Genomic DNA, 114856 nt, shown 5'->3' with positions numbered 1-114856 from the left:
GCTTTCCACCAGCCCGGCCGCGCAGCCTATTTATCGCCGCCCTTGCTTTTGTGACGGTGGTCCTTGCCTTGCCCGCCATCGTCCACGCGGTGCTACCGCAACACCACGCCGATGTAGAGCAGGTGACCCTGTCTGATCCCAGCCACGACTGGGATATTACTGTCTCCGATCTGTACTGCGAGCGCGATTATGCCTCGCTGGCCAGCGTTGGCTGGACCTGCGGTGACGTCACCGTGCAGGCCGTCATCGTGGAAGATACCGACGACGATGAGCACACCCTGCGCCGCATGGTCCGGGCCTATGGCATGGCCCCAGGCCTTCCCGAGGGCGAGGTCCATGAAGGTAAAGATGGTGCCCTCGCGCTTGCCGATGCCCCCTCCTCCACCGCCGCCATCTCCATCAACGGCACCGGCACGGACGAGAATAAGGACTGGGTGGTCACCGTCACCGGGGATTCCGCGGCAACGCGCACCACCACTGAACGCCTCTGGAAAGCCTTTGGGCAAGACGAATTACCAGAAGAAGTCACTGCTGATATCGAGGAGTTTTCTGGAAAGGCCTTGGTTTAAATGTCTAAACTCTTTCGCACCGCGCTGTGGATTTTCTCCGGCCTGGGGCTTATCGGATTTATCTCCCAGTCAGTCATTACGCTGTTTATCTCGCCGCTAATGGGCATTATCAGCTTCCTCATCGCGGCGGTCCTTGTCGCGGTAGTCATCGCGCTATTGCGCCTGAGCCCGATGTGGGCGCGCCCGGCGCGCGTATGGGCACCGCTTGCCTTTTTATGGGGTTCCGGCATGGCCATTAGCTTGGCGTCTATGAGCTCCCCGTCGGTCATGCAGCTCGCCATCAATTCAGGCTGGGTCGATTCCTTCATGTCCTGGAGCGGCGCCTATCCCGAAGAGATTTCCAAGGCCGCCGGCGTTTTATTCGTCCTGATGTCCTTCCGCCAGCTCAACCGCCCCTGGCACGGGTGGATGGTCGGCGCCGTCATCGGCCTTGGTTTTGAAGCCAACGAAAACATCCTTTACGGCTCCATGGGCGCTACCACTCACCCGAATAGCGATTTCGCCGGGCTCGTGCAGATGTGGGGCCTGCGCCTTATCGCTGGTCCTGGCCTGCACGTCTTGCTCACGGCACTGGCCGGTTGGGGCATCGGCTGGGCCCTCTACGCTGCCGCCAAGCCGCTCTGGTGGCGCATCGGCGTGGCACTCGGCTGCCTCGCGGTATCCTTCCTCCTCCACTTTGGCTGGAATTACCTGCACGATTCCGATATCGCGGCCGTCATCCAAGCCCTCTCCGTGGCAATCATCTTGTACCCGCTGAGCGTCTGGCTCATCCTGCGCGGCAATAAATACGCACACAACGATGACAGCTATAGCCACAGCACTGCGGAGGAGGCGCTAGCCTTCACCCGCTAACCCCAAGCCGTGCTTGTTTCTCCCAAAATGTCCAAAACAACCGCATTCCGCCAAAATTTCCCTCGATTTTTGGACAAACGCGGTTGCTTTGAACGCCTGAGCCTTCTGGTGCTCTCTCGGGCGCATAAATATGTGGTCTATGGCACATGCTGGTAGTGACTTTCGCTACACTCGCTTCAAGGCGCTTTTGCCACCTATCCTCCACTTAAAGGACTGAAGACCTTCATGAATGCCCCAACTTACGAGTCCCGCACGGATAACAGCACGGAAAGTACAGAGGGGGCAGCTCCCGAAAACTCCGCAGAGGAAGCCAACCGGCAAAAGGCAGTGGGCTCCACCCTGTCTTGGGTCATCGCGCTTTTTGGCACCGGTGTTGGTGCCGGCATCCTCTTTTTGCCGCTCAACGCAGGTGCCTTCGGATTTTGGCCGCTCGTCTTCGCCACCGTCTTCATCTTCCCGTTGGTGTATTTTTCCCACCGGACCTACGCCCGCATAGTTAGCGGCGCGCCACCAGAACAGCACGGCAAGGATGTCCTGGAGCTGGTGCGTTACTACCTAGGCCGCAATAGCGGCCTCTTCATCGCCGTATTGTACTGTCTGGCCATCGTGCCGACGGTGCTCATTTACGGCATCAGCATCACCAACGTGGTCGATAGCTTCATCGTCAACCAGCTCGGCGGGCCGAGCATCAATCGGTGGATATTGTCCATTGCCTGCGTAGGCGTCATGACGGGCCTTTTTGCCATCGGCCGCCGCCCCATGCTGTGGCTGGCGCAAATGCTGGTCTACCCGCTCATCATCGCCCTGGCGGCAACCTCCATTTACTTGATCCCCAAGTGGGATTTTGAAAGCTTCCTCAACGTTGAATACGAAGGCGGTATCTGGGGAATCCTTAAAGGTATTCTGCTCATCCTGCCGGTTCTGGTCTTTTCCTTTTCCCACATGGCCGCGCTATCGCAGTTCTCCGTAGACGTGCAGCCGGCCTACGGCAAGAAGACGGAGAAATTCGTCTCCCGCGTGGAGCTCTATACCGCCGCAATGCTCGTGGTATTTACCATGTTCTTCGTCTGGTCCTGCGTCCTCGCGCTCGGCGCGGACGGATTGAAGGAGGCAGCCGATCAAAACATCCCGGTGCTGTCTTATTTCGCCAACGTCACGGGCACGCCGTTCATTGGTTATATGGCACCGCTTATTACCATGTGCGCGATCATCTCTTCCTACTTCGGGCACATGCTTGGTTCCGAGGAAGGCACCGAGTACCTCCTGCGCATTGCCGTTCCCCGCATGGCCAATAAGCTCTCGCGCCGCGCGCTGCTCAACACCATTTATGTCATCGTATTCGTGGCAACGACCCTCGTGGCCGTCTTCAACCCCTCCATCATGGACATGATTTCCGTGGTCGGCGGCATCTTCGTGGCATTCTTGGTCTACCTGCTGCCGGTCTACATGTTTAAAAAGATCGATGATTATTCCCAGTTCAAAAACGACATCTGGAATTACTTCGTCTTTGGCATGGGCCTTGTCATCATGGCCGTGACCGTCTGGAACCTGATCTAAAGGCCAGCCCTTCGGCGCTTATTGGCACACCCGAACTTGGCTTACCTGCGCTAGGGCTTGATTAGCGTTCGCGCACGCTTGGCGCTCGAGGTCGGCGGCGGTGCGGGTGGCATCGCGAAGCGCCTGCTGCGCAGGTTCTGGCAGGTTGAGGTCATTTTCGATGCGCGCGCCGATGGCCTCACTGGATCCGCCGACCGGCGCATTGCCGATGCCGCGCGTGACATCCGCGGTATGGGTCTGCGCATCGCCGTACGTATTGGCGGCTACGGTAAATCCATGCCCGGTAGATACGGAGGCGTGGATGGTGCGGTCATCGGACCAACCGAATTTGGTGCCCCATACTCCGGGAATGTGGTCGGTGCCGAAATCCTGGCGGTACCCATCCGCGGCCACGGGAGCCGCGGTGGCCATTCCCGCGAAAATGGGTGCCGCTACGGGATCGTGCTGGATCTCGGCAGTAAACCGCGCGACATCTTCGCTCGAGGTCTGCGTGGTTCCCCAGTAGCCGGTGTAGTGAGTCTCGCTCAGCCCGAATTCCTGGATGATGCTGGGAATGGCCTGCGGGTAGCGGCGATCCAGGTCGCTGGCCACGTTATCGTCGCTATAGCGGATCATATGTTCTACCTGGGCTTTATCGGCAACAGAACCGTACTTGAGCACCCAATATCCCAGGTAAATCTTGCTCAAGGACAGCGCCGGGCGGGACTCATGACTATTGGCGGTAGAGACGGTGGCGCCGGAATCGTGCCTGACGGTGATCTGCGTACGCTCAGGCACGGAGTGGGGATCGAGGCTGACCGCTTGGGCAGCGGGAATGGTCACGAAGGAAAGTGCGGTAACGAGAGAACTTATTGCCAGCTTTTTCATAACGCATTTAGCGTAGCCCTGGATGTACATCGCCGCAGGCTATAAATGCAAAAAGTTTCCCTATTGTACTATCTATTGCAGCAATACTTCTAGGTCCCGCGCATCCATGCCGTGCTTATGCATGGCGACGCGCCCGTGGGAGTGCTCGATGCCCCACCCATAGCGCTCTTGTTGTATCCGCCAAGCGTTTAGTTCGTACTGCGCGGCAATAAATACGCAAGCAACGATGACAGCTATAACCACAACACAGCAGAGGAGGCGCTATTTTGTCCGCCATTCTTACGTTCCCCAGACTATCGCTTTAGGCCGTCGTAGCCGCAGCAATATAGTTCTGCAGTGCATCGCCCAATTTCTCTAATTGCGCGCTAGCAAAATGGCCCGGATTCCACACCAAATACAGCGGTACCCCCTGAAGGCTTTCGTCGCCCGCAGTAATTTTTAGCGGTACCAAGTTAGCCTCGGCAATTGCAGTACAAATCGCAAGGGCCTTCTCCGCTTTAGCTAACGCCAATAAGGTGGCGGTGTCATCGCATTCAATCATCTCTCCGAGCGGGGCGCTTGCGGTACCAAGGAAGGCATCAAACAGAGTGCGGGACACGCTGCGGTGGCTAGGAAGCGCCAATCTGTGTTGGGATAGCTGCGCAATATCCACGTTGTCCCGCCCGGCCAACGCACAGTTGGGCGGCACCCAGGCGCGAATGGGGGCTTGCCCCAACGCATGAAAGCAGAGGTCATCTCGTGGGGGCAATGGAGACACCACGGCATCGGCATTGCCTTCCAAAGCATTAAATGCTGCATAGTGTTCTATCGGCTGGGTGGTAATCACTGGAATGCCTTCTTGAGCGGTAGCAATCAGAGGCGCCACGATGGTGGAAATCGTAGTTTGTGTCGCAGCAATAATTAGCCGTTCTACGACACCTTGCCGCAGGACTTCTGCGGCACGTTCGGTACTTCGGTTTTCAGCATAAAGGCGACGGCACGAGGGAAGAAGTGACCGAGCCGTATCGTTCAACCGCAATGAGGTAGCAGGAGAACCAGTTGCACCCGTGCCTCTCTCCAACAGCTCGAGGCCGACCTCTTTTTCGAAGCGACGCAATTGCCGGCTCAATGCCGGTTGGGTAATGCCGAGCTTAGAAGCCGCTGCGGTGACTGTGGGCGAATCCGCTAGGGTAAGGAAATATTTGACGCGTTGTATATCCACATACCCATTTTAGGCATTGATTATGCGTAGTGGTAATGAAATAGCAGCGGTTTAGACATTAGACAGGCATAGCATCAGACTGGGATAATGAATGCAGTAATTCAGCGCACAGTTTTAAGGAGTGACTGCTATGACTCGTCGCCATGTTGGTACCGCTATCGCCGAATCCCTGGCTGCCCACGGCACCTCTCGGGCATTCCTCGTCCCTGGGGAAAGCTTCCTGCCTGTCCTGGACGGGCTGTATAACTCACCTGTAGAAGCGATCGTGTCCCGCCAAGAAGGCGGCGCTTCCTATATGGCAGAGGCTTACGGCAAGGCTACGGGCGAGCCCGGTGTTGCCATGGTCACCCGCGGCCCCGGCGCGTCCAATGCCTTCGTAGGAGTCCACACCGGCTGGCAGGATGGCACTCCAATGGTTATCTTCGTCGGTCTCATCCCCTTCTCTGACCGCGACCGTGAGTCCTTCCAGGAATTCGACCCTAAGGCGTGGTTTGGCACTCAGGCCAAGCAGGTTTTCGTCCTCGATGATCCAACGCGCGCCTCCCGCGTCGTGGCAGAAGCCTTCTTCCAGGCCAAGCAAGGCCGTCCCGGCCCCGTGATCGTGGGATTACCAGAAGATGTGCTCTACCAGGACTTTGAAGGCGAAATTGAAGCACCCATCCCAGTGACGGAGGGAGCCGTTTCTGCAGCGGATGCCGCTTATGTTTCGGAAAAGCTGGCTGCTGCCAAAAAGCCGTTAATTTTTGCCGGCGGCGGCCGCTGGACCCCAGAATCCGCGCGAGCGATCGAAAAGTTCGCGGAAATCAACCAGATTCCCGTGGTGCACGATTTTCGCGCCAGCGACCGCATCTCCTTTTCTTCGCCAGCCAATGCCGGTTGGTTGGGCTATGGCCGCAATGATCGTGCTGCAGAGCTCCTTTCCGAAGCCGATGTGCTACTGGAGGTAGGAGCTTTGCTTACCGATGTCCCCTCCGACGGATATACCTTGCGCCAAGATCCCCATGCGGAAAATATCGTGGTCAACATCGATACCGGCCTACGTGGACATTCCGGAGCCATCAGCCGCCATATCTTGGCTTCCCCCGTTGCCTTGGCGGAAGCCCTCGACAACATCAACACCGGAGAGATATCTTCAGCGCAATCCGAGTGGTTTAAAAACGCTCGTCGCGCTCACCAGGAGTTCTCCACCATTCCAAGTGAGTCGGACTGGCGAGCAACCTCTGCAGGCACCGCGCATATGGAAGCAGTCATTAAGGCGTTGCAAGACCAACTCCCGGAAGAGGCCATTTTTACCTTTGGTGCAGGCAACCACTGCATTTGGGCACAACAATTTCTGCCCACCCAGCACTACCCTTCTCAACTAGCAGCGCGCAACGGGTCGATGGGTTATTCCGTCCCAGGTGCGGTATCGGCGAAATTGCAATTCCCTGAACGCCCCGTGGTTGCCATTGCCGGCGACGGGGAATACCTGATGAATGGTCAGGAACTTGCCACGGCTGTACAATTCGGGGCACCATTTTTGACGGTCATCATGACCAACGGTGAATTCGGCACCATCCGCGATCACCAAAAAAATCACTTCCCAGACCGTGTCTCCGGTACGCAATTGGCTAATCCAGATTTTGCCGCCGTCGCCAAAGGGTACGGTGCCCATGGAGAATCAGTGGATGCGGACGCGGATGTTGCCGGAGCCATCGAACGCGCTTTGAAGGCAGTAAATAACGGCATTCCGGCCGTGGTCAATGTGTATACCGATCAGGATCTGTCATTGCCTGCGGCGCGATAAAACCGCGCTATTTAACAGGGTGCTTTAGCCGATAGAGCACCATTCCTATGTAGAACGCATCGGCAGGCACCAATGGTGATAACCCTGTTACTGCTTGAAAGTGCTTGAGCCGGTTAATGACTGTATTGCGATGACAATCCAGCGCGCGGGCGGTGCTTTTGATAGAACCGTCCGCAAAATAGGATGTGACTGTATCAATCAACTTGGTGCGTTCTTTGTCCGGCAATCGCTCCATACAGTTTACGGGCTCATCAGTACCGCCGGGAAGCAGATGATACGCATAACTACTTAAGGCTATGGGCAAAGCTTCCTCGGCTGCTATTGGTCCCTTATCACCCATCACGCCGGAAGCTTCTACCGCCGCCGCCATATCAATAAGCCCGCCACTACACGCGCGCACCGCCCCAATCCCACGTTGGGCTGGCAGAACAATGCTGGAAACGGCCTTCGCAGTCATCTCACGGGCACGATCTAAGCCACAGGATTCCTCTGGTGCTAACGCGTCTGCAACCTCTGGACTTGCCGTTGGTGCCGCCTCATTACCTCGTGCTGTTGCAACCGGGTAAAAAGCGCAAAAAGCCTGGCGCACATAAATACCCCACGCCGAACCGGCCGCCAGATACGGCGCCAAAGCCTGCTCCAACTGGGCGGCGTGTGAGGGACCAGCAACGAGAACATCATAAACCTCATGTTGGTCCACCCCTAAGGCCTGGGCAATAGACTCTAATTGGTTCTGACTTAGCTCTGGGGCATTAAACAGTCTTTCCAAGTGACGGTGCGCACTGACCCTCGCGTCATTGCGCATCGCCGCTTGTTGCTGCATAAACGCCACCCTGACTTGGGAAGAAATCTCATCAACGGCAGCTTGTACCCGCTCTGCATTCGCGATTAGAGCACGTTGAGTCTGTGGGGTGGAACGCTTAGCTAGCCCGCGCCAAAGAACGATGAAGTCTAGGCGCATGATCTCTACCACCGCAGTAATGGAAATCCCTTGCAGTGCCCGCAAGCGGCCAAATTCCTGTAAGCGCCTATCAAGCGCTGCTTGCTCGCCAACAGGAAGGGCCGACTCGCCCTGGGGAGCATCCCATAGTTTAGTAATCAATGCGGTAAATACCGCCCGTGAAGTTTCCCGCAAATCCGACTCATCAACGGCGATATCACCGTAGGGGCTGCGTGCTAAAAACTCCGTGATGAACTCATCGACGAATGTGCCCACATCCCCTTCGATGCTGCGGACGAGGTCATTCCACTCTGTATCCAGCCTTTCTGCGGGCATTGCACCTCCCATTACCGGCCTCAGCTCTCTCCAACCTCTTTTGTGCAAATGCACAATAAAAGCCACTATAACCCATCATTTTCTCAAATTCACTAATAAAACGTAATATTGCTCGCTAATGTGTTTCTTTGTGATGCACACTACAAAGAGCTGAGGAGAGCCTTTTATGTCTGCTACTTCGACACAAGACACACCGGAATTTATCGAGGACTTTCATACCATGTCTTCTTTCGGTGCCACCTCAGGCGGCGGAATCGACCGTCAGGCAGCCACCGACGAGGATGCTGCCGTACGCCGCTGGTTCCATACTTGGCTAGAAAGCCACGATTTCCGCGTCGAATACGATGAGATTGGCAACCAATACGGATTGCTCAATTTCATAGACGGTGCCGACTTCGTACTCACTGGGTCCCACATGGATTCCCAACCTCTAGCAGGGCGCTTCGACGGCTCTTACGGAGTCCTGGCCTCCGCCCACGCGGCGCTTGAAGTCAAGCGCCGAGTGGAGGCTGGCGAGCTCACCCCCACCCATAATCTCGCGGTGGTCAATTGGTTCAACGAAGAAGGTTCGCGCTTTACACCTTCCATGATGGGTAGCTCGGTTTATACCGGAAAGATGGATCTCACCAGCGCCTATGAATCAACTGCGCTGGATGGGACCACTGCCCGCTCTGAATTGGAACGCCACGGGTTCATCGGCAGCTTTACCCCACCCAAGGCCGCATCGTATGCGGAAATCCATGTCGAGCAGGGACGCGGCATGGATAACTCCGGTGCCACCATCGGGCTCGTGGCTGAGACGTGGGGCGCCAAAAAATTCCAAGTCACTGTCAGCGGCGAACAGGGGCACACTGGATCCACCCTTCTGGCGGATCGTCAAGACGCACTCTTTGGTGCTTCCATTGTGATTTCGGAACTACGCCGCTATGCCGAAGCCCGCGAAGGACACCCGCTGCAGGCCTCCGTTTCGACCATGAAAGTCCTACCCAATTCCCCAGTCACCATCGCCCGCGAAGTGCAGATGAACCTGGACCTGCGTTCCCCAGACTGGGACACGCTCAATGAGGGCTACGCGGCAGTACGCGACATCGTTAGCAAAGCCGAATTAGAAGCCAAGGTAAAAATTGAACTCACCCCCACGCATGAGTGGAAGCTATCGCCCTACCAACCAGAAGGCGTCCACCTGGCCGATGCGGTTGCCACTGAGCTTGGCCTCAAGCACGAACAAGTCCAAACCGTAGCGGGGCACGACTCGACCAATATGAAAGATACTTGTCCCACCGTCATGCTCTTTATCCCCAGCGTAGACGGCATCTCTCATAATGAGGCAGAGTTTACGAAAGATGAAGACATGGAAGACGGCGTGCGCATGATGACAGCCACCCTGACTGAGCTATGCCAAGGCGCACTTAACGCTTAAATCGCGGACCGCGGTAGTCAAAAGACTGGCTTTTCATTCCATCCGCCCCAATTAATAACTGAGGACCATTATGAGTACCCCAATTCACGATCCGGCGAACACAGAAAACACTGATAATCCTTCCTCGCCGGGTGATAATTCGCAGCAAAAGCAAAAGGCCGAAACGACTGGTTCCACTCTTTCCTGGGTAATCACCTTGTTTGGCACCGCCGTTGGTGCCGGCATTCTTTTCTTACCGCTTAACGCCGGTTCGTTTGGCTTTTGGCCGCTGGTATTTGCCACAGTTTTCATCTTCCCGCTGGTGTACTTTTCTCACCGGACTTACGCTCGGATCGTCAGCGGTGCCCCAAAAGAACAGCACGGCAAAGATGTCCTGGAGCTTGTACGCCATTACTTAGGTCGCAATGGTGGACTTTTCATCGCCATTTTGTATTGGTTGGCCATCGTCCCGACGGTGCTCATTTATGGCATCAGCATCACCAACGTGGTCGACAGTTTCATTGTCAACCAGCTCGATGGCCCCAGCATTAACCGGTGGGTACTATCTATCGTCTGCGTTGGCATCATGACTGGCCTTTTTGCCATTGGCCGCAAGCCCATGCTGTGGCTAGCGCAAATACTGGTCTACCCGCTCATCATCACCCTGGCTGCCACCTCGTTCTATTTGATTCCAAAGTGGGATATCCAAAGTTTTATCCACTTTGAGTATGAAGACGGTGGCTTAAGCATCCTGAAAGGGATTCTGTTAATTCTGCCAGTCCTGGTCTTTTCCTTTTCCCACATGGCAGCGCTTTCACAATTCTCCGTAGATATGCAGCCCGCCTACGGCGATAAGACGGAAAAACATGTCTCTCGCACGGAGGTCTATACTGCCGCTCTGCTGGTCGTATTCACCATGTTCTTCGTCTGGTCCTGTGTACTAGCTCTGGGTGCAGACGGCATGAAGGAAGCGACCGAGCAAAACATCCCCGTGTTGTCCTACTTTGCAAACATTACGGGCTCACAATTCATGGCCTACATGGCGCCGATTATCACCATGTGCGCAATCATTTCTTCCTACTTTGGACACATGTTGGGCTCTGAGGAAGGCACGGAGTATTTGCTGCGCATCGCTGTACCGCGATTGGCAAATAAGGTGTCCCGCCGTACCTTGCTCAATATCATTTACATCATTGTGTTTACGGCTACCACCTTGGTGTCCGTCTATAACCCTTCCATTGTGGACATGATTTCCGTGGTCGGTGGCATCTTCGTTGCCTTCTTGGTCTACCTACTGCCCGTCTACATGTTTAAGAAGTTTGATGACTATTCCCAGTTCAAGGATGATATCTGGAATTACTTCGTCTTTGGAATGGGCCTTGTCATTATGGCCGTAACGGTCTGGAACCTGATTTAAAGGCCCCCTTTCCTCTCCGTCCTTGTCAATTCAAAAGATTGTCATTATATTTCAACGTCGATCTCTCCACTGCTGACATTCGATCTTAAGGAGAAGCACTACGATGCTACGCGATGATTTGCACAAATTCCCCGACTACAAGCCCGGTAAAACTGAGCCAAATAAGCTCAAGCTTTCTGCAAATGAAATTCCAAATCCACCCCTTCCATCCGTTCTGGGGGCTATGACGCAGGCGGCTTCTGTGGCGAATCGGTACCAAATCAATGGCTCACCAGAACTGCGAGCGGAACTATCGACTTATCTGGGCCTACCAGAAGAAAACATCGCGGTAGCCCCAGGAGCATCCGCCATTGTGCAGCAAGCAGTGATGGCTACCTGCCATACCGGCGACGAAGTCATCTTTCCATGGCGCTCTTTTGAAGCCTATCCGCTGTATGTGCGCATGGCTGGCGCCGAACCCATAATGACTCCGCTTACACATGATGACCGACTAGGCCTCGATGCAGTGATCGATGCAATCACCGATAGAACGCGCCTTATCATCCTGTGCAACCCTAATAATCCCACCGGCACCACCATTAGCCAGGAAGAATTCGAAAACTTCATGGCTCGGGTACCGAAGGACATCGTGGTCCTCCTAGATGAAGCCTACTGGGAATACAACGATGATCCGGATAGCCCAAATGCGGCCAAGGAGATTCAGAACTACCCAAATCTCATTGGCGCCCGGACTTTCTCCAAAGCCTTTGGTCTTGCAGGCGCGCGCGTGGGCTATGGCATGGCATCACCCGAGCTTGTCGATGCCCTCAATCTCCTCGCCTTGCCCCTCACTGTCAGCTACATTGGCGAACTGGGCGCTATCGCCGCACTTCATGCTCAAGATGAGCTGGATGCACGCGTGGACGAAACCAAACGCCAGCGCACCCGCGTGGCACAGGCCCTCGGTGTTCCCGAATCACGTGCCAATTTCGTCTGGTTACCACGAGGTGATGCTAAAGAAGTAGAACGAAAGATTTCGGAGGAAGGCATTATTATCCGTCGTTACCTCGATGAGGGCGTGCGCGTTTCTATCACCACCGAAGAAGAGACAACAGCCTTCCTCAACGCTTGGGAGCGCGCCGGTATCCAGCCTTGGGAAGGGGAAACCGGCGACTAGGCCGGGTGGCACAAAGGCCAAACCGGCTTTACTTAAATTCGTGGAATTTGTCCACGACCGCCTGCAAGCCCTCGCGCCACAAGTGCTCTGGAATAGCTAGTGAAGGCAGGAAGCGGATGACGTTGTGGTCAAGACCACAGGTCAATATCAGAATTCCTTCCTCCTTCGCAGCGGCGGCAATCTTATGCACCAACTCAGAGTCTGGCTCACCGTCCGCTGTGACAAACTCCAGTGCCAGCATCGCGCCGCGACCGCGGAAGTCGGCAACACGCTCATCCTTGATAAGCTCCGCCAGTTCCTCTCGCGCAATGTCTTCCAAACGGGTGGCACGAGAGCCGAAGTCTTTTTCTTCAAATTCTTTAAATGTGGCCAAGGCAGCTGCACAGGCCACCGGGTTACCGGTATAAGTGCCGCCAAGGCCGCCTGGTTGCGGAGCATCCATAATTTCGGCACGCCCAGTTACAGCAGAAAGCGGCATGCCAGAGGCAATGCCCTTCGCGGTAGTGATCATATCGGGAACAATGCCCTCATGCTCACTAGCAAACCAAGTACCAGTGCGCATCATGCCAGCCTGGATTTCGTCTGCGATAAAGATAACGTCATTATCCTTACACCACTGAACAATGGCGGGAAGATAACCTTCCGCAGGAACAACGAAGCCGCCTTCACCCTGGATCGGCTCGATGACCACACAAGCCAAATTAGAGGCACCGATCTCTTGTTCCAAAGTGGTAATAGTGCGTTTTGCGGCTTCTTCTCCACTAAGGCCATCGCGAACCGGATAAGACATCGGTGCGCGGAAGACATCCGGCGCAAATGGCCCAAACCCTGACTTATAAGGGCTTTGCTTGGCGGTCATCGCCATAGTGAGGTTGGTGCGGCCGTGGAACGCGCGGTCCATCACGGCCACACTGGTTTTACCACTGTAATTGCGGGCAATCTTGACCGCGTTTTCTACAGCCTCCGCTCCAGAATTAAATAGGATGGTGCGCTTTTCGTGATCACCGGGTGTCACCGCATTGAGCTTTTCCGCAACCTCGACGTATGAGGCATACGGTGAGATGGGAAAAGACGTATGCGTGAAATGCCCGACCGCCTCCTGTACTGCCTGTACAACCGCCGGATTAGAGGCGCCCGCAGAGGTCACTGCAATGCCGGAAGCCAAGTCGATGAATCGGTTTCCATCTGCGTCTACAAGGATTCCGCCATCGGCATCCACCACGTAGCCAGGCAAACCTGGATTGAGCCCAGCCGGCAGTGCAGCCTTACGCCGGGCATCCCATTCAGCACTCTTTGGGCCAGGGAGCTGTCCCTCTACCTTGCGCGTTTGCTCCAAACGGTATTCAAGCTCTCGCATATCGTGTCCTTTCCACACAGTGATTTTCAACCTGTCTAAATACATTGTGACCGCCTACATAGATTCTCCTCTACGTACACTATGGTGGAAATTTCCCACTGTGATATACAGACCGTATAGCTACTCCGACAGCAAGCGAGACTTTTATGAGCACCAGTACTTTTACCTGGCTTTTTCACCAAAGCAAACTACAACTGCGCCCGCTTCATTCTCCACACCAGTCTTTCACCACGGTCCAAGCCAGTGAACTTAAAAATCCCACCGAATTCACCAAGGAAGGAGCAGTCGTCCTTACCTTGGGTCTGGCCTTTGAACACTCCCCGGCGGACTTCTCTCTCTACGCACGCACGCTGGCCTCGGCCGGTGTACACGGCATCGGATTCGGAACCGGCTTGGTTTTTTCTAAGGTGCCTCCCGAGCTAGAACGCGCATGCATAGACCATGGCCTTACGCTATTTGAGGTCCCCCGTGCCATTCCGTTCATATCCATCATCAACGCTGTAAATGCGGAGTTCACCCGCCAAGACCAAGAACAACGACGCGTATTTGAGCGCCAACAAGAGCGATTAAATCGTGCTGCGACCCAAGGCATTAATTCGCTCATAACTCATGCCGGAAAAGAGCTACACGCCGCAGTCACCCTCACCGATGCCCAGGGCATTGAGATTGCAAGTGCTACGTATCAAGGACTCGATGCGTTGAAAACAACGAATGATTCCAGTTTCTCTGTCTCGGACTCACCGTCAACGGCACATTCTGTGAACTCTAAAAATTCAGGGAACCTATCCACGGTAACTACCTACTTCCAGAGCAATTCCCAGCATCGTTACGGGCTCACAGTCTGCGCCACCGAAAAAATAGGCTCTTTTGACCGCGCGCTAATCCGACATGTAGTCGGGCTAGCTGGCTTGCTTCTGCAGCCCCCGTGGTCCACTGCACAGGACCTTTTGGGACAACTAGCCCTAGCTGTGCAATTGGAATCCTCAGTGCCAATGCTCCTAGAGGCTGCATTTTCAACACTCTCCACATCCGATAACGTCACCGCTTACTTAGTGTGCGCTGACACCCCAGCACAGTTACGGCGAGTCCTAGCTTCACTAAAACATACGACCGCACAAGGCGGAACCAATTACTTCCACCTGCCCGTAGATAACTCGGCTGCTCTAATCGTCACCGCCCCCGCAGACGATGTATCGCAGGAAAAAGTACTTTCCGCACCCAATCTTCCAACAGTGCGTGTTTCAATCCTTCCGCGAATACCCTGGCGCGAAGTCAATCCCGAGCTAATAGCGCAGATGAATAAACATGCACATAGCCTTGACCGCGGGACGAGCGGCGTCTACTCATCACCCGCACCAGATTGGCTACATAACCCGTACGTCCGCGAGGCACTAGAAAAACGCCGCCGCACCACCATAGATGTTTTGACTGATTACGATACCGAGCACGGGACACAATTGCTCCCCACTCTTCAAGCATTCTTGCTCGCTGGCTCTCAAATCGCTTCCGCCTCGGAACGCCTCGCGGTCCACCGACATACCGTGCGCGCCCGAATCGGAAAAATTCAAGCACTCTGCGGAGTCGACCTCGCAGATCCGATTGTTAGCGCTGAGCTCCTACTCCTAGTGGTCAGCGACTAACTCTCCCGAACCTGCACATCATCGCTTCGTTGGTGACGGCCTCCCATGAACCCACCGAGGGCAGTCGCAAGAGCAATAATGATGAGGATGATAATGGCTGGAACTATGGATTGCTCTTCATGGAAAGAGTTCAACCATGTAGCAATGAGCGGCAAAAGCCCCGAGATTGCGCCTGATACGTTGTAGCTAATGGCCATGCCGGAATAGCGAAGATTGGCTGGGAACATCTGCCCCAACAACACGCCAATAACGGAATAAGGAATGGTGGCAAAGCAAATCCCCAAAACGATGGCCACCGTTACCAATGCCATATTCCCAGTGTCGATCATTAGCCACAATGGCCATGCCGCAATAGCGGTTAAAATGCCGCCGAAGACAACCACTCGACTGCTGCCAATCCTCTCTGCAAGGCGGCCTAAAAAGAACAAGATGAGTATCTGGAATACAGCGGCCAAGACAGTCGCATTGACCAATGACTGCCTTTCTAGCCCAAGCGCCGAAGAACCATAACTCAGCACGTATGTGTTCATCACGAAGAATCCACCGATACCCAAAAGCGCAGCGAGAGTCGACCACAAAAGCTGAGGCGCGCATTGAGTAAACAGCTCCTTGAGCGAACCTTTTGGTGCGCTTTCTGCTTCATTTTCCAAGGCCCGAAATACAGGAGATTCTTCAACCTGCATACGAATCCATAGCGCTACCCCGAGCAAAGGGAAAGCTGCAAGGAATGGAATTCGCCAGCCCCACGAATCTACTTGGCCATCGTCCAGCATAAAGACCAAGGCAAAAGCGCCGGAGGAAAGCAATGTGCCTGCAGGCGAACCGACCTGTACGAGCGATGCATATCGAGCACGCTTTTCTTCCGGTGCGTGTTCAATAGCGAGTGTGGTTGCGCCACCCCATTCACCACCAACTGCAATACCTTGCAGAAGCCGTAACAATGTCAGCAGGATAGGCGCGGCGATGCCTATGGCAAAGTAATCTGGGAGGACACCTACCAGCCCAGTTGCAGTACCAATAACCACAATGGAAAGAATCAATGCGGGGCGGCGTCCCCATCTGTCGCCCATTTGACCAAACAGCACGCCGCCTAGCGGACGAGCTAAAAATCCCACACCAAAAGTGGCAAAGGATGCCAACGCCGCGGTTGCCGGGTCCCCTGATGCAAAAAATAGGTGATTAAAAATCAGAGCCGAAGCTGTACCGAATAAGAAGAAGTCATACCATTCCAAGGCAGTACCGACGAATGCCGATAAGGCAATCCGTCCCATATCTTGGCTTACGACTTCCTCACTTATATTTTCCTCGTTCTGGTGCGCCCCAGAAAGGGCCGTTTTGTGTGGTTCGGACAACTTTTTCTCCGTTCATTAGCTTGGCCAACACTTTATACAGACTGTGACCCAGCGCAAATAAACTTATAACAAACCTAATTTTTTACAATATAATCATCTTCATATTGGATAAATGCACAATTCAACGAGCTTTACCGGCAATCCCTCCCCCTGAAGATTTCCCACCTGTTAGGGTGTGACCCAAGCAACTATAGGGAGTTACGATGCAGTTCAGCACTATTATCCGCAATGTTCATCTGCCCTTAACGGAGACGAACAGGCTATACGATATCGCCGTTTTCGGGGAACAAATCGCCAATATTGCCCCAGCGGGAGAGGCCCCTTTCGCTTCCTCAGCTCACACAGAATTCGATGCCGAAGGAAGCTACGCCCTACCTGGCTTCAACGATGTCCATGCGCACTCGGTATGGTTCGGCGAAACCCTCTTAGAGATTAGCCTTGCTGATGCGCGTAAATGTTCCACCGTGTATGACGCCCTAAAGCGATCACTCGATGAGGTTGAGGGTGAGTGGATCATCGCCTCGGGCTTTAACCCACATCTGTTGAATGACGGCCCCCTTGATATCAATACCCTCGATTCCATTACCAAGGGGCGGCCCCTCCTTATAAAACACAATTCGGGGCACGCAATAACAGTGAACTCTGAGGCCTTAGAACGCGCCGGCATTGGCACCCACCCTGAACAAAAGATCGAAGGGGGAACCATCAATGTGGATGAAAGCGGAAAGGCTACTGGAGTACTAGATGAAAATGCTATGCGCCCGATTAATGAGCTCCTCGAGCCGAAGTCCCTTCCTCACTTGGAAAAGGCATTAGCGGCGGCATCCAAGGTCTATGCCGCAGAAGGCCTTACCTCTGTCACCGATGCAGGAATTGCCGGTGGATGGATTGGGCATTCCCCGCTTGAACTGCAGGCTTATCAAAATGCTCGAGACAATAATCTTCTACGACACCGTGTACAGACGATGATCACACTAGACGCCTTGCACGACCTTCCCCATCACGCCGATGATCCAAAAGCTCTGACCCTCGATACCGGAATGCGCACGGGATTGGGAGACAACCGCCTACAAATTGGACCTACGAAAATTTTCACAGATGGGTCCATCCTCGGGACGACGGCGGCTATGACTCATGACTATTGTCAGTGTGCGGGAAATTCCGGTTATTTCCAGCACGACCCAGAAGCCATGCAAGCCAGCGCGCTGCGGGCCGCCGCTTCTGGGTGGTCTTTAGCAATGCACGCACTCGGCGATGCCGCGGTAGACCTTGCCATCGACACCATCGACAAGGCAACCGCCGCTTATGGGCGCCCTACCATTCCTCACCGCATCGAGCATGGTGGGGTCACCACTGATGCGCAGGTACAACGCATTGCAGAACTCGATATCGCATTAGCCCCGCAGCCACATTTTATTAAGGCATTCGGCGATAGCATGGCAGAGCTCTTGGGGCCGGACCGAGTTAAGGATTCTTACCCAGCTAAGAGGTTACTTGATGCCGGCGCCGTATTACCTGGAAGCTCTGACCGGCCTGTAGCTGAAGGCGCCCCGTTAAAGGTTATCCAATCTTTTGTAGAAAGATTAACCTCTTCCAATAGTGCGTATTCCCCTGCTGAGCGCATAAGCGTACGGCAAGCTATCGATGCCTATACGATTGGTTCCGCACGTGCTACCGGTTGGAGTGGACACAAAGGAAAAATTGAAGAAGGATTCCTTGCAGATATCGCCTTCTTGCAGCAAAACCCGCTTGAAACCCCGACTGAAGAGCTATCTTCTATTCCGGTGAATGCAACTATGCGTGGTGGAGAAATCATTCATCGCGCATAGCATCATCGCCCAATAATTCGCTTAGGTCCCGCGCATCCATGCCGTGCTTATGCATGGCAACGCGCCCGTGGGAGTGCTCGATGCCCTCGCGGTCCCAGTATTCTTCCGCGCGAACGGGATCGTGGGAGGCACCATTGGCGCGGACCACACGCCACCAGGCGGCGTTACCACCGTGCCTATTCATGACGGTGCCGACATTGCGGGCCCCGCACCCGGCGAGTTTTGCCACCTCCCCGTAGGAGGACACATTGCCGGGCGGGATAACGGCCACGATGGCTAGTACGCGCTGTGCCAAATCAGAGGAGTCTGACATAAACGCCTCTTGCCTGCCGCTTAGTCCCTGGTGGGGTTGAGCACGTCATCGGATTCGGTGGGCTCATCCTCGGGGGCGTCTTCGACCTCAGTCAGGGTGACGGTCGCGCCGGTGGAATCCGCGAGCAGGCACATGCGCCCGAAGGGGGAATCCCACGGCTCGCGGATGATTTCACCGCCGAGCTCTACCGCTTTCTTGGCGGCGGCATCGATATCGCGCACCCCGAGGTAGGTCTGCCAGAAGCTCGGCACCTGGGGTGGGAACTGGCCTTCGGCATTCCACAAGCCTGCAAACGGCGCGCCGTCTTCTTCCGCCGTGGCGTAAATGAAATTCTCGTCCTCGGACTCCATGGCGCGAATCTCCCAGTTGAATAGCTCGCCATAAAAGTCCATGGCCTGCTGGAATCGCGTCGTGGCGGTCAACTCGTGCCATACCGGGGTGCCGGGTTCGCCACCGGCAACGAAGTGCTCCGGGCCGGAGGGCTGGATGAGGCCGAACATGCCGCCGGCGGCATCGGCAAGCAGGGCCATGTGGCCCAGCTGCACGGGCTGGGGCGCGGCGAGGATGCGCCCGCCGAGATTCTCCGTGCGCTGGCAATCGCCGTCGATGTCCTTGGAGAGGAAGTAGGTCACCCAGGTATCCGGTATGGGGGCTTCCTCCGGCTGCGGGATGAGGCCGGCGATGGGCAGGCCCTGCAGGCGCGCCATCTGATAGGGGTTGTCCTCCTGGGACTCGGCCGAGATTTCCCAGCCCAAGACCTGCTCATAAAAGTGGGCGGACTTGCGGGGATCCGAGGTGGTCAGATCGATCCAGTAGGGCATGCCTACTTCGGCTTCAAATGCGGGCATTTATAGATTCCTCCACTTTTCCGGATCAAAGTCATCATCTGCGGTGGCTTCATCAAAATAGTCATCATCATCGTCGGGCTCGCCCACGCGCGCGCAGGTGCCTTCGATGCACACCTCATCGCCAATCTGCAGCGTGGCGCCGCGGCGGGTTTCGGTCTCACCGTTGACCGTCACCGCGCCTTCTGCGATAAGTTCCTTGGCTTCACCACCGGTGCCGACCAAGCTAGCCAGTTTAATAAACTGGCCCAATTTGATGGACTCGCCAGAAATTGCAACCTCAAGCATGCCGCCCAGCTTACCCAGAGCCCGCTGCCGCGCGACTATGGGTGGGGGTGCACGCACTTAGTCACGCGCGCGCAGGGAGACCGCCGTGCCCGTGGCGGTGACCAACAGCATGTCATTATTGGTGCCCATTGGGGAATAGTCGAAGGCGATGCCCACCACGCCATCAGCGCCCAATTCCTGGCCGCGGCGCCACAATTCATCCAGCGCCGCCTCGCGGGCCTTGATGGCTTCGCTTTCATAGCCGGAGGCGCGACCGCCGGTGATATTGCGTATCGATGCCCCGAAGTCTTTGAGCATATTGATGCCGGTAACGGTCTCACCAGCGATGATGCGCAGGTATTTGGTGATTTCATAACCATCGACGGTATTTGTGGTAGTAAAAATCATAACTTCAGCCTACATCGCAATAAGCCCGCGGATGCCTTCAAAGAGGATAACCACGCCGAGGAGCAGGAAGACGATGCCACTGACGATGTCCACCCACGCCGAGTTCTTGGCCATCCACTTCGATACCGCGCGCGTGCTCAAGCCGACGCCGACGAAGAGCACCAAGCTTTCTAGTACCAGTACCGCTGCGACGACGACGTTTCCGCCCACGCCCATTCCTGGGTCGATGAAATTGGCAAAGATGGCGCCGAAGAAGATGACCACCTTGGGGTTGGAAAGATCGCAGACCAACCCCATGCGGTAGGCCGTCTTTGCCTTGATGATGCCGTCCGGGGTGAATCCGCGCGGTTGGGGTGCCTGCTTTTCCGTGCCCACGACGGTGGCGGGTGCGCGCCGTTCCCGCAGGCCGGAGGAAATCGCGCTATAGGCCATCCACAGCAGATAGCTGCCGCCTAGGACCTGCAGGAGCACCAGGATGCCCTCATGCGTAGAGATCAATGCCGAAAGCCCGGCGAGCGACGCGATGGTCCAGAGGGCAAGGCCTGTCGTGCTGCCAATGGCCACCCACACCGCCGCGCGGGTGGACCGCGCACCCAGGCGGATAATCTGCACTACATCCGGCCCCGGCGAAGCCATGGCCGCGAACCATACGCCCATCAGGGTCACAAGGGCACCTATAGCCACCTAACACCTCCACATTCGTATGCATTTTTACTAACGCATTCAACTGTAGGAAGTGTCTCACCTGCAGCGAAACAGGTAACTACTGTGACTTCAGCAGCGCGGTGGCGCCCTCCCCGGCCATCACCACACCGAGCAGGCCAAAGACGAGGCCTGAGACCATATCGATGCCGGCGGAATACCGCGCCGTCCACCGCGCGGCCGCGCGCACGAGCAGCGCAAAGGCGGAAAACCACGCGAAGGACATGGCCGCGAGGATTAACGCCACCGCGATAGTCCACCCCACGGACATATCCGGGCGGATGAATTGGGCGAATACCGCACCGAAAAATACAAGAGCCTTGGGGTTCGACAGGTTAGTCACCAGCCCCAGCTTGAAGGCCCGCCAGTTGGTCATGTCTTCGACGTCGGCATCGCCAGCCGCCCGCGCCTGGTCCGCATAGTCTTCCGTGTCCACCTCGCGGGCGGGTGCGCGCCGCGCGGCTAACCCACTGCGCAGGGACGATACGCCCATGTACAGCAAGAAAAGCCCACCGAGCAATTGCAAGATGCTCAGCACGCCCGGCCGCGCCGTAATTAGCGCCGATAACCCGGCCAGGGAGGCGACAATCCAAAAGACCGTCCCGCTAAATACCCCCACCGCGCACAATAGCCCGGCGCGCGTGGATCGTGGGGCCACGCGGATGACCTGCACGATATCCGGGCCCGGAGACACCAAAGCCGCGAGCCAAATCCCCATCAGGGTAAGAAGTGAGGAAATGGTCATGAACTAGATCCTTGTACCAGATAGAGGTTTCAGTCTGTAAATAATAGTAGTGAAGTGTCCCAGGTTTTGTTCCGTTTGAGTAGATGGGAAAATCTGGAACATGCCAAGAAAATTTGACCAGGATGCAAAGGACCGTGTGGTCCGTCTCGTGGAAGACCGCATCGTGGCGGAAAATATGTCGATGCGCCCCGCGTGCCAGGCAGTAGCCCCAAAGCTGGGGGTTTCATGGCACACGGCTCGTCAATGGACTTAAGCCTGCCCGCCGTGCAGGAAACATCCCAGAACCTGTACCTGAAGATTTGGCCGCCGAAAATGCCAGGCTGCGCCGTGAAAATCACCAGCTACGCGATACTAATGAGTTGTTGAAGGCTGCCTCGGCTTTTTTCGCCTCATGACTCGACCCGAAACGTTAAGAAATGATCCGGTTCATCGATGAATACCGGAATCGTTTCTCTGCCCGAGTTCATTTGTAAGACGTTGAAAAATAACCGGGCTGGTGGGTTTATCACCTCGCGTGGGTATCGCCAGTCCAAGGCTCGCGGGTTAAGTGCTCGTCGACTTCGCGACGGGTGTTCTGGTTGAACGCATTAGTGCTGTTCATCGGGATAATTATGGTGTCTTAGGTGTGCGGAAAATGTGGCATGCTCTTCGCCGTGACGGAATCGATATCGGGCGTGAACAAACCGCCCGACTGATGCGCCTGGCTGGCGTTTCTGGCAAAGGCACAGGCGGATCACCAATCACAATCCGAAAAGCTAACGTGCCTGATTTGCGCCCAGATTTGGTCGAGCGTGAATTTAAAGCTCAAGGCCCGAATAAACTGTGGGTGGCTGACATTACCTATGTACGGACACGAAAAGGATTCGTCTACACCGCGTTTGTCACCGACGTCTACTCCCGGCGGATCGTCGGGTGGGCGCTGTCAGATTCGATGCGGACCGAAGCTTTGCCGCTGCAAGCACTCAACCAAGCGACCCAAGAGTGCGAGGGAAACAACAGGTCTCATTCACCATTCGGATCACGGCTCGCAGTACGTCAGCGTTGTCTACAACGAGCGACTTACCCAGCACGGGATTGCCGCTTCCACTGGGACTGTCGGTGACTCCTACGACAATGCTCTGGCTGAAAACGTTAACGGCCCCTCATAAGAACGAGCTAGTCCATACTCGCAGGTGGAATGACGTTGTAGAGGTAGAAATTGCGACATTCGAGTGGGTGTCATGGTGGAACGAGACTAGGCTCCACCAAAGCTTGGGATACCGAACCCCGGTCGAAGTGGAAACCGAGTTTTGGAAGCAGAACCCGCCACAGGCAATAATAGAAATCAAGGCAAATGCCTAGGAACAAAACTCGGGGCACTTCAGTTTTAGTTGCAGTCGGGACCGCGCTGAGTTGGTTTTCGCCCCGCGACTGACTGTGAGAATGAGTCCGAATCAGACTTGAGCGCAACTTCTGCGGTGCTAGCTCTTCGTAACGGGGAGCGATCTTGTCTTCTTTCGCCCCTCCGTGGAGTTCTGTTTCGTCATATAACCTCTGGTGTATGTGAAAGGTCGCGAGCAGACCTATTGCAGCAACCCCTTGACACCGCGCAATGGGTAAGCTGAATGAGCAAACGGTTAGAGCGATCGTGGGGAGGAGCCTCGGCATGAGTCTGAAAGATGACCTGGAGGAGTACGTCCAGAAGACCGTCGACGAACAGTGGGAACGTCGCGCAGGCCAGAAGGTGCCCGACGCCGATGACCTTCCGCTGAAGAACCTTGCTGTCGAGCTCGACGCAACTGTCCTCTACGCGGATCTTGCGTCGTCGACGAAGATGGTCAAGGGGTACAAGGACTGGTTCGCTGCGGAGGTCTACAAGAGCTATCTCTATTGTGCAGCTAAGATCATTCGAGCGCGGGGTGGTATCATCACGGCCTACGATGGGGACCGTGTCATGGGTGTGTTCATCGGGGACTCGAAGAACACCGCTGCCGCGAAGTGTGGGCTCCAGATCAACTGGGCGTCGAAGAATATCGTGGCAGCGAAAATCGCTGAGAAGTACCCGAAGAGCACCTTCGTGCTCAAGCAGCGGGTCGGCATCGATACCTCGAAGCTTTTCGTCGCCCGAACAGGCATCCGAGGCAGCAATGACTTGGTGTGGGTTGGGAACGCAGCAAACAATGCGGCGAAGCTGGCTGCGCTCGATCCTCGCTACCCGACCTACATCACCGCCGACGTCTACAACAGGCTGAATGAGACCTCGAAGCTAGGGGGTAACCCGAAGCAGAACATGTGGACTGACCTGGGGACCTCCGACATGGGCTATCGGATCTATGGGTCGACGTTCTGGTGGTCTGTCTGACGGGAGATGTCAACTGAGGGAGCTGATCCACTCGTCCATCTGCGGGATGATGGGATTTCCCTGGTACACGGTTCCGATGCCGGGCATCCCCTGCGGCCGGAGTAGGCCTTGGTTGTGATCGTTCAGGTTCGAGTAGAAGACGCCTCCGACGACAACCGGGCTCGATCCCCAACCGCGCCCCGCTAGGTGCGCTAGATGGGCTGCCCTGTTGACGACGTCGCCCATGTATACGACGTCGTTGATCGTGCTGCCGCTATAACCCGCCTTGATCATGAGGACCCGCCCGTACTCAACGCCTATGCCGATGCTGAGCTGGGTGATCCCTGCTTTCTCGTAGTGGTGGTTGAGGAGGTCTAGGAGGGTATTGGCCTGCGCTGCTGTAGCGAACACATCGTCGATGTGGTTGACCTGCGTCGTCTTGTAGGAGGCCCACACGCAGTCGCCGACGATATTGACCTCGCGCACATTAGAGTTGGAGTTTAGGACTGCGACCATTTCCGAGATAAACGACCGGTAGATCTTCGCAAGAACGGGTCTCTTGTGCTTCGATGTCAGGCCGGACGAATCTCGGATGTCAATGAAGATCGCCGAGCACATGCCGTAGAAGCCGTTAGAGAACGTGAGCTTGTCTCGGTCAGGGAGTCCGTCTACCTCCTCATACGCTCCTGCCGGCTGGTCCAGGATCGCTTGGATCCGTGCCGAGCTGGCCTTCCAGTCATACGGTCTATAGTTGCCGTCCATTTGCGTCCTAACTGTTCGTGATACCGACAACGAGGGACAGGACTGCGATAGCGGCTCCTGCAGCGAGAGCGTACCGGATGGCCCACTTTGCGGCGGATGCTTTTACCGTGGCAATCCGAGCATTGACATGTATCTGGTCAGCGAGATCTTTCGTCAGCTCAACAGGGTTAGAGGTCAGTACATGGAGCACCTCGCTGTACTCATGCCTCTTGCCCCTGAAATTTCGATCGATGCTTCCAAAAAACAGTCTGTTGATCGCGTCTCGATCTGCATCCTTGTCCTTGACTCTCGGTGTCAGTGTTCATCCGCACCAAGCGCCGGTAATAAAAAGCAACAAGCAGGTCAACCCAACGAGAGTGTCGAACAATACAGTCCGGGAAGTAACGTCCTTTGCGAGGTTGTATGTCATTGTTGCCATCACCCCGGTGAAGGCAAGTGTCACGCTGGCCTTCGCATCTGAGTGGCGAATCCACTCGTTCACCAATGCGAGTGTCTTCCATGCGTGATCTGGGTTAGGTTCGGGTGAGCTGGCGAGCGTGGTCGCGTCGTGCGGATGGCCCTCGGTGGTCCGTCGTCCACCGCGCCGAAACGGCATTCGAAACATAGCTCTAGAGTACAAAGGTTTACATAGATACTTCAGGAACGTCCATTACACGCGAGTCTCAAATGGGCCCACGAGCTGGCAGTCACGGGTAGAGCTTGAAGACGGTTTACGCTCCTGCCCCCGCAGCTGCCGGGGCGACTGCGGCGGAAGCGCTACCTATCGATTAGGAGGTTACCCTGTACTGAAACGTGGTCGAGTTCAAATTAAACGTGTAACGCGGGGCGTTGATGACGCTTCGCGTTATTGGGGGTAGGTTGAAGCGCGGTCTGTTCGTTCGCCGACGCGGCCGCCGCCGGATTCTCGGCGGCGATTCCGGCCCGAACCTCGGGGACATCCCCCATCTTCGATAGCTTGAGTGAGCACGACCATCTGATCTGGTGCGCTGGTTTTCGTTCGGCTCTCGGTCTATTCCGCCACCTCATGCGCGGCCGCGAAACCGCGGTGAAGAATCTGCATCTAGTCGGTTACGGCAACTGGAACGGCGAGGGCTCGGCAACGCTGATGAGGGTGGGGTCCTTTGTCAAACACACTGCCCAGGTAGTCGCGGGCTGTGTCGATGAGACTCGGCAGCACTCCGAATGGATGTCCGTGGTATCAAGGCCGCTGAACTATTCAAGTTGCGGGACGAAAAGAGTCTCGCAGTGACGCTTGGTCCCTGAGCAAGTTCGATCCTTCCACGATCTGCACTGGAGACGCCAAGCGCTCGGGGCCCTTGACCGGCTGGGGCACGTGCCGGGTGGTGGCTCGCCCACAGCCCCCGTGCCCACACGCACCGAGAACGGACAGGCCACCGGGTACGATCCCAATTCCACGGAGACGGACCGTGAACTCGAATGACGTGCCTGGCCCAAGGTGTGTCCGCTCGGCGTGTGGTTTAACCCCTATGAGACTTGCCGGTCACAGCCTCAGCGCTTCGCTTGCGCAGCCCGCAGGCCGTTCAAGATCACGATCACTTCGGCGACCTCGTGAACCAACACGACGGCGGCCAGACCCAGCACGCCGCTGATCGCCAGTGGCATCAACACGATGATGATGGCCAGAGACAGCACGATGTTCTGGTTGATGATCCGGCTTCCTCGGCGGGCGTGCTGCAGCGCCTTCGGGATTAGCCGGAGGTCGTGGCCGGTGAAGGCGACGTCAGCAGACTCGATCGCGGCGTCAGAGCCGGTCGCTCCCATCGCTATGCCCACCGTCGCACCCGCCAGTGCCGGCGCGTCATTGATGCCGTCGCCGATCATCGCCGTCGGCGTCTTGGAGGAGAATTCGGCGACGATGCTTGCCTTGTCCTCAGGGCGCAGCTCGGCGCGCACGTCGTCGATTCCGGCGATTCCAGCCAGCGCCCGGGCGGTGCGAGTGTTGTCGCCGGTGAGCATGCTTACTTCCACATCGTTGGCGTGCAGGGCCTGCACGGCTTCGGGCACCTCGGGCCGCAACTCATCACGGACCCCGATCGCCCCGGCGAGAGCGTCATCGACGGTGACCAGGACGCAGGTCTGGCCCTCGGACTCCATGCGCTCAACGTCTGCTTTCAGTGGCCCGGCGTCGATCCATCGGGGGCTGCCCACCAGCACCCGTCGGCCTTCGACGGTGCCGCCGATGCCATGCCCAGCTTCCTCGCTGATGTCCGAGGCGGTGGGCGCTTCGGGCCCCGCTGCCGCGATCGCTGCGGCGAGGGGGTGTGTCGATTGCTGCTCAACTGCTGCCGCGAAGGAAAGCACCTGCGGCCGATCAAATCCGTCTGCCGGGACCACTCCGGTAACCTCAGGCTGGTTGCGGGTAAGGGTTCCGGTTTTGTCCACTGCCAGGTGACGGATGCCGCCGAGCCGCTCGAACGCCGCGCCGGACTTGATGACCACTCCGAACTGGCTGGCCGCGCCGATCGCGGCCACGACCGTCAGCGGCACGGAGATTGCCAGCGCGCACGGTGACGCTGCGACCAGGACTACCAGCGCACGGGTGATCCACGTCTCAGGGTCGCCCAGCAGCGAGCCGATAACGCCGACCAGCACCGCCAGGATCATCACCCCGGGCACTAGGGGTTGGGCAATCCGGTCGGCGATCCGGGCGCGGTCGCCCTTTTCCGCCTGCGCTTGCTCGACTAGGTCCACGAGTGTGGTCAGCGAGTTGTCCGTTCCAGCTGCGGTCGTCTCGACCTCCAGCACCCCGGCGGAGTTGATCGCTCCCGCAGGCACTTCGTCGCCGGGCGCAACCTCCTCCGGAATGGATTCTCCGGTGATCGCTGAGGTGTCAAGGCTGGAGCGCCCGGACCGAATGATGCCGTCCGTGGCGATCCGCTCCCCGGGGCGCACGAGCATTAGCTCGCCAACCTCGAGGTCCTTCGCTGCGACCTCGGCCGCTGTGCCGTCGCGGTCTGCGGTACCAGCTTCAACAGTGCCCGCAGTCCGCCTTGGGCCCGGTCCATCGCCTTGTCTTCCAGTGCCTCGGCGATCGAGTACAGGAACGCTAGCGCCGCGGCCTCTCCGACGAATCCGAGGATCACCGCGCCGACCGCGCTGATCGTCATTAGCAAGCCAATGCCGAGCTTGCGCTTCGTGACAAGGTTTCGGATCGCTCCAGGCGCGAACGTGTAAGCGCCCAACAGCAGGCCAACCCAATACAGTACCGTCGCGGGCGTCTCCAAGTCGGACCAGTCCAGCGCCAGTCCTGTTATGAGGGCTACGCCGGAGAAGATCGGCAGCAGTAGCTCAGGGTCCTTCCACCATGGCCGATCGAGCTCGTCAATCTCCGTGCCGGTTTCGTGTTCGCATCCACATGCTGAACTCATGCGTTCTTTCCTTTCTCGCCGCAGTCGGGCACCGAGCACTCAGTGTCGATACAGGGGGCATTCTCGTCGACGGCCAGCGTCGCGTGGACCAGCGCTTCGAGCGCTGCCGCGAGGTGGGGATCGGCGATTTCGTAGCGGGTCTTGCGGCCCTCCGGCTCAGCTACGACAATGCCACAATCGCGCAGGCAGGATAGGTGGTTCGAGACGTTCGAGCGGGTCAGATCCAAGCTTTGCGCGAGCACGGCCGGGTAGCTCGGACCGTCTAGTAGGGTTAGCAGGATTCGGGAGCGCGTCGGATCAGCCATGGCCCGGCCGAGCCGGTTCATGACGTCGAGGCGCGAAGCAATAGTCAGCATGCGCTGAATTATACAGTATGCGATGAACTATTTAAAATGGGGTGAACTAACAGTCACGCGAAAGTCCCGCCACCTGCAAGAATTAGTCGATGGGATAGCCGATGACTGGTCCTTCGCGGTTCGGCTGCCAACCCAACGCGGGGGGCGTGGGCGGCGAAGTTCTCCAGAATCTTCACGTGGATGTCCACACCCACCCCTGTGGGGATGGTGATGAACAGGGTGTCGGCGGACATGACGGCGGCGTAGGTGCGGCCAGCGACACTGACACCAGGTTCTCCATCAAGGGCTAGACACTCACGGACATTGCGTACGGGTCGAACCACACGTAGCGAAGCTTTCTAATAGCCAAATGACTAACTCTTTTCGCTGGTATCCGGGAATGATACTTACTTGAAGTCGGCGGTGTTGGCTACCCCGCGTACAAAGTACTGGCACTGCTGCTTGGAAACCACTTTGATCTACGAAGCCATAGCCCTTCAAGCTACATCGCAGGAAAATTCCATTTCACGGTCGGTATGGGCCTTTTGCAGTTGGTTAATTCGAAATTCGTTCACCATCTCCTTAGCCACCCGCACGATTAACGCGGTGTTTCGCCATCTTCGCGCGAGGCGAGTAGTTCCTTTAAGTGCGCATCGATGTCATCGAGCTTTTTAATAACGGCAACGGCGAAAACGATACTAATGACTAGAGCGATAATGCTGAGCATCAATGCCCTCCTTTACTCTGGCGGCCCATTACAGTGGACCTGGTTCCTTGCGAGGCGATTAAATCATGGTTCTGGTCAGGCGTAGGGGTGCGCGGTGGGAAGGGGGGACGTCGGCAAGCAAAAGCGCCGCGCCCCCAGGAAAAGGGAACGCGGCGCTACAGCCATCCGGCGGGAGGGTGCTTAGTGGTCAGCGCCCTGGATGGAGTGCTTGTGATCGCGGACTGCTTCGCCCTCAGCGTAGAGCGGCATATCCTGCTTGGCCTTGTACCACTCAGCGTGGTTTGGCTCCAGCGGGGTACGGCCGGCGATGAGGTCGGCAGCCTTCTCGCCCACCATCATGGTTGGGGCGTAGATATTGCCGTTGGTCACGGACGGGAAGACGGAGGCATCCGCAATGTAGAGGCCTTCGACGCCCCATACACCCATGGTCTCTGGGTTCACCACGGCCATGGGATCGGACTCATCGCCCATCTTGGCGGTGCAGGATGGGTGCAGTGCGGTCTCGCCGTCATTGCGGACCCACTCCAAGATTTCCTCATCGCTTTGGACCTCTGGGCCCGGGCTGAACTCGCGGGCGCCAACTTCCTCCATCGCCTTGGTATCCAGCAGGGAACGGGCGACGCGGACGGCTTCTACCCATTCGCGGCGGTCCTGCTCGGTGCGCAGGTAATTAAAGAGGATGGAGGGCTTTTGCCGGATATCGGAGCTCTTGATGTGCACGTGGCCCTTGGTATCGGAGAACATCGGGCCAACGTGCCACTGGAAGCCGTGCTTAACGTCGGCCTTTTGGCCGTCATAGCGCACCGCCATGGGCAGGAAGTGGAACATCAAGTTCGGGTAGGCCTCATCCTCGTTGGAGCGCACGAAACCGCCGCCCTCAAAGTGCGAGGTAGCCACTGGGCCCTTCTTCGTCAGCAACCACTGCAGGCCCATAAACGGCCAACGCCACTTATCCAGGTAAGGCTGGGAGGAAGCGGTGGACTTGGTGGTCTCGTACTGGATGTAGACCTCGAGGTGGTCCTGCAGGTTCTCACCCACGCCTGGCAGGTGCTTGACCACGTCGATGCCGTGCTTTTCCAAGATCTCGCGGTCGCCCACGCCAGAGACCTCTAGCAGCTGCGGGGTATTGATGGCACCGGCGGACAAGACGATCTTGTCTGCGAAGACGCGGTGGGTGCCGCCCTGCCACTCGTATTCCACGCCCACTGCCTTGGTGCCTTCAAAGAGGATCTTGGTGGTAAATGCGCGGGTACGAACCTCGAGGTTGTCGCGGTCCTGGTTGGGGTACAGGTAGGCGCGGGCAGCAGACCAACGCTTGCCGTGCTTGATATTGCGATCGAAGGGGGCAAAACCTTCCTGGCGGTAACCGTTGACGTCATTGGTTAGGTTATAGCCAGCCTCTTGTACCGACTTGAATAGCGCCTGGAAAAGCTCCGAGGTAGCAGGTCCGCGGGACAGGTAGAGCGGGCCATCGTGGCCGCGGCGCGGATCATCGTCTTCTGCGGCAGCGGTGGTTTCCATGCGGTTGAAATACGGCAAGCAGTGGGCAAAATCCCAGTTATCCATGCCCGGGTTCTGGCCCCACTTTTCGTAGTCCATGGGGTTGCCGCGCTGGTAGATCATGCCGTTGATGGAAGAAGAACCGCCAAGCACCTTGCCGCGCGCATGGTAGATGCGGCGACCATTCATTTCCGGTTCCGGATCGGATTCATACATCCAGTCATAGTTCTTTGCCCCGATGGGGAAAGAGAAACCGGAAGGCATGTGGATGAATAGGTCCCACAGGGAATCCGGGCGGCCGGCCTCAAGAACGAGCACGCGGGTGTCTTTGTCCTCGGTCAGGCGAGCCGCGATGACGGAGCCTGCAGAGCCACCGCCGACGACGACCACATCGCTGACCTCATCCGTCGCCCTCTTTGTCGAGCGCTTCTTAGTCAACTTGTCCACAATACCCATAAATCCCCTTCCTTCTGTGAGACATCTCACACGTAGTTCTCGCCGTATTTCGGGCGGATCCATTGTATCCTGCGCAAAAAATCTGCGCTTTTTCGCTTTCATTTATGCACAATAGCCACCCCAGAATACATATCCGGTGGACGTTTTCCCAGATTAATGTATATTTACGGTGTTCGGATATGCATCTAAGTAGATGAAATCCGGGGTCTTTACGCATAGATTGCCCGCATATGATTTATGCCACCAACCTATCTCTCACCCCTCTTTTTCGGGGACTATGGGGCACTCGTGCGAAGGATTCGGTACTTAATCGATCAAGACTAGGAGAAGTAGATGGCTAACCTTGGTCCGCACGACCATGAGGAGTCCCGCACAGGGGACTCCGACACCTCTCTCGCTCGCTCCGCTGGGGATACTCGCTCAGCTGGGGACAAGGGCCGTAAACCGCGCAACCAAGTACGCGCCATCGTCGGCAGCTACAAGGCCGAAACCGGCGATGATGTCGGCGCCGATGAGGTGGCCGCGCCCAAGCCCAATTGGCCGGTCTTTATCATTTCCGGTGTCCTCATCATCGCCATGGCGCTGTACGCGGGCTTCGGGCAGGAGTCCGCGGCGAATACACTCGCCAGCGTCACCGGATGGATTGGCACGAACCTGGGATGGTTCTACGTCCTGACCGCCACCATCGCCGTGGTCTTTGTCCTCTACATCGCCTTTTCCAATACCGGCAGCATCCGCATGGGACCGGACCACTCCCGGCCCAAATTCAATACCTTCTCGTGGGTATCCATGCTCTTTGCCGCCGGCATCGGCGTGGACCTCATGTTCTTCGCCGTGGCCGAGCCGGTCACGATGTACATGGATCCGCCGGTGGGCGATGGCGAAACCATGGAGGCCGCCAAAGAGGCCGTGGTCTATGCCATGTTCCACTACGGGCTTACCGGCTGGGCGCTCTATGCGCTGATGGGCATGGCTTTTGGTTACTTCGCCTACCGCCTGAATATGCCGCTGGCTATTCGCTCGGCGCTGTACCCGCTCATCGGCAAGCGCGTGCACGGACCCATTGGTTCGGCCGTGGACATTGCCGCCATGCTGGGCACCGTCTTCGGCGTCACCGCCTCCCTGGGCATCGGCGTGGTGCAGCTGTCCTACGGCTTCCACCTCATCTTTGGCATCGAGCAGGGCCTGGGGCTGCAATCAGCACTCATCATCGTCGCGGTGGTCATCGCAACGCTATCGGCCGTATCCGGTGTGGATAAGGGCATTCGCTTCCTCTCTGAGCTCAACGTGTACCTGGCCATCGCGCTGATGGTTTACGTCGTGGTCTTTGGCAAGACCGCCTACCTCTTCGACGCCATCGTCACCAATATCGGTGACTACGTCTCCAAGTTCCCCTCCTGGACGCTGGAGACCTTCGCCTTTGCTGAGGACCAAGCCAGCGTAGATACCTGGATGCAGTCCTGGACCCTCTTCTTCTGGGCCTGGTGGATTGCCTGGGCAACCTTCGTTGGCCTATTCCTGGCCCGCATTTCCCGCGGCCGCACGCTGCGCCAGTTCATCCTGGGCACGCTGACCTTCCCCTTCCTGTTCATCTTGATGTGGATGTCCTTCTTTGGCAATACCGCCCTGGACATGGTGCGCTCCGGTGATTATCCGGAATTTGCGGAAAACGCCATCAACGTTCCGGAGCAGGGTTTCTATGACATGCTCCAGGAATTCCCTGGCTCCGCCATCGTCATCTTCCTGACCACCTTCATCGGCCTCCTGCTGTATATCACCTCGGCGGACTCCGGTGCGCTGGTCATGTCCAACTTCACCTCCCGCATCACGGATAACCGGCAGGATGGCGCCCGGTGGCTGCGCATTTTCTGGTCCATTACCGTCGGCGCGCTCACCTTGGCGTTGCTGCAGCTCGATGGCATTGCCACCGTGCAGTCCGCAACCGTGGTCATGGGCTTGCCCTTCGCGTTCGTGGTCTACCTCATCATGTTCTCGCTCTGGAAGTCGCTGCGCCTGGAAATCGTCCAGCGCGAGGCCCGGAAAACCGCCTTGCACGGCGCCATCAGCAGCCGCACCGAGCGCGAGCCGAGCGATTCCAACCTGTGGAAGAACCGCCTGGACCGCGCCAACTCCTTCCCCACCAAACAGGACATGGATGACTACCTGCGGGGAACTGCCGCCTACGCCCTCGAGCAGGTGGCCACGCAAATGCGCACCCGCGGCTATGACGCCATCTTGCTTACCAGTGAGCTTCCCGATGCCGAATTGCCCCAGCTCGATCTCGAGGTCCGGCTGCACAACGAGCGCCAATTCCGCTACCAGCTCTTCCCGGTTTCCGCGGAGCGCCCGGACTTCTGCGAGGGCGACGGCGAGTACTACCGCCTGGAGGTCTATGACATGACCGGTTCGCTGGGCTATGACGTCTACGGCTACTCCGAAAACCAGATCATCAATAACGTGCTGGACCTGTACGAGCGCCACCTGGCATTCCTCTACATGCAGCAAAGCCAGCCGGGCGATTCCGATGTCTCCGATGGCGCCGAGCCGGAACGCACCTGGCGCGAAGATAGTTAAACTGGCGGGCGATACCGCCTCAATTAGAGAAAGGTTGCTTTCACTTTGAGCACCCAGAACACCTTGTTCGATCCCACGACCACCGAACTGCTCCAGGGCGTGCACTCCGGTGATGCCCCGAAATCGCTCTTCATCAACGGCCAGTGGGAGGCCGCCCAGGATGGCGAGACCCGCACCATTGTCTGCCCTGCCGATGGCTCCACCGTCGGCGTCGTCTCTGAGGCATCCGAGGCAGATACACTCCGCGCCATCCAGATTGCACGTGAAACATTCGATAAGGGCGAGTGGGCCGCAACGCCGTCCGCCGAGCGCGGCAAGATTGTCATCCGCCTGGCGGATTTCATCCGTGAGCACAAGGAGCTTTTCGCCCAAGCCGAATCCGCGGATACCGGCAAGCGCTACGAGGAATCCCTGGGCGATATGGACGATATTGCCAATGCTTTCGAGTACTTTGGCACCCTGGCCCAGCACCAAGCCGGCCGCGTGGTCGACCCGCAAGATCCCAACCTGCGCTCGCGCATCGACGCCGAGCCGGTGGGCGTCTGCGGCCTGATTACCCCGTGGAACTACCCGCTGCTGCAGGTGTCCTGGAAGGTTGGCCCAGCACTTGCTGCCGGCAATACCTTCGTGCTCAAGCAAGCGGAACTGACCCCGCACACCGCGATGCTGCTCATGGCGGCGCTAAAGGAATGCGGCCTGCCGGATGGCGTGGGCAACCTCATCACCGGCGCCGGCGCTAACTGCGGCAATCCGCTCTCCCAGCACCCCGACGTGGACATGGTCTCCTTCACCGGCGGCCTCGTTACCGGCAAGCTGATTGCAAAGAACGCGGCCGAAACCGTCAAGCGCACGGCGCTAGAGCTCGGCGGCAAGAACCCGAACGTTATCTTTGCTGATGCCAACTTCGACGTCGCCGTGGATAATGCGCTCAACGGCGCCTTCTTCCACTCCGGCCAGGTCTGCTCCGCCGGCTCGCGCATCGTGGTGGAAGAGTCCCTGCACGATAAGTTCGTTGCCGCACTGGTCGAGCGCGCCGAGAAGATCAAGATCGGTGGACCCACCGATGACAAGGCCGAGACTGGTCCGCTTATTTCGGCCGACCACCGCGAGAAGGTAGCAGCCTACGTGGACAAGGCCCGCGAACAAGGCGCCAAGATCCTCACCGGAGGCCGCGCCGCCACCAGCGAGGACACCAACGGCCAGCACGGCACCGGCACCACGGATCTGGGCCAGGGCGTGTACTACCTGCCCACGATCATCGATGGCGCTACCCGCGAGATGGACTGCGTCCACGATGAGGCCTTCGGCCCGACCGTGACCATCGAGACCTTCACCACCGAAGAAGAGGCCATCGAGATCGCAAACGATACCGAGTATGGCCTGGCTGGCGCGGTGTACACCTCCGATGCCGGCCGCGCCGAGCGCGTTGCCCGCGCCCTGCGCCACGGCACCATTTGGATCAATGATTTCCACCCGTACCTGCCGCAGGCGGAATGGGGCGGCTACAAGCAGTCTGGCAACGGCCGCGAGCTGGGCCCCACCGGCCTTGCCGAATACCAAGAGCACAAGCACGTGTACCAGAACCTGGCCCCTGCCGCATGGGATCAGTTTGGCCTGCAATAAGGCTCAAGCAGGAAGATAAAGCCTAGGCCCCGCCCCGCCGCTGCTCTTTGCAGAGGCCCGCGGGGCCTTAGCTTTGCGTGCGCGGCTTAATGGTCATCGTATCCACGTTGACGTGGGCCGGTTGGGCGGCGACCCAGCGGATGGCCTCCGCAATGTCTTCTGCCACGAGGTTGAGCTGGCCGTCATACACCTTGGCCGCGCGTTTCTCATCGCCCTTGAAGCGCACCAAGGAAAAGTCCGTGGCCACGCGGCCAGGATCAATCTCGGTAACGCGCACATCGTGATTTTCTAGCCGCAGCGCGCGGGAAATCACGCGCACGCCGTGCTTAGCGGTGTTATAGCCGGAACCGCCTTCGTACACGGTCCAGCCAGCAATGGAACCGACGTTAATAATTAGCCCGGAAAGATCTGGCACCCGCTCTAACTTGGGCATAAGCGCCTGAATCATGCGCACGGTGCCGAGCACGTTGGTCTCGTACATCCACTGCCAGTCCTCGATGGAGGTATCGACCAGCGGCTCCAAGCCCTTGGCACCGCCGGCGTTATTGACCAAGAGGTCTACACGCTCGAGGTGGGAGACGAACTTGGAAACAGAAACATCGGAGGTAACGTCCAGCTCATAGGCCTCGCCACTGATCTCAGAGGCAAGCTGCTGCAGGCGGTCTGTGCGGCGCGCGCCCACGACAACGTGCCAGCCGTCCTTGGCCAAAGAACGCGCGGTGGCCTCCCCAATGCCAGAAGAGGCGCCGGTTACTACTGCTACTTTCTTTTCACTCATGCACCCCATGCTACGCAGCGCGCTGCGCGGTGCAGGGCCTTTTACTTAAAGTGCGTCCTCGAGCTCAGCAAGCAGGGAGTTTGCGCGCTCGTAGGAGTCATCGCTGGGACGGAATTCGCCATCGTTCCAGTCGGCGAAGATATTAAAGTCCAGCTGGTTGCGCAGCTGTGGCATGGAGAAGTTAGCCACGACATTGCGCCATGCCTCGACCGCGCGCACGCCACCGACGGAGCCATAGCCCACGAAGGCCACCGGCTTGCCCGCCCATTCCGCGCCGAGCGAGTCGTAGGCATTCTTGAACGAACCAGGCACGGAGTGGTTGTACTCCGGGGTCACGAAGACAAAGCCATCGCAGGCATCGACGGCCTTGGACCACTCCTGCACGTTGGCGTCATCGTACTGCTTATTCGCCGCACCCGGAACAACCTCGCTGGTAAGGATGGGAACATTGAACTTCTTGAGCTCCAACAGCTGGTACTCCACACCGTTCTCGCGGCCTTGGGCGAGGTCATTGACCCACTCGCCTACTGCCTGGCCCGCCGCCTTATCGCGGGTAGAGCCGATGATGATGCCAATTCGGGACATAAGAAAAACCTCTTTCCTTCAACCTTTATGTAACCCGACCTAGCCTACCGCCTCGCCGAAACTTGTCTGATGGTGATATTGATTCTGCCTTCCTGCAGCCCGCAACCCTCCGGCAGCGTGCCATCATTTACCCGCACCACCCCGTGATAGGCAAAGCGCTTCGGCCCGCCAAAGACCACCAAATCACCCGAGCACAAAGTCACATCGTCCCAGGGCTTAGTGCGATTTTCGGTATGGCCTATGCGAAAAAGGGCCTCATCCCCAATCGAAAGCGAAATCACGGGCGCGGGCGATCCCTCAGAGTCATCCACGTGCATCCCCATCGCCGAGCCGGGCGGATAATAATTCACCAGCGCCATCTCCGGCACGAAGTTATCCACCCATGGTTCAAGCTCCGGGGCAACCTGGGCCGCCTGCCGCAGCGCCACCGGGGCCAATTCCCGCAAGCTATCCGGCACCGGCGGCACCCGCGTGCCTTCCATATTGTCCACGTACCGGTAGCTGGGATAATGCCAATACCGGCCAAGATGCAGCTGAAATACGCTCATCTGCCCACCCGATTTCAGCCGCGGCTGCACCATCGCCATCGGCGTATGCGCATACGCACGAGCAATCTCCCGCGTCTCTTCTACAAGGACCTTTTGCTTGCCGATGCCCACCCACCCCGGCACGTGCCCCACGCCCGGCGCGACGTACGCATTCGGCCGCGGCAGTGAATCAAAAAGCATTCCTCCACTCTAATCGCCACCGCCGTGGAGGCCTCTACAATGGCTCACATGGATGAACAAAAGCTGCACGACCTGCAACGCTACGGCACTTGGGAGCGAATGACCGGTGGGCAGTGGCACCTGCCGGGCATGGGGGACATCGACAAGGAGCACCAGCGCACCTTTGGGCTGATTGGGCAGTTCAACGATCTGCACAACACCGATAAGGAGCAGGCGCAGGCAATCTTGCGGGAGATCCTGCCGGAGGAATCACACGTGCCGGGGGCGCACGCGCCGCTGAATATGGAATACGGTTGCAATATCGTCTGTGGGGAAGGCGTCTTCATCAACTTTGGCAGCAGCATTTTGGCCCAGGCCAAGGTCACATTCGGTGATCGCGTGTTGATTGGGCCCAATTGCTCGTTCATTACGGTGGGCCACCCCGTCAATAATCACGCGATGCGCGAGGGCGGGTGGGAAATCGCCCACCCCATCACCGTGGGGCGCAATACCTGGTTTGGGGCCAATGCCACCGTCATGCCGGGGGTTACCATTGGTGAAAACTGCGTTATTGGTGCCGGCACGCTGGTGACCAAGGATATCCCAGATAATTCGCTGGTCCTGGGTACGCCCGGCCGCGTGGTGCGCACGCTGGACGGCGATGAGGATTCGTGGGAGCGCAAGGATTTGGACGGCCCCGTGGAAGGTTTTGGGGCCGCGCAGTAAATGTTCGATCTCGCCAGCATTGGCGCGGGGCTGCCCGTAGCCGAGACCATCGATTCGCTGCCCCACACCGGAAACGTCGTCATTCAGGCACCGCCCGGCACGGGTAAAACCACGCTCGTGCCACCCGCACTAGCCAATCATTCCGCAGGGCGCGGCAAGGTCATCGTCACCGCCCCGCGCCGCGTGGCCGTGCGCGCGGCCGCCCAGCGCTTAAGCACCCTCAGCGGCACCCCGGATAAGGTCGGTTTCGCCATCCGCGGCGAATCCCGCGCGGGCAGCGAGGTCGAGTTCGTCACCCCGGGCGTGCTGCTGCGCCGCCTGCTGAAGGATCCGGAGCTCGAGGGCGTGGCCGCCGTGGCCATCGATGAGGTTCACGAACGCCAGCTGGATACGGATCTAGTGCTCGGCATGTGCCTGGAACTGACCGAGTTGCGCGAAGACTTCCGCGTCATCGCCATGTCCGCCACGGTCGACGCGCAGCGCTTTTCCCAGCTCATGGGCGCGCCCGTTCACACCACCGAGGCGGTGACCTATCCCCTGGATATCCAGTACGCGCCGCAGCCGGGGCGCGCGGCGGGGTCGCGGGAGTTTTATGGGAGCATCGCCAAGCAAGCAGCCCGCCAACACGAATCCACCTTGGTCTTCGTGCCCGGCGTGCGCGAGGTGAACCTGGTATGCGAGGAGTTGCGGGGCCATAATGTTTTCCCGCTGCACGGCAAGCAAACCACCGCGGAGCAGGATGCCGCGCTTTATACCGATGAGCAGCGCATTGTGGTGGCAACATCCATCGCGGAGTCCTCGTTGACGGTGCCTGGCGTGCGCGTGGTGGTGGATGCGGGGCTGGCCCGCGTTCCCCGGCGCGATGCGCAGCGCGGCATGTCCGGTTTGGTGACGGTCTCCACATCGAGGTCGAGCGCGGACCAGCGCGCGGGCCGTGCCGGGCGTGAGGCGCCGGGTACGGTCATTCGCTGCTATTCCCAGGACGATTACCAGCACTTTTCCCCGCACACCACGCCGGAGATCCTGTCCGCGGACCTCACCCAGGCTGCGCTGTTTTTAGACTGCTGGGGCGCGGGCCCGGATTTCCCGCTGCTCGATCCGCCGCCCGCCCAAGCCCTTGCGGCCGCGCGCGCCACCCTCGAGCGCATTGGCGCGACGCAGGAACTCGCCCTGCTGCCCACCGATCCCCGCCAAGGCGCGGCCCTTATCCGGCACGGCAGCCAGGCGGCGCCCACCATCGCCGCGCTTGCCGATGCCCCCACCAACACCACCGATCTCACCCGCCGCCCCGCACCGCAGAAGGAAATCAGGCGCCTGTCTCGCCTGGTGGAGGATCTCGGACCCGCTGACCCCGGCGAGGTCGTCGCCACCGCCTATCCCGAGCAGGTGGCCAAGCGCGTGGGCGAAGATTACCTGCTGGCCAGCGGCACCCGCGCCCGGCTGCTGGATAACTCCGGGCTGGCCGGCTCGCCGTGGCTCGCCATCGCGGAGGTCACCCTCTCCAATGCCGGAAACCCCATCATCCGCACCGCCGCGCGCATCGAAGAGTCTGCCGCGCTGGATGCCATCGGCGTCACAGAAGAAACCCGCGCCTTCCTGCGTGGGGGCCGCGTGCGCGGGGTCAAAGTCCGGGCGGCCGGGGCGATTGTGCTGTCCGAAACCCCGGTCAAGGTCACCGGCGATGCCGCCGCGCAGGCCCTTGCCGCCGGCATCCGCGAAGAAGGCCTCGGCCTATTTACCTTCAGCGAGAAAGCCCAGAGCTTAAAAGATAGGCTCCGCCACCTGCACGCGCACTACGGCGACCCTTGGCCGGAAGTCGATGCCGCCGATCCCGCCGAGTGGCTTGGGCCCGAGCTGCACCAGATTGCCGCGGGAACCCCCACCGCCAAAATAGACATGTACCCCGCCCTGCAGCGCCTGCTCCCCTGGCCCGGAGCCACCCGCCTGGACGAGCTCGCACCTCAGCGCCTGCCCGTGCCCTCCGGCCGCGATGCCAAGATCGATTGGTCGGGCGAGCGCCCCGTGGTCCACATCAAGTTGCAAGAATGCTTCGGTTTGGCCGAATCCCCGGAGTACTGCGGCAACCGCGTGCAATTCCACTTGCTCTCCCCCGCCGGCCGCCCGCTGGCGGTCACCGATGATCTTGCTAGCTTCTGGTCCGGCCCCTACGCCGGGGTGCGCGCCGAAATGCGCGGGCGCTACCCCAAGCACCCGTGGCCCGAGGATCCGTGGAATGCCATTGCCACCGCGCGGACCAAGAACCGGATGTAGCCTAACCCCACTGCTGCCAGGATAAATAGCTGCTCATGACCACTACCAAGGTAAGCAGGGCGTAGCGGATAAGCTTCGTTCCGCCGCTGAGCACCGTCCGCGCGCCCACCTGGGCGCCGAGGATATTGGCGGCGGCCAACGCGATACCAAGGGTCCACCACACGTGGCCGCCAAGGATGAAGGTCACCAGCGCACCGAGGTTCGTGGCGGTATTGACCACCTTGGCCATCGCCGCGGATTTTAGGAAGTTCTGGGAGAAGATGAAGGTAAAGGCCATAATCAGGAACATGCCGGTACCCGGGCCAAAGATGCCGTCATAAAAGGAGATGGCCGCGACCGCCACAAGCCCCGCCCAGGTGCGCCATCCGCCGCGGATACCGGGAGACTCGGTGGTGCCAAAGCTCGGCTTAAAGGTCACGAAGACGCCCACCACTACTAACAGCACGATGATGAGCGGGCGCATGATATCGCTATTTAGATTCGCCGCCACGCTCGCGCCCAGCCCGGCGCACACGAGGGCGATGAGGGCGTAGCGAACGAGCTCCCCTGCGGGCGGGCGCACCCTGCGCACCAAGGTCACGGCCGCCGATGCCGTGCCCGATACCGCCGCGAGCTTGTTGGTGGTCAGCGCCGTTGCCGGTGCCAGCCCCGGCACGACGGCAAGCAATAGCGGAATAAGCACGAGGCCTCCCCCGCCAATGACCGCATCGATCCAGCCTGCACCCGCCGCGCCCACAAGGAGCACCGCCCACTGCGCCACGTCGATATCCATGAGGAGATCATAAGCCCCGCGGCGGGGAGGTCTAGACTCGATCGGAGACGAGCAGAAGATGGGAGAATACGTGGCACAGCGGCACTGGGGAATAAGCGTAGACACCCACACCATCCTGCGGTGGGGCATCGTGGTCCCCGTCTCCATCCTCTTGGGCTGGCTTTTTAGTATGTGGCACGTGCCGGCCGCGTGGATTTTGGCCGCGATCATCGCCTCCGGCGCCATGGCCCTTATCACCGGTGAAGACCTCAAGGTCAACCGCAAATTTTATGGGCTATCGCGCGGATTCATCGGCATCATGGCCGCGCTGCCGCTGACGGTAGTTTCCTTCGGCCAATTGGTGGGATACCTGCCGGCTGCCATAACCATGTCCTTTGTCACCATCGCGTTGGGAATTTTTTGCGGCGTCATGCTGCACCGCCAGCGGCCACGGGACGTCTCCTCCGAAACCGGCATCCTGTCCATGCTCCCCGGCGGTGCCTCGCTCATGCCCGCGCTTGCCGATGAACTCGGTGCCGACTACCGCTACGTCGCGCTCACCCAATACCTGCGGTTATTGATCGTCTCCATATCCCTTCCCGCCGTCGTGACCTTCCTCGATACGCCGGCCGGAAGGGGCGGTGACTTAAGGCTGGAGGCGGAAACCACCTGGTGGATCATCGCGTTGGTGCTCGTTATCGCGCTGGTCGGTGAAAGCCTTGGAAAATTCCTGCACCTGCCCGCAGCGGCCGTGCTCGGCCCGTTGATCTTGACGGTGCTGGCCTCCTTCTTCCTGCCGGAGGGGCATACGCTGGAGCCGATCTATGCCTTTAAGGTCATCGCCTTTTTATCCATCGGGTGGGTCTGCGGCGGCGGGCTTTCCCTCCCATCGCTCAAGGCCTTTGCCAAACAACTTCCCGCGACGATTCTTTCCATCGCCGCCGTCCTCGGCCTGTGTGCGGCCACGGCGTGGCCGCTGATGCACTGGCTGAATATCAGTTACTTCGAGGCCTACCTAGCCACCAGCCCCGGCGCGCTAGAGACCGTGCTCGCGCTCTCCGCGGAAGGCGGGGCTGGCCCCGTGGTTATCGCGGTGCAGCTCACCCGCCTCATCGCCGTGCTGGTCATTGCGGGGTACCTGCCGCAGCTCATCAGGGCTGTCAGCAAGTTTGCTAAAAGGCGCTAGCGTGCGCGGCTAGCCTGCGCGTTTAGTTATTGAGCACGGCCTCGCGCAGCACCGACATGGGCACCGAGCCAAGAGCCAACGCCTCGGAGTGGAATTCGCGGGCGCTCATGCCCTGCTCTTCGGCGGCGGCGCGGGTTTCTTGCCACAGGCGCTGGCCCAAGGCATAGGACGGGGCCTGGCCCGGCCAACCCAGGTAGCGGTTGACCTCAAAGTTGAGGTTCGCATCATCCATGGCGGTGTTTTCGCGCATGTAGGTCTTCACGTGGGCCTTATCCCATACGCCGGATACGGTGCAGTCCGGCAGCTTCTTGCCCAGGTGCAATCCGATATCCACCACGACGCGGGCCGCGCGCAGGCGCTGGGCATCGAGCAGCCCCATCCGCACACCAGGATCGTCCATGTAGCCCAGCTCGGCCATGAGCTGCTCAGCGTATAGGGCCCAACCCTCGCCGTGGCCGGAATTCCACGTCACCGCGCGGCGCCACAGGTTGAGATCCTCTTGTACCAGGGCAGAACCCAGCTGCAGGTGGTGACCCGGTACGCCCTCATGGTGCACGGTAGTCAGCTCCTGCCAGGTGTGGAAGGTATCTTGGCCCTCCGGCACGGACCACCACATGCGGCCCGGGCGCGAAAAATCATCGCTGGGCGGGGTGTAGAAGATGCCGCCGGTGCCGGCTGGGTCGATGCAGCACTCGATCTCTTCGACTTCTTCCGGAATGTCGAATTCCTTGCCGTTGAGCTCGGCGATGACCGCATCGGCCTTGCTCTGCATCCACTCCACCAAGGCATCGGTACCGCGCAGGGTATAGCGTTCCTCGTGGTTCAGCTTGCGCATGGCAGAGCGCACCGAGCACTCCGAGCCATAAAGCTCGTGCGCGATCTTCTCCTGCTCCCCGCGCAGGTAACGCACCTGGTCAAGGCCCCATTCATAGGCCTCGTCCAAGTCCACGGAATCGCCGACGAAAAGCTTGGAAAAGCGCTCGTAGCGCTCGCGGCCCACCGCGTCCTTATTAGAGGACTGCGGCTGCAGATCATTAGACAGCCAATCCGAGAACTCGCCAAAGGCCTCCTTGGCCTTCTCTACCTCGGCGGAGTCGGGGTCGAGGCCGAGGCCCTCGAGCATGGAATCGGCATCGGCAAGCCGCTCGCACTGCACAATGACCTCAGAGATCTGGCGGTGCGGTGCCACCATGCCGTGGGAGGCCGCTTCCTTCAGGGACTCGCGGTAGCCATCGAGGGAACCCTTGACCTTGGACAGGCGGGAGCGAATGGCCTCGCGGTCCTCCTGGGTCTCCTGCGGCATAAGCAGCAGGGAATCCCGGATGGTCTGCACGGGCGAGGCAATATTATTAAGGCTGCGAATATCCTCGCCGTGGTGGTGCAAATCCAGATCTAAGCAGAGACGATCCCGCAAGACGGCGGCGGTGACATAATCCACATCATCGAAGTCATCCTCATCATCGGATTCATCGGTGGTGTCATCCAAGGCATCTAGATCCGCAACCATATCGCGGGTGCGATCAGCGACCGCCTCAAAATAGTCAGGGGAAAAATCCTGCAATTCGCCTTCAAAACCGTCAATTCCCCACGCGGTTGCATCAGTTGGGGATAGCTCGGCTAGGTCGTGAACGAAGTTATCGCACGAAGCGTCCAGTAGAGAGGGCTGGCGCTTAGCGGTCTGCTCAGAACTCATAAGAGGGAAGTCTAACCCTTTATCTTGTTGATAAGCCACCCAGCCCCACCCAAATGTTGCAAACTTGTTAGCTAATCGTTGTTCCACTTCGTGCCCGGGTAGTGCCACTGGACAAAACCATCCAGCACGGCCGCGGGATTTTCCTCTATGACCAGTGCTTTTACAAAGCGAGGCAGGATGAAGCCCGCCTCAGCCATGGCGGCATACATGTCATAAAAGGGCTGCCAAAAACCTTCCACGTCAACCAAGCCAACGGGCCCACGAATGCTGCCCAGCTGTTGTTGGGTCAGTACCTCTGTCACTTCCTCCAACGTGCCCACGCCGCCGGGCAAACAGATAAAGGCATCCGCCAGCTGCTCCATCCGGGTTTTCCGCTCGGCCATAGAATCCACGACCTCGAGGCGGGTCAAGCCTGGGTGGGAGATCTCTAAATCCACCAGGGATTGCGGCATGACGCCAGTGACGGTGCCGCCGGCCTTCAAGCAGGAGTTGGCAACCTCACGCATGAGGCCGATATTTCCGCCGCCATAGACCAAGTTCAGCCCGCGACGGGCAAGCTCGCCGCCCAAGTGTTGTGCCGCTGCGCTATAGGCGGGCGAATTGCCCACGGCGGAACCACAATAAACCGCTACTGATTTCATGCGCCCCAGCATAGGGAATTTTCGGCCTACCTCCACCTTTAGACCATTCGGTACATACACCTATGAATAGATTAGACAAAGCAGTCTGTGACACATATACTTTCTTTCATGATCAAACCTGGCCCCGTGTTCACGCGCCCCCGTACACCGGCTGCTAAGTGCCTTCACCTGGTGCGCCTGAATCCGATCATTACCCGTAGTGAGCTGGTAGAAGCCACCGGACTCTCCCAGCCCACCATTACCCGCGCTACCACCGCGCTCCTCAACGCAGGACTCATCCAAGAGCGCACCGACCTCACCCAATCCCAGGGCCGGGGCCGCCCTACCGTTCCCCTCGAGGCCGCGGATAATAACTGGGTACTCGGCGGCATCGCCGTCGGCACCTCTGAGACCTATATCGGCCTCTATGACATCAAGGGCCGCACCGTTTCAGAAGAAGAGATCGCCACTCCTGTCGCCCGCCTGACGGAGGAAGACTTTCTTGAACACATCATGGCCGGCATCAACCGCATGATGACGGGCCTAGATCGCCGGCTCGTGGCATTGGGGATTACCACCTCGGGCACCGTGGATGAAGAGGGCCTAGTCACCGCGGATAACCTGGGTTGGCACGGCGTGGATATCGCGGCGCGCCTACGCTTCCAATTTAGCGTTCCCGTGGTTGTCACCTCCGCCATTTCCGCCATTTTGGGCTCGGAGACCCAGGCTGCCGAGATTGGCACGAACGAGCGCGTTCTCCTGCTCTTCGCGGATGATTCCTTAGGATCTGCGCTCTCCGTCGATGACGAGGTCAATTCCATCATCCCGCTCCCGCAGACCCACTCTGACGTGCTGGGCCACGGCGCTTCCGAACACCTCTTGGCCACCCAGTCCATCCTGGAGGCCGTGCGCCGCCACGGCATCGAGGCCAATACCCTGCACGAGGTCGCGACCATCGCCGAGTCCAATTCAGCCGTGCGCGCCATTTTGGATGAGCGCGCCCGCCAGCTGGGCCAGATTACGGCGGACATGGTCCACGAATACGCACCAAAAACCGTGGTCATTGCCGGCGGGGCCTTTACCGGCGATTCCCGTGCGCCCCAGCTTTTTGCCTCCACCGTCCGCGGTTCCACCTCGGACGATCTGGAGCTGCGCATGATTCCCAGCCACAAAGAGATCGTGCGCGCCGTCGCCCGCACCGTGGCCACCGATCAGCTATTGCGCGAGCCCTTGGAGCTGGGCCGCTCACTCCAGACCGCGTAGAACCTCGCGCGCGGAGTCGATTCCGGTAAACAGGTGGGCTTGTAACCCGCAATAGGTAGCGCCCTCGATGTAGTCAATGCGGTCATCAAAAAAATGCGTGTCCTTGGGCTGCGCCGCGAGCGCGTCCACCGCCACTCGGTAGGCCTCAGGATGCGGCTTGGCCACCCCGATATCGCAGCTCAACGTTACCGCCGCACACTCTGCCAACCACGGGTGCTGCGCGCGCACCTGTTCCGCCAGGGTCGTGGGTATATTGGATAAAATCCCGACGCTAAAGCCCTCCCCGATGAGCCCTTTGACCAGCGCTACCATCTCTGAGTCCGCCTCGAGCAGGTACTGATTCTCGCAGGCCACGGCCCCAGCGCAGTCAATGGGCTCCATACCCGCACGGGCGGCTATCTCGTTCCAGTAGTGGCTATCGCTAAAAATTCCGGCATCGTAATCGGGCCGGAAATAGTTATAGGCCTCCCAGAATGCCTCCGGGTTCGCAGGCGCGAGGAAGCGCTCCAGTTCAGCGTGCGCTTCCGGCGTGGTGGGGCGCAGCAGCACGCCGTACAGATCAAACAGCAACTTCGGCATAATGCGTCCAGTTTATGCGCGCCTAGTAGCTTGGGTCTGCACGGCCACAATCCCCACCGCGGTACCGGCGATAAAAATCACCAGCGCCGCCGTCGCCTGCGCCATCGGCAAAACGATGAGCACGGCCAACGAGGCCAGAATCAGCATTCCACTCAGGGAATATAGGGAGCGGTTGACCAGCCCGCGCTTGCCGATGACCCCACACGCCAGCATCACCACCCCCGCAAACGGACTCAGCATGAGCGCCCCGGTGGTCAAAAAGATGCCGAGGGTCACGTGGCTTGAGATGACCGCAGCACCGATGATGAGGCTTAATGCCAATACCGCCAGGGTGGCAGAGAGGGTTGCTTTGAGGTGTGCAGACATACGTCAATCCTCCCACAGCAGTCCAGTGCTATGGGAGGATTGATTTAAATCTTGATGGGTTTGTTATTCACAACTTAGGAGTTGCGGTTAGCCAAACGGGAATCGATGCGCAGCAGGCCAGCACCATCGTTGCCCACCAGCTTGATCTGGTCGATGATCTCAGAAACGGTGTCCTCTTCCTCGATCTGCTCAGCCAGGAACCAGTCAATGAGCTGACGGGAGTCCAAGTCCTGGATGTCAAGGGCAACGCGGGCGATCTCGCGGATCTGCTCGGAGACCTTCTGCTCGTGTGCCAAGGAAGCCTCGAACGCATCCAGCGGGGTGGCAGCCTTGATGGAGCCAACCGGGATATCGTTAAGCTCTACGCGGTAGCCGCGTGCCAAGAGGTGATCCGCAAGCTTCTGTGCGTGGACGCGCTCTTCGCTAGCCTGAGCCATGAACCAGTCGCGCATGCCCGGGAAGGACAGGTTGTCCATCTCGTAGGCCAGCTGGGTGTAGACCATAGCGGCGCCGTGCTCGTTAATGACCTGATTGTTTAGCAGAGTTTGCAGCTTCTCATCCATTGCTAAATCCTTTCTGTAGGAATCAATTAATTGGTTGTAGGCACTACAATACCCAAATAAAATCTCCCGTCTAGCAAGGTATGCTTAATCAAACCCGCACCTCAGGGGCATTTTTCAGGTTGGATCACCTAAGTTAGTTAAGACAAAGCTGCTCCACGGCACGAAGTTAATATCGCCTAATAGTTCGAGGTCATTGCCCTAAACGGTCAATCTCGCCGCGCTAGTCCACTCCATCCAACGCTTCTCAGCCGGTACGCTTACGCACATCACGCTCGCAATGTGATATTAATCACCCAGTTGCCCACTCAGGCGCTCCAGGCGCTGCGCGCTCGCCCCATCGAGGCCCCGAAACTCCACCTCAATGCCGCGATCCGCGTACTTTTTCTGCACCGCATCCAGCGTCGCCACCGTCGAGGCATCCCAGACCTCGGCATCGGAAAGGTCCACCACCACGAAGTCCGTATCAAGCGTGTAATCAAAGGCGTAAACCAAATCATTCGAGGAGGCGAAGAAGAGTTGGCCATGCACCACGTAGGTATATCCATCTACCAACTCAACCTCCACGAGGTGCGCCACCCGGCGGGCAAAGCCAATCGATGCAGCCACCACGCCTAAGACCACTCCTACCGCCAGGTTATGCGTGGCCAGCGTGCCCGCGACCGTCAGCAGCATGACGAGGATTTCAGAAAGCGGCATCAGCTTGAGCGTGCGCGGGCGGATGGAATGCCAATTGACCGTCGTCGCCGCCACGAGGATCATCACCGCGACCAGCGCGGCCATCGGAATGCGGCCTACCGCCTCGCCGAAAAGCAGGCACAGCACGAGGAGGAAGGCGCCGGCGAGGAACGTCGACAAGCGCGTGCGCGCCTGGGATACCTTGACGCCGATCATCGTCTGGCCAATCATCGCGCACACACCCATGCCACCAATGGCCGCGGCCAATATATTGCCAATGCCCTGGCCAAAGGACTCGCGGGTCTTATCGGAATGGGTATCCGTAATGTCATCGACAAGCTTTGCCGTCAGCAGCGATTCCATCAGGCCCACCAGCGCCATCCCAAAGGCATAGGGTGCAATGATCTGCAGGGTCTCTAGGTTCCAGGGAATATCCGGAATGAAAAGCCCTGGCAGCGTCGTGGGCAGCTCACCCTGATCCGCAACATCCGGCACCTTCCACCCAGCCGCGCCGGCGATGAGGCTTACCACCACGATGGTCACCAACGGCGCCGGAATTGCCTGGGTAAACCGCGGCAAAATGATCATGATGGCCAAGCCAATGGCTACCAGCACATAGACCATCCAGGGGACATCAATAAGGTGCGGCAGCTGCGCGGTAAACATCATAATGCCCAGTGCATTGACGAATCCGGTCATCACCGAACGCGGGATAAAACGCATGAGCTTGGCGATGCCCACCCACGCCAACAGCACCTGGATAATACCGGCCGCAAGCACCGCCGCCACCACGTAATCGTGCCCATATTCGTGCGCGAGCGGTGCCACCACCAGGGCAACCGCACCCGCCGCCGCGGAAATCATGGCGGGGCGCCCGCCGGTAAAGGCGATAGCCATCGCCATAATCACCGAGGAATACAGCCCCACCCGCGGGTCGAGGCCGGCGAGAATAGAAAAGCTTAAAACTTCCGGGATCAAAGCAAGCGCCACCGCCAGTCCGCCAAGGACCTCCTTGCGCAAACGCGCAGGTGAGGAAAAGGCAAAGCGGAAACTGGCGATGACGCCGGTGGGTGCAGGCTGCTCGTTAATCACGCCTGCACATACTAGTGGCTACTACGAGCCTTCCTGAAAGGAGCCATCCGCCGTGATGACCGGCAGCACCGACCAGGCAAAGTTGATCCACTTATCCGTCTTCTTCCACGAGTAATCCGGCTCGAAAATGGTCTTCGGCTTGGTGTAGACGACAGCGGAACGCACTTCATCGGCGGTTTCTTCCAAGAAGTTCACCACCAGATCCAAGGTCTTGCCGGAATCGGCCACGTCATCAACGACGAGCACCTTCTTGCCCTTGAGGGAATCCGTATCCAATTGCGGGGACAAGATGATCGGCTCATCCAAGGTCTGGCCAATATCGGTGTAGAACTCCACGTTGATAGCGCCCATGGCCTTGACCCCGATGGCATAACCAATGGCACCGGCTGGGATCAGGCCGCCGCGGGCAACGCCCACGATCAAATCAGGAAACCAGCCGGATTCCACGATTTGCTCCGAAAGATTCCGGCTCGCTTCGCCGAAGACTTCCCAGGTGAGGTTCTCCCGGTCCGGGTGGATCCAATTCTCAGTCACGATTGCGCGGCTCCTTTTGCGTCATGGGCTTTCTTTGTAGTTTAACTAGCGATACCTACCAAGGGAAAGCAGCTACCGGAAAGGAACCTCTCCCAACGTCCGCCGCAGCTTGCGCGTGCGCAGGCGTTCCGGGTTTTCTGCCAGCTGTTCCACCGCGCGCACCGCGCACATGACGTGGGCTTCCTTGGAGTTGGAATAAAACGCCTGGGCCTGCGCCGGCAGCTTCGGCACGGCGTGCAGCGGCAGATCCGATACGGAAAGCAGCGTGCCATAAGGCACGCGGTAGCGGTACCCATTTGCCGCCAAGGCGCACGATTCCATGTCCACCGCCACCGCGGTAGAAGTGCGCAACCACTCCCACAGATCCCGGCTGGTGCGCCATTCCCAATCGCGGTCATCGGTCGATAGCACCGTACCGGTGCGCATGAGCGAATTATCGCTGCCGTAGACCTCATCCACGGCCGCCTCCAGCATGCGCTGGACCTCTGGAATGGCCGGAATCGGCGTGGAAGAAACCACCTGCCGGTCCAAGATGTGGTCGTGGCGCTCGTAGGCATTGCCCAAGATCAGGTCTCCGATGCGCATGCGCCCATCCATGCCGGCGCAGTGGCCAATCATGATCCAGGCCTCCGGCCGCAGCACGGCCAAGCAGTCCGTAATGGTCTTCGCATTCGATGGCCCCACCCCGATATTGATCATCGTGATGCCATCGCCACCTGCGGTAATGAGATCGAACCGGGGCATCTGAAAGCGCGAGGTCAGCGTTAGCCCATCCAGGTCGAGGTCCACCGCATCATTAGGGTGAATGGTCTCCCCATTGGGCAATACCAGCGCCGTATAACGCGAATCCTCCTTGGTCAGCTCGCGCAGGCCGAATTTCACGAATTCCGTGGTATGCATCGCGTAATTGGTAAACAGAATGTATTTCTGCACCGTATCGACCTCGATGCCGGTGTAATGCTCAATGCGCGCACAGGCAATATCGAAGCGCTGCGCCCCGAAGTGAAAGAGCGGCTTTTCCCCGCCGTGAAACGCATCCCACTCGCCATCAATAATCGCATCATTGACCTCATCCAAGGTCGGGCGCGGAATGGGGCCGCGTTCCTGCGGCGCCGCCGGGGCATCTTTGATGTATTCCGGCGGAATGCGCTCATCCGATTGGCCCACGAAGATATCGCACGGATAATTGTTAGTCAGCCGCGTCAGCTGCTCGTGCAAGTACTCTCGGATGATGTGCGGCTTGGAGACGACCGCAGAATACTTGCCGGCCTCGTCCACATAGCCAAAGGGCTCGGAGCGGTCAATCGGCTGCCATTTACGGATCTCCACTGTCACCTTGGGATAAACCACGTGGCGATAATCATCGAGGGTGCCGGAGGCAAGGGCCTCGCGCGCCATCTCACACGAGGTTTCATAATGCTCAATTAAGCGAGTCACCGCTTCATCTACGGAGTGGACATGCTGCAGATCGGTCATACCGGCGAGTTTAGCGGGGACCGAGCAGCACGGCAGCGGAGACTTTTACCCCGGCTATCCTCCCGAGGCATAAACGAAGGCCCGCCGACTGCGCATCGGCGGGCCCTCTCCCCATGACTAATCTCTGGCACTTAGCGGCAAGGAGTGGAGCGCCCTACGCCGTAAGCACCGCCCGTGATTAGGCAAGCCTAAGTTTACAAAGATTATGGCGTGAGGTCAAGGGCTTTCTCCATAAATTTCTTCAACTTTTCTAAAGAGGCCATTTACCTGCATTAACGCGTATGATTGGAAGGCATGGCTGTCGAATCTCTTGCAGAGTTGAAAAGTATTATTTCTGAACAACTCCTCAAATTCGGGCGCGTGAACGAAGAAGATGCACCCGAAGAAAAAGATTCGCCACGCCTTGGCATCGCCTCCCCGGCCGCGGCCAGTGCTTTGCAGGATGACGTCGCCGACGAGATCGTTGACCGCCTCAAGGCCGAAAAGGACAAGTCCAGTCCCGGCGATTCCGCCCTCGATGCCGATGCCGCAAGGACCCTGCCCCTCGGCGCACGCACGAAGCCGCGCGGCGTTTTCGAAGACGATTGGGGCGCCCGCCCGAGCGACGAGCGCCCCTGGCCGGTCATCCTGATCCACGGCACCTGCGATACCAAGGGCGTCTGGCAAATTATGGGCAATATCTTGCGCCAAGACGGCTGGGCGGTCTTTGCCCCTGACTACGGTCACCGCGCCACGCAGACCATCCCGGAATCGTCGCAGCAGCTCGGCGCGTATATCGATACCGTGCTCGCCGTCACCGGAGCAGAAAAGGTCATCTTGGTAGGCCACTCCCAGGGCGGACTGCTCGCGCGGTACTGGATGCGCATGGACGGCGGCGCCGAAAAGGTCGTCCACCTCATGAGCATCAGCGCGCCTAATCATGGGACGACCCACGGGGGCATCGCCAGTCGCCTCATTCGCACCCAACGCCAAGAGGCGGTGATCCGCTCCATTATCGATGGCTGGTTTGGCCCCGCCGGCATGGACCAGGTGGTAGGCAGCGAGGTGCTTCGCGATGTCAACCGCGATGGCGACCTCGAATCCGGCGTGAGCTACACCTGCATCGCCACGCGTTCCGATGCCGTCGTCGTCCCGCCCGAAACCTGCTTCCTCGACCCAGAGGGCGCACCTGAAGGTGCGGTGCGCAATATCTATATCCAAGATTTCGACCGCCACGCGGTGGTCATGCACGAAGATATGCCCATGGATAGGCGCGTGCACGCCATCGTGCGCACGCTGCTCAGGATGGTAGAGCACACGCCGCGTTGATTAAATCTCCAACTCATCGAGCAGGGCATCAAAAGCCGGGCCCACCTGCGTGCGCCACAGCGTATCCACCTTCTTATCCCCGCGGCCTGGCCCGCCATTGATAACGGCCACGCGCTTGCCCTGCTTCTTCGCCTCAAGCACAAAGCGATAACCGCTCATCACCGCCAGCGAAGAACCGGCCACCAACAGCGAACTTGCCTCGTTCAATAGCGCAAATGCCGCATCCCGCCGCGTGGCTGGCACTGGCTCGCCAAAATACACCACGTCGGGCTTGAGCAGCTCCGAACCGCAGCGCTCGCAGCCCGCCATCCGGAACGCCGCAACGTCTTTCTCATCCAGCGTCACGTCACCATCTGGGTTAACTTGGTCCCTTTCCACGACTAGGCGCTCTAGGTACCCCGGGTTCGCGGCCGCTAGGCGCGCATCGAAGTGCCCACGATCCTCATAGTGACCACACAGCAGACACACCACGGTTTCCATATCACCGTGCAGCGTCACCAACCTCGCCGTACCCGCCCTTTTATGCAGGCCATCCACGTTTTGGGTGACCACTCCATTAACCAGCCCGGCGCGCTCCAACTCCACGAGCGCATAATGCGTGCGATTCGGCGCCGCGGAATCCATCACGCGCCAGCCCACGAAGCTACGCGCCCAATACCTATGGCTAGCGGCCGGATCATGGCGAAATTCCTGATACGTCATTGGCCGGTGCCTACTCAGCGAGCCCCGCGGACCGCGATAATCCGGCACCCCCGATGCCGTCGATACCCCCGCCCCAGTGAGCACCATGACCGGCCCGTTACGCAGCTGCTTGGCGATGTCCCCCAAAGCCTGCCCCGCCTCCGTATGCGGCGCCGTCTCCTCCACGACGCGCGCAATCGATCTCAGCGCGGACTGATGAGCATGGGCTACAGCGGGATCCATACCCACCAATCTAATCAAGCGCCTTCAAGTACTGCTCAACGGGGACTACCTGCGCACCATTCGCTTCGAAGGAATGCTGGCCGCGGTATAGCACTGTGCGGTTTGCGGGTTTGATCTCCAGCTCTTCACCTACAGTCGCGAGATGACGCGTGTATTTGGAATGATAGGTCTGCGATGCCTTGATTTCATAAGCCTTAGGATCGCCGCCCGTAAAATCCAATAGGTCGATTTCTCTTTTAGAACTATCCCGATAGAACCGTAGATCCGGCTTGCGACCAGAGTGAATATGCGTTTTCATGGTTTCTGCTACCACCATATTTTCACACACTGCACCTGACTGTGGATGCACAGAAAGTTCTTCTGGTGAAGAAATACCAAGAAGGTGGCACAACAGGCCAGTATCATAGAAATACAACTTCGCGGTCTTAGTAAGCACCTTCCGGGGATTGGAATGGTGGCTGGGTAAAGAAAATATGATGAAACTAGACTCCAGAACTGAGACCCAATTTTTTACCGTCTGGAAAGAAACATCAATCTCATTTGCGATTGCGGAATAGTTGATTAAGTTTCCAGCTTGCAGCGCACAGACCTTAATGAATCGCCAAAAGCTATCACTATTCCGAACATTGAGTAACCCACTCACATCCCGTTGGAGATAAGTCTGCACGTAGTTTTCAAAATAGATTTCCGGAGGAATTTGAGCCTGGTACAAGCGCGGATATCCACCACGAACCATAAATTCATCAACGGTCAGATCAGCTGATATAGAGCGAGCTTCCATGAGGCCGAAGGGCAACAGATGACTGATCCCAACGCGGCCCGCCAGCGATTGCGTTATGGATTCCATAAGCAAGAAATTTTGCGATCCGGATAAGATATATTGCCCAGGGCTTCCCACTTCATCCGAACGAAGTTGGACAACGGAAAACAGATCCGGTGCATATTGAGCCTCATCTATAATCAACGGTCCACGTTGGCTCGAAAGGAAACCCACAGGATCTTCTTGTGCCACCCTTCGGATACTTGGATCCTCAAGATTGAGGTATGACAAGTCCGGAAACATTTCTCTCAGAAGGGTCGACTTCCCAGACTGCCGCGGCCCCGTCACGCTAACAACTGGAAACCATTTCATTAACTGCGCTATAGATCCACTGAGCTGCCGAGGAACAAACATAAATTTACCAAATTTCGCAAGTAGGACGCACCAAATCTCTAAAGTAGAGAGTACCAAATCTCTAAAGTAGGACGCACCAAATTTCGCAAGTAGGATTACCTACCCGCAGTTCACGACTGTTTTTCAATAGAAAAAAGAGCCGCCTGCCTTGCGGCAGCGGCTCCCTATCTTGGTAGTGCTAGTTCTCTGGTAGCTGCTCTACGTATAACCACTCAGAATCTAGCTCCCCGTGGCGCGAGCACTTGGTGTGCCAGCCATCGGGGCGCACCTGGGCCACCATGCGGCGGCCGCAGATCTGGCAGTAGCGCGGCACGTCGAGGCCGGCGGCTGCAGCGGGGTGCAGCTTGAAGACCTCTTCGATCGGCTTGCCGGTATTGGGGTGGAAAATTGGCTCGTCCCCGGCCAGGACGGCGGTTGCCAACTCAGAGTTCGGCTCGGACACTACAGAGCCTTGATCGGGAGATCGATGCGGCCCAGCATGTCCACATCCTTTTCGATTTCCTGACCCAGGGTGGTCAAGTAGTTGCCGGCAATGATGGCGTTGATGCCGCCGAGCAAACCGCGCTCGGTGCCGTCATCGCCAAGCGAAAGCTCGCGGCCGCCAGCGAAGCGGAGGGTGGTGGAGGGCATCGCCAAGCGGAATGCAGCAACGGCGCGCAGGCCCTCACCCAGCGGAACCAGCGGGCGATCAGCGAACGGGGTGCCCGGGCGAGGGTCGAGGAAGTTCATCGGAACCTCGCACGGATCGATCTCTGCCAGCTGTGCTGCGAACTCGGCGCGCTGCTCCAGGGACTCGCCCATGCCGATGATGCCGCCACAGCAGACTTCCATGCCTACCTCGCGCACGTAATCCAGGGTCTTCTTGCGCTCTTCCCAGGTGTGGGTAGTGACCACGTTGGGGAAGTAGGAGCGGGAGGTCTCCAGGTTGTGGTTGTAGCGCTGTGCGCCCATGTCCTTCAGGCGCTGTGCCTGCTCGCGGGTCAGGGTGCCCAGGGAGCAGGAAATCTCGATGTCAACGGCATCATTAATGGCGGCGATGGCCTCGCCCACCTGGTCCAGCAGGCGGTCATCCGGGGACTTCACCGCAGCGACGATGCAGAACTCGGTAGCGCCGGTCTTGGCGGTCTTCTGTGCCGCTTCCACCAGTTCAGGGATGTTCAGGCGCACTGCGCGCACTGGGGACTCAAAAAGGCCGGACTGGGAACAGAAGTGGCAATCCTCTGGGCAACCACCGGTCTTGATGGAGATAATGCCTTCCACCGATACGTCCGGGCCGCACCACTTCAGGCGGGTCTGGTGGGCGATATCAGCAATTTCTTCCAGCTGGGAATCTGGAACCTGCAGTACTTGTAGTAGTTCTTCCTGGTTAAGGCCTTTGCCTTGCTCCAGAGCTTTCTCACGGGCGATGTCGATGATGCTCATGCAGTGAACCATACTTGAACGCCGTTCAACTTTGGCCAAAATCACAAAATTTTTTTCGCGGGATTACCCTAAGGGGCATGACGCTTTACGATGACACCCTCGAACTCCTCCAAGAACTCATCCGCAATGCTTGCGTAAACGACCTCACCCCGGATTCCGGCTTTGAGGTGCGCAATGCCGATACGCTAGAGAACTTTTTTGCCGGTGAAGACGTCTCCATCGAGCGCTTTGAATCCCACCCGGGACGCGTGTCCATCGTGGTGACCGTCCCCGGCGATCCCGCCAAGGAGCCCCTCACCCTTATGGGGCATACCGATGTCGTCCCCGTCGACGAACCCAAGTGGACTAAGCCGCCCTTCGAGGCACTCATTGAAGACGGCAAGCTCTACGGCCGCGGTTCCGTAGACATGCTCTTTATTACCGCCACCATGGCCGCCGTCACCCGCGAGGTAGCGCGCGCCGGCAACCCCGGCGGAACGCTCGCCTTCGTGGGCATGGCCGATGAAGAGGCCCGCGGTGGCCTGGGCGTGCGGTGGATGGCAGAAAACCACCCCGATGCCTTCTCTTGGAAGAACTGCCTCTCCGAGACCGGCGGTAGCCACCTGCCCGGCGCGGTGGGCTTCAACGTGGGCGAAAAGGGTGCTGGCCAGCGCCGCCTCCACGTCACCGGCGATGCCGGGCACGGCTCGACGCCCTACGGCAAGGACTTTGCCATCGTAAAGATTGGCGAGGTCGCCCGCCGCATCGCCGAGGCCGAGCCACCCACAGCCTCCAACGAGATCTGGGAGGGCTTCGTCCGCACCTTCAAGTTCGACCCTGAGACCGAAAAAGAGCTTATCGATGGCACCGGTGACTACACCAAGTTTGGCAACCTCGATGCCTACGCCCACGCCTTTAGCCACACCACCATCGCCGAGACCGTCCTGCGCGCAGGCGGGGCCATCAACGTGCTGCCTTCCCACGCCTACCTCGAGATGGATATCCGGCCCTTCCCGGGGCAAACCCAGGAAGACTTGGACGATTTCCTCCGCAGCGCACTGGGCGATCTCGCCGATGAGGTAGAAATCGAGCACCTCATTACCGAAGACGCCACCCAGTCCTCCACCGATACCGAGCTCTGGCGCACCATCGAGGCCACCGCCAAGGAGTTCTTCCCCGATAAAGACGTCGTGCCCGTCCACGCCACCGGTGGCTCCGACCTCCGCTTCGCTCGCCGCAAGGGCGGCAATGCCTATGGCTTTGCGATGCACGCCGAGGGCCGCGATATGGCCAGCGCCAACTCGCAATTACACAGCCACGACGAGCACCTCTACCTCGAGGACCTCGATCTCACCGTGCGCGCCTACCACAGCTTGGTCAACCGCTTTTTGGGTCTGACCCAGTAGCACTCCCCTCGCTTTTACGCGGTGACCTGAAAATAGATCCCGGCATGCGCACTGCAGCCGGGATTAAACATATGCCCACACTCCGGGCATGCCTCGACAGCAGAATACAGCCGGTAATCCATCTCGAGGCCGCAGGAACCGCAGAGCGCAGCGGGGGCATCGACAAGCATGGGCCCAAACTCATGATCCGTCAGCTCCGCATGACACAGCGCGCACGCGAAGTACTCGCCGCAGGTCGCGCACTTATTGGCCACCACGTCGAGCGGGGAATGCCAATGCTTGCACCGGCCCTCCGCATCAATCGCGCCGCGAATCTTCATGGTTCTGCCACTCCTTCTTCTTCGCCTCCGATTTCTTTGCATTGCGCACCGCCATCACCCCAATGGCGATGGCAATAACTATAGGCATCCACACCCTGCTGTAATCCATCAGGAAAACCACCCACTCCGGCGGTTCAAAGTGCACCGCAAACTGCGGCGCGGGCAAGGTAATCTGCGGTGGCTCCGGCAGGTTCGGCAAATTTGGCAGCGGAAGGTAAATCTCCGGAAAATCTACATCTGGCAGCTCCCAATCCGGCAGCAAGCGCGAGAGGATGCGGCTAATAATAGGAGCCAAAACAATCATCGCGATGGCCCACCCGGACTTCCCCAGCCCGCCGAGCAGTGGATACAGCACGCGCTTGAAGGGGCTTTCTTCCATTGCCCGGCGCCGCTTTTCACCCAAGGAGCCCGGCGGCGGATCAAAGGCCACGGCCTCCTCCCCATCGCGGTAGTAGACATCCTGTATCTCCCCAAAGGGCGTGGCTTGGATATCTACATAAGGCTTAGTCCGCGGCGCACTATTCTCACTGAATGAGAGATCGTTTTCCAGATTCTTCTGCAATGAATAACGGCCGCCACGCGGCTTGTCGTGCCGGCTGCGAACCTCGCCGTTGACCACCATCTGCATGCGGGGTGCAGGATTCTTGCGCCAGAGCTGGAGGCGGTGGATAAAGGGGGCATCGCCAAGCACCGGCGTAAATTCCTTCGGCTCCTTGGGCCATTCGCCCTGCTCAGCGAACTCGGCATCGTAGCCGCGCTCAACCTCGAGCAGGCCAGCCTCAGGGTGATCCAACCGCCAGATTTCCATCAGCGCTTCCTCAACTTGGCGCCCAATTTGCTAGCACCCAACGCCAAAAGGACCACTACCGGCAGGTAAATCCATGTCCCCTCGTTGAAGTACATCTCCATGGCCGCGAAATAGGCGATGCCCGCAACCCAGAAGATGGTCCATGAGTAGCGGAATGTGGCGGCATCGATAAAAGCAATAAGCACGGTAAGCCCACCCATGATGCCGAGCAATACCGTGCCGGAAACCGCCTGGTAAATCGCCGGCGGGAGCACCAGGAAGTTAGCGATCATCGCCAAAGGCGCCCACCACTGCCACCACGCGCGGCCGGGTTCTTCCTGCGTGTCCTGCTCCTGACTCATACCTTCCTCAAGCTAGCACATAATTTTGCTTTTAAGCTGGTTATCCTGACCGAAGAATATGCAGTTCTACCTGCGAAAACACGTTAAAACAGGCGAATGTCCGGCGGGTGTTCTATAGTGTTTTTCGTACACACGTTCACACAACAAATTTAGGTTTTAAGCGCCATGGAAGATCCCTACTTTTCCACGACCAACACCAAAGACCCCACTACACGCTTAGCTTTTGAAATGCGGAAGACTGAATACGAGTTCTGGACTGAACAGATCCCCGATCTCGATTCTGATTTCGAATTAGTCACCCAATCCCTCTACCGCACCACCGGAGTTAATGAAGGGCGAATCGGCCATATCCTGATGGCCCTGTACCGCCTGGAAGAGCTCCCGCAGCTGAAAGAGCTGCAACACGAGCTCTATCACTTAGATTTAGACCGCCTCATTGCCATCAATAAATCCCTTAACCGCCTGGGCAACCCGACCCCGGAGGTAATCGCGCGCATCGATGAGCAGCTCACCGCCTACCTCACTCCCACCCGCGCCAACCAGGCCATGCGGACGCAAGCGCAGATTAAAAGGAAGATTAATGAGCTCATCAACCTCGAAGATGACACCCTTGCGGTCAAGAAGGGGCCGACCCAGCCGCGCTACACCATGGAGAATTGGGGAAACAATACCACGGCGATGACGCTGAGCGCGGATCCCTCGGTGATGGCGTGCGTCGATAAGTGCATCAAGGAGACTGCGCTCAAGCTGGATTGCTCGCTTGCCGATGCCGCCATTTCCCTCCTCACCGGCAATACCGAAGCGCCCCAGGTCATCCTGAATGCCTACAAGGCAACCGATGTCCCCAACTCCCCCGCATTCATTGAATCCGTTGGGTGGCTCGACCCAGCGCGCTCCAACGCGCTGCCCTACTCCAAGATCCGGGAAATGAACCCGGATAAAGAGGTAAAGGGATACGTAACCCCGCCGGATATGGCAGCCTACCTCGAAGGATTCGACGGCACCTGCCGCTACCCAGGCTGCAACCGCCCTGCCACGGTGTGCCAAAAGGATCACCGCATCAACCACGCGGATGGCGGGCCGACGACTCCCGCAAACCTTGCCTGCCTGTGCCAGCACCACCACAACATAAAGACCGATGGCCGCGTCTTCTACGTCATGGACCCACACACCCGGGACATTATTTGGCTCTTCGAAGACGGCACCTGGACCGTCACCGAGCCTTCCGGCCCACTGGCAGAAAAGAATAAGAATTGGGTGCAAACTTTTGCACAAACCATGACCGCCCACCGCGCGCGAGCCTACGAGGAGGCCCACCAAGCACAGGAAGAAGCAAAAACCACCCCTAGGGAGGAGGATTAAAAACGCCCACTGCCATACATTGGCTGGCATGATGCAAAACTTATTCACGCTCAACGAGCTGGTTATTTCCCAGACCAAGTCCCTCCTCAAGGATCGATTCATGATTTCTGATGTCAACGGGACCCCAGTGGGCACCATCGTGCAATCCACCAGCCTTAAGGAAATGGTGTTTAAACCCTCCCGTAGCTTGGAGGTCGCACTCACGGATGCCGAAGGCAACCCCCAACAAACAGTCATGACGATCTCGGATCCGCCGAATTTTTTGCGGGATACCTACGAAGTACACCTACCGGGAATTGAACAGCCCATGGCCGTTATCACCAAGCGCTTCTCCATGTTCAAAACCAAGATGAAATTAACAATGGAGGGCTTTGCCGACGTCGAAGTGCACGGCGATTTCTGGGATTGGAACCTCACCATCACCTCCCAGGATCGCCAGCTTGCCGATGTCTCCAATAAGTGGACCGGCATGGGCAACTACTTCATGGGTAAAAACACGTATCTCCTGCGGATCGCGCCAGACCTCAACGAGCAACAACACGCAGCCATCATCGGCGCCGTAATGAGCATGGACATGCTGCGCACGAAAAAGCAGAAAAACAGCAACTAGGTGCGCGCATGGGCATCAGTGCAAACGGTGTTTCAGGACTGGTCCTACTGTGAGCACCGAGGTTCCAATTCCGGATACGGCCAGTGCCGCGGCTGGGCCGATGGCACTTACGATTGGCGCCCCAATGATGTATCCAATAAGCATTGCAGAGCTATTTATCGATCCCATCGTAGAAAGGGCTTTGGGCTTCACCCCATCAGGTACGGTTCCCACCACGATGATTCGCAGTGCAGCCACCTGAACGGCATTGCATACTCCGCCAAGGAATGAAGTGCCCCGAGTTTTGTTCCTAGGCATTTGCCTTGATTTCTATTATTGCCTGTGGCGGGTTCTGCTTCCAAAACTCGGTTTCCACTTCGACCGGGGTTCGGTATCCCAAGCTTTGGTGGAGCCTAGTCTCGTTCCACCATGACACCCACTCGAATGTCGCAATTTCTACCTCTACAACGTCATTCCACCTGCGAGTATGGACTAGCTCGTTCTTATGAGGGGCCGTTAACGTTTTCAGCCAGAGCATTGTCGTAGGAGTCACCGACAGTCCCAGTGGAAGCGGCAATGCCATGCTGGGAAAGGCGCTGGTTGTAGACAACGCTGACGTACTGCGAGCCGTGATCCGAATGGTGAATGAGACCTGTTGTTTCCCTCGCACTCTTGGGTCGCTTGGTTGAGTGCTTGCAGCGGCAAAGCTTCGGTCCGCATCGAATCTGACAGCGCCCACCCGACGATCCGCCGGGAGTAGACGTCGGTGACAAACGCGGTGTAGACGAATCCTTTTCGTGTCCGTACATAGGTAATGTCAGCCACCCACAGTTTATTCGGGCCTTGAGCTTTAAATTCACGCTCGACCAAATCTGGGCGCAAATCAGGCACGTTAGCTTTTCGGATTGTGATTGGTGATCCGCCTGTGCCTTTGCCAGAAACGCCAGCCAGGCGCATCAGTCGGGCGGTTTGTTCACGCCCGATATCGATTCCGTCACGGCGAAGAGCATGCCACATTTTCCGCACACCTAAGACACCATAATTATCCCGATGAACAGCACTAATGCGTTCAACCAGAACACCCGTCGCGAAGTCGACGAGCACTTAACCCGCGAGCCTTGGACTGGCGATACCCACGCGAGGTGATAAACCCACCAGCCCGGTTATTTTTCAACGTCTTACAAATGAACTCGGGCAGAGAAACGATTCCGGTATTCATCGATGAACCGGATCATTTCTTAACGTTTCGGGTCGAGTCATGAGGCGAAAAAAGCCGAGGCAGCCTTCAACAACTCATTAGTATCGCGTAGCTGGTGATTTTCACGGCGCAGCCTGGCATTTTCGGCGGCCAAATCTTCAGGTACAGGTTCTGGGATGTTTCCTGCACGGCGGGCAGGCTTAAGTCCATTGACGAGCCGTGTGCCATGAAACCCCCAGCTTTGGGGCTACTGCCTGGCACGCGGGGCGCATCGACATATTTTCCGCCACGATGCGGTCTTCCACGAGACGGACCACACGGTCCTTTGCATCCTGGTCAAATTTTCTCGGCATGTTCCAGATTTTCCCATCTACTCAAACGGAACAAAACCTGGGACACTTCACACCAACGCCGTGTCCACTACTCGGGGGACACCCCCGCCCACCTCGGCACTCAACCCTGCTGTGGGGGTTACTCGTAGCGAAGCGAGCTGAACATCCCGGTTTCCAGGTGATAGGCGTTATGGCAGTGAAATGCCCACTCACCGGGGTTGTCAGCGATCAGGTCGGCGATCATGGTTTCACCGTGGCGGAGAAGGACGGTGTCCTTGCGTAGCCCGCCGCTGCCGGGCAGCGCCCACGTGTGGCCGTGGATGTGCATGGGATGGGGCATCATGGTTCTGTTGCGCATGACCATCCGCAGGCGCTGGCCCTCCTGCACGGTCGCGGAGGAGGATTGGCCGTCGGTGAGAATGCTCCATTCATACGGCATCATCTGCCCGCCCAGGTCGATACTGACTTCTCGGTCTGGTGTGTCCTCGGGCAGGAGTGCACGGTCTGCTGGCTTCAGGGAGGACAGAAGCAGTCCGGTGGACGACAACTCGGGGAAGTCGACATCGGGGTGGGGGGCCTGGCCGCCGGCGGTGCGGATGACGGCGAAGGCGCGGTCGTCCTTACCCACCGCCAAAGCCGTGAGCGGGAAGATGCCGTCGCCGAGGATGACCTCGACGTCGACACGCTCGCCCATCGACAGGTAGATCGATTCGGTCTCCCGAGGCTGGACGGGGAAGCCGTCGGTGTGGGTGACGGTCATGCGGTGACCACCGAGGGCCACCTTGAAGATGGTGTCACCGCCGGAGTTGATAAACCGCAGGCGGGCCTTGTCGCCCGGGCGAGCCTCGAAGGTCCGGTGAGCACGGGGGATACGTCCGTTGATGAGGTAGTGCGGATACATCACATCGCCGGCATCCCCGCCCAGTACCCGGTCCGGGGTGCCGTGCATCATCTGGCCGTGACCTCCCATTCCCTTCTTCCCGTTATGGTGGCCTGAACCCATTCCGGTGAGCTTGTCGAGCTCATCGTCGGGAGTGCCCTGAATGCCATCGACCCAGTCGTCGAGCACGATGGTCCACTCGACGTCCTGGTCCTCAGCGTCTTGCGGGTCACGGACGATCAGTGGGGCGTGGAGGCCGCGATCAAGCTGCAGGCCGGAGTGGGAATGGTAGAAGTAGGTGCCACTGTGGGGGACTTCAAAAACATAGGAGAAAGACTCGCCAGGTTCAATGGGGTCCTGGGTCATGCCGGGCACACCGTCGGCTGCGTTGTGGAGTGCGATACCATGCCAGTGGATGGAGGTGCTCTCAGGAAGTTCATTGGTGATATCGACCTGGAGGACGTCGCCGGCGGTGGCCTCAATGGCCGCATCCCCGGTGTCAGAGACGTATCCCCACGTCTTGGCTTCGATGCCGCCGATATCCAGAGAGAGGGGCCGGGCGGTCAGTGTCCGGCGCACCGTCGGCTCACCGAGCGCAGTGGGGGTGGGAGTGGGGCGAAGAGAGGAACCTGGTGCCGAGGCAGCGGGTCCAGGGTCGCTGGTGCAGGCGGCCACGGCCCCGGTGCCGGCGAGGACGAGCCCGCCGAGCAGAAACTGTCGTCGGGAAAATCCATTCATCATGATTTAACCTTCCTTGGTGTTAGATTTCAGTGACACGGGAGACAGGCGCAGGTGAGGACCCTGCTGAGCCATCACGTCAGGTGCAGGTCTGTGACACAGGTGGCACCATCGTCGGCGGTGGAAAACTCCGCGGTGCCGGTACGCCCCTGGTAGCTGACCTCAATCAGGCCGGTGGCATCATCGGGAAGCCAGAAGCCAATAAACCCGTTGTCGAAGGTGGTTGTCGCCTCGTCCACCAGCACCTCACCGGTCGCCTCATCGGTGATCGTGATCTGGATATCCTCATTGTCGAGTTCCCCCAGGCAGGTCGTGAGGCTGTGGTAGAAGCAGTCGTGGGTGGAGGTGAGATAGGGCGCGATCGAGACATACGTCTGATTGTCGGGAAGATCGACCACGACTTCCTGGTCATCGCTCGAGAGCAGCAGTTCATCGGCACGCACTGAAGCGATCAGATCCGTGGGACGCTCAGTGACCTTCTGCCGGTCGAGGTGATCAATGATCTCCACCGCGTCCATGGCGGCCAGGCCATAGGTAGTCAGGAATGTATCCCGGGACACCGTCCCGTCGGCGGTGGGTTCCGGGTCGGCGGCCGAACACCCCGTGAGGGCGAGGGCAAGGGCGGCGGCTGCGATCGCTGCTCGTTTCACGTCAATCTCCTTGGATCGTGGTAAGACCGTGAGAAGACACCGCCTCAAGGTCGATGTCATATCTTTATCTAGCACGGGTGCCTGACGGACTAGAAATCAAAAGCCCTGCTCACAGCCTTATAACAGGGCGAAAAGGGGGGTGGATTCGGTGGGCTGGGTCACCACCGGGACACCACCCCACAGCCGTGGGCGATGTCCTTCTACCCGCCCCGGGTATGCGGTGCAGGCAGTGAAATCCCTGGTGGCGCCTGCTGAACCGACCAGGGGAGGCGATGCCGCCGGCCCGGGGTGGGGCACAAGGGTGACGGCAGTCGAAGGGTGATGTTTGAAGATTTGATGAAGATTGCCCCGCCGGGCACTGAGCGAGGGTGGTATTCCCCCCTGACCGGAGCAATACTGGGGCCTATGGCTGACCGCACACCGACCACCGCCACGCCCCCGGGGCGGGTGCTGGTCGTCGATGATGAACAACCCCTGGCTCAGATGGTGGCCTCCTACCTCATCAGGGCCGGCTTCGATACCCGCCAGGCTCACACCGGCACCCAGGCCGTGGACGAGGCTCGTCGCTTTTCCCCTGATGTTGTGGTGCTGGATCTGGGGCTGCCCGAACTCGACGGCCTGGAGGTGTGCCGACGGATCCGCACCTTCTCGGACTGCTACATCCTCATGCTCACCGCGCGTGGCAGCGAGGACGACAAGATCAGCGGTTTGACCTTGGGGGCGGATGACTACATCACCAAACCTTTTAGCATCCGGGAACTGGTGACCCGGGTGCATGCGGTGCTGCGCCGCCCGCGCACCAGCACCACCCCACCGCAGGTGACCACCCCCTTGATCGTTGGTGACCTCATCCTTGACCCCGTCGCCCATCAGGTGCGGGTGGGGGAGACGACCGTGGAGCTCACCCGCACGGAGTTCGAGCTGCTGGTTGCCCTGGCCCTGCGCCCCGGCCAGGTGCTGACCCGCCACGACCTGGTCACCGAGGTCTGGGACACCACCTGGGTCGGTGATGAACGCATCGTCGATGTCCACATCGGCAACTTGCGTCGCAAGCTCGGCACCGACACCCGGGGCCGGGGGTTTATCGACACCGTGCGTGGCGTGGGCTACCGGGTGGGGCAACCATGAATCACGGACCCGGCCTGACCTTCCGCTTCCTGGCCGCCCAGGTGTTGGTCGTGGTGATTAGCCTGCTGGTGGCCGCGGCCGTGGCCACGACGGTGGGTCCGACCCTGTTCCATGATCATATGTTGATGACCGGCCAGGAGGACCCCTCGCTGGAGCTGTTCCATGCCGAGCAGGCCTACCGGGGCGCCAACCTGATCACCCTGGCCGTCGCCCTGCCCAGCGCCTTGATCAGCGCCCTGCTGGCCAGCCTGTGGTTATCGCGTCGTCTGCGCACCCCCCTGCAGGATCTCACCCGCGCCGCTACCAGCCTGACGGCCGGCAACTCCCGTATCCGCGTGCCCGCCGGAAAAGCAGGCCCCGAGGTCACCACCCTGGCGCATGCCTTCAACACCATGGCCGATCGGCTGGAACACACCGAACAGGTCCGCCGCCAGATGCTCTCTGATCTGGCCCACGAAATGGGCACCCCCTTATCGGTGCTCACGGTCTACCTCGATGGTCTCCAGGACGGGGTCGTGGACTGGAATAATGCCACCCACACGATCATGGCTGACCAACTCACCCGCCTGACCCGGTTGATGGAAGACATCGACGATGTCTCCCGGGCCCAGGAACACCGGATCGATTTGGACCTGGCGGAGGAAGGGCTCGGGGATCTGCTCCATACCGCCGCTGCTGCCGCGGGGGAAGCTTATGCTGACAAAGGCGTCGATTTACAGATCGAGACCATTACACACACCGCCCGGGCGCTCGTGGACCGGCAACGCTTCGGCCAGGTGATGAGCAATCTCCTTTCGAACGCGCTACGACACACCCCGGCCGGCGGGCAGGTCCGGATCAGCGTCCACCGACAGGGGGCGTCCACCGCACTCATCCACGTCGCCGATGACGGCGAGGGCATCCCGCCTGACCAGCTCAGATACATCTTCGAACGCTTCTACCGGGGGGATGCCGCCCGCAGCCGGGACGACGGCGGGGCCGGTATCGGTCTGACCATCTCCAAGGCATTGATCGAGGCCCACGGCGGCACTCTCACCGCCACCTCCCCCGGACCCGGTCGCGGAGCGGTGTTTGCCCTCCGCCTCCCGCTGTCCCCTCCCGACAGTGAGGAGGCTGCTCGGTGACCACACCCTGCCCCGCGTGAGAGCCGCGCCCTCCACCCATTGAAAATATACCCCTGGGGGGTATATGCTAGAGAGTGGCATCGTCGCATCCCACCGACTCGTAGGAGCTTTCCCATGATCACCTCCCCGCCCCGCCTCTTGCCGATGGCCTCCCACGGCTGCAGCTGTTGCGGACCTGCCTCACGTGCCGACACCGCCTCCATCCCTGCCGCCAGCGACTCGTCAGCAGGAGGGTCCTCCCCTAGCTACCAGGTCACCGGCCTGACCTGCGGGCACTGCGCGAAAAGCGTGACCCAGGCCCTTCAGGCCCTCCCCCAAGTCGACGACGTCCAGATTGATCTCGCTGCTGGTGGAGTTTCCACCGTCACGGTCACCGGTGTCGTACCTCCGGAGATGGTTCGCCGGGCCATCGAGGAGGCTGGCTACACCGTCTTATCCTGATCAGTTTTACCCATCATCTCGACCCCGACCGGGTTGAGCGAAAGGAACGTCATGAGCACTCCCCACCATTCCGGTGATCACCATGGTGATCACCCCGCTCCGGAAACAGACCACACCCACCACCCAGATCATGCCAGCCACGAACACCACGCAGATCCCGACACCCACGGCCAGGTGATGCCCCACGATCACACGCACGCCGCCCTGGACGAAGACCACCACGTTCATGGTCACGGCGAACACGCCGGACACAGCACCGCAATGTTTCGGGACCGCTTCTGGTGGTCTCTGATTCTGTCCATTCCCGTCGTTATTTTCAGCCCCATGGTCGCCCAGCTGCTCGGCTACCACCTCCCGGCATTCCCCGGATCCACCTGGATCCCCCCGGTGCTGGGCACGATCATCTTCGTCTACGGCGGAACGCCTTTCCTCAAGGGCGCATGGAAAGAACTGAAATCCCGCCAACCCGGGATGATGCTCCTGATCGCCATGGCCATCACCGTGGCGTTTGTCGCCTCCTGGGTCACCACTCTGGGGCTGGGCGGTTTTGAGCTGGACTTCTGGTGGGAGCTGGCCCTGCTGGTGACCATCATGCTGCTGGGCCACTGGCTGGAGATGTCCGCTCTCGGGGCCGCGTCCTCCGCGCTTGACGCGCTGGCTGCCCTGCTGCCGGATGAGGCCGAGAAAGTCATCGACGGGACCACCCGCACCGTGGCCATCTCCGAGCTGGTCGTCGACGACGTCGTTCTGGTGAGGGCCGGTGCCCGGGTGCCGGCCGACGGAACCATCCTCGACGGAGCCGCCGAATTCGATGAGGCGATGATCACCGGCGAATCCCGTCCCGTCTTCCGCGACACCGGTGACAAGGTGGTCGCCGGTACCGTGGCCACCGACAACACCGTCCGCGTCCGGGTGGAGGCTACCGGCGGGGACACCGCCTTGGCCGGGATCCAACGCATGGTTGCCGACGCCCAGGAGTCCTCCTCCCGGGCCCAGGCCCTGGCGGATCGGGCGGCGGCGTTGTTGTTCTGGTTCGCGCTGATCTCCGCTCTGATCACCGCGGTGGTGTGGACCATCATCGGCAGCCCGGACGATGCCGTCGTGCGCACGGTCACGGTGCTGGTCATCGCCTGTCCGCACGCCCTGGGCCTGGCGATTCCGCTGGTCATTGCGATCTCCAGCGAGCGGGCCGCGAAATCCGGGGTGCTCATCAAGGACCGGATGGCGCTCGAGCGGATGCGCACCATCGACGTGGTGCTCTTCGACAAAACCGGCACCCTGACCGAGGGTGCGCACGCGGTCACCGGTGTCGCGGCAGCTGTCGGCGTCACCGAGGACGAGCTACTGGCCCTGGCCGCCGCTGCGGAGGCCGACAGCGAGCACCCCGTGGCCCGCGCCATCGTGGCGGCCGCGGCCGCCCATCCCGAGGCCTCCCGTCGGCAAATCCGTGCAACTGGTTTCAACGCCGCCTCCGGCCGGGGAGTCCGGGCCACTGTCGATGGCGCTGAGATCCTCGTGGGAGGGCCGAACATGCTGCGCGAGTTCAACCTCACCACCCCGGCCGAGCTCACCGACACCACCAGTGCCTGGACCGGGCGTGGGGCCGGTGTGCTCCATATTGTCCGCGACGGTCAGATCATCGGTGCGGTGGCCGTCGAGGACAAGATCCGCCCCGAATCCCGCGCCGCTGTGAAAGCCCTGCAGGAACGCGGGGTGAAGGTCGCGATGATCACCGGCGACGCGCAACAGGTGGCCCAGGCGGTTGGTCAGGACCTAGGCATTGATGAGGTCTTCGCCGAGGTCCTGCCCCAGGACAAAGACACCAAGGTCACGCAGCTGCAGGACCGGGGTTTGAGCGTGGCCATGGTCGGTGACGGTGTCAATGACGCCCCCGCTCTGACCCGCGCGGACGTCGGTATCGCCATTGGTGCCGGCACGGATGTGGCCATGGAATCTGCCGGGGTGGTCCTAGCCAGTGATGACCCGCGGGCAGTGCTGTCGATGATTGAGCTGTCCCAGACCAGCTACCGCAAGATGATCCAGAACCTGATCTGGGCCTCTGGCTACAACATCCTCGCCGTGCCGCTGGCTGCCGGAGTGCTCGCCTCGATCGGGTTCGTGCTGTCCCCGGCCGTGGGCGCGATCTTGATGTCTGCCTCGACCATCGTGGTGGCCCTGAACGCCCAGCTGTTGCGCCGCATTGATCTGGAGCCGGCTCACCTGGCTCCGACCGACGGGAAGGAGGAACACAGTAGGTCGATATCCCCCGTAACCGTTACTGACTGACCTTGTCTCTCGACCCCTAACTCACACCACCTTTGAAAGGAACGCTCATGAAACGCAGCATTACCCTCGCCGCCTTGGTACTGACCTCCACCCTGGCGCTGACCGCCTGCAGCGACGCCACCGACAACTCCGACGATGCCGACACCACCAGCACCACGACGGCAACCGCAGAGACCAACGAGACCCACCAGGAAGACACCACCACTGCCGACGAAGAGCACGGCGGGCACGACCACCCTGCCGACGGCGGGGCACCGCCGGCAGGCATTGAAGAGGCCGAGGATCCCACGTACCCGGTGGGCACCGAGGTCATCCTCACCGCTGACCACATGCCCGGCATGGACGGGGCCACCGCCACCATTTCCGGGGCGTTTGACACCACGACCTATTCGGTCAGCTACACCCCCGCCGAGGGTGGGGCCCCGGTTACCGACCACCGCTGGGTCGTCCATGAGGAGCTCGTCGATCCGGGTCAGGCCCCCCTGCCCGACGGGGCGAGCGTTGTCCTGGATGCCGAGCACATGTCCGGCATGAAGGGTGCTGAGGCCACCATCGATTACTCCACCGAGGAGACGGTCTACATGGTTGATCTCACCGTCGACGGGATGACGATGACCAACCACAAGTGGGTCACCGAGAGCGAGATCCAACCCGCCGAATAGTCCACCCACCCTGAACCGCGAGACCAGACAAGGCACCCGCTCCAGAGTCGGTCATCAATCGCTGCCGACCATGCCGCAGCACACCAGCCACACACGGAACCTGCACGCCCACAGGGCCCACGCTGAGGTAGACCTTCTGTGTCACTGCTTCTCTTAGTCAGGGAAATATGCCCTGGAATGACCCTGGTGACAGGAGTTCATTCCAGGGCTTTGGGTGCTGTTGCAAAGTTGGGGCAGTAGGAAGGGCGACGTGAACTAATCACAGCCATGGGTATTTTCTCGGGTCGTCATTTCCCCCGTGACATTATTCTGTGGGCAGTGGGTGGTACTGCCGCTACGGGGTGAGCTACCGCGCTCTGGAGGAAATGATGACTTCAGCGGGGCGTGCCGGTCGATCACACCACGATCTACCGCTGGGTCTAGAAATACGCCCCTGAGCTGGACAAGCAAACACGGTGGTACCGGCAGGTACCTGACTGGCAAGCTAGTTCCTGGCGGGTGGATGAGACCTATATCCGGGTCGGCGGCAGGTGGTGCTAGCTCTATCGGGCGATCACCGCCGGTGGCCAGACCTTGGAGTTTTACCTCTCTTCGAATCGGAACGTGGCCGCAGCGAAGTGTTTCCTGGCCAAGGCCGTCAGATCCAATGCGTCAGCCGGGTATCCCAGAGTGATCAACGCCGATAAATCACCCTCCCTAGCCAGGGCAATCGCCGAGTTGAAGTCAGAGGGAATCTGCCCGCCAACAGTGGAACACCGGCAGGTGAAATACCTCAACAACATCCTGGAAGGCGACCATGGTCGGCTGAAGCGGATTCTCGGGCCGAAAGGCGCGTTTAAGAACCGGATATCTGCATATCGGACGTTGAAAGGGATGGAGGCGATGCACTCATTGCGGAAAGGGCTAGGCGCGATGTTTGCCTACGGGCAACCGAACCCGGACGCGGTGATCGTCAACCGGGTCTTCGAGACGGCCTAACAACGCCCACACGCAGCGGCCGTCAGGGAATGAGAAACTGAGTCTTCGCTGCTCTCCGCCCAACTTTGCAACAGCACCAATCAAAAGGAGTCCAAATTGTGCAGCCACCCGACGATGACGTCTTCGGCCGCACCTTCGTAGTTGCCGACCCTGATGGAAACCTGTTCCGCGTCAGCCCAGTCGTTTAATTCTTAAATTGGGATTCAACAACTAGGAAATCCTCCAACAGCCCAAGGAAAACATCTCAGTTGGAGGATTCCAATTTCCCCGAAGCGGGAGCTAAAGCCAGAACGTCAGATCAAAATAACAAGCAAAATGACTTGTTGACACCATCGAAAACAAGAGTTCGACAGAAGAGAGCGGGAGTTAGGATGTAAATTCCCACACTTGCAATCCTCAACCGCCAAAGTTCAGAAAAACAAAGAAACCGAAGGTCACGAACCCTTTCGAGTTTGTTACCTCCGGTCTCGCAGTTTGTTCAACTGCTCATTGTGCCCGGGGCGGGACTTGAACCCGCACGTCCTTATCGAACACTGGCACCTGAAGCCAGCGCGTCTGCCAATTCCGCCACCCGGGCAGGGTGTGGTTGTCAGTGCGACTAGATAAAGATAGCACAGGAAGCACATGCAATTACAAATCAGCAGGAAAAGCGGATTATTTTGCGCATTTAAAGGCGAAAATCTAGGAACTTTCGCGCCGCCGTCTACGTTTGAAAGGGGTGTACAAACTATAATGGCTACTACTGATCACTACTGATCGCTGTATAGCGGAAAGGAGCAAAATTCGTGGCGTTTTTAGAAAGGCTGGCGAAGCTCGATTCCGCTATGCAACGCGGCCTTGATAACGGCATGGCTTTTGTCTTCGGCGGCAAGGTCGTTCCTGCAGAGATTGATGAGCTTTTGAAGCAAGAAGCCCAGGACAATCTCGGCCACGGGGACGATGACAAACTCTATAGTCCCAATGTCATGACTGTAGGTGTCTCCTCCAAGGATTTGGAGAACTTGTCGCAAGACCCCGATTTGCCTGCCGATTGCGCAGACCAATTATCTCGCTTTATCCGCAATAACGGATGGTCCCTCGCTGGTCCCGTCATTGTGCGGATTGCGGAGGAATCGGGCCTGCGCACGGGCCAGCTTCGTGTGTCCTCGTTTATAGATCACGAGCCCACAGAAGAGACCGGTTTCGAGGCGATTTTCCACGACTTTGATGGTCAGGAGGACCAGATGACCAACCCGCACGAAAATAATGCGGATGACGCAGCTACTACCGCTTTCATTGCGCAAGATGACCAACCCGCGCCGCAAACGCAGGGCCCCGCAGTCAATTTGATGTTGCAGGATGGCTCTTCCCGCGTCTATCACGTGCAGGAAGGGTCAAATATTATTGGCCGCAGCAATGATGCAGATTTGCGCCTGCCGGATACGGGCGTGTCCCGCCAGCACGCGGAAATCACGTGGAACGGCGAAGATGCCGTGTTGGTGGATTTGCAGTCCACCAATGGCACCACAGTCAATGACACTCCTATTGATAACTGGCTGCTTGCCGATGGCGATGTGATCACCATGGGCCATTCCCACGTCGAGGTCCGCATTACGGGCCTTGATTCGCATAGTTACTAATTCACACTGAGGAAGGGAGGCCGCCATGGATGCAGTCATCATGCTGGCGCTTCGCATCGGCTTATTGGCTCTTTTGTGGGTATTTGTCCTGGTGGCCTTGAATGCCATGCGGCGGGATACCAATAAATCCGCAGGTGCTATGCCACAGCCGTCAAAAATGGGTGCGTCCCCGCGCAGTCATGCTGCGGTGAAGCAGCTTTCTATTGTGGAGGGTCCCTTGCAGGGATCCCACATGAATTTGGGCACGCTCGAGGAATGTACCTTGGGACGTGCCGCCGACTGTGATTTTGTCACTGGGGATGATTACTCCTCCGGCCATCATGCACGCCTATTTCGCCGCGGCAGCGAGTGGGTAGTGGAGGATTTGGAATCTCGCAACGGAACCCTCGTCAATGGTGTGCGCATCGACCAACCTGAGGTAGTCGGCGCGAACTCCGAAATTAAGCTAGGCCGCACTACCGTGAGGTTGAACGCATGACACTGAAGCTAAACTTTTTTGCCAAGTCGGACCGCGGGCTTATCCGCGGAAATAATGAGGACTCCGGATACGCCGGATCCCACCTGCTGATTTTGGCCGATGGCATGGGCGGGCATGCCGCGGGTGAGGTCGCCTCCCAACTCATGGTCAACCACCTCGAAATCTTGGATCAGGATCCGGGTAAGGAGGACACGGAGGCGCTCCTTGCAGCTGCTGCCGATGACGCCAATGAAGCCATCAGCGAGCACGTCACCGCCCACCCGGAGACCGAGGGCATGGGCACGACGCTGTCCACGATGCTGTTCAATGGCACCACCTTTGGTGTTTGCCATGTGGGCGATTCGCGCGCTTATTTGCTGCGCGATGGCAAGCTCGAGCAAATCACCAAGGACGATACCTATGTGCAGTCCTTGGTGGATAAGGGCGAGCTGGCTGCAGAAGATGTTTCTTCCCACCCACAAAAGTCCCTCATCTTGAAGGCCTATACCGGCCGTGCGGTGGAGCCGACGCTCTTTACATTCGAGGCCAAGGCGGGTGACCGCATCCTGCTGTGCTCGGATGGACTGTCTGACCCGGTTACGGCTTCCACTATTGAAACCGCCCTTGGCCAGGGAAGCATCGAACAGGCGGGCTCCACCCTCGTGGATCTCGCCATACGTTCGGGCGGACCAGACAATGTCACGGTCGTCATCGGTGAGGTTACGGAAGAAAAGCCCGCCACCCACGAGCCTTTCCGCGTTGGCGCGCTGGCGGGTTCGGTAGAAGAGCCCACTCACCCGGATTCTTCTGCGTCACGCGCCGCCAAACTCACCCGTAAACCGCAGGTGATCCCGCCGGCCGTCATGGCCGATGAAGACAACGCGGCCAAGGACTCCGATGAGGAAGAGGCAGAAGACGAGCCCTCTCGACGAAAAATCGGGTGGAAAGTCCTCATCGCCCTCATCATCATCTTGGCGCTCGTTATCGGCGCAGGGCTGTGGGTAAAGAATTTCTTGTCCAATAACTATTACGCCGAGACCAACGACGCACAAGAGATCACCATCCTCAAAGGCGCGGACTATTCCGTATTTGGCAAGGATTTAAGCTCCACGCACCAATACGTGTGCATTAATGACAAGAACTCCTTGCTGTTTTCTGCGCAGAAGTGCAAGGGAGACTTCACCCCGTTGAAGGTCTCTGACCTGCCCGAGTCTGAGCGTGGCGCGGTCAACCACATTTCCGCCGGTGATCTGAGCAAGGTTCAGGATCAGATTAATGACCTGGGTGAAAAGGCACTCAAGCCATGTATCACTGCACCGAGCCAAAAAGACAATAAAGACACCAAGGAAAACAAACCTGGGGTCACTTGTAGGGAGGTGTAGCTGATGCAGAAGTTTTTTAGCCGAAGAATCGAACTCGGCCTCCTTATTCTCGCCGCGGCTGTCTTTGCCATTACCTTGGTCAGTTTGGAGCTGTCGCAAGATAATGCGCTTACGACGGACCTGATCTACCTCATCGGTGGATTCATTGGTGTCTTTACCATTGCGCACTTGGCAATGTGCTTCTTGGCGCCCTACGCGGACCAGATCATGTTGCCTATCGTGGCCATCCTTAATGGCATTGGGCTTATCGTTTTGGCCCGCCTGGATTTGGTCAATGATCGGGGTCTCGCGGTCCGCCAGGTCATGTGGACCGTCGTTGGCTTGGTGCTCTTTGTGCTGGTCCTGGCGGTTGTCAAGGACCATCGCTCTCTCACCCGCTACTCCTATATCTTGGGCGCAGCCGGCCTCGTGCTGTTGGCGCTGCCATTGGTATGGCCACAACCTGATGGCGTTGAGGCGCGCATTTGGCTGAACTTCGGGCCATTTTCCATCCAGCCGGGTGAGTTCTCCAAGATCATGCTGATCTTATTCTTTGCCATGCTGCTAACGCAGAAGCGATCCCTTTTTACCGTGGCTGGCTATCGTTTCTTGGGAATTTCTCTGCCCCGCTTGCGCGACCTCGCCCCCATTCTCATCGTGTGGGCCATTGCCATCATCATCATGGGCATTTCCAATGACTTTGGTCCGGCACTGCTGCTCTTCAGCACGGTGCTGGGCATGCTATTTATGGCTACTGGCAGGGTTAGTTGGCTATTTATTGGCCTCGTCCTCGTCGGTATCGGTGGCTTTGGCATTTACCAGGTATCCGAAAAAATCCAGCAGCGTTTTTCCAACTTCATGGATCCGCTGGCCAACTACGACAACACCGGCTACCAATTGGCCCAGTCCCTTTTTGGTATGTCCTCTGGCGGTATTTCCGGCAGCGGCTTGGGCCAAGGCCACCCCGAATTGGTGCCGGTGGCACACTCTGACTTCATCCTCGCCGCTATCGGTGAGGAATTGGGCCTGATTGGCCTAGCTGCCGTTTTGGTCCTCTTTGGCATGTTGGTGACCCGCGGATTCAATACCGCGTTGCGTACCCGCGATACGTACGGCAAACTGGTCGCTTCAGGCCTTTCTCTTACTTTGGCGGTACAGGTCTTCGTCGTCACCGGTGGCATTTCCGCCCTGCTGCCGATGACCGGCTTGACCACTCCTTTCATGTCCGCCGGTGGTTCCTCTCTCATGGCTAACTATGTACTGTTGGCGATTTTGCTGCGGATCTCTAACGCGGCACGCCGACCCATGCAGGAGAACTCGAGCAATGCTCCGAGTGACACCTCCATGTTCCCGTCGGTTCAGGAGGCTTACCGATGAACAAATCCATCCGCCTAGTGTCCCTATTTGCCATCGTCTTGACCGCAATCCTGTTGGTGAACCTGACGGTGATTCAGGCATTTTCGGACGATAAATACGCGCATAATGCTAAGAACTCGCGCGGGTTTATTGAGTTGCAGACCACCCCGCGCGGCCAGATCTATTCCGGCAATACGGTGCTGGCGCAATCTACGGAAAACCCGGATGAGACCTACTCCCGGTCTTATCCCATCGATTCGCCTGCTTTTGGCAATATCACCGGATATTTGTCCAGCCAATTCGGCGCCTCGGAATTGGAATCCTCACAAAATGACATTCTCAATGGCACGGATGATTCCCTGTTCAAGCAGCACTGGCTGGATACCATCGCGAATAAGCCCACCCAGGGCGCCAATGTAGAGGTCACCATCGACCCAGCATTACAGCAGGCCGCGTATGACCAGTTGGCGGGTCCGGGATACGAAGGTTCGGCGGTTGCCATCCAACCATCGACGGGCAAGATTCTGGCCATGGCCTCCAACCCGGGCTTTAACCCGAATTCACTGGTCGGCGAGTCCGCCGATGAGGCGTGGACGGGTTTGCAGGAGCAAGCGGGCCAGCCACTGGTCAACCATGCAGCGGCGGATACCTTGCCACCGGGATCTATTTTCAAGATCATTACGACTGCGGCCGGGTTGAATAATGGATTCAATCCCTCGTCAAGCCTGACCGGTGCCAACGTGATTACCCTGCCGGATGCCGTCACGGAGCTGACGAACTACGGCAATGAGAAATGCAACGGCCAGGATTCGGTGACCCTGCAGACCGCCTTTGCGCTGTCGTGCAATACCGCATTTGTGCAGATGTCTGAGCAGATTGGCGCGGATGAACTGCGCAAGTACGCGGAGGGTTTCGGCATCGGCAAGAAATACGATCTGGGCGTCTCTTCCTCCGCAGGCACCTTGGGTGACCTGCCGGATGGTGCGGCGACGGCGCAATCGGCCATCGGCCAGCGCGATGTCACCATGAGCGCGTTGCAGGCGGCAGTCATGGCCGGCACCGTGGCCAATAAGGGCACGCGCATGGAGCCTTACCTGGTCAATCGCATTACCGATGCCCAGATGAAGGAGATCCGCACCACCAAGCCCAAGAAGGGCGGCGAGGCCGTGACGGAAGAGACCGCATCGACCATTAAGGACTTGATGTTTGCCTCCGAGCGTTCTTCGTGGGGCTACGACGGCAATGGCTTTGCATCCAAGACCGGTACCGCCGAGCACGGCGAAGGCTTGGCTCCGCACGTGTGGTACGTGGCCTTTGACCCGGACCGCGATATTGCCGTCGGGGTCGTCGTCAAGAACGGCGGTAACCTGGGCGAATCCGCAACGGGCGGCAGAGTCTCTGGCCCAATTGGTCGTGCCATCTTGAGCGCATACCAGGGGGAGCAGTAATGAAGAATACCGAGAATAAGGACCATCTCCAGGAACTCATCGGCAGCGACTACGAGCTGCAGTGGATCATTGGCCACGGTGGCATGTCAACGGTGTGGCTTGCCGATGACACTCGCAATGACCGCGAAGTAGCCATCAAGGTTTTGCGGCCGGAATTTTCCGATAACCAGGAATTCCTCTCCCGCTTCCGCAATGAAGCGGAATCGGCCGAATCTATCCAGTCCGATAACGTGGTGGCCACGTATGACTACCGCGAGCTGGAAGATAATGGCCGCAAATTCTGCTTCATGGCCTTGGAATACGTGCGGGGCGAATCCCTCGCGGACCTGCTTGCGCGCGAGAACACCTTGCAGGAAGAACTCGCGCTGGACGTGCTCGAGCAGGCGGGTCACGGCCTATCCATTATCCACCGGATGGGATTGGTGCACCGCGATATTAAGCCCGGCAACCTGATGATTACCCAAAATGGGCAGGTAAAGATTACGGACTTTGGCATCGCCAAGGCGGCTGCCTCGGTACCGCTCACGCGCACCGGCATGGTGGTAGGTACCGCCCAGTACGTTTCGCCTGAGCAAGCGCAGGGCAAGGAGGTCACCCCTGCCTCGGATATCTATTCGCTCGGCGTCGTAGGCTACGAGATGCTCGGCGGTAAGCGACCCTTTTCGGGCGATTCCTCCGTGTCCATCGCCCTTGCCCACATCAACCAAGAGCCTGAACCGCTGTCGACCACGATTAGCGCCCCGGCGCGCGAGCTCATTCGTATCGCGCTGCGCAAGGATCCCAATACCCGCTATGCCGATGGCAATGAATTTACGGTCGCGGTATCCGATGTGCGCCTGGGCAAGCGCCCACCGCAGCCCAAGTCCATTCCGCCCCACCAGCAGGCCCCAGAGCCTTCGCCCTCGGCATCGACGGAGATGCTTGCCGATGTCGCCCAGCCCACCACCATTCATCCAGCGGCGGGGACGCCAGCTCCACAGCGCAAGTCAGCACCAGCCCCGGGAAGCGATTCGAAGGGCGGGAAGTCTTTCCTTAAAGGCCTGGGTATCGTCGCGGCCATCGCCCTGCTTGCCGCGGCCGGCTACGCCATCATGAACCTCATGAGTAGCGAGGGCGGCGACAGCGAGCCTTCGTCTACCCAGGAAACTTCCGTGGTCACCGAATACCGGGATCCCACGACCACGCAGGTAGAAACCCTGGAGGAAGACGAAGGTACGAATGAGACGCCGCAGGAAGTGACGGTAACGGAGACGGAGCCCACGGATCGGGAGGGCAACCAGGCGCCGCGCGATAATCACCGGCAGCCGCAGACCCCGAACCAGCAGGCCCCGACGCGAAACCAGCAGGCCCCGAATACCCCGACGCAGCAGCGTCAGCCCCAGCAGCGCCAGCCGCAGCAGCAGGAGACGCACGTCGAAAATACACCTGAGCAGAAAAACACAGTAAACTCACAGCCCGATGAACTCCCTGGGGATTTATCTGACCTATTAAGACAGGATGGTGACTAAGCCATGGTCAATGACCGGTACCGGCTCGGTGAGATCATCGGCTCCGGCGGCATGTCCGAGGTATTTGCCGCAGAGGACACCACTTTAGGCCGGCAAGTAGCGGTAAAAATGCTGCGCACGGAGATGGCTCGCGATATCAACTTCCGCGAGCGCTTCTACCGCGAGGCGCAGAACTCGGGCAGGCTAAACCATCCCAATATCGTCGCGGTCTATGACACCGGCGAGACCGAGATGGACGGCATGACCATCCCGTATATCGTCATGGAGAAGGTCAACGGGGCCACGCTGCGAGATATTATCCGCGAAGATGGCCCGCTGCCCGCACAGGAGGCGGCGGAGATCCTCAAGCCGGTCGCGGAGGCCTTGCAGGCATCCCATGAGGCGGGAATCATTCACCGCGATATCAAGCCGGCGAATATCATGCTCACCAATACCGGCCAGGTGAAGGTGATGGACTTTGGCATCGCCCGTGCGTTGGATGATTCGACCTCAGCGATGACCCAAACTTCTGCCGTTATCGGTACCGCCCAGTACCTTTCCCCGGAGCAGGCGCGCGGCAAGAACGCCGATGCGCGTTCCGATGTCTATGCGCTGGGTTGCGTCATGTACGAGGTACTCACCGGCCGCACCCCATTCGAAGGCGAAACCCCCTTTGCCGTGGCCTACCAACATGTGCAGGAAGAACCGACCCCGCCTTCGGAGCTTATCGATGACCCCTCGCTGACCCCCACCCAGCGGGTCAATATCGATGCGGTGGTACTGACAGCGATGGCCAAGCACCCCGCAGACCGCTACCAGTCCGCCTGGGAGATGGCCGGCGATTTGGATCGCTTGCGCACGGGCCAGGTCACCGAGGCTGCCCGCATGCACGTCAACGAGGACGATGCCACGACGGCGATGCCCGCGCCGGCCACCGCTACTGCTACATCCCACCGGGCACCGATTGAATCGACGCGTCCTACCGGAGAAACCGAAGAAGATGAAGGCGGCGGCTGGATGAAGTGGCTCGCGCTGCTTCTTGTCGCGCTCTTGATCGCCATCTTGGGCTATTTTGCTTGGGATTTCTGGCGTAGCGACGATGAAAAGAATAGGGACGGCCGGAACCAAACCGAGGTAGCGGAGCACAATAGTGTCATCGTTCCGGAAGTAGAAAACCGCCCGCGCAATGAAGTGGTCAAAGAACTCGAGGACTTGGGGCTTCTCGTTACCGTGAATGAAGAAGCTAACCCGGATATCGATCGCAATAAGGCGATTCGCATCAATCCGGCCCCGGGTTCGGAATTGCAGAAGAATGCCTCGGTGACCTTGACCGTTTCTTCCGGCAAGGAAATCATCGATGTCCCGGATATCACCGGCATGAACTTGGATCAGGCCGCGCAGGTCTTGGAAGAGGCAGGCTTGGAGCTGAACTCGGATATTTCCGAGCGCAATGATGAGGCCCCCGCCGGCGAGGTAATCCAGCAGAACCCCGCGGGTGGTACCCAATTGTCCAAGGGCTCGAAGGTCCGGGTGACGGTGTCTAAGGGCATCGAAAAGAAGCGCGTTCCTGATGTTTCCGGCTTGAACGAAGAGGATGCGCGCAGCCGCCTCGAAGCCAGTGACTTCGACGTCAATGTCCGCGAAGTCGATTCCTTAGAGCCGGAAGGCACCGTGCTAAACGTCTCCAACCAGGGCGCGCAGCTGGAAAAGGGCCAGACTGTCACCATTGAGGTATCCAATGGGATGCTCATGAAGGCACCCGAGGTCATGCACAAGAATCAAGGACAAGCCGAGAATGCCCTGCGCCAGGCGGGCTGGAATGGCCAGCTGCGCGTGGGCGAGCCAATTCCTACCGGCGCCTTGGTCGATAGCAATAAGATCGGTTGGGCATCCATCAATCCTGGCGATACCATCCGCAAGGATCAGGACGTGGAGGTTCGCATCTGGAAATTCGAAGCCTCGGCGCTACTGCCGTAACCACCGCTGCTGGTATCGTAATTCATCAGTAAGCACTGAGATAAGAACTGAAGTCTAGAGAAGGTCTCTTATGCCAAAGTCAAAGATCACCCAGAGCTCTGCCACCCAGGTATCGAGCTCTGCCGGGGCGAATCGCACCCCGGTCAAAATCAACTCTGAAGGCACCCCGAAGTGGTACGTGGCCATCATGCTTGGCCTGATGGTCATTGGCCTGCTGTGGCTCGTGGTCAATTATCTCGCCGGTGAATCCATCCCCTTCATGGCGGAGCTCGGCGGTTGGAACTACGGGATTGGTTTCGGCCTCGCCCTCATTGGTTTGCTCATGACCATGGGCTGGCGCTAGACCGCCGCCAAAAAGAAACCCTCGCCGCCACCGCAAGGTGACCGCGAGGGTTTCCGTGCTTAGGCCTTAGTGTTCAGCCGGGCGCACACGGGCAACAGAGACACTCTGGTCAGCGCGGCCCTCGTGTTCGATATCTACTCCAGCGATCTGCTTTACCGTGGGGCAGACCACCGGGGTAATCAGGTTGATGCCGCGCTCGCGCAGCTTCTCGGACTCCACCGCGATGATGGGGGTCCCGGCGCGGACAACATCGCCCTTGGCCGCGAGCTTGGTAAAGCCCTCCCCGTTCAATTCAACGGTATCGATACCGATGTGAATGAGCAGGTCGAGGCCTTCTTCGGTCCGCATGCCGAAGGCATGGCCGGTCTTGAAGACCATGGTGATGGTGCCATCTACTGGGGCACAGACATCGAAGGCATCGATCACGGTAGGAATAACGGCAAAGCCTTCGCCCACCATGCCCTGAGCAAAGGACTCATCGGGGACCTCAGAAAGCGGCACGACGGTTCCCTCGAACGGGGCGTGGAGCTGAATATCGGTGCCGATCTTCTCCGCCGGGCGAGCCTCTTCGCTGGGCTTCGCCGACTTCGTAGCTACCGAGGCGGAGCCGGTGCGCAGTTGGTGGTTGACCTCATCAAACATGAACTGCACGGAGGGGCCCACGATGACCTGCACGTTCTTTTCGGAAGGGTGGATGACGCCGGAAATCCCGGCGCGCTTGATAGTGGGGTCATCGACAAGCGCGCGATCCTTTACACCCACGCGCAGGCGGGTGGTGCAGTAATCCAAGGAATCGATATTGTCCTTGCCGCCGAGACCCTCGATGATGCGGGAGGCGGACGCGGCAGTCTTGTCATCGCCCGTGGCGGCATCGTCGTCTTCAGGGGCGTCCTCTTCATCGCCGCGGCCTGGGGTCTTCAGGTTAAACCAGCCGATGAGGTAGTAGAAGATAACGAAATACAGGGCGAAGAAGATAACGCCCATAATTAGGAGCATGTACCACTTATTGGCCAGCGGGTTTTGCGAGGACAACAACATATCCACAAAACCTGCGGAGAAGCCGAATCCCGCGGTCCATTCCATCGCGGAGGCGATAAAGACCGACAGGCCCGTCAGCAGCGCGTGCACCACATAAAGCAGCGGGGCGACGAACATAAAGGAGAATTCCAGCGGCTCGGTCACGCCGGTGAAGAAGGAGGCTAGGGCGCCGGCGGCCATGAGGGAGCCGATGACCTTGCGGCGGCCCTTATCCGCGCGCAGGTACATGGCCAGGGCGGCACCTGGCAGGCCGAACATCATGATTGGGAAGAATCCGGCCTGGTAGCGTCCAACCACTCCGTCCACGGTGCATTGTCCGTTTTCCCAAATACCAGGGCACTCTGCGGCGGAGGTAGCCGCGGCGGCCGCGTCGATAGTGGATTGGCCGGATTGGAAGTTACCGATGTCGTTAATACCAATAACGTCGAACCAGAACACGGAGTTCAGTGCGTGGTGCAGACCCGTCGGAATGAGCAGGCGGTTGGCCACGCCGTAGATGCCCGCACCCGCAGCACCGAGGCCCTGGATGGAGGTACCGAAGTTGAAGAGCGCGTGGTAAATGAAGGGCCATACGAAGTAGAGGATGGCGGAAACCACGATGGCGAAAAGCGCAGTGAGGATGGGGACGAGGCGGCGGCCAGAGAAGAAGGCCAGGAAGTCCGGCAGCTTAGTGCCATGGAAGCGGTTATAGACCATCGCCGCCATGATGCCTGCAAGGATGCCGAAAAGAACGTTGCCGTCACCGACTGCATTCCAACCTTCAGCCGCCCATTCGACGGCTTCGTCGCCCGTAAGAGCCTCGGGATCTTCGATGCCGCGATAGCCGGCCACCGCGTCGGGGCCCAAGAGCTTCATGAAGGTGGCATACGCCAGGAAACCGGACAGTGCGGAGGCACCATTGGAGTCTTTGGCCAGGCCAAAGGCGATGGCAACGGCGAAGATCCAGCCCAGATTATCCAGCACGGCACCGCCGGAGCTGACCAGCAGCTGCGCGACAACATTATCCTGGCCGGCAACGCTGGCTATCCAGTAGCCAACGCCGCCGAGGATCGCCGCGACAGGCAGTACTGCCACGGCGCCCATCAGCGCCTTTCCGAGCCGCTGCAGCGGCCCCATAATATTGAGTTTCACGAGAGGAGTCCTTTCAAAGGTGTAAAGAGGTAAAAGAGGGCTTCAGTGCGGACGGTGCTCATCCACAAAGCGGTAGTACTCGTAATCTTCCAACTGGGAAGCCGCGTCTTCATCGAGAATCACCGTGGCCCGTGGGTGTAGCTGGAGGACCGAGGCCGGGCAGTGCGCGGACAGCGGGCCCTCCACCATGTCGCGGACCGCGCTGGATTTTTCGGTCCCAGTGGCCAGCAGCAATAGGTGACGGGCCTCGCTGATGGTGCCGAGCCCCTGGGTCAGCGCATAGCGAGGAACACTGTCCGTGTTCTCGAAGAAGCGGGCATTATCCTGCACCGTCCGCGGGTGCAGCGTTTCCAGGCGCGTGCGCGATTGCAAGGAGCTGGAGGGCTCATTAAAGCCGATGTGCCCATTGCCACCGATGCCCAGCAGCTGGATATCGATGCCGCCAGCATGGCGAATGGCCTGGTCATAGGCGGCTGCGGCGCGGTCCGAGTCCGCGGCATCGCCCTCGGGGCTCTGCACTAACTCATCGATGAAGTCGACGTGACTGGTAAATACGCGGCGGATGGTGGAGTAATACGACTGCTCATGGGAGCGAGCCAGCCCCACGTATTCATCGAGGAGGAAGGCTCGGCTGCGAGCGAAACTCACCTCTTGGCGCTCGTAGCGGGCGGTGAGTTCTTGATACATCGCTACCGGAGTAGAACCCGTGGCCAGGCCCAAGGTGGCCCCGGCGTTGGCATAGCGGACGAAGATATCGGCGGCGGCAATAGCCACCTCTGCTGGTGTGGAACGAATGAGGATGTCCATGCAGTATTTCCTAACGTGAATCAGTATCTGTCGCGGCGGTGATGTCAATGCCATCAGCGATGACGCGCATGGGCTCGAAGTGCGCATTCAGGCCCACGAGGTTGGCGCGCTTGCCGGGAGCCAAACGCCCTATGTCCTTATCCCCCAGTACGTCAGCGGCCGTGGTGGAGGTAAACCGAACCGCCTCCTCTGCGCCGTGGCGCGCGGCAAAACGCGCAAATTGCTGCGCCAAGGTGGAGGTTCCACCGGCGATGGCGCCACTGTCCACCCGCGCCACGCCGCCGGTCACGGTAACGGGCAGGGAGCCCAGCTCATAGGAGCCATCGGCCATGCCGGCAGCGGCCATCGCATCGGTGACCGCAAAGGAGCGGCGGTTATAGGCCATATCCACGGTGCCATCGGCAAGATGCACGCCATCGGCAATGAGCTCTACTCCCACATCGCCGGCCTTCGAGCCGGTGAGCAGGGCGGCCACCGTGCCAGGGTTGCGGTGGTGGATGGGCGGCATGGCATTAAAAAGGTGGGTCCCGGTCACGGTAACGCCCAAGTCTTGTGCCTGCCCCATGACCCGCAGCGTGGTCTCGTAATCTGCCTCGGTATGGCCCAAGCTGGCGATGATATCGTGCTCGGCGCAGACCTCGAGGAGCTCCGCTGCGGCCGGGGTTTCTGGGGCAAAAGTAATGGAGCGCAAATGCCCGCGGGCTGCATCGATGACCGCGCGGAAAAAGTCTGGATCCCCCGGCACGATGCGCGATGGATCCTGCGCGCCACATTTGGCAGCGGCGATAAACGGGCCTTCCATGTGGATGCCGGCGATATCCCCTTCTTCTGCCAACGTGGCGAGCAGCTCCGCCCGCGCGCACAGTTCCGCCTGCGTTCCAGAGACCATGCTGGCTATCAGCGTGGTGGTGCCATGGGCGCGATGGAAGCGCGCAGCGGCTCGGCACTGGTAATAGTCACCATTAGGAAAGCTTCCGCCATTGCCGCCATGATTGTGCAGGTCCACAAAACCTGGGACCCACAGCAAAACGTCTGGGTCACCAGATTGCCAGGCCGCCTGCGCTGCGGGGACATCACCAAGCGAGATGTCTTCAATGCGCCCGCCAAAGTTCAGCGCACCAGCACGCAGTTCGACATCTTCATCGATGTACAGGCCTTCTACGCGGCTCTTCCTCTGTGTCTGCATATTTCATTCACTTATCTTTTGTCCGGGCAGGCACCGTGCCACAATCGCGCCGATATCCCAGCGCAGAATTATGTTATAACCTATCGGTACCATAAGCCGATGTCAATGACGTCACGTTCGCTTTTTTATGTGAGATTTTCGAGGACTATCAACTGTGATGCTCAACTTCGTTTAGGCATAGACCCGCACCAGCCACTGGACTACATTGATCTTTAGGAAGTATCGCTTGCCGATGCCACCTCTACCCTCGGCTTCTCTCTAGCAAGCGCGCTACCTACGCCAACCACCGCGTCACGTCAGGAGAACGTAAATATGGATTTAAAACCAGAAACTATTGTTTCTAATATTTTAAGCGATATTGCGGAAGTAAATGATTGGGCCAGCATTGCTGATGCCACCGGCGCTAATGACATAAACTCTTTCTACGCCACCCCTGACGAGGTTTTCACCATCCTCACTGCTGTTAAAAATAGTCCCGATTTGGCCCTCGGAACTGTCACAAATGAGTTCAAGGATTTCCCTGATAGCTGGTCGCCGCGTGATATAACAGACCGGATCTTTGCCTCGTCAGATCCCAACCTCTCGATGATGGATATCTTTATGCGCCCGACCAATGAATGACCTACGGAAGAATAGAGATGAAAACTGACCACGTATCTCCTTTAAGTTACGTAGCCCTTAGCACTGTGGTTGTTGCTTCATGACTAGCCCTATATGTGCATTTTGAGACATATCCATGCTCATTGCCTTGATAATCAGTCTGCTCAACTGGGCCCTCCGGTCTTGTCATCAAGCAGCTACCCTGCAAAAGCGCAGGGATAAATTGGGTGCGATCTACTGTCTAAATGACCACTAAGAGTGCTCTTCCGCGATATCGCGCATGCAATTATTATTGAAATAATAACCGTTTCATGTCCTTCACAAGTACTCGCCTCGGACATGACGGGATTTCATCTCAAGGAGCACACCATGACCAGTCGTTCACCCGCACCGCCGCGGCACCGGTCCCAGTACGTTCTCGTGGCCGGCTTAGCCGTCTCGGTGGCCTATGCCGCCGTCCATATCGCGTTTTCTGATCCCGCCCTGATCGAAGGCACCGCCCCTGCGCGCCTTTCCTTACGCAATTACCTTGGACCGGTGCTCGGCTCTGGCATGGTGTGGGCGCTATTTGCTTACCTCATGGGCAAGGCGTGCTCCCACCGGTGGACCACGGCCTTTTTCGCAGGAGCCGGCATACTCCTGCTCATGTTGGCGGTGCACTACGGGCTGCTTTTCGCCTTTGGCATCTACGACTGGCAGACGGCCTTTTCCTCCAATGCCGCGTGGTTCCTCTTTGCCCTTATCGCCGGGCCACTTTTCGGCGCGGCGGGGGCATTTTCCCACAGGTTGGGCTGGCTAGATTACGTTGCCGTGCTCGGTTTCGTACTGGAGCCATTAGTCACCGGCCTCATTCCCGGCAATAGTATCGAGCCGCAGACCACGACCACCCCTGGATATCTAGCCGCAGTAACGCTGTGGATGATCGGTGCGGTATTCCTCTACTGCGAACGCCGCGCGCCCATTAAGGCGTAGCCGCACTTTCAGCGGCCCACCATCCGGGCATGCCATGGACGCCGGCCCCGGGCGCGGTGGATCCTGATGCCATGAATATTCCCGGCGCGAGCCGGTGTGGGTGCACGGAAAGGCGCGGGCGCAGCACGGTCTGCAGCCCGGTCATGGCGCCACCGGCGATATCGCCACCCACCAGGTTGGGGTTCCAGCGTTCCAGATCGGCCGGACTCGTGGCGCGGGTGGCCAGGATGGTATCGCGAAAACCTGGTGCAAAGCGCTCGATCTGCCGCGCAATGAGGCCGGTCACCTCACCCGGGTAGCGCTCCTCATAGCCGTGCGGCACGTGCGCGTAGGTCCACAGCACCAGCCCGCGCGACGGGTCGGCCACGTACTGTTGACACACCATGACCAGGGGATTTTCGGGCATGCGGCGCTTGCTGATGTCCATTTCCGCCCCACCAATCTCCTCCACGCTGCCGCCCACGTGGACGGTGCCCGCTTGCCCCACGCGGGGATCGGCCCACGGCACGGGTTCGCTTAGGTGAAAGTCCACCTTGTACACCGCGCTGCCATAGCGCCACCGCCGCAGGTTTCGTCGAGTCCGTGCAGGAAGGTCGAGCCCGCCCAGCCCGAGAACCTGACGCGGGGTGAGGTTGAGGATAAGGGCATCGGCGCGGGGCAGGCTGCGCACATCCGTGATGTCGGCGCCGGTGTAGATGCGGGCGTTGTGGGAGCGGAGGAGGGAGACGAGGGCATCGGCAAGCGCCTGCGTGCCGCCTTCTACCACCGGCCAGCCGCGGGTCATGCCGAGCGCGCCAAAGAGCAGGCCGAAAGCGGAGGTAAAAGCCCTGGTAGGCGAGGTAATGGCGTGCACCGCGCTACCGGCGAATAAGGCGCGGGCCTGCGGGGAAGTAAATGCCGCCCGCGCGAGCGCGCTCGCCGGAAGCACGCCCGGCGCGCCGAATTGCGCCAAGCGCACTGGGTGCTCAGGCCAGCGCACCAGCGGGGTGAGCGCATTATTCACGTGCTCGTCGATATTGCGCACCACGTGGCCGTGCAGGCGGGTCCACGCCCGAGCATCGGTGCCGAGCCCCGCGGCGGTCTCCTCTAGAGAATTGTGAAGAATGCCCGCCTGCGCGCCCTCCAGTGGATGGGCCATGGGATAGCGCGCATGGCACCAGCGCAGGCCGTGCGATTCCAGATCGAGCGCGCGGAAGGCCGGGCTCGCGATGCCGAAAGGATGACCGGCCGCGCCGAGATCGACGACGGTGCCTGGGAAGATCTCCGTCGACGATGCCGCTGCCCCACCCGGGTGGCTGGCGCGCTCATACACATCCACGCGCCAACCGGCTGTAGCGAGGCGGGCCGCGGCGGTGAGCCCATTGGGCCCTGCGCCGACGATCACGGCGTGCGGTTGTTTATCCACAGTCCTCCTTGTGCAGGTCAGTGGCCCCAATCTACCTATTCACCCACACGATGGGTACAAAGTTATCCACAGGCTGTGGAAGAAACCTGTGGAATATTTATTTCACAGACTTATCCCCACCCTGTGGATAAGTGTTTTCACGGGCTTCCACAGGTGATTTTTCGGCCGCCGATACCGCTATAACCTGTGTGATCAGGGAAAACTCCGGAAAAGCGTTCGGTAAATTACAAGAATGTGGTTATCCACAATGTGGATAACTATTGTGGATTTCTTTCGCACACCCATTCCGGTGATCAAATTCCACAGTTATCCCCAAACCCCAGCTCGCAGGGCCAATAACACAATGATGACCGCACCGGTAAGAGCGACACCCGCCCAGCGCACGGATTTATTTCGATGAAAGAGGAAGAAGCTCAAGATGATGCCGGTGCACAAGCCACCAAGGTGGCCCCACAGGGAGACTCCCTCTGCGACGAAGGTATAGCCCACATTGACCAATACGAGGACGATGGGCGCGCGCAAGTCCATCCCGCGTTGCCGGAAGACGCCCACCAGCATGCCCATCAGGGCAAAGATCGCCCCGGAGGCGCCTACCGTGGGCGTGCCAAAATCGAACCACAGCACCATGGCGGAAGCGCCCAAACAAGAAACTAGGTACGCGGCAATGTATAGCCCGGTATTTAAGGCGCGCTCTACTTCCCTACCGATGAGCAGGAGCATCACCATATTGACCGCGAGGTGCCCGCCGTCCAAGTGCATGAATTCCGAGGACAGCGCCGTTAGCGGCGCATCGGCGTACTGCGGCCCCCACAAGGCCCAGTCTTGGCTCAGCGTGGAGAGAAAGAAGGTCTCGCCCAATGTGCGAGCTTGTACCGCGGTAATTGACCACGCGATGATGCAGATCGCGGCGATGGTCGAGGTAACGGGGGCGGTTCGCAAATAATTTTTCACCATGGCGTAGAAGCTGACCCTTTGTTGGCATTCGGATAAAACTAAACGAACCCGGCACCACAGGAAGGAGTGTGGTGCCGGGCGCGGTGCGAGAAAACGCTTAGGCGATATCGATGGACTCGATGACAACGTCCTCATGCGGACGGTCCATCCGGTCGGTGTCGACCTTGCCAATCTTGGAGACGACTTCCTGCGAAGCCGGGTCCGTAACCTCACCGAAGATGGTGTGGTGGTTGTTCAGGTGCGGGGTCGGCGCCACGGTGATGAAGAACTGGGAACCGTTGGTGCCTGGGCCAGCATTGGCCATGGCCAGCAGGAATGGGCGGTCGAACTGCAGCTCTGGGTGGAACTCGTCCTGGAACTGGTAGCCCGGGCCACCGCGGCCGGTGCCGGTGGGGTCGCCGCCCTGGATCATGAAGTTATCGATGATGCGGTGGAAGATGGCGCCCTCGTAGAACGGGCCGGACTGCTCGCCCTTTGCGTTCTGGGTGGAGTAGTCCTTTTCGCCCTTGGCCAAACCGATGAAGTTTTCAACGGTTACCGGTGCGTGGTTACCGAAGAGATCGATAACAATATCGCCGTAGTTGGTATGCATCGTTGCAGTTGCGGTCTTCTGAGTCATGCCAGCCATTGTAAAGAATTTACTTCCTCTCCGCTGTGCAAGACATAACGCTCTCAGCGATCGCGCTATCGTTCTCCCCCTAGTCAGCTGACAGGGCTTGTCCCCCAAATAGCCAGCTAACCACGAGGGCACCGGGATCGATGACTCCCTTGCTGCGATCACCCAGGTAAGACGCGCGTCCCTTCTTGGCAGCGATCTTTCCGGTTTCTTCCACGCCCTCGCGTGCGGCCTCGTACAGGGCCTGGAGCGTTTGCTCGTCTGGGCGCTCTGCACCGATTTCTTTCGCCTTTTCAGCAGCCGGAATGAGCGCATCGAGCATGGTGCAATCCCCGCGCTGCGCGCCGCCAAGTTCCTGAATAAACTCCGCCGCGCTGCTTAAACCTTCCGCTAAGGTCTGCGCGCGGGCCATGTCGTTGAAGAAGCTGCCGAAGACCGCGCCCGAGGTTCCGCCCGCTAGGACGAGGAAGCGCTTGGCCAAGCCGGTGAAAATCTCATCATCCGCGCCGCGCAGCGGCAGTTTAATGCTTTCCAGCGCCGCCTCCATATTGGTACCGAAGTCCCCATCGCCGGCCTTGCGGTCAAGCTCGGTCAACTCCTCGATGGAAGATTGCACGCGGTCGACGAAGTCACTCAACCACTGGTTCTCTTCGCCTTCGGTGGGCAGTTCATCTTCAAAGGTAATCCGCGCCGATTCCACCTGCTTGGCACCGCCCAAGGTATGGGGCCAGGCGGGGGCTTGGGTTGGGGCATCGATAAGCTCAAGCAGCTCATCGTCGGCCTTGAGCAGCGTGATGGATACGCCGTGCATATTGACCGCGGTGACGAAGTTGCCCACCATGGAGCGCACTACCGTAATCCCCTTCTCCGCCAGCTGCGCGGACGCCTCGCCGAATACCAGGCTCAGCTCCAAAGGCGTGGTGCCGCCCAAACCGTTGACTAGGCACACCACCTCGTCGCCGCTGTTGATATCAAGGGCAGCACCCAGCTTTTCCAGCACGGTGGCCACGATGGCATGGGCACTATCGACCTTCTCCGTGTGCGTGCCAGGCTCGCCATGGATGCCCACGCCGACTTCCATGTGCCCGTCATCCAGATCAAAGGTTTCGCGCCCCGTGGTGGGCAAAAAGCCGGATCCCAGTGCCACGGACATGCTGCGGGATTGATCGGCGGTCCGTTCAGCAAGCTCGGTGACCTTATCCAAGTCATCGCCGCGATACGCCGCGGCACCGGCCACCTTTTCCACCAGGATCGTGGCACCGGTACCGCGCCGTCCGGGGCCCTCGCCGGTGCCTTCGGTAGCAATATCATCGGCAACCAAGACGGAACGCGTATCTACGTCCTCTGCCGCATTGCGGGCCACGGTGAAGTTCATGACATCGCCGGTGTAATTCTTCACAATGTGCAGCACTCCCCTGCCCTGATCGGCCCACTGCGTGGCTTCGCTGACCTGGACCGCATTCGGGGAGGTAAACAGCAGGCCCGGGCAGGCAGCGGCGAGCATGCCTTGCCCAATGAAGCCGGCGTGCATGGGCTCGTGGCCGGATCCGCCACCGGAGATGACCGCGACCGCCGGTTTATCATCGGCCGTGCGCAGCGGGGTGCTGCGCCCGATGAAGCCCGCGTCGTGCCAGGTGGCATCGGGATGCTGGGCGATGAACCCGGCCAGGGAATCAGACAGGAAGGATTCTTGGCTATTGCGAAATGCTGAGTGCTTCATAGCGCCCACGGTAATCCGGATCCGGCCATAGCGTCACGGGTGGGTACAAGATCACGAAAACGCTATGCAGACCGGCTGCATAGCGTTTTCTTTAAGAACCTAGAGTTTCGCAGATTCTATTTAGAGGGCGTTGCGCACCACATCGCGGGCTTCCACCATGTTGCGCAGGGAGGTTTCGGTCTCCTCGTAACCGCGGGTCTTCAGGCCGCAGTCCGGGTTAACCCACAGGCGATCCAGCGGCACGTTCTTGAGCGCGGCGCGGATAAGCTCTGCCATTTCCTCCACGGAAGGCACGCGCGGGGAGTGGATATCGTAGATGCCAGGTCCAATCTCAGAGTGGAAGGTCTCATCGATATCCTCCAGCAGCTCCATGCGGGAGCGCGCAGCCTCAATGGAGGTGACGTCTGCGTCCAGGCCGGCGACGGCGTCGATGATCTGGCCGAACTCCGAGTAGCACAGGTGGGTGTGGATCTGGGTGGTGGGCTTGGCCTCGAGGGCTACCAGGCGGAAGGAACGCACTGCCCAGTCCAGGTAGGCCTTGCGGTCCTGCTCGCGCAGCGGCAGCAGCTCGCGCAGTGCTGGCTCATCGATCTGGATGATGTCGATGCCGGCTTCCTCCAGGTCGCGAACCTCGTCTGCCAAGGCCACACCCAGCTGGTCCGCGGATACGGACTGGTGCACGTCATCGCGGACAAAGGACCACGCCAGGATGGTGACCGGGCCGGTCAGCATACCCTTGACGTGCTTTTCCGAAAGCGACTGTGCAAACTTCGACCACTCGGTGGTCATGGCAGCCGGGCGGGAGATGTCACCCACAACGATTGGCGGACGGGTGCAGCGGGAACCGTAGGACTGTACCCAGCCGTTCTCGGTGGTAACGAAGCCATCGAGCAGCTCCGCGAAGTACTGCACCATGTCATTGCGCTCCGGCTCGCCGTGTACCAGGACGTCCAGGCCGAGGCGCTCCTGCAGCTCGATGACGGACTTGACCTCGTCCTTGAGGGCGGAGTTGTAGTCAGCATCAGAAAGCTCGCCCTTGCGGTGCGCGGCACGCGCCTGGCGGATTTCCTTGGTCTGCGGGAAGGAACCGATGGTGGTGGTCGGCAGCTCGGACAGGCCGAGCTCCTTCTGTGCTTCCTTGCGCTCGTTGAAGGCCGGCTCGCGCTTGACCTCGCCTTCCGGCAGCTGAGAGATGCGCTCTTGCACGGCGGCGTTGTTGATGCGCTCGGACTCGGCGCGGGTGCGCACGGCGCGGTCGCTGACGCTGTAGGCCTCTTCGGCCGCCTCTGGGCCCTGTACCAGGGCAACGACTTCCTTGACCTTTTCATTGGCGAAGGAGAACCACGGGGCGACATCGGCAGGCAGCTTGGACTCTGCCTCGACGGAGTGCGGCACGTGCTGCAAGGACACGGAGGTGGATACGGACAGCTCATCGATGCTGCCGGCCAAGTCCTCGTACTTGGAGCGCAGGTCGCGCAGGTTTGCGGCCCAGACATTGCGGCCATCGACAAGGCCGGCAACTACGTGGGTGTTCAGGTTCTTGACGCGCTCGAGGTAGCCCTCATCCAAGGCCAGGGTGCCGACGGAAAGGTCAACCTGAACGGCCTCTGGCTTGAGCTCTGCGATGACATCGAGGCCCTTGCGGGCAGAGCCGTACGGGGTGGTCAGGTAGACCTGTGGGCGCTCTTCTGCACCCAGGATGGCGGAGTATGCCTGCTTGGTATATGCAGCCAAGTCCTCATCGCTGGCGTTGGTCAGATCCGCCACGAGGGCAGGCTCTGCCAACTGGATCCACTCCACGCCAGCCTTGTGCAGCTTCGCGAGGACCTCCTGGTAGGCGGCAACGGCATCATCTAGGCGCTCAAGCGGGGCCTTGGCAGCACCCTCGGCCTGCTTGGACAGGGCCAACAGGGTAACCGGGCCAACGAGGTACGGGCGCACGGTGTGGCCTGCTTCGCGGGCTTCTTCTACCAGCTTGATAATGCGCTGTGGGTGCGCCTTAAAGGCGTGGTCATCGGCAATTTCCGGGACGATGTAGTGGTAGTTGGTGTCGAACCACTTGGTCATCTCTAGCGGCGCGGTGTCCTTATTACCGCGTGCCAGGGTGAACTCATCATCCAGGGTTTCACCGGCAACGGCACCGACGGTCAGTGCGGTTTCGAGCACCTGGTCGTAGTAAGCGACGTCCGCCGGGATGGCGTAGTCCTCGGTCAGGCCGAGGTCGCGCAGGCGGTTGTAGGTATCCAGGCGCAGCGAGTGTGCGGCGGACTCGAAGGTCTCCGCATCGATGCGGCCGGCCCAGTAGGACTCGAGCGCGCGCTTCAACTCGCGGTTGGCGCCAATGCGGGGATAGCCCTCAATTGTCGCCTTGGGGAAATTAGCGTTGGTCATTGTCTACTCCGATTCGGGTTAGTAGGTCGTGAGTATTGTCGGGATTGTTGTGGGTATATATATGGAGCCCGCTCGCCCCGCCAGCCACGATGTCGCGGGCTAGTTGGGCGGTCAGTTCCATGCCGGTTTCGTATTCTTCTTCTGGGGTTGTCGCTGCCGCGAGCGCCGACCGCACCCTTTCGGGCACGGCGAGCCCGGACAGCTCTCCCATTCGCTCCACCCGGCGCAGGCTGGTCATGGGCATTATTCCCGGAATAAGGGGAATATGCACCCCGACCAGTTGGGCCTTTTTGGTAAAACGCAGGTAATCCTGGGCATCGAAGAATAGCTGGGTAATGGCGAAGTCCGCGCCGAGGCGTTGCTTTTTGAGCAAGACGTCAAAATCTTCATCTTCGTTTTTAGATTCAACGTGCCCGCTGGGATAGCACGCGACTCCGACGGCCAGGCGGCCAGCGGCGAACCGCGCGGCTTGTTGCCTTTCCAATTGCCGGATGAGGCTTATCAATTCATCGGCATGCTGCGGATAGTACTCCGGCAAACCTTCCTCTGGCAGGTCCCCGCGCAGGGCCAGCAGGCCGCGGACACCGGCATCGACCAAGCGGTTGGTCCAGCCGATTAGTTCCGTGCGCGAACCAGCCGTACAGGCCAGGTGCGCAAGCGGGCGCATCGAGGTGGTGCGCGAAATCCGCTCGATAAAGGCCGTCGTCCCTTCGAGCCAACCGGACCGTTTGGAACTTGTCACCGCAATATAATCCGGGTGGTAGCTTTCCAAGGTTTCCAGCAAACGATCGATTTTGGCTTCATCGGCGTCATGGCGCGGCGGAATTACCTCGAAAGATAGCGCCAAACGCTCCGGCACCATTAACTCTTCTTCACTCATGGAATCCAATGGTGCTGACGCCGAAAATCGCGGGCTCATAGTCACCTCCTTTTCCCGATCTCAATTGCTGTCTGGAGGAAAACGTACCAAGCTGTTCAGTTTGCCGGGTAGCGCGCCGCTAATGGTATTACCTTTGCAGGCCCATAAACAGCGCGGTTAGCCAAAATCAGCGTGAATATTAATCCACCAATCTGAACCAAGCGGTCTATTTTATGGGTGATTCCACTCCCTGAATCACCCGCCAAAACAGTGGTGGGGTGCCAGGCTGGCCACTATGCTGGACGGGAAAGGACAGATAAATCTCATCTAAGGAGCACCTGCACTCATGAACCCCACCGCAGTGAATATGGCGTTGAAGACCGGTTCCAATCTATGGAAGCAATTGCGCGATTACCGGCAAGAAAAGTCCCGCGAAACGTATACCGCACTCGAAGAGGCTGCCCAGCAGATGCAAAAGGAAGACAATAGCGCCTTCGATGAGGCCCGCAAGCAGGCAGGCGCCGTTACCCAGGCCGCGCACTCCCGCCTCGAGCGCGCCCTAGAGGAATTCAATAACTACCGCGAAGACGCCGTCGAGCGTTTCGATGAGGCCAAAAAGGAAGCCACGAAGAAGGCAAAGAAGGCCCGCAAGCAGGCCAAGAAGAAGGCCACCAAGGCGGCAAAGAAGCAGACCAAGAAGGACAAGAAGTCTTCCAAGTTCTGGACCGTTGCCGGAATCGTTGCCCTGCTCGCCGCGGCAACCGGTGCGATTTACGCTTGGCTGCGTTCCAATGACAAGCCTTCCCAGACCCCACCGCGCGTGGATGACTACCGCGGTGGCACCCAAAACGCCGCCCCAGATTCCACCTTGGTCTACACCTCCACCAGCGAAGCTAAGCACGAAGCCGATTCGGACCTCGCCGAAGAGGGCGCTGTGCGCGATGAGGAGCTCTTGGGGTCCATCGATGAGCAGCTGGCTAAGCACCGCGAGGAAGAAGAGGCCGCCGCGGAGGAAGCGGATACCACCCGCATCACCGATGATCACCAGAGTGAAGGCAAGCACCGCCTGCAATCTGACGAGCAGTAGTTCCTTTCGCACCCCCGCGGTGGGGTGCAGTAGGCGTTGCCTAGATCTCATTGCTTTGCCTATTTAAAAATCTCCTGCTTGAATTCACCCATTAAGGCTTTCTACAAGGAGATAAACAATGAGCTTTGAGTCTCTCACCGTCAAGCTCAAAGACGGTTCAACGTACTATTTCCCCGCAGGCCCAGTAACCGATGATCCCTCCCCGCGCGTGGATAACCTCCGCTTTGCCATCGATAACGGCGCTACCTTCCGCTCCGTTGACGAATCCGGTGAAATGCGCGAATTCAACGGCGCGGACGTGCATAACTACCACTTGGCTTAACTAGCCCGGCGGATTCTTCATATATCCTGGGGATTATGGAAATTCGCGCGACACAAGAATCCGATCGCACTTATATAGCTCGCCTCAACTTCCTGACCGATACCTTCGGCGATGAACGAGGCGAGCTTTCTTCCGGTTTTGCCGACGATTTTTCCTTCTACGTGGAAAATTGGGAGCCCAACCAGGGAGGTTTCATCGCTTGGGAGGACCTCGTGCCCGCCGGCGGTGTGTGGCTCAATTGGGGCACCGAGGACAATCACGGTTACGGGTTCGTGGAACCGGCCATCCCAGAATTTGCCATCGCGGTAGAAAGCCGCTTTGCGGGCCAGGGCATTGCCACCGCGCTTATCGATGCCGCCATTTCCCTCGCCCAGACCCTCAAAGCGCCCGGCATTTCCTTGGCCGTTCACCCCGATAACCCGCGTGCGCAGGGGCTTTATGAACGCTTGGGCTTCGAGCATGTAGGTGTGTACGCCGAGCATTACATCATGGTCAAGCGCTTTTTATAACCCTATGCATGACTAAAGTCCGGATTCTTTGACCAGAATCCGGACTTTTCCTGTGGAGCATAGGAGAATCGAACTCCTGACCTTCTGCTTGCAAAGCAGATGCTCTACCAATTGAGCTAATGCCCCAGTGGCTTGTACTCTACTACTGCAGCCGCTCATTCCAAAAATGCCGATGAAACCGCGCCACAGTGTTTTACTTCTATCACTTTTATCACACGCGGTTTATCCCGTAATTCCCTTCGCAGTAGAGTAGGCTGGCTAATCGTGCCCATCTGTCCTCGTTCCTAGGAAAAGTATGCGTCGTCTTCTTACCTCCGCGCTCACCGTGCTCGCCACCGCTGCCCTTCCCGCCTGCGCCAATGCGCAATTCCTCGAAGGCACCCCAAAAGTAGCCGGGTCCTCAGAACCAAATATCCAGTCCGCGGTTTCTGAGATTCAGACCGATATTCAAAGCCGCATCGACAGCACCCGCGCGCAGGCACAGGATCTTATTTCCTCGGTAGCGCCACAAGACGAGCCGCAGAATGAGGCTGCACCCGCACCGGATCCCCAGGCTGGGGCCGCACCGCAACCAGCCCCGCAGCCACAGGCTAACGGCGTCGATTGCCCAAATTGCGTGGCCCTGACCTTTGACGATGGCCCAAGCCCTTATACCAACCAGCTCTTGGATACCTTCAAGGCGAAAAACGCCCACGCCAGCTTCATGGTGCTAGCGGATCACGCCTACCAGTACCCCCAAGCGCTCCAGCGCATGCAGGCAGAAGGTCACACCATTGGCAATCACACCAAGACCCATCGCCAGCTCAACCAGCTAGCTTACGGCGATATTGCCCAAGAAATCGACGCCGGCAATGCGGCGATCCGCAATGCCACCGGACAAAATCCGAAATGGCTGCGCCCGCCCTACGGTGCCACCAATGAGACGGTTGACCAGGTAGCCAGGGATAAGGGCTTGTCGCAGGCCCTATGGAACGTGGATACCTTGGACTGGAAGATCCGCGACTCGCAGCACGTCTGCAATGCCGCCGTCCAAGATGCTAACCCAGGCTCCATCGTCTTGATGCACGATATTCACCCGACCACCGTTAACGCGGCCGAGTGCATTATCGATGGCCTGCGTGCCAAGGGCTTAGAGCCGGTCAGCCTCGATGAGTTGCTGCGCACCCCGGTTGACGGAAAGCGCTACTACGCCCGTTAATGATTGACTTTTCCCGCACTGCTGATGTCGTAGCCCCGCAGCTCCTTGGCTGCGTCATCACGCACGCTGGGGTGAGCATCCGCCTCACAGAAGTCGAGGCCTATTTGGGCACAGACGATGCCGCCGCCCATACCTTTCGTGGGAAAACCCCGCGCAATGCCGCCATGTTCGGCCCGCCCGGCCGGCTGTATGTGTATGCCTCTTACGGTATCCACCGCAATGTCAATATCGTGTGCGCGCCCGAAGGCGTGGGCCAAGGGTGCCTACTGCGCGGCGGTGAGGTGCTATCCGGGATCGATACCGCCTTTGCACGACGCGGCACCAGCGATTTTCATAACCTAGCCCGCGGCCCCGGGAACCTCGGAAAAGCTCTGGGAGCAACGCTGGAGGATAACCACCTGCCAGTGCAGCTTTCTGAGCGCGAGTCTGCACCGGAATGGGTGCGCGGCCCGCGCATTGGCATCTCCAAAAACCAGGATGCAGCCCTGCGGTTTTGGATTCCCTTTGATAAGACCGTCTCCGGCCGCCGCGGCTATCCCAAAAAATAATTAATAGCGGCCGCCATAGCGCTCGTCGGCTTCGATGGCTTTGATGATGCGCTCATTAATTTGGGTCATTTGATGGATCTGTGCGCGGGTCAGATTATCGATAACGGATCGGCGGGCCTGCTTGGCATGGCCTGGGGCGGTTTCTACTACCTTGTCCCAGCCGCTATCGGTGAGGTGCGCCATCGTCGTCCGCCCATCATTGGGGCAAGGACGCCGCACGACCCAACCCTGGCGCTCTAGGCGGGTGACAACTTGGCTCAGGCGGGACAGGGAGCCATTTGCGGTAATCGCAAGATCCCGCATGCGCATTTCATGGTTCTCGGCCTCTGATAGCCGTGAGAGCACCGTATATTCAAAGAAGCTTAGCTTGGCATCATCGCGCAGCTGCGCGTCTAGAATATTGGTGAGCCGGACATTCACGCTCATCAGGGACATGAATGCTGCTAGTTCATCCTCTTCCAGCCAAAAGTCGTCCCGCTCGGTCATGAGGATTATTTTAGCAACTGGACTTCAATTCTAAAATAATCCCAAGTATCCGGAGCCCCGTACCAGTTATCCGAGCCTGGACTGATCCGCCTAGTGGCTGGTGGGTGCCAAGCGAGCTGGGTCCAATTCGATCCGGCGCAACAACTGCGCATTGAATGCCACCACGATGGTCGATAGCGACATCAATACCGCACCGGCCGCCGGGGAAAGCACGACACCGATGGGTGCGAGTACGCCTGCAGCCAAGGGCACGGCGATGATGTTGTAGCCAGATGCCCAAATAAGGTTTTGGATCATCTTGCGGTAGCTAGCGCGCGACAAGGTGATCATTGAAAGCACCGACCGCGGGTCATCGCTGGCGAGCACGACCTCGGCGGATTCCATGGCGACATCGGTACCGGCGCCAATGGCGATGCCGACTTCCGCGCGGGCCAAGGCTGGGGCGTCGTTGACGCCATCGCCAACCATGGCCACGGCCAGGCTGCGCTCCTGTAATTCGGTGACCTTGGAGTCCTTGTCCTGCGGCAGGACTTCGGCAAAGACCTCGTCAATACCCAGTTCTTCGCCAACGGCCTCGGCGACCTGCGTGGCATCGCCAGTGATCATCGCAACCTTGACGCCCTGCTCTTGGAGGGCCTGTACGGCCGCGCGGGATTCGGGACGAATCTTGTCTTCGACCGCGAGAGCGCCAATGATCTGACCATCGCGCACGACATGCAGGACACCTGCGCCGCGCTGGGACCACTCTTCAACCTGCGCATCGAACACCCCAGGGGTGGCAAGCTCTAGCTCGCGCAGCATATTCGGTCCACCGACGAGGACCTCTGCCCCATCTACGGTGGCCTGGATTCCCCGGCCGGCGGCAGCACTGAAATCGGTGCTGTGCAGCTGCTCCTGGGATGCTTCCGCGTGGTCTTCGGCTGCCTTGACGATGGCGCGGGCCAACGGGTGTTCACTATCGGCCTCGGCCGCGGCGGCCACTGCTAGCAGCTGCCCCTCGCTGATGTCCTCAACGGTTGCGACACCGGTAACGGCATGAGCGCCTTCGGTTAGGGTGCCGGTCTTATCGAAGAGAACGGTGTCGATGGTGCGCATGCGCTCCAACGCCATACGTTCCTTGATGAGTACCCCAGACTGTGCGGCCTGCTCGGTAGAGATCGCAATGACCAGTGGGATAGCCAAACCGAGGGCGTGGGGGCAAGCGATGACGAGCACGGTAACGGTGCGTACCACGGCATCGCTTGGGCTCCCGATAATGGCCCAGACCACCGCAGTAATGAGGGCTGCGATTAGCGCAAACCAGAAGAGCAACGCTGCGGCGCGATCGGCAAGAGCTTGGGCGCGGGAGGAGGATTCCTGCGCCTCGGCGACCATGCTTTGGATACCGCCCAGGGCCGTATCTCCTCCGATGGCTTCTACCTGGACGCGGACGGTGTTATCGGTGGCCACCGTACCGGCGACCACGCGCTCACCTTTATCGCGGAAAACTGGGCGGGATTCACCGGTGATCATGGATTCATCGAATTCGGCTGAGCCTTTAACAATGGTGCCATCGGCAGGCGCCCGCGCTCCAGCGCGGACCAGTACTATGTCATCCACCGCCAGCTCAGAGACTGGCACGGTGTGGGCCTGCCCATCGATGATCCTCTCGGCTTCGTCAGGCAAAAGTTCTGCTAAGGCGTCCAAAGCGGAGGAGGCTGCGCCGAGTGCACGCATCTCCAACCAGTGGCCCAGCAGCATAATGACGACCAGCAAGGCCAGCTCCCACCAGAAATCTAGGTCGAATCCTCCAATCCCCAAGGTGGTGACCCATGAGGCGACGAACGCCACGGTAATAGCCATGGCGATAAGCAGCATCATCCCGGGCTGGCGGGATTTCAGTTCCGACCAGCCGCCTTGCAGGAACGGCGTGCCGCCATAGATGAAGATGATGGTGCCAAGCACCGGGGGAATCCAGGCTGAACCATTGAATTCGGGTACGCCGTAGCCGAGCAATTCTGCGACCATGGGGCTGAAGATGACGACCGGCACCGATAGCAGCAGCGACCACCAGAAGCGGCTGCGGAACATCGCCGCGTGATCGCCGTGACCGTGGCCATGCCCGTGCTCGTGACCGTGGTGGTCACCGTGAGAGTGCCCTTCGTGGCCGCCATGATCTGTGTGTTGCGTATGGTCCGCTTCCGCGGCCTGGTGAGCACCGGAATGCTTACCGTGTTGGTGAGAAGTACTCATAAAGTTCCTTTCTTCTCCTCCCTGCACCGAGAGGAGTCCTAGCGTCGGTGGAACACAGTGATGGTTACTCCCCCACCATATACCCCGGGGAGGTATATTTACAGGAACGAAAGGGGCCATTTTCGCATGAGAGGCGAAGTGGAGCTGCCGAGAAAGGCTCCCTACCTAATGGCACCGACCTGGACACACGAAAAAGTCCGGCTCCCTTAAGGAAACCGGACTGATGCTGTGGAGCATAGGAGAATCGAACTCCTGACCTTCTGCTTGCAAAGCAGATGCTCTACCAATTGAGCTAATGCCCCATTGTTCCGTGGTGGGCCTAGCTGGAATCGAACCAGCGACCTCATCGTTATCAGCGATGCGCTCTAACCGACTGAGCTATAGGCCCTTTAGCGGAACGAGATGTAACTTTACATACCACCCCGGAAAGAACACAAATCGGCAGCTCAAAGAGGTTTTTAAAGGCGCTCTTCGTGGGCCTAATGAGGACGCTACTTCGCGCTTAAAACTAGAAAAATGCCGGCAACGTGTGCTGCCGGCATTGTCTCTCACTCACAGTGGTCTAGATGTCCTCCAAGCTGACCTTTAGCCCGCCGAAGACATCCACGATGGCGTTATAGATCACGGCCATCAGCGGTGCGAGCAAGGTGAACAGGACGGCGAAAATAACGCCAATCAGCGCGCTGGCTGCGATCACCACGCCAAAGGTGACCTCAAAGCCGCCGCCGACGCCACCAACGAGGCTATTGACTGACTCCCAAATGCCCACCTGGTGCAAGCCGATGTACAGCAGGCACACGGCCAGCAACCACGCGATGAGTCCGACGAGTGACAGGGCCAGACCAACGCGAAACGCCGAGGTGGGCGAGATGTGGTGGATGGTTACGTCTCGTCGTTCCATGTCCTACTCCTCATCCTTGGAAGCATCGCTACCCTTGTGGTGCTCTTGCTGGACCTCATCGACGGTCTTTTCGCCCTTGGCCACAGCCTGCGCGTCTTCCTCACCATCTTCTTCAACATTGCGGTCGATGGCAAGCAATTCGACATCATCGGCAAGGTCAACCAAGCGCACGCCCATCGTGGCGCGCGAGGAGGGACGAATCTGGTTAACTTCGGTGCGAATAACCCCACCGGCGGAGGTAATGGCGAAGATTTCATCGTCCTTGTCAATGGAAATGGCGCCAATGAGCTTGCCGCGCTTCGGGGTGTACTTGAAGGTCATCACACCCAAGCCACCGCGGCCCTGCGGGGTGTATTCCTCAATGGCGGTGCGCTTGCCGTAGCCACCCGAGGTAGCAACGAGTAGGAACTCGCCGTCGTGGACGACGGACATCGCCAGCAGCTGGTCATCGCCGCGGAAGCGCATGCCCTTCACGCCGGCAGTAGCGCGGCCCATGGGGCGCAGCTGGTCGTCATCGGCAGTAAAGCGAATGGCTTGGCCCTGCTCAGAGGTCAGCAGGATGTCATCGCCCTCAGAAACGAGCTGGGCACCGATGAGCGCATCGCCTTCGTTGAGGTTGATGGCGATAAGCCCTGCGGAACGAGCGGACTCGTAATCGGTCAGGCGCGACTTCTTCACGCGGCCCTGCTGGGTGGCCAGAACCAGGTATGGCGCATCCTCGTAGGACTGGATCTGAATGACCTGGGCGATCTTTTCCTCCGGCTGGAATTCCAACAGGTTGGCCACGTGCTGGCCGCGGGCAGCGCGGCCGCTCTCCGGTAGCTCGTAGGCCTTCAAGCGGTAGACGCGGCCAAAGTTGGTAAAGAACAGGATCCAGTCGTGCGTGGAGCAGACGAAGAAGTTTTTCACAATGTCATCTTGCTTGAGCTCCGCACCGCGCACGCCCTTGCCGCCACGCTTTTGTGACTTATAGGTATCGACCTTGGTGCGCTTGGCATAACCCGTAGCGGTGATGGTGACCACGACGTTTTCGCGGGCAATGAGGTCTTCATCGGTGACCTCGCCGGAGGCAGGCAGGATCTCGGTGCGGCGCTCGTCGCCGTACTTTTCGACGATCGCCTCCAGCTCATCGTGGACGATCTGGCGCTGGCGCTCCTCGTGGGCGAGGATGTGCTTGAGGTCTGCGATCTCTTCTTCGATTTCTGCCAATTCATCGACGATCTTTTGGCGCTCCAGGGCGGCCAGGCGGCGCAGCTGCATCGCCAGGATGGCATCGGCCTGGATATCGTCGACATCGAGAAGCTCCTTCAAGCCCTCGCGCGCCTCATCAACAGTGGGCGAACGGCGGATCAGGGCGATGACCTCATCCAACATATCCAGCGCCTTGACCAAGCCGCGCAAGATGTGCGCGCGCTTTTCGGCCTCATCCAGGCGGTACTGGGTGCGGCGAACGATGACCTCAATCTGGTGCGCAACATAATTGCTCAGCATCTGATCCAGGCGCAGGGTGCGCGGTACGCCATCGACGATGGAAAGCATATTAGCGCCGAAAGAAGTCTGCAGCTGGGAGTGCTTGTACAGGTTATTGAGCACCACGCGGGCGACAGCATCGCGCTTCAGGGTCACAACAATGCGCATGCCCACTCGGTCAGAGGACTCATCTTCGATCTTGGAAATGCCGGCGATCTTGCCGTTGGCTACGGACTCCGCGATATTGGAGATGAGGTTATCGGGGTTGACTTGGAACGGCAGCTCCGTGATCACGATGGTCTGCCGGGAACCGGATTCCTCGATGGAGGTGACACCGCGCATGCGGATGGAGCCGCGGCCGGTGGTATATGCATCCTTAATGCCCTGATCGCCCACGATGAGGCCGGCGGTGGGGAAATCCGGGCCCTTCACGCGTTCCATGCAGGCCGCGAGCGCGGCATCCTCATCCGCGTCTGGGTTCTCCAGCAACCAATAGATGGCCGAAGCCAACTCATTGAGGTTATGCGGCGGGATATTGGTGGCCATGCCCACGGCAATTCCGCCGGAACCATTCATCAAAAGGTTAGGCACGCGGGACGGCAGGACGTCCGGCTCGCTGGTCTTGCCATCGTAGTTGGGCGAGAAGTCCACGGTATTTTCGCGGATATCGCGGACCATTTCCATGGCCAACGGGGTGAGCTTGCACTCGGTATAACGCATTGCGGCGGGGCCGTCGTTACCGCGGGAACCGAAGTTACCCTGGCCATCGACAAGCGGGTAGCGCATATTCCAGGACTGCGCCAAGCGCACCAAGGTGTCATAGATGGCCGAGTCACCGTGTGGGTGGAATTGACCCATGGTGTCAGAGACCGGGCGCGCGGATTTCACGTAGCCGCGCTCGGGGCGGTAGCCCGAATCGAACATGGCGTAAAGAATGCGGCGGTGTACCGGCTTTAGGCCATCGCGCACCTCAGGCAGCGCGCGGCCCACAATGACGGACATGGCGTAGTCGATATAGCTCGACTCCATCTCCTCATTAATGTCAATAGGAAAAATCCGATCAAAAAGATCGTCGTTATTGTCACTCATAAGGCCAAATTCTACCTTCTCCGGGCTTTATCGGCCTTATTTGCCGCACCGGTGGTATCACTGTGGTATCACTGGGGCATGGCAATGACATTGCGGCTTACCGCAGAACAAGATCACGCCCTTACCCTCTTGGCCTCCGCGCAAGGCACCTCCAAGCACGAGGCGGTGGTGCGTGCCATCGTGGCGGCGGCCTCGCGCACGCTTGCCGATGCCCACGTGCAAGCCACCGCCCGCGATCTCCTCCCCGGTCGCGCGGACCTAGAAGCCGAAATCCGCAGGGCGCGGAAGACCCAGTCTTGAGCCCCGAACAGCTGTACCTAGTGGCCCAAGAGTTTTGCGCCCGCTTTAATCTCCGCATCATCAACTATTCCGCCTTGGTGGCCGCTGCGGCTGCCAGCACCGCGCGCCTGGAGGGCATAGCCATTCACGGCGATGAGCGGCAGGCCGCTCGAGCCATGGCGGAGGTTTTGGAAACGGTGCCAGCGTTAAACGCTGGAAATCAGACCTTCGCGCAGTACTGCGCCCGCGTCTATATGGCCACTAAATTCGCGTAAAGTATGGCACCATGTCTCACCTTTCTACCTTGATGCATGGATCCACCCGCACCGAGTTCATCGCCGAGTGCGGGGATCTCATTGAAAAAGTCGCCTCCGCCCAATCCGGCATTTCTGGCATGGCCATTAAAGGCGGATTGGCCGCCGCCAAAAAAGCCGATGCCAACGTCGTCCCCAAGGCGCTGGAACGGATCTTGCCGGATGTCCTCGATGCCCTGGATCCGCGGTGGCAGGACTTTGCGGAAAGCGGGAAGGATGATTTCGGCGCCTTCCTTGAACCGCGGCAAGAAGAGGTCAGCGATGAAATTATGAATATCGCAGATAAGCACGTAGAAAAGGTGAACTCCGCCGCACTGCGCAAACCCTATAATTCCCTGCGCGGCAAGGCCACCAAGATCTTAAGCCCGGAAGTTCCTGCATTCGGCCGCATAGTACAAAAGCACATGTAAATAAATAGTTTCCACCGGTTTTCCTGCGGTTGAAGGTTTTCTGGACTGCGGAGTATAAGTGTGGAAGTGAATTATTCCCCGCATCATAAATCGTCGGCATCAGAAGCAAACCGTACCGACTACCCCGCCGGCCAAGACCCCGCCCGCTGGCGGGTTCTTATTATTGTGCTGGTCACGGTGTTCATGTCACTAATTAGCGTGTCCATCGTGAACGTGGCGCTGCCGTCGATTCAGTCTGGGCTTGGTGCCACGGATTCGGATGTGCAATGGGTGCTGTCTGGTTATGCGCTTACCTTCGGCGTGGTCCTCGTCGCCGCCGGGCGCGCCGGCGATCTCGTGGGACGCGGGGGCATCTTCCTCCTCGGCATCGCCGTCTACACCATCAGCGCCGCCGTCGCGGGTTTCGCGCCGAATGCGCATTCTCTGAATATCGCGCGTTTTGTGCAGGGTGTTGGCGCCGGATTGCTGAACCCTCAGGGAGTGGGAATGATTCAGCAATACTTCCGCGGGGAAGAGCGCGGCCGCGCCTTTGGATACTTTGGCGCCACCGTGGGAATCGCGGTGGCTATCGGCCCGGTACTGGGTGGCTTCCTCATCAAGATCGGCGGCCCTGATCACGGGTGGCGGCTGACCATGTTGGTCAATGCCCCGATCGGCCTGCTGGCCATCATCCTGGGCCTCATGTGGTTCCCACGCCCGCTGTTTTCCCGCGTCCGCGATGCCGCGGGCAATAAGCTGGGCATCTTCAAGGCGCTGGCCACCCTGGATCCCATCGGCGCGCTCATCCTTGGTGCCGCGGTCTGGTGTATCCTCTTTCCCTTCATGGACTCCACGGGGTCCCCGGCCGTGTGGTGGCTGCTTCTGGCAGGTGCCGTGCTCATTGGCGTGTGGGTGCTGTGGGAGCGCCACCACAAGGCCACCGGCCACCCGCCGATGGTGGATCTCAATATCTTTGCCACCTCGAGCTTCCGCAATGGCACCATCATCGCCACGTTGTGGTTTATGGGCATTACCAGCATCTGGGTGCTCGTTGCGTTGTACTTCCAAAATGGACTGGGCTACTCCGCCCTGGCAGCCGGCTCGGTGGGTATTCCGTCCGCGCTCCTCAACTCCATTACCGCTACCATCGCGGGCCGCAAGATCTCGCGGTACGGGCGCATAGTGGTCATCATCGGCATGCTGACCACTATCTTCGGCCTCTTCACAACCGTCGTCTTTATTTGGGGCACCACGCATTGGGGAATGAACGAATGGTGGCTCATCCTCTCCTTGGCATTTATCGGGCTTGGCCAGGGTGCCGTGGTCTCGCCTAACCAAACCCTGACCTTGGCGCAGGTACCAGACAACTACGCCGGTTCCTCCGGCGCGGTCCTGCAAACCGGCCAGCGCATCGGCACCGCCATTGGCCTAGCCGTCATTACCGCCATCGTCTTTGCCATGCTCCAAAGCACCTCCGGAGATTGGCCCGTATCCATCATGACCGGCTTTGGCGTCATCATCGCCGTCTGTCTGGTGTCCTTGAGCTTTGGGTTTGCTGATCAACGCTCTTCTCGCAGCTAAACCTCTCCCCATAGTTAGAGCCCACCGTGGAATTATTCACGGTGGGCTCTATTGCTCTAGCCACTGCACCCACAAGGCTAGGCCAGCGGTTTAGATATCCAGGAAGCGGACATCCTTCGCGCGGCGGGTAATGAAGGAGCGGCGAGCGGCCACGTCATCTCCCATGAGGATGGAAAACAGCTCATCGGCGCGCTGCGCGTCTTCCAGATCCACGCGGCGCAACAGGCGCGTGGAAGGATCCAGGGTGGTCTCCCAAAGCTCGGAGGCGTTCATCTCGCCCAAGCCCTTGTAGCGCTGGATGCCGTCATCCTTGTTGATCTTGCGGTTTTGCTCCAGGCCTTCCGCCAGCAGCTTATCGCGCTCGTCATCAGAGAAGGCGTAGCCAGGCGTGCCCTTGGACCACTTCAGCTTGTAGAGCGGCGGGTTAGCCAAGTACACGTGGCCATCCTCAACCAACTGCGGCATAAAGCGGAAGAGCAAGGTCAACAGCAGCGTGGCGATGTGCTGGCCGTCCACGTCGGCATCGGCCATCAGCACGATCTTGTCGTACCGCAGCTTCTTGATATCGAATTCCTCGTGGATGCCTGTGCCCAGCGCGGTGATGATGGCCTGGACCTCGGCGTTCTTTAGGACCTTATCCATGCGGGCCTTTTCCACGTTCAGGATCTTGCCGCGCAGGGGCAAGATGGCCTGGAACATGGAGTCACGGCCGGCCTTCGCGGAACCGCCCGCAGAGTCACCCTCCACGATATAAAGCTCCGAACTCCGCGGATCCTTAGAGCGGCAATCCGCAAGCTTGCCGGGCAGTCCGCCCAAGTCGGTGGCGGACTTGCGGCGCACCATCTCGCGCGCCTTGCGCGCTGCCATGCGGGCATGCGCCGAGGAGACGGCCTTATTGATAATGGCCTTTGCCTCTGCCGGGTTGGCATCAAACCAGTCATTGACGTACTCGTTAACCGAGCGCTGCACAAAGCCCTTGATCTCGGAGTTGCCCAGCTTGGTCTTGGTCTGGCCCTCGAACTGCGGGTCGCCCACCTTGACCGAAATGACGGCGGCCAAGCCTTCGCGGCAGTCATCGCCAGAAAGGTTGCCGTCCTTGTCCTTGATGAGCTTGTGCTCCTTGGCATAGCGGTTCATCAAGGAGGTCAAAGCTGCGCGGAAGCCCTCTTCGTGCGTGCCGCCCTCGTGGGTATTGATGGTATTGGCAAAGGTGTGCACGGACTGCTTGTAGCCCTGGTTCCACTGCAAAGCCACCTCGACCTCGTGGTCCTCGCCTTTAGCCTCGAAGGACACGATGGTGGGGTGAATGGCGCTCTTGGACTTATTGAGGAATTTTACGTAGTCCGTCAGGCCCTCCGGGTAGTGGAAGGTGATCTTCTTGCGGCGCTTCTTATCGGCCTTGGTGACGTTCTTGGAGTCGGCTTCCTCGTTGAAGGTATCGCCGGCATCTGGCACATCATCAAAGGAGGTCTCATCCGCGCTCGCCTCACCGGATTCCGCATCGGCGATTTCCTCGAGCTCGATCTGCTCTTGGGTCACGCGCTCATCAATAAGCTCGATGGTCAAGCCCTTGTTCAGGAAGGCCATCTCCTGTAGGCGGCGCGCAATGGTGTCGTAATCGAACTCGGTGGTTTCAAAGATCTCCGGATCCGCCCAGAAGCGAATCTTGGTACCGGTGCCGCGGGCGTTACCGCCTTCTACAAGGTCATCCGGAATGGCGTTCTGGAAGTTTTGGTACCAGTGCTTGCCCTCACGCTTGATCTCCGCCTCCACGCGGGTGGATAGGGCGTTGACCACGGAAATGCCGACGCCGTGCAAGCCGCCGGAAACGGCATAGGAATCGGAGTCGAATTTACCGCCGGCGTGCAGCTGCGTCATGACCACCTGGACGGTCGGCGCACCGGAGGCGTGCATCTCCACCGGGATACCGCGGCCATTATCGATGACCTCGACGCCGCCATCTTCCAAGAGCTTGACGGTAACTTTGTCCGCGAAGCCTGCCATGGCCTCATCGACGGAGTTATCGACGATCTCCCAGATAAGGTGGTGCAAACCGCGCGATCCGGTAGAACCGATGTACATACCGGGGCGCTTGCGGACGGCCTCTAGACCTTCCAGGATCGTAATTGATCCAGCATCATATGCGTGTTCTTCAGCCACGGATTCGTGCTCTCCTTTTGGCTATAGCTAATTCTAAGACTTTCACTATTCTACACGCATACCCCCTACTGAATGACACCCCACACCGGCCAGAGGTAGCTATGTGGCGCGCTCTGTGGTTATTTATCTTTTAAACGGCAGAGCTAACCTGCGCCTATCAGCCACTTATCAGCCGTAGGTATCTTGCGATCCCTGCGGTTTCACCCACTGCCGACCCTCGTAATTGCGCTGCTGCCGCGGGCCATGGATCCGCAGTTCAGCGATGACATCGGGGCCGAGCCGGTCCGCAATTTTGCGCAGGATTTCCCGCTGCAGGTAGCGCAGTTCCGTGGCCCAAGTGGAGTTATCGCAGGAAATGTAGACGATCTTGTCCTTGATTTTTTGCGGCTGCGTATGGGCGGCAATGCGCTCGCCCACCAGGCTTTCCCAATTCCCCATCACCCAGCCGTGCGCTAATTCATGCTCCCAGCCGCGGTGGGAAATCTCCTTTTTAATCTGTGCGCCCAGGCTCGGCACATCAATCTTTCGCCGCGGCCTCCTGCCATCGGCGCCGGTAGGCCTGCCCACCTGGTAGCCGCGATAGTTCTGCTGTTGGGCATCCGCCAAGGAGGGCACCGGCATCTTCGGCACTGGGCGCGTAAGCTTTGGCGGATTCTTCGAGGTAGAGCGCACCAACCGGAAGTATTGGGTAACGGGATCCGTGCGCTGCGTGCCGGTGTCCCCTTCTTCCTCACTCATGCTTCTTCCTCGCTAGCCTCTCCTGCTGTTGCTTCCGTGTGCAGGGTGGAAATGCGCCCCTGGTCCGTATCTTCCACTCCTACCCGGTAACGCACGATGGGCTCCAGGTTATCCGGTAAATCCTCATCCACCGCGGCGGTGATAAGCACCTGTTCTGCCGTGGCGGCGAGGTGAACCAGCTGGGTGCGGCGCTTGGCATCGAGCTCGGCAAAGACGTCATCCAAGATGAGGACCGGATCTGATCCCCCTTCTTCGCGCAGGAGCTCAAACTCCGCCAAGCGCAGGGCGATGGCATAAGACCAGGTTTCGCCGTGGCTGGCAAAACCCTTGGCCGGCTGATCCCCCAGGTGGAGCACGAGATCATCGCGGTGCGGGCCCACCAGAGAGATGCCGCGCTCGATCTCGCGCTGCCGGGCAGAGGCCAGCTCGGTCAGCATGACGGCCTCCAGCACCTCGCGGTCAGAGGTATCAATGGTGGATTTATACTCCACGTGCGCAGGCCTCGACTCCGGTGCGAGGCCGGCATAGGCGGCGGGAATGTGGTCCAAGAGGGCATCGACAAGCGCAAGGCGCGCCGCAATAACCTGTGCGCCTAAGCGTGCGAGCTGGGCATCCCACGTATCCAGCGTGGACAGCGCCGAGGCGCCGTCGCTATCGCCATAGCCGCGCCGCAAGCTTGCCGATGCCGACTTCAACAACGCATTGCGCTGCTTTAATACCTTGTCATAATCCGCCTTAACCCCAGCTAGGCGCGGGGTGCGCGAGGCAATGATGCTATCGAGATACGCGCGGCGCCCCGCGGGCTCACCGCGCACCAAGGCCAAATCCTCAGGAGAAAACAGTACCGTTTTCACCACGCCGAGTAGCTCGCGCGGGCTGCGCAGCCTGGTGCGGTTAATCTGCGCCTGGTTGGCGGCATGGGGTTGTATCAGCAGGTGAGTGGTTAATTCGCGCCCCTGGTTGACGGCAGTAAGGGACACCCGCGCGCTCTGCGCGCCCTGGCGCACCAGCGGCGAATCATGGGAGACGCGGTGGGAAGACAGGTGGGCGGTATAGCCCACGGCTTCCACGATATTGGTCTTGCCAAAGCCATTGCGGCCCACAAACAGAGTAATCCCTGGGCCCAGCTCAAGCTTTAGTTCGGGCCATGAGCGAAAATCCCGAACATCGAGATCCCGTATAAACATTAACCTGGCAGGCGAACCGGCATTAAGAGGTAGGTGAAGTTGGTCTGCGGCGTGGGGAAATTGCCATCCTCATCCGCTTCCGGCAGTTCCTCTGGCTCCGGGATCATGATGGCGGGGCGGGAAGGCTCCGTAAACCCGAAGACCACGCGATCGGTGTTGATGACCGCCAGGCCGTCCTTCAAATAGCCCGGGTTGAAGGCGATGAGGAATTCATCGCGGCCATGGAACGCGCACGGCAGCGTCTCGGTGGCATTACCGGCATCGGCGCCGGCGGACAGGGTGACCTGGCCATCGGCAAATTCCATGCGGATCTGCGCATTGCGGTCCGTCAGCAGGGAAACGCGGCGAATGGCCTCTTGCAGCGGCGCTACCTCAACGGAGGCAATATTCGTGTGCGACTTCGGAAGCAGGGGCTGGACGTTTGGGAAATCCGCATCCAGCATGCGCGTAGTGGTTTCTCGGTTATCCGCGTGCAGGCCAAATAGGCCATCGGCGCCGATATTATCCCCGGAACCCACCGCGATCTCGATGGGAATATTCAAATGCGGATCCAGGCTGCGGCCGGTATCTTGCAAGGTCTTTGCCGGGACCAGGAGCTTTGCTTCTACATCCTCAGCGGCCGGCTCCCACTCCAGGGTGCGCATGGCCAAACGGAAGCGGTCCGTTGCCGTCATCTCAATATCCTTGCCGTGGATATCCATGTGCACGCCAGTGAGCATGGGCAAGGTGTCATCCTTGCCGGCTGCGGCCGCCACCTGCTGGATGGCCTCTGCGAAGAGCTGCGGTTGGATCGTGCCGGTGACCTCAGGCAGGACTGGCAATTGCGGGTAATCATCGAGCGGGATGAGCGGTAGCTCGAAGCGGGAGGACCCACAAGTAACCAAAGCCTTGGAATCTACCTGGGAGATCTCAACTTCCTTATTGGGCAAGGTAGCCACGATATCGGAAAGCAATTTACCGGCAACGGCGATCTGGCCGGGCTCATCCACCATGCCGGCGATGCGCACCTTGGTAGAAACCTCGTAATCAAAGCCGGTGAACTCTAAGCCGTTGTCATCAGCGGTGATGAGCATTGCGCGCAGTACCGGCTGAGTGACCTTGGAAGGCAGGCTGCGGGCAACCCACGCTACGGCGTTGGCAAGGTCATCTTTGGCAACGCGAAATGACACGGCTTCATCCATGGTGCGAAGAGCTCCTCTTTGGCGGGGTAGGAATGTGTAACTTTCAAAAGCTGGCTTCCAACTTACCGCATCCGGTGAACCTTGTAATTTTCCCTCCGCCCGTCCGAGCCAGCGCCGCGCGCTCGGGACCGGGCACAATTTCACACATCCCCTTTCTACTTACAAGATCAGAGAAATAATTTAGTAGTAGTAATAAGCGCTGTGGGATCTGTGATCAACGGGGTAAATGACAAGTTCAGCGCGGCGATTCGGGGTGTGCCAATTCTTGTGATCTTGCTGTGATCAATTGGCCCGGAGTGTGGATAAATAAGCGGGTCATCGTTTTATCCACAGCCTGCACTAGTTTTCCACGGATCTGCACACAGTGCTGATCACAGGAGCGTCTGTGCTGGATAGGGCCTGTGGAATTTAAAACTGTGAGCAAAATCTACAAATTACATACATGAAATTACACAGGTGTGGATAACTCTGTGGATAGCTGTTTATGCGGTCTTTGCAGGGACATAACCGCTGGTAGGCGGCGGTGGAAGGTGGGGGCATCGGCAAGCGCGGCGCCTGCTTACAAAAATGGCGCCTTCCTGTTATTTAAGGAAGACGCCACCGGGTGGTTCGTTTGATCTAGGCGCGACCGCGATTCTTGATGCGCTGGGTCAGGGACTGGATCTCGTCGTAGGTATTGCGCTTTTCAGTCATCTCTTTGCGGATCTTGCGATCGGCGTAGATCACCGTGGTGTGGTCCTTGCCGCCGAATTGCTCGCCAATCTTGGGCAGCGATAGCTCGGTCAATTCGCGGCAGAGGTACATCGCCAGCTGGCGGGCGTGGGCCACCGCGCGCTTCTTGCCGGCACCGCGCAGAGTTTCTACATCAATATCGAAGTATTCCGCGGTGACCTCCATGATGGAGGCCGCGGTAATTTGCCTGTCAGCAGAATCCGGCGCGAGATCGCGCAACGCAATTTCTGCCATTTCCACGTTGATCGGCTCATTGACCAGGGAGGAGTACGCGGATACGCGAATGAGCGCGCCCTCGAGCTCGCGGATGGAAGACTCGAAGCGCGAGGCGATGAGCTCCAGTACGGAGCGGTCCACCTCAGTGCCATCGGCGGCGGCCTTCTTCATCAAAATAGCGATGCGGGTTTCCAGGTCAGGCGGTTGAATATCCGTAATCAACCCGCCCTCAAAGCGGGTGCGCAGGCGGTCTTCCAGCGTGGTGAGCTGTTTTGGCGGCCGGTCCGAGGACAAAATGATCTGTTTATTGGCCTGGTGCAGCGCATTGAAGGTGTGGAAGAACTCCTCCTGCGTGGATTCCTTGCCCTCTAAGAACTGGATGTCATCCACCATCAAAATATCGAGGTTGCGGTAGCGCCGCTTGAAGGATTCCTGGCGGTCATCGCGCAAGGAATTAATATAGTCATTCGTAAATTCTTCCGAGGACACGTATTTCACGCGCAACCCTGGGTGTAGCACCTGTGCGTAGTTGCCGGCGGCATGCAAAAGGTGCGTTTTGCCCAGTCCAGAACCGCCCCAGATAAATAGCGGGTTATAGGCGCGGGCGGGATTTTCCGCCACCGCTACTGCCGCGCCATTGGCAAAACGATTCGAAGAACCGATGACGAAGCTTTCAAAAGTGTGCTTCGGGTTTAGCGAGGTTTCCCGGTTGGGATCGTGCGCTGGGGCCTCCCGGGGAATGCGCGCGGCATTCGCAGACCCGCCAAATTCTGGTTGCTGGCGGTTATAGTCCTGCTGGCTGGTGTAGTGCTCCGCCAATTCATCCAGGCTTGCCGGGGCATGGCTGGAGCGCCAATTAGGCGGGGTCTGACCTGCGGTGGAGTTGTTGTTTCCGCGGGCTGCTGCTGCATCCGTTTGCTGGGGGCGAGAGACGTAATTGTGCGCAGAGGAAGAATCGGTCTGCGCCGGTGGCATGTGCTGCGCCTGCGGGTTGGGTTGGGAGGAAGGGGTCTGCGTGCTTGCCGATGCCCCTCCCAGTGCCGGCCCCGAATTCGACGGGTTAGCCGGCGGTTGTGGCTCCTGTGGGGTAGCCAAGGTGACGGCGAAAGAACACGGGCGACCAAGGTGGCGGGTAAGGGCCTTGGAGATGTATCCGCCGAGTTCATTTTCTACAACTTCTTTGGCGTTGACATTTTCTGCTGCGACAAGCGTGTAGCCTTCCACCATCATGATCGGGCGAACCAACTGCAGGTAGAGGCGTTGCGTATGCGAAAAGCTCGGGACCTCAGAGTTGGGCTGTTCGGATTGCGCGAGCAGATCATCGACGATCGCGCGCCACACAGCTTCTAGGTTCGCTTGTGGTTCAGTCAC

104 protein-coding genes, 4 tRNA genes and 5 pseudogenes (1 of these 113 cut by a window edge) are annotated in these 114856 nt (G+C 59.0%); 49 read left to right on the top strand and 64 right to left on the bottom strand.

What is annotated here, in order from left to right:
• The 3 genes from CACC_RS00550 to CACC_RS00540 all read left to right on the top strand — a co-directional run.
• On the top strand, positions 1-569 hold the 3' portion of the coding sequence (locus tag CACC_RS00550; RefSeq protein ID WP_035108234.1) for a hypothetical protein. It extends 13 nt beyond the left edge of the window; the window shows 569 of its 582 coding nt (coding positions 14-582); the start codon falls outside the window, past its left edge; the stop codon is at positions 567-569.
• Entirely contained in the window at positions 570-1421 is an 852-nt protein-coding gene (locus tag CACC_RS00545) for a PrsW family intramembrane metalloprotease (protein WP_005276287.1), read from the top strand. It abuts the gene before it with no gap.
• 225 nt (positions 1422-1646) lie between these two features.
• Positions 1647-2978: an SLC5/6 family protein gene (locus CACC_RS00540; protein ID WP_005276284.1), complete on the top strand. Its 1332-nt coding sequence runs from the start codon at positions 1647-1649 to the stop codon at positions 2976-2978.
• 18 nt (positions 2979-2996) lie between these two features.
• Here the strand turns inward: CACC_RS00540 and CACC_RS00535 are convergent, their stop codons facing one another.
• From CACC_RS00535 to CACC_RS00525, 3 genes are all read right to left on the bottom strand, one after another.
• Positions 2997-3800 (bottom strand): hypothetical protein, encoded by an 804-nt coding sequence (locus tag CACC_RS00535; RefSeq protein ID WP_249852947.1) that lies wholly within the window; start codon positions 3798-3800, stop codon positions 2997-2999.
• A gap of 117 nt (positions 3801-3917) precedes the next feature.
• On the bottom strand, positions 3918-4088 hold the full coding sequence (locus CACC_RS00530) for a hypothetical protein (protein ID WP_005276281.1): 171 nt from the start codon (positions 4086-4088) through the stop codon (positions 3918-3920).
• A 58-nt stretch (positions 4089-4146) separates the two neighbouring features.
• Complete coding sequence (locus CACC_RS00525; protein WP_005276279.1) at positions 4147-5046, bottom strand: LysR family transcriptional regulator; 900 nt, start codon at positions 5044-5046, stop codon at positions 4147-4149.
• A 130-nt stretch (positions 5047-5176) separates the two neighbouring features.
• Here CACC_RS00525 and CACC_RS00520 point away from each other — a divergent pair, with 130 nt between their 5' ends.
• Positions 5177-6832, top strand: a complete 1656-nt coding sequence (locus CACC_RS00520) for a thiamine pyrophosphate-dependent enzyme (protein ID WP_005276277.1) — start codon at positions 5177-5179, stop codon at positions 6830-6832.
• 7 nt (positions 6833-6839) lie between these two features.
• On the opposite strand, the gene CACC_RS00515 is transcribed toward CACC_RS00520, so the two are convergent.
• On the bottom strand, positions 6840-8174 hold the full coding sequence (locus tag CACC_RS00515) for a helix-turn-helix domain-containing protein (protein ID WP_155802664.1): 1335 nt from the start codon (positions 8172-8174) through the stop codon (positions 6840-6842).
• 100 nt (positions 8175-8274) lie between these two features.
• Here CACC_RS00515 and CACC_RS00510 point away from each other — a divergent pair, with 100 nt between their 5' ends.
• The 3 genes from CACC_RS00510 (at position 8275) to CACC_RS00500 (ending at position 12080) form a co-directional block, all read left to right on the top strand.
• Positions 8275-9528 (top strand): M20 family metallo-hydrolase, encoded by a 1254-nt coding sequence (locus tag CACC_RS00510; RefSeq protein WP_005276275.1) that lies wholly within the window; start codon positions 8275-8277, stop codon positions 9526-9528.
• A gap of 70 nt (positions 9529-9598) precedes the next feature.
• Complete coding sequence (locus tag CACC_RS00505; RefSeq protein WP_005276274.1) at positions 9599-10924, top strand: amino acid permease; 1326 nt, start codon at positions 9599-9601, stop codon at positions 10922-10924.
• A 103-nt stretch (positions 10925-11027) separates the two neighbouring features.
• Complete coding sequence (locus tag CACC_RS00500) at positions 11028-12080, top strand: histidinol-phosphate transaminase (protein ID WP_005276271.1); 1053 nt, start codon at positions 11028-11030, stop codon at positions 12078-12080.
• Between the two features lie 28 nt (positions 12081-12108).
• On the opposite strand, the gene gabT is transcribed toward CACC_RS00500, so the two are convergent.
• Complete coding sequence (gene gabT / locus CACC_RS00495; protein WP_035108231.1) at positions 12109-13437, bottom strand: 4-aminobutyrate--2-oxoglutarate transaminase; 1329 nt, start codon at positions 13435-13437, stop codon at positions 12109-12111.
• Positions 13438-13583: 146 nt separating this feature from the next.
• Here gabT and CACC_RS00490 point away from each other — a divergent pair, with 146 nt between their 5' ends.
• Complete coding sequence (locus CACC_RS00490; RefSeq protein ID WP_005276267.1) at positions 13584-15077, top strand: PucR family transcriptional regulator; 1494 nt, start codon at positions 13584-13586, stop codon at positions 15075-15077.
• Here the strand turns inward: CACC_RS00490 and CACC_RS00485 are convergent.
• Complete coding sequence (locus CACC_RS00485) at positions 15074-16429, bottom strand: MFS transporter (protein ID WP_050755809.1); 1356 nt, start codon at positions 16427-16429, stop codon at positions 15074-15076. The two genes, CACC_RS00490 and CACC_RS00485, sit on opposite strands and share 4 nt — an antisense overlap.
• 203 nt (positions 16430-16632) lie before the next feature.
• Between CACC_RS00485 and CACC_RS00480 the strand changes: the two genes are divergently transcribed.
• Positions 16633-18258, top strand: a complete 1626-nt coding sequence (locus tag CACC_RS00480; RefSeq protein WP_005276263.1) for an amidohydrolase — start codon at positions 16633-16635, stop codon at positions 18256-18258.
• Here the strand turns inward: CACC_RS00480 and CACC_RS00475 are convergent.
• From CACC_RS00475 to CACC_RS00450, 6 genes are all read right to left on the bottom strand, one after another.
• On the bottom strand, positions 18242-18571 hold the full coding sequence (locus CACC_RS00475) for an MGMT family protein (protein ID WP_005276260.1): 330 nt from the start codon (positions 18569-18571) through the stop codon (positions 18242-18244). The genes CACC_RS00480 and CACC_RS00475 overlap by 17 nt on opposite strands.
• Positions 18572-18591: 20 nt before the next feature.
• Complete coding sequence (locus tag CACC_RS00470) at positions 18592-19419, bottom strand: VOC family protein (RefSeq protein WP_005276257.1); 828 nt, start codon at positions 19417-19419, stop codon at positions 18592-18594.
• A complete protein-coding gene (locus CACC_RS00465) occupies positions 19420-19704 on the bottom strand; it encodes an RNA-binding S4 domain-containing protein (protein ID WP_005276256.1) in 285 nt (94 codons plus the stop codon).
• Positions 19705-19761: 57 nt separating this feature from the next.
• Positions 19762-20091 (bottom strand): YbjQ family protein, encoded by a 330-nt coding sequence (locus CACC_RS00460; RefSeq protein ID WP_005276253.1) that lies wholly within the window; start codon positions 20089-20091, stop codon positions 19762-19764.
• A gap of 9 nt (positions 20092-20100) precedes the next feature.
• The gene (locus CACC_RS00455) at positions 20101-20748 is read right to left on the bottom strand and encodes a LysE family translocator (RefSeq protein ID WP_005276251.1); all 648 of its coding nucleotides are present in this window, start codon (positions 20746-20748) and stop codon (positions 20101-20103) included.
• 106 nt (positions 20749-20854) lie between these two features.
• The gene (locus CACC_RS00450; RefSeq protein WP_005276246.1) at positions 20855-21538 is read right to left on the bottom strand and encodes a LysE family translocator; all 684 of its coding nucleotides are present in this window, start codon (positions 21536-21538) and stop codon (positions 20855-20857) included.
• Positions 21539-21592: 54 nt separating this feature from the next.
• Here CACC_RS00450 and CACC_RS00445 point away from each other — a divergent pair.
• The 4 genes and pseudogenes from CACC_RS00445 to CACC_RS00435 all read left to right on the top strand — a co-directional run bounded on the left by CACC_RS00445 (position 21593) and on the right by CACC_RS00435 (position 23879).
• A pseudogene (locus tag CACC_RS00445) lies at positions 21593-21791 on the top strand (hypothetical protein).
• A 381-nt stretch (positions 21792-22172) separates the two neighbouring features.
• Positions 22173-22640 carry a DDE-type integrase/transposase/recombinase gene (locus tag CACC_RS11685; protein ID WP_430733309.1) on the top strand — a complete coding sequence of 156 codons (468 nt, stop codon included), beginning with the start codon at positions 22173-22175 and terminating at the stop codon, positions 22638-22640.
• Positions 22641-22651: 11 nt separating this feature from the next.
• Positions 22652-22879: an integrase core domain-containing protein gene (locus CACC_RS11680; protein WP_430733308.1), complete on the top strand. Its 228-nt coding sequence runs from the start codon at positions 22652-22654 to the stop codon at positions 22877-22879.
• Between the two features lie 304 nt (positions 22880-23183).
• Entirely contained in the window at positions 23184-23879 is a 696-nt protein-coding gene (locus CACC_RS00435; protein ID WP_035108229.1) for an adenylate/guanylate cyclase domain-containing protein, read from the top strand.
• Between the two features lie 9 nt (positions 23880-23888).
• On the opposite strand, the gene CACC_RS00430 is transcribed toward CACC_RS00435, so the two are convergent.
• The 6 genes and pseudogenes from CACC_RS00430 to betA all read right to left on the bottom strand — a co-directional run bounded on the left by CACC_RS00430 (position 23889) and on the right by betA (position 31027).
• Entirely contained in the window at positions 23889-24620 is a 732-nt protein-coding gene (locus tag CACC_RS00430; RefSeq protein WP_005276242.1) for an adenylate/guanylate cyclase domain-containing protein, read from the bottom strand.
• 7 nt (positions 24621-24627) lie between these two features.
• A pseudogene (locus CACC_RS11780) lies at positions 24628-25215 on the bottom strand (Pycsar system effector family protein).
• Between the two features lie 914 nt (positions 25216-26129).
• Positions 26130-28009 (bottom strand): annotated as a pseudogene (locus CACC_RS00425) (heavy metal translocating P-type ATPase).
• Positions 28006-28365 carry a Cd(II)/Pb(II)-sensing metalloregulatory transcriptional regulator CmtR gene (gene cmtR / locus CACC_RS00420; RefSeq protein ID WP_005276226.1) on the bottom strand — a complete coding sequence of 120 codons (360 nt, stop codon included), beginning with the start codon at positions 28363-28365 and terminating at the stop codon, positions 28006-28008. The pseudogene CACC_RS00425 and the gene cmtR overlap by 4 nt, the downstream one beginning before the upstream one ends.
• 577 nt (positions 28366-28942) lie before the next feature.
• The gene (locus CACC_RS00415; RefSeq protein WP_005276220.1) at positions 28943-29071 is read right to left on the bottom strand and encodes a hypothetical protein; all 129 of its coding nucleotides are present in this window, start codon (positions 29069-29071) and stop codon (positions 28943-28945) included.
• 180 nt (positions 29072-29251) lie between these two features.
• Positions 29252-31027, bottom strand: coding sequence for a choline dehydrogenase (betA, locus tag CACC_RS00410; RefSeq protein WP_005276217.1), 1776 nt, complete (start codon positions 31025-31027; stop codon positions 29252-29254).
• Between the two features lie 333 nt (positions 31028-31360).
• Here betA and betT point away from each other — a divergent pair, with 333 nt between their 5' ends.
• Both betT and CACC_RS00400 read left to right on the top strand, forming a co-directional pair.
• Entirely contained in the window at positions 31361-33601 is a 2241-nt protein-coding gene (gene betT / locus CACC_RS00405; protein ID WP_005276214.1) for a choline BCCT transporter BetT, read from the top strand.
• Between the two features lie 45 nt (positions 33602-33646).
• Positions 33647-35224: an aldehyde dehydrogenase family protein gene (locus CACC_RS00400; RefSeq protein ID WP_005276211.1), complete on the top strand. Its 1578-nt coding sequence runs from the start codon at positions 33647-33649 to the stop codon at positions 35222-35224.
• Positions 35225-35291: 67 nt separating this feature from the next.
• Here CACC_RS00400 and CACC_RS00395 read toward each other — a convergent pair whose 3' ends face one another.
• Genes CACC_RS00395 through CACC_RS00385 form a run of 3 tightly spaced genes read right to left on the bottom strand, consistent with a single transcriptional unit; the run spans position 35292 to position 37315 of the window.
• Complete coding sequence (locus CACC_RS00395) at positions 35292-36011, bottom strand: SDR family oxidoreductase (protein WP_005276208.1); 720 nt, start codon at positions 36009-36011, stop codon at positions 35292-35294.
• Between the two features lie 36 nt (positions 36012-36047).
• Positions 36048-36587, bottom strand: a complete 540-nt coding sequence (locus tag CACC_RS00390; protein ID WP_005276205.1) for an NADPH-dependent FMN reductase — start codon at positions 36585-36587, stop codon at positions 36048-36050.
• 44 nt (positions 36588-36631) lie between these two features.
• The gene (locus CACC_RS00385) at positions 36632-37315 is read right to left on the bottom strand and encodes an alpha-ketoglutarate-dependent dioxygenase AlkB family protein (protein WP_005276202.1); all 684 of its coding nucleotides are present in this window, start codon (positions 37313-37315) and stop codon (positions 36632-36634) included.
• 39 nt (positions 37316-37354) lie between these two features.
• Here CACC_RS00385 and CACC_RS00380 point away from each other — a divergent pair, with 39 nt between their 5' ends.
• Together CACC_RS00380 and CACC_RS00375 are read left to right on the top strand one after the other, a co-directional pair.
• On the top strand, positions 37355-38020 hold the full coding sequence (locus CACC_RS00380) for a sugar O-acetyltransferase (protein WP_005276199.1): 666 nt from the start codon (positions 37355-37357) through the stop codon (positions 38018-38020).
• Positions 38021-40291, top strand: a complete 2271-nt coding sequence (locus CACC_RS00375) for an ATP-dependent RNA helicase (protein WP_005276197.1) — start codon at positions 38021-38023, stop codon at positions 40289-40291.
• A 1-nt stretch (position 40292) separates the two neighbouring features.
• On the opposite strand, the gene CACC_RS00370 is transcribed toward CACC_RS00375, so the two are convergent.
• A complete protein-coding gene (locus CACC_RS00370; protein ID WP_005276195.1) occupies positions 40293-41063 on the bottom strand; it encodes a TSUP family transporter in 771 nt (256 codons plus the stop codon).
• Positions 41064-41121: 58 nt separating this feature from the next.
• Here CACC_RS00370 and CACC_RS00365 point away from each other — a divergent pair, with 58 nt between their 5' ends.
• On the top strand, positions 41122-42228 hold the full coding sequence (locus CACC_RS00365) for an AbrB family transcriptional regulator (protein ID WP_005276193.1): 1107 nt from the start codon (positions 41122-41124) through the stop codon (positions 42226-42228).
• Between the two features lie 22 nt (positions 42229-42250).
• On the opposite strand, the gene CACC_RS00360 is transcribed toward CACC_RS00365, so the two are convergent.
• Positions 42251-43921, bottom strand: coding sequence for a DUF885 domain-containing protein (locus tag CACC_RS00360; protein ID WP_005276190.1), 1671 nt, complete (start codon positions 43919-43921; stop codon positions 42251-42253).
• 71 nt (positions 43922-43992) lie between these two features.
• Positions 43993-44562: an LOG family protein gene (locus tag CACC_RS00355; protein ID WP_034653731.1), complete on the bottom strand. Its 570-nt coding sequence runs from the start codon at positions 44560-44562 to the stop codon at positions 43993-43995.
• A 108-nt stretch (positions 44563-44670) separates the two neighbouring features.
• Here CACC_RS00355 and CACC_RS00350 point away from each other — a divergent pair, with 108 nt between their 5' ends.
• On the top strand, positions 44671-45804 hold the full coding sequence (locus tag CACC_RS00350) for an ROK family transcriptional regulator (RefSeq protein ID WP_005276187.1): 1134 nt from the start codon (positions 44671-44673) through the stop codon (positions 45802-45804).
• Here the strand turns inward: CACC_RS00350 and CACC_RS00345 are convergent.
• The 6 genes from CACC_RS00345 to amn all read right to left on the bottom strand — a co-directional run bounded on the left by CACC_RS00345 (position 45787) and on the right by amn (position 51089).
• Positions 45787-46383: an HAD-IA family hydrolase gene (locus CACC_RS00345; RefSeq protein WP_005276186.1), complete on the bottom strand. Its 597-nt coding sequence runs from the start codon at positions 46381-46383 to the stop codon at positions 45787-45789. The genes CACC_RS00350 and CACC_RS00345 overlap by 18 nt on opposite strands.
• A 12-nt stretch (positions 46384-46395) precedes the next feature.
• The gene (locus tag CACC_RS00340; RefSeq protein ID WP_005276184.1) at positions 46396-46749 is read right to left on the bottom strand and encodes a hypothetical protein; all 354 of its coding nucleotides are present in this window, start codon (positions 46747-46749) and stop codon (positions 46396-46398) included.
• Positions 46750-46823: 74 nt separating this feature from the next.
• A complete protein-coding gene (locus CACC_RS00335; RefSeq protein ID WP_005276181.1) occupies positions 46824-47312 on the bottom strand; it encodes a ferritin in 489 nt (162 codons plus the stop codon).
• Between the two features lie 285 nt (positions 47313-47597).
• Positions 47598-49079 (bottom strand): SulP family inorganic anion transporter, encoded by a 1482-nt coding sequence (locus CACC_RS00330; RefSeq protein WP_005276180.1) that lies wholly within the window; start codon positions 49077-49079, stop codon positions 47598-47600.
• Positions 49080-49100: 21 nt separating this feature from the next.
• Positions 49101-49613, bottom strand: coding sequence for a phosphoribosyltransferase (locus CACC_RS00325; RefSeq protein ID WP_005276176.1), 513 nt, complete (start codon positions 49611-49613; stop codon positions 49101-49103).
• Between the two features lie 72 nt (positions 49614-49685).
• Positions 49686-51089, bottom strand: coding sequence for an AMP nucleosidase (gene amn / locus CACC_RS00320; RefSeq protein ID WP_005276174.1), 1404 nt, complete (start codon positions 51087-51089; stop codon positions 49686-49688).
• 294 nt (positions 51090-51383) lie between these two features.
• On the opposite strand from amn, the gene CACC_RS00315 reads away from it, so the two are divergent.
• Positions 51384-52397 (top strand): esterase/lipase family protein, encoded by a 1014-nt coding sequence (locus CACC_RS00315; protein ID WP_005276173.1) that lies wholly within the window; start codon positions 51384-51386, stop codon positions 52395-52397.
• On the opposite strand, the gene CACC_RS00310 is transcribed toward CACC_RS00315, so the two are convergent.
• The 4 genes from CACC_RS00310 to bioB all read right to left on the bottom strand — a co-directional run bounded on the left by CACC_RS00310 (position 52398) and on the right by bioB (position 55917).
• On the bottom strand, positions 52398-53321 hold the full coding sequence (locus CACC_RS00310; protein WP_005276170.1) for a Sir2 family NAD-dependent protein deacetylase: 924 nt from the start codon (positions 53319-53321) through the stop codon (positions 52398-52400).
• A 10-nt stretch (positions 53322-53331) separates the two neighbouring features.
• On the bottom strand, positions 53332-54453 hold the full coding sequence (locus CACC_RS00305) for an ATP-binding protein (protein WP_244262120.1): 1122 nt from the start codon (positions 54451-54453) through the stop codon (positions 53332-53334).
• A gap of 220 nt (positions 54454-54673) precedes the next feature.
• Entirely contained in the window at positions 54674-54937 is a 264-nt protein-coding gene (gene bsaP / locus CACC_RS00300; RefSeq protein ID WP_005276164.1) for a biotin synthase auxiliary protein BsaP, read from the bottom strand.
• Positions 54937-55917, bottom strand: a complete 981-nt coding sequence (gene bioB, locus CACC_RS00295) for a biotin synthase BioB (protein WP_005276160.1) — start codon at positions 55915-55917, stop codon at positions 54937-54939. Before bioB ends, bsaP begins: the two co-directional genes overlap by 1 nt.
• A gap of 77 nt (positions 55918-55994) precedes the next feature.
• Between bioB and CACC_RS00290 the strand changes: the two genes are divergently transcribed.
• On the top strand, positions 55995-57302 hold the full coding sequence (locus CACC_RS00290) for a M20/M25/M40 family metallo-hydrolase (RefSeq protein WP_005276155.1): 1308 nt from the start codon (positions 55995-55997) through the stop codon (positions 57300-57302).
• 14 nt (positions 57303-57316) lie between these two features.
• On the opposite strand, the gene CACC_RS00285 is transcribed toward CACC_RS00290, so the two are convergent.
• The 3 genes from CACC_RS00285 to CACC_RS00275 are packed head-to-tail and all read right to left on the bottom strand — an operon-like array spanning position 57317 to position 58771.
• Entirely contained in the window at positions 57317-57622 is a 306-nt protein-coding gene (locus tag CACC_RS00285) for a CHY zinc finger protein (RefSeq protein WP_005276153.1), read from the bottom strand.
• Positions 57600-58430, bottom strand: a complete 831-nt coding sequence (locus CACC_RS00280) for a hypothetical protein (protein ID WP_005276150.1) — start codon at positions 58428-58430, stop codon at positions 57600-57602. Before CACC_RS00280 ends, CACC_RS00285 begins: the two co-directional genes overlap by 23 nt.
• Positions 58430-58771, bottom strand: coding sequence for a hypothetical protein (locus CACC_RS00275; protein ID WP_005276146.1), 342 nt, complete (start codon positions 58769-58771; stop codon positions 58430-58432). Before CACC_RS00275 ends, CACC_RS00280 begins: the two co-directional genes overlap by 1 nt.
• Positions 58772-58999: 228 nt before the next feature.
• On the opposite strand from CACC_RS00275, the gene CACC_RS00270 reads away from it, so the two are divergent.
• A complete protein-coding gene (locus CACC_RS00270; protein WP_244262119.1) occupies positions 59000-60133 on the top strand; it encodes an HNH endonuclease signature motif containing protein in 1134 nt (377 codons plus the stop codon).
• A gap of 28 nt (positions 60134-60161) precedes the next feature.
• Positions 60162-60743: an LURP-one-related/scramblase family protein gene (locus CACC_RS00265; protein ID WP_005276137.1), complete on the top strand. Its 582-nt coding sequence runs from the start codon at positions 60162-60164 to the stop codon at positions 60741-60743.
• Positions 60744-61032: 289 nt separating this feature from the next.
• Here the strand turns inward: CACC_RS00265 and CACC_RS11670 are convergent, their stop codons facing one another.
• The 5 genes and pseudogenes from CACC_RS11670 to CACC_RS00245 form a co-directional block, all read right to left on the bottom strand.
• A complete protein-coding gene (locus CACC_RS11670) occupies positions 61033-61260 on the bottom strand; it encodes an integrase core domain-containing protein (RefSeq protein ID WP_430733308.1) in 228 nt (75 codons plus the stop codon).
• 11 nt (positions 61261-61271) lie between these two features.
• Positions 61272-61739: a DDE-type integrase/transposase/recombinase gene (locus CACC_RS11665; RefSeq protein WP_430733307.1), complete on the bottom strand. Its 468-nt coding sequence runs from the start codon at positions 61737-61739 to the stop codon at positions 61272-61274.
• A gap of 381 nt (positions 61740-62120) precedes the next feature.
• A pseudogene (locus CACC_RS00255) lies at positions 62121-62319 on the bottom strand (hypothetical protein).
• A gap of 72 nt (positions 62320-62391) precedes the next feature.
• Complete coding sequence (locus tag CACC_RS00250) at positions 62392-63873, bottom strand: multicopper oxidase family protein (protein WP_005276131.1); 1482 nt, start codon at positions 63871-63873, stop codon at positions 62392-62394.
• A 71-nt stretch (positions 63874-63944) separates the two neighbouring features.
• Positions 63945-64520 (bottom strand): CueP family metal-binding protein, encoded by a 576-nt coding sequence (locus CACC_RS00245; RefSeq protein ID WP_035108218.1) that lies wholly within the window; start codon positions 64518-64520, stop codon positions 63945-63947.
• A gap of 405 nt (positions 64521-64925) precedes the next feature.
• Between CACC_RS00245 and CACC_RS00240 the strand changes: the two genes are divergently transcribed.
• The 7 genes and pseudogenes from CACC_RS00240 (at position 64926) to CACC_RS00210 (ending at position 71327) form a co-directional block, all read left to right on the top strand.
• Positions 64926-65648, top strand: coding sequence for a response regulator transcription factor (locus CACC_RS00240; protein ID WP_003859491.1), 723 nt, complete (start codon positions 64926-64928; stop codon positions 65646-65648).
• Entirely contained in the window at positions 65645-66772 is a 1128-nt protein-coding gene (locus CACC_RS00235; protein WP_005276122.1) for a sensor histidine kinase, read from the top strand. Before CACC_RS00240 ends, CACC_RS00235 begins: the two co-directional genes overlap by 4 nt.
• Before the next feature lie 114 nt (positions 66773-66886).
• On the top strand, positions 66887-67213 hold the full coding sequence (locus tag CACC_RS00230; protein WP_005276120.1) for a heavy-metal-associated domain-containing protein: 327 nt from the start codon (positions 66887-66889) through the stop codon (positions 67211-67213).
• A gap of 51 nt (positions 67214-67264) precedes the next feature.
• Positions 67265-69499 (top strand): copper-translocating P-type ATPase, encoded by a 2235-nt coding sequence (locus CACC_RS00225; RefSeq protein ID WP_035108216.1) that lies wholly within the window; start codon positions 67265-67267, stop codon positions 69497-69499.
• A gap of 47 nt (positions 69500-69546) precedes the next feature.
• Entirely contained in the window at positions 69547-70161 is a 615-nt protein-coding gene (locus CACC_RS00220) for a YdhK family protein (RefSeq protein ID WP_005276111.1), read from the top strand.
• Positions 70162-70428: 267 nt separating this feature from the next.
• Positions 70429-71139 (top strand): annotated as a pseudogene (locus CACC_RS00215) (IS6 family transposase).
• Positions 71140-71204: 65 nt separating this feature from the next.
• Positions 71205-71327, top strand: coding sequence for a VOC family protein (locus CACC_RS00210; RefSeq protein ID WP_005276107.1), 123 nt, complete (start codon positions 71205-71207; stop codon positions 71325-71327).
• A 304-nt stretch (positions 71328-71631) separates the two neighbouring features.
• Here the strand turns inward: CACC_RS00210 and CACC_RS00205 are convergent.
• Positions 71632-71716, bottom strand: a tRNA-Leu gene (locus CACC_RS00205).
• A 208-nt stretch (positions 71717-71924) separates the two neighbouring features.
• On the opposite strand from CACC_RS00205, the gene CACC_RS00200 reads away from it, so the two are divergent.
• From CACC_RS00200 to crgA, 8 genes are all read left to right on the top strand, one after another.
• Positions 71925-72758, top strand: a complete 834-nt coding sequence (locus CACC_RS00200; RefSeq protein WP_005276103.1) for an FHA domain-containing protein — start codon at positions 71925-71927, stop codon at positions 72756-72758.
• Positions 72759-72783: 25 nt separating this feature from the next.
• Complete coding sequence (locus CACC_RS00195; RefSeq protein WP_005276102.1) at positions 72784-73236, top strand: FHA domain-containing protein FhaB/FipA; 453 nt, start codon at positions 72784-72786, stop codon at positions 73234-73236.
• Positions 73233-74597 carry a PP2C family protein-serine/threonine phosphatase gene (locus tag CACC_RS00190; RefSeq protein WP_005276099.1) on the top strand — a complete coding sequence of 455 codons (1365 nt, stop codon included), beginning with the start codon at positions 73233-73235 and terminating at the stop codon, positions 74595-74597. The genes CACC_RS00195 and CACC_RS00190 overlap by 4 nt, the downstream gene beginning before the upstream one ends.
• A 3-nt stretch (positions 74598-74600) precedes the next feature.
• Positions 74601-75953 carry an FtsW/RodA/SpoVE family cell cycle protein gene (locus CACC_RS00185; protein WP_005276093.1) on the top strand — a complete coding sequence of 451 codons (1353 nt, stop codon included), beginning with the start codon at positions 74601-74603 and terminating at the stop codon, positions 75951-75953.
• Entirely contained in the window at positions 75950-77380 is a 1431-nt protein-coding gene (locus CACC_RS00180; protein WP_005276086.1) for a penicillin-binding transpeptidase domain-containing protein, read from the top strand. The genes CACC_RS00185 and CACC_RS00180 overlap by 4 nt, the downstream gene beginning before the upstream one ends.
• The gene (locus tag CACC_RS00175; protein ID WP_005276084.1) at positions 77380-78888 is read left to right on the top strand and encodes a serine/threonine-protein kinase; all 1509 of its coding nucleotides are present in this window, start codon (positions 77380-77382) and stop codon (positions 78886-78888) included. Before CACC_RS00180 ends, CACC_RS00175 begins: the two co-directional genes overlap by 1 nt.
• Before the next feature lie 3 nt (positions 78889-78891).
• Positions 78892-80844: a Stk1 family PASTA domain-containing Ser/Thr kinase gene (pknB, locus tag CACC_RS00170; protein ID WP_005276082.1), complete on the top strand. Its 1953-nt coding sequence runs from the start codon at positions 78892-78894 to the stop codon at positions 80842-80844.
• 70 nt (positions 80845-80914) lie between these two features.
• Positions 80915-81187 carry a cell division protein CrgA gene (gene crgA / locus CACC_RS00165; protein ID WP_005276080.1) on the top strand — a complete coding sequence of 91 codons (273 nt, stop codon included), beginning with the start codon at positions 80915-80917 and terminating at the stop codon, positions 81185-81187.
• A gap of 66 nt (positions 81188-81253) precedes the next feature.
• Here the strand turns inward: crgA and nagE are convergent, their stop codons facing one another.
• Genes nagE through CACC_RS00150 form a run of 3 tightly spaced genes read right to left on the bottom strand, consistent with a single transcriptional unit; the run spans position 81254 to position 85349 of the window.
• Positions 81254-83341 (bottom strand): N-acetylglucosamine-specific PTS transporter subunit IIBC, encoded by a 2088-nt coding sequence (gene nagE / locus CACC_RS00160; RefSeq protein ID WP_005276076.1) that lies wholly within the window; start codon positions 83339-83341, stop codon positions 81254-81256.
• A 57-nt stretch (positions 83342-83398) separates the two neighbouring features.
• Positions 83399-84163, bottom strand: a complete 765-nt coding sequence (gene nagB, locus CACC_RS00155) for a glucosamine-6-phosphate deaminase (protein ID WP_005276073.1) — start codon at positions 84161-84163, stop codon at positions 83399-83401.
• Positions 84164-84173: 10 nt separating this feature from the next.
• On the bottom strand, positions 84174-85349 hold the full coding sequence (locus tag CACC_RS00150) for an N-acetylglucosamine-6-phosphate deacetylase (protein WP_035108214.1): 1176 nt from the start codon (positions 85347-85349) through the stop codon (positions 84174-84176).
• Between the two features lie 312 nt (positions 85350-85661).
• Here CACC_RS00150 and CACC_RS00145 point away from each other — a divergent pair, with 312 nt between their 5' ends.
• Positions 85662-85970, top strand: a complete 309-nt coding sequence (locus tag CACC_RS00145; protein ID WP_005276065.1) for a hypothetical protein — start codon at positions 85662-85664, stop codon at positions 85968-85970.
• Positions 85971-86318: 348 nt separating this feature from the next.
• On the top strand, positions 86319-86921 hold the full coding sequence (locus CACC_RS00140; RefSeq protein WP_050755808.1) for a hypothetical protein: 603 nt from the start codon (positions 86319-86321) through the stop codon (positions 86919-86921).
• On the opposite strand, the gene CACC_RS00135 is transcribed toward CACC_RS00140, so the two are convergent.
• From CACC_RS00135 to CACC_RS00110, 6 genes are all read right to left on the bottom strand, one after another.
• Complete coding sequence (locus CACC_RS00135; RefSeq protein ID WP_005276059.1) at positions 86911-88326, bottom strand: phytoene desaturase family protein; 1416 nt, start codon at positions 88324-88326, stop codon at positions 86911-86913. The two genes, CACC_RS00140 and CACC_RS00135, sit on opposite strands and share 11 nt — an antisense overlap.
• A gap of 306 nt (positions 88327-88632) precedes the next feature.
• The gene (locus tag CACC_RS00130) at positions 88633-89280 is read right to left on the bottom strand and encodes a rhomboid family intramembrane serine protease (protein WP_005276056.1); all 648 of its coding nucleotides are present in this window, start codon (positions 89278-89280) and stop codon (positions 88633-88635) included.
• A gap of 97 nt (positions 89281-89377) precedes the next feature.
• Positions 89378-89908 carry a peptidylprolyl isomerase gene (locus CACC_RS00125; RefSeq protein WP_005276055.1) on the bottom strand — a complete coding sequence of 177 codons (531 nt, stop codon included), beginning with the start codon at positions 89906-89908 and terminating at the stop codon, positions 89378-89380.
• 70 nt (positions 89909-89978) lie between these two features.
• Positions 89979-91616 (bottom strand): dihydroxyacetone kinase family protein, encoded by a 1638-nt coding sequence (locus tag CACC_RS00120; protein WP_005276053.1) that lies wholly within the window; start codon positions 91614-91616, stop codon positions 89979-89981.
• 120 nt (positions 91617-91736) lie between these two features.
• The gene (metE, locus tag CACC_RS00115; protein WP_005276052.1) at positions 91737-94007 is read right to left on the bottom strand and encodes a 5-methyltetrahydropteroyltriglutamate--homocysteine S-methyltransferase; all 2271 of its coding nucleotides are present in this window, start codon (positions 94005-94007) and stop codon (positions 91737-91739) included.
• Positions 93994-94926 carry a methylenetetrahydrofolate reductase gene (locus CACC_RS00110; RefSeq protein ID WP_035108211.1) on the bottom strand — a complete coding sequence of 311 codons (933 nt, stop codon included), beginning with the start codon at positions 94924-94926 and terminating at the stop codon, positions 93994-93996. The genes metE and CACC_RS00110 overlap by 14 nt, the downstream gene beginning before the upstream one ends.
• 286 nt (positions 94927-95212) lie before the next feature.
• Here CACC_RS00110 and CACC_RS00105 point away from each other — a divergent pair, with 286 nt between their 5' ends.
• The 3 genes from CACC_RS00105 (at position 95213) to CACC_RS00095 (ending at position 96784) form a co-directional block, all read left to right on the top strand.
• Positions 95213-95953 carry a hypothetical protein gene (locus tag CACC_RS00105; RefSeq protein ID WP_005276048.1) on the top strand — a complete coding sequence of 247 codons (741 nt, stop codon included), beginning with the start codon at positions 95213-95215 and terminating at the stop codon, positions 95951-95953.
• Positions 95954-96071: 118 nt separating this feature from the next.
• Positions 96072-96275: a hypothetical protein gene (locus CACC_RS00100; RefSeq protein WP_005276046.1), complete on the top strand. Its 204-nt coding sequence runs from the start codon at positions 96072-96074 to the stop codon at positions 96273-96275.
• Between the two features lie 35 nt (positions 96276-96310).
• Complete coding sequence (locus CACC_RS00095) at positions 96311-96784, top strand: GNAT family N-acetyltransferase (protein ID WP_005276043.1); 474 nt, start codon at positions 96311-96313, stop codon at positions 96782-96784.
• 53 nt (positions 96785-96837) lie between these two features.
• On the opposite strand, the gene CACC_RS00090 is transcribed toward CACC_RS00095, so the two are convergent.
• Positions 96838-96910: transfer RNA gene (locus CACC_RS00090), tRNA-Ala, on the bottom strand.
• Between the two features lie 169 nt (positions 96911-97079).
• Here CACC_RS00090 and CACC_RS00085 point away from each other — a divergent pair.
• Positions 97080-97982 carry a polysaccharide deacetylase family protein gene (locus CACC_RS00085; RefSeq protein WP_005276040.1) on the top strand — a complete coding sequence of 301 codons (903 nt, stop codon included), beginning with the start codon at positions 97080-97082 and terminating at the stop codon, positions 97980-97982.
• Positions 97982-98530 (top strand): DNA-3-methyladenine glycosylase, encoded by a 549-nt coding sequence (locus tag CACC_RS00080; RefSeq protein WP_035108208.1) that lies wholly within the window; start codon positions 97982-97984, stop codon positions 98528-98530. The genes CACC_RS00085 and CACC_RS00080 overlap by 1 nt, the downstream gene beginning before the upstream one ends.
• Here CACC_RS00080 and CACC_RS00075 read toward each other — a convergent pair whose 3' ends face one another.
• The 6 genes from CACC_RS00075 to gyrA form a co-directional block, all read right to left on the bottom strand.
• The gene (locus CACC_RS00075) at positions 98531-99016 is read right to left on the bottom strand and encodes a MarR family winged helix-turn-helix transcriptional regulator (RefSeq protein ID WP_005276035.1); all 486 of its coding nucleotides are present in this window, start codon (positions 99014-99016) and stop codon (positions 98531-98533) included.
• A 90-nt stretch (positions 99017-99106) separates the two neighbouring features.
• Positions 99107-101248 carry a heavy metal translocating P-type ATPase gene (locus tag CACC_RS00070; protein WP_081445464.1) on the bottom strand — a complete coding sequence of 714 codons (2142 nt, stop codon included), beginning with the start codon at positions 101246-101248 and terminating at the stop codon, positions 99107-99109.
• Between the two features lie 229 nt (positions 101249-101477).
• Positions 101478-101550, bottom strand: a tRNA-Ala gene (locus CACC_RS00065).
• A gap of 9 nt (positions 101551-101559) precedes the next feature.
• Positions 101560-101636: transfer RNA gene (locus CACC_RS00060), tRNA-Ile, on the bottom strand.
• A 174-nt stretch (positions 101637-101810) separates the two neighbouring features.
• On the bottom strand, positions 101811-102149 hold the full coding sequence (locus CACC_RS00055; protein WP_005276027.1) for a DUF3566 domain-containing protein: 339 nt from the start codon (positions 102147-102149) through the stop codon (positions 101811-101813).
• A 3-nt stretch (positions 102150-102152) separates the two neighbouring features.
• On the bottom strand, positions 102153-104708 hold the full coding sequence (gene gyrA / locus CACC_RS00050; protein WP_005276024.1) for a DNA gyrase subunit A: 2556 nt from the start codon (positions 104706-104708) through the stop codon (positions 102153-102155).
• Between the two features lie 78 nt (positions 104709-104786).
• Between gyrA and CACC_RS00045 the strand changes: the two genes are divergently transcribed.
• The 4 genes from CACC_RS00045 to CACC_RS00030 are packed head-to-tail and all read left to right on the top strand — an operon-like array spanning position 104787 to position 107271.
• On the top strand, positions 104787-105008 hold the full coding sequence (locus CACC_RS00045; RefSeq protein WP_005276020.1) for a hypothetical protein: 222 nt from the start codon (positions 104787-104789) through the stop codon (positions 105006-105008).
• Complete coding sequence (locus CACC_RS00040) at positions 105005-105262, top strand: hypothetical protein (protein WP_005276018.1); 258 nt, start codon at positions 105005-105007, stop codon at positions 105260-105262. The genes CACC_RS00045 and CACC_RS00040 overlap by 4 nt, the downstream gene beginning before the upstream one ends.
• 11 nt (positions 105263-105273) lie before the next feature.
• Positions 105274-105711, top strand: coding sequence for a DUF6918 family protein (locus tag CACC_RS00035; protein WP_005276015.1), 438 nt, complete (start codon positions 105274-105276; stop codon positions 105709-105711).
• A 60-nt stretch (positions 105712-105771) separates the two neighbouring features.
• Complete coding sequence (locus tag CACC_RS00030) at positions 105772-107271, top strand: MFS transporter (protein WP_005276013.1); 1500 nt, start codon at positions 105772-105774, stop codon at positions 107269-107271.
• 90 nt (positions 107272-107361) lie between these two features.
• On the opposite strand, the gene gyrB is transcribed toward CACC_RS00030, so the two are convergent.
• The 5 genes from gyrB to dnaA form a co-directional block, all read right to left on the bottom strand.
• Positions 107362-109431: a DNA topoisomerase (ATP-hydrolyzing) subunit B gene (gene gyrB / locus CACC_RS00025; protein WP_023028034.1), complete on the bottom strand. Its 2070-nt coding sequence runs from the start codon at positions 109429-109431 to the stop codon at positions 107362-107364.
• 168 nt (positions 109432-109599) lie between these two features.
• Complete coding sequence (locus tag CACC_RS00020; protein ID WP_005276009.1) at positions 109600-110169, bottom strand: DciA family protein; 570 nt, start codon at positions 110167-110169, stop codon at positions 109600-109602.
• Positions 110166-111356 carry a DNA replication/repair protein RecF gene (gene recF, locus CACC_RS00015; RefSeq protein WP_005276008.1) on the bottom strand — a complete coding sequence of 397 codons (1191 nt, stop codon included), beginning with the start codon at positions 111354-111356 and terminating at the stop codon, positions 110166-110168. Before recF ends, CACC_RS00020 begins: the two co-directional genes overlap by 4 nt.
• The gene (gene dnaN, locus CACC_RS00010; protein WP_005276004.1) at positions 111356-112537 is read right to left on the bottom strand and encodes a DNA polymerase III subunit beta; all 1182 of its coding nucleotides are present in this window, start codon (positions 112535-112537) and stop codon (positions 111356-111358) included. Before dnaN ends, recF begins: the two co-directional genes overlap by 1 nt.
• A gap of 618 nt (positions 112538-113155) precedes the next feature.
• The gene (gene dnaA / locus CACC_RS00005) at positions 113156-114856 is read right to left on the bottom strand and encodes a chromosomal replication initiator protein DnaA (protein WP_035108206.1); all 1701 of its coding nucleotides are present in this window, start codon (positions 114854-114856) and stop codon (positions 113156-113158) included.

The sequence above is a fragment of the Corynebacterium accolens genome, from assembly GCF_023520795.1.
GTDB lineage: Bacteria > Actinomycetota > Actinomycetes > Mycobacteriales > Mycobacteriaceae > Corynebacterium > Corynebacterium accolens.
Note: the sequence above shows the minus strand (reverse complement) of the source record. Positions and strands in the feature narration are given on the sequence as shown.

Excerpts from the sequence above, each read along its gene's own strand:
- CACC_RS00545 (WP_005276287.1), top strand. The coding sequence starts at position 570 with ATGTCTAAACTCTTTCGCACCGCGCTGTGGATTTTCTCCGGCCTGGGG.
- CACC_RS00540 (WP_005276284.1), top strand. The coding sequence starts at position 1,647 with ATGAATGCCCCAACTTACGAGTCCCGCACGGATAACAGCACGGAAAGT.
- CACC_RS00520 (WP_005276277.1), top strand. The coding sequence starts at position 5,177 with ATGACTCGTCGCCATGTTGGTACCGCTATCGCCGAATCCCTGGCTGCC.
- CACC_RS00510 (WP_005276275.1), top strand. The coding sequence starts at position 8,275 with ATGTCTGCTACTTCGACACAAGACACACCGGAATTTATCGAGGACTTT.
- CACC_RS00505 (WP_005276274.1), top strand. The coding sequence starts at position 9,599 with ATGAGTACCCCAATTCACGATCCGGCGAACACAGAAAACACTGATAAT.
- CACC_RS00500 (WP_005276271.1), top strand. The coding sequence starts at position 11,028 with ATGCTACGCGATGATTTGCACAAATTCCCCGACTACAAGCCCGGTAAA.
- gabT (WP_035108231.1), bottom strand. The coding sequence starts at position 13,437 with ATGCGAGAGCTTGAATACCGTTTGGAGCAAACGCGCAAGGTAGAGGGA.
- CACC_RS00490 (WP_005276267.1), top strand. The coding sequence starts at position 13,584 with ATGAGCACCAGTACTTTTACCTGGCTTTTTCACCAAAGCAAACTACAA.
- CACC_RS00480 (WP_005276263.1), top strand. The coding sequence starts at position 16,633 with ATGCAGTTCAGCACTATTATCCGCAATGTTCATCTGCCCTTAACGGAG.
- CACC_RS00475 (WP_005276260.1), bottom strand. The coding sequence starts at position 18,571 with ATGTCAGACTCCTCTGATTTGGCACAGCGCGTACTAGCCATCGTGGCC.
- CACC_RS00470 (WP_005276257.1), bottom strand. The coding sequence starts at position 19,419 with ATGCCCGCATTTGAAGCCGAAGTAGGCATGCCCTACTGGATCGATCTG.
- CACC_RS00465 (WP_005276256.1), bottom strand. The coding sequence starts at position 19,704 with ATGCTTGAGGTTGCAATTTCTGGCGAGTCCATCAAATTGGGCCAGTTT.
- CACC_RS00460 (WP_005276253.1), bottom strand. The coding sequence starts at position 20,091 with ATGATTTTTACTACCACAAATACCGTCGATGGTTATGAAATCACCAAA.
- CACC_RS00455 (WP_005276251.1), bottom strand. The coding sequence starts at position 20,748 with ATGGGCGTATGGTTCGCGGCCATGGCTTCGCCGGGGCCGGATGTAGTG.
- CACC_RS00450 (WP_005276246.1), bottom strand. The coding sequence starts at position 21,538 with ATGACCATTTCCTCACTTCTTACCCTGATGGGGATTTGGCTCGCGGCT.
- CACC_RS11685 (WP_430733309.1), top strand. The coding sequence starts at position 22,173 with ATGTGGCATGCTCTTCGCCGTGACGGAATCGATATCGGGCGTGAACAA.
- CACC_RS11680 (WP_430733308.1), top strand. The coding sequence starts at position 22,652 with ATGCTCTGGCTGAAAACGTTAACGGCCCCTCATAAGAACGAGCTAGTC.
- CACC_RS00435 (WP_035108229.1), top strand. The coding sequence starts at position 23,184 with ATGAGTCTGAAAGATGACCTGGAGGAGTACGTCCAGAAGACCGTCGAC.
- CACC_RS00430 (WP_005276242.1), bottom strand. The coding sequence starts at position 24,620 with ATGGACGGCAACTATAGACCGTATGACTGGAAGGCCAGCTCGGCACGG.
- cmtR (WP_005276226.1), bottom strand. The coding sequence starts at position 28,365 with ATGCTGACTATTGCTTCGCGCCTCGACGTCATGAACCGGCTCGGCCGG.
- CACC_RS00415 (WP_005276220.1), bottom strand. The coding sequence starts at position 29,071 with ATGCTCAGCATTATCGCTCTAGTCATTAGTATCGTTTTCGCCGTTGCC.
- betA (WP_005276217.1), bottom strand. The coding sequence starts at position 31,027 with ATGGGTATTGTGGACAAGTTGACTAAGAAGCGCTCGACAAAGAGGGCG.
- betT (WP_005276214.1), top strand. The coding sequence starts at position 31,361 with ATGGCTAACCTTGGTCCGCACGACCATGAGGAGTCCCGCACAGGGGAC.
- CACC_RS00395 (WP_005276208.1), bottom strand. The coding sequence starts at position 36,011 with ATGGGGTGCATGAGTGAAAAGAAAGTAGCAGTAGTAACCGGCGCCTCT.
- CACC_RS00390 (WP_005276205.1), bottom strand. The coding sequence starts at position 36,587 with ATGTCCCGAATTGGCATCATCATCGGCTCTACCCGCGATAAGGCGGCG.
- CACC_RS00385 (WP_005276202.1), bottom strand. The coding sequence starts at position 37,315 with ATGCTTTTTGATTCACTGCCGCGGCCGAATGCGTACGTCGCGCCGGGC.
- CACC_RS00380 (WP_005276199.1), top strand. The coding sequence starts at position 37,355 with ATGGCTCACATGGATGAACAAAAGCTGCACGACCTGCAACGCTACGGC.
- CACC_RS00375 (WP_005276197.1), top strand. The coding sequence starts at position 38,021 with ATGTTCGATCTCGCCAGCATTGGCGCGGGGCTGCCCGTAGCCGAGACC.
- CACC_RS00370 (WP_005276195.1), bottom strand. The coding sequence starts at position 41,063 with ATGGATATCGACGTGGCGCAGTGGGCGGTGCTCCTTGTGGGCGCGGCG.
- CACC_RS00365 (WP_005276193.1), top strand. The coding sequence starts at position 41,122 with ATGGGAGAATACGTGGCACAGCGGCACTGGGGAATAAGCGTAGACACC.
- CACC_RS00360 (WP_005276190.1), bottom strand. The coding sequence starts at position 43,921 with ATGAGTTCTGAGCAGACCGCTAAGCGCCAGCCCTCTCTACTGGACGCT.
- CACC_RS00355 (WP_034653731.1), bottom strand. The coding sequence starts at position 44,562 with ATGAAATCAGTAGCGGTTTATTGTGGTTCCGCCGTGGGCAATTCGCCC.
- CACC_RS00350 (WP_005276187.1), top strand. The coding sequence starts at position 44,671 with ATGATCAAACCTGGCCCCGTGTTCACGCGCCCCCGTACACCGGCTGCT.
- CACC_RS00345 (WP_005276186.1), bottom strand. The coding sequence starts at position 46,383 with ATGCCGAAGTTGCTGTTTGATCTGTACGGCGTGCTGCTGCGCCCCACC.
- CACC_RS00340 (WP_005276184.1), bottom strand. The coding sequence starts at position 46,749 with ATGTCTGCACACCTCAAAGCAACCCTCTCTGCCACCCTGGCGGTATTG.
- CACC_RS00335 (WP_005276181.1), bottom strand. The coding sequence starts at position 47,312 with ATGGATGAGAAGCTGCAAACTCTGCTAAACAATCAGGTCATTAACGAG.
- amn (WP_005276174.1), bottom strand. The coding sequence starts at position 51,089 with ATGACCGATCTGCAGCATGTCCACTCCGTAGATGAAGCGGTGACTCGC.
- CACC_RS00315 (WP_005276173.1), top strand. The coding sequence starts at position 51,384 with ATGGCTGTCGAATCTCTTGCAGAGTTGAAAAGTATTATTTCTGAACAA.
- CACC_RS00310 (WP_005276170.1), bottom strand. The coding sequence starts at position 53,321 with ATGGATCCCGCTGTAGCCCATGCTCATCAGTCCGCGCTGAGATCGATT.
- CACC_RS00305 (WP_244262120.1), bottom strand. The coding sequence starts at position 54,453 with ATGAAATGGTTTCCAGTTGTTAGCGTGACGGGGCCGCGGCAGTCTGGG.
- bioB (WP_005276160.1), bottom strand. The coding sequence starts at position 55,917 with ATGAGCATCATCGACATCGCCCGTGAGAAAGCTCTGGAGCAAGGCAAA.
- CACC_RS00290 (WP_005276155.1), top strand. The coding sequence starts at position 55,995 with ATGACGCTTTACGATGACACCCTCGAACTCCTCCAAGAACTCATCCGC.
- CACC_RS00285 (WP_005276153.1), bottom strand. The coding sequence starts at position 57,622 with ATGAAGATTCGCGGCGCGATTGATGCGGAGGGCCGGTGCAAGCATTGG.
- CACC_RS00280 (WP_005276150.1), bottom strand. The coding sequence starts at position 58,430 with ATGGAAATCTGGCGGTTGGATCACCCTGAGGCTGGCCTGCTCGAGGTT.
- CACC_RS00275 (WP_005276146.1), bottom strand. The coding sequence starts at position 58,771 with ATGAGTCAGGAGCAGGACACGCAGGAAGAACCCGGCCGCGCGTGGTGG.
- CACC_RS00270 (WP_244262119.1), top strand. The coding sequence starts at position 59,000 with ATGCGGAAGACTGAATACGAGTTCTGGACTGAACAGATCCCCGATCTC.
- CACC_RS00265 (WP_005276137.1), top strand. The coding sequence starts at position 60,162 with ATGATGCAAAACTTATTCACGCTCAACGAGCTGGTTATTTCCCAGACC.
- CACC_RS11670 (WP_430733308.1), bottom strand. The coding sequence starts at position 61,260 with ATGCTCTGGCTGAAAACGTTAACGGCCCCTCATAAGAACGAGCTAGTC.
- CACC_RS11665 (WP_430733307.1), bottom strand. The coding sequence starts at position 61,739 with ATGTGGCATGCTCTTCGCCGTGACGGAATCGATATCGGGCGTGAACAA.
- CACC_RS00250 (WP_005276131.1), bottom strand. The coding sequence starts at position 63,873 with ATGATGAATGGATTTTCCCGACGACAGTTTCTGCTCGGCGGGCTCGTC.
- CACC_RS00240 (WP_003859491.1), top strand. The coding sequence starts at position 64,926 with ATGGCTGACCGCACACCGACCACCGCCACGCCCCCGGGGCGGGTGCTG.
- CACC_RS00235 (WP_005276122.1), top strand. The coding sequence starts at position 65,645 with ATGAATCACGGACCCGGCCTGACCTTCCGCTTCCTGGCCGCCCAGGTG.
- CACC_RS00230 (WP_005276120.1), top strand. The coding sequence starts at position 66,887 with ATGATCACCTCCCCGCCCCGCCTCTTGCCGATGGCCTCCCACGGCTGC.
- CACC_RS00225 (WP_035108216.1), top strand. The coding sequence starts at position 67,265 with ATGAGCACTCCCCACCATTCCGGTGATCACCATGGTGATCACCCCGCT.
- CACC_RS00220 (WP_005276111.1), top strand. The coding sequence starts at position 69,547 with ATGAAACGCAGCATTACCCTCGCCGCCTTGGTACTGACCTCCACCCTG.
- CACC_RS00195 (WP_005276102.1), top strand. The coding sequence starts at position 72,784 with ATGGATGCAGTCATCATGCTGGCGCTTCGCATCGGCTTATTGGCTCTT.
- CACC_RS00190 (WP_005276099.1), top strand. The coding sequence starts at position 73,233 with ATGACACTGAAGCTAAACTTTTTTGCCAAGTCGGACCGCGGGCTTATC.
- CACC_RS00185 (WP_005276093.1), top strand. The coding sequence starts at position 74,601 with ATGCAGAAGTTTTTTAGCCGAAGAATCGAACTCGGCCTCCTTATTCTC.
- CACC_RS00180 (WP_005276086.1), top strand. The coding sequence starts at position 75,950 with ATGAACAAATCCATCCGCCTAGTGTCCCTATTTGCCATCGTCTTGACC.
- CACC_RS00175 (WP_005276084.1), top strand. The coding sequence starts at position 77,380 with ATGAAGAATACCGAGAATAAGGACCATCTCCAGGAACTCATCGGCAGC.
- pknB (WP_005276082.1), top strand. The coding sequence starts at position 78,892 with ATGGTCAATGACCGGTACCGGCTCGGTGAGATCATCGGCTCCGGCGGC.
- crgA (WP_005276080.1), top strand. The coding sequence starts at position 80,915 with ATGCCAAAGTCAAAGATCACCCAGAGCTCTGCCACCCAGGTATCGAGC.
- nagE (WP_005276076.1), bottom strand. The coding sequence starts at position 83,341 with ATGGGGCCGCTGCAGCGGCTCGGAAAGGCGCTGATGGGCGCCGTGGCA.
- nagB (WP_005276073.1), bottom strand. The coding sequence starts at position 84,163 with ATGGACATCCTCATTCGTTCCACACCAGCAGAGGTGGCTATTGCCGCC.
- CACC_RS00150 (WP_035108214.1), bottom strand. The coding sequence starts at position 85,349 with ATGCAGACACAGAGGAAGAGCCGCGTAGAAGGCCTGTACATCGATGAA.
- CACC_RS00145 (WP_005276065.1), top strand. The coding sequence starts at position 85,662 with ATGGATTTAAAACCAGAAACTATTGTTTCTAATATTTTAAGCGATATT.
- CACC_RS00140 (WP_050755808.1), top strand. The coding sequence starts at position 86,319 with ATGACCAGTCGTTCACCCGCACCGCCGCGGCACCGGTCCCAGTACGTT.
- CACC_RS00130 (WP_005276056.1), bottom strand. The coding sequence starts at position 89,280 with ATGGTGAAAAATTATTTGCGAACCGCCCCCGTTACCTCGACCATCGCC.
- CACC_RS00125 (WP_005276055.1), bottom strand. The coding sequence starts at position 89,908 with ATGGCTGGCATGACTCAGAAGACCGCAACTGCAACGATGCATACCAAC.
- CACC_RS00120 (WP_005276053.1), bottom strand. The coding sequence starts at position 91,616 with ATGAAGCACTCAGCATTTCGCAATAGCCAAGAATCCTTCCTGTCTGAT.
- metE (WP_005276052.1), bottom strand. The coding sequence starts at position 94,007 with ATGACCAACGCTAATTTCCCCAAGGCGACAATTGAGGGCTATCCCCGC.
- CACC_RS00110 (WP_035108211.1), bottom strand. The coding sequence starts at position 94,926 with ATGAGCCCGCGATTTTCGGCGTCAGCACCATTGGATTCCATGAGTGAA.
- CACC_RS00105 (WP_005276048.1), top strand. The coding sequence starts at position 95,213 with ATGAACCCCACCGCAGTGAATATGGCGTTGAAGACCGGTTCCAATCTA.
- CACC_RS00100 (WP_005276046.1), top strand. The coding sequence starts at position 96,072 with ATGAGCTTTGAGTCTCTCACCGTCAAGCTCAAAGACGGTTCAACGTAC.
- CACC_RS00095 (WP_005276043.1), top strand. The coding sequence starts at position 96,311 with ATGGAAATTCGCGCGACACAAGAATCCGATCGCACTTATATAGCTCGC.
- CACC_RS00085 (WP_005276040.1), top strand. The coding sequence starts at position 97,080 with ATGCGTCGTCTTCTTACCTCCGCGCTCACCGTGCTCGCCACCGCTGCC.
- CACC_RS00080 (WP_035108208.1), top strand. The coding sequence starts at position 97,982 with ATGATTGACTTTTCCCGCACTGCTGATGTCGTAGCCCCGCAGCTCCTT.
- CACC_RS00075 (WP_005276035.1), bottom strand. The coding sequence starts at position 99,016 with ATGACCGAGCGGGACGACTTTTGGCTGGAAGAGGATGAACTAGCAGCA.
- CACC_RS00070 (WP_081445464.1), bottom strand. The coding sequence starts at position 101,248 with ATGAGTACTTCTCACCAACACGGTAAGCATTCCGGTGCTCACCAGGCC.
- CACC_RS00055 (WP_005276027.1), bottom strand. The coding sequence starts at position 102,149 with ATGGAACGACGAGACGTAACCATCCACCACATCTCGCCCACCTCGGCG.
- gyrA (WP_005276024.1), bottom strand. The coding sequence starts at position 104,708 with ATGAGTGACAATAACGACGATCTTTTTGATCGGATTTTTCCTATTGAC.
- CACC_RS00045 (WP_005276020.1), top strand. The coding sequence starts at position 104,787 with ATGGCAATGACATTGCGGCTTACCGCAGAACAAGATCACGCCCTTACC.
- CACC_RS00035 (WP_005276015.1), top strand. The coding sequence starts at position 105,274 with ATGTCTCACCTTTCTACCTTGATGCATGGATCCACCCGCACCGAGTTC.
- CACC_RS00020 (WP_005276009.1), bottom strand. The coding sequence starts at position 110,169 with ATGAGTGAGGAAGAAGGGGACACCGGCACGCAGCGCACGGATCCCGTT.
- recF (WP_005276008.1), bottom strand. The coding sequence starts at position 111,356 with ATGTTTATACGGGATCTCGATGTTCGGGATTTTCGCTCATGGCCCGAA.
- dnaN (WP_005276004.1), bottom strand. The coding sequence starts at position 112,537 with ATGGATGAAGCCGTGTCATTTCGCGTTGCCAAAGATGACCTTGCCAAC.